The sequence below is a fragment of the Alistipes communis genome (assembly GCF_006542665.1).
In the GTDB taxonomy this organism is placed as follows: Bacteria; Bacteroidota; Bacteroidia; order Bacteroidales; family Rikenellaceae; genus Alistipes; species Alistipes communis.
Window position 1 is genome coordinate 1,556,436 of sequence record NZ_AP019735.1, and the last position, 114,612, is coordinate 1,671,047.

Below are 114,612 nucleotides of genomic sequence, written 5' to 3' on the forward strand. Positions count from 1 at the left end.
GACGAGTGCCTGAAAATCGTCGCCGCGTCGAAGAAATGACGTAATTCAACGAAACTCATGCGACTTATGAAGAAAATCCTTTTTACGGCCCTTCTGGCGCTGCTCGCGGCGGGCGTCGGGGCGCAGGAACAGCAAAAGCAAAAGGAGGAGGGGTATCGTTTCACCGACGTGAAGACCCTCCCAGTGACTTCGGTCAAGAACCAGAACCGCAGCGGCACCTGCTGGGCCTACTCGGCCCTCGCGTTTCTCGAAAGCGAGATTCTGCGCAACGGCGGCGGAGAGTACGACCTGTCGGCGATGTGGATCGTGCGCAACGCCTATTTCGAGAAGGCGGTGAAGTACGCCCGTATGCACGGTTCGCTCAATCTGGCCGTCGGCGGCGGTTCGCGCGACGTGACCGACGGGATCAAGAAATACGGCATCGTGCCGACGGAGGTCTATCCGGGTCTCTGCTACGGCACCGACTTGCCCGACTTCACGGAGATCGACCGCGTCGTCAAGGGGTATATGGACGCCGTGATCGCCGGCGACAAGTTGACGACGGCCTGGCAGCGCGGCCTGGATGCCGTTCTGGACGCCTATCTCGGTCCCAAACCCGAAAAATTCACCTGGAAGGGCAAGGAGTATACGCCGCAGTCGTTCGCTGCATCGCTGGGGCTCGACATGGACGACTACGTCGAGATCAGCTCCTATACGCACCACCCCTTCTACGAGGAGTTCATCCTCGAAGTGCCCGACAACTGGATGTGGGGAACGGTCTGGAACCTGCCTCTCGACGAGATGATGGCCGTCGTGGACAATGCGCTGGCCAACGACTATACGGTGCTCTGGGGGACGGACGTGAGCGAGAAGGGTTTCAGCCGCACGAAGGCGATCGGCATCGTGCCCGAGGCCGACCTTACGAGCATGAGCGGCACCGACGCCGAGCGCTGGGGCAAACTCTCCGACAAGGAGAAGGAGGCGGCGCTCTACAAGTTCGACAAGCCCGGCAAGGAGCGCGTCATCACGCAGCAGATGCGTCAGGAGGCGTTCGACAACTACGAGACCACCGACGACCACGGTATGCAGATCATGGGCACGGCGGTCGACCAGGCGGGCAACGACTATTACAAGGTGAAGAATTCGTGGGGCGTGCGTCCTCCCTACGACGGGTACTACTATTTCTCGCGTCCTTTCGTGGCCTACAAGACGATGTCGGTCATGGTCAACAAGAAGGCTATTCCAGAGCCGATCCGCAAGAAGATGGGACTTTGACCGGCCGGCGGCCTGCAATCGGAGGGGAGCGGTTCGACCGCTCCCTTTTTCGTTGCACCGATCCGTAGTTTCGCCCTGCCCGAATCCCGCGGAATGCGGGGCCGCCCGTTTGGAGATCGTCGATCCGGACGCAATGCAGCGGAGCGTGGAATCGCTACCGTTTTTAAGGAAAAAAGGATGCCCCGAAGGCATCCTTTTGTTTTAGCAGGCTCTGTAAGCCGGGTTCTGTACTCCGCTGCGCGCTTCCGGTGCGGAGCCCCTGTCATTTATCTACGACGGCGGTCGCCCGCCGCCTCCAGCAACCTACCCCCCGACATCGGGCGAGCAACCCTTAACTGCCGGTATACACGGTCTTGCAACCCGTCAGACGTACGGCCGGCGACATCACTGCCGCCGCGGTGGGCTCTTACCCCGCCTTTTCACCCTTACCCCTGCAAGCAGGGGCGGTCGTTTTCTGTTACGTTTCCTATAACCTCACGGCTATCAAGTCGTTAGCTTGGACGGTGCTCTGCGTTGCCCGGACTTTCCTCTCCCCCGCGAGGGGCAGCGACAAGGCGAGCCTGCACGACAAAAGTACGCAAAAAATGAAAATAACCGCCCGTCTGCGGCCGGTTTTTTGCGTTTGCGTCCTATATTTGTCTCGAAAATCGAAAACATTCCGCTTATGGACTTTCAGCAGGTGATCGAGGCACGGCGTTCCGTGCGCAAATTCAGGGACGAGGAGGTCCCGCACGAAGTATTGGCGCAGGCGATCGAGGCGGCATTGCACGCCCCCTCGTCGCGCAACAGCCGTTCGACGCGGTTTCTGGCGGTGCGCGACGCCGCGACGGTGCACCGTATGGCTGCCATGCGCGACTACGGCGCCGTGCCGCTCGCGGGTGCTCCGGCGGCCGTGGTGGTGATGGGCGATCGTGCGGCGAGCGACCTGTGGGTCGACAATGCGGCCATCGCGGCTACGATCCTGCAACTCGCGCTCGTCGACGCCGGTCTGAAATCGTGCTGGGTGCATGTCAACGGCCGTCCCCGCAGCAAGGAACGGCCCGACGGCGAGCAGGCCGTCGACTACCTGCGCACCTTCCTGCCGATTCCCGAGGGGTGCGGCGTGCTGTGCGTCATCGCGCTGGGCTACTCCGATTTCGAACCCAAACCGCTCCCCGCGGGCGAATCCGTCGAACGGGTGCAGTGGGTGGAGTAAGCGCGGAATAGCGTGAAAGGGAGCGCCCGCATGCGGGCGCTCCCTTTCGTTTCGGGACGGGCGGATCGTTCTATTTCACATAGGGCAGCACCGCGTCGCGCCAGACGATGTAGCCCTCGCCCATCAGGTGCAGGCCGTCGTTGGTCAGGTCGGCGCGCAGCTTGCCGTTCTTGTCGGCCAGCAGCGTCCACAGGTCGATGTAGACGATCCCCTTCTCGGCGCACAGCGCTTGCAGGCCCTTGTTCACGGCCACGATGTCGGCGTCGTGACGGCCGTGTTTGGCAGCGTATTTCTTGAACGAGTCGTTGACCGGAAAGACGCTCTGCACATAGAGTTTCGTGCGGGGCGATTCGCTCTGGAAGCGCTCCACGATCTTGCGGACGTTGGCGACGACCTCCGCCGCCGGAGTACCGGCCGCCAGGTCGTTGGTGCCGATCAGCAGGAAGAGTTTGCGGGGCTGCCCGCCGACGATCGGATCGAGCCGGTCGAGCATCCAGCTCGAACGGTCGCCGCTGATGCCGCGGTTCTTGACGCGGGGATTGGCCAGCAGTTCGTTCCACTCGCCGCCGTCGGTGATGCTGTTGCCCAGGAATACGATGTCCTTGGAGGTCACGGGCAGTTTCTCGAAGAGCGAACGGCGCTGGAAATTGTACTCGCTTTGCGCGAAGACGGCGGCTGCGGCGAGGAGCAGCAGGGCGGTCAGAATCGGTTTTTTCATTTCGGTGAATCGTTTTTATTTGTTTCGAATATCGGTTTTCGGCGGTCGGCATCGCCTGCGGACGGAGCGGCTCCGCCGGCGGGAACGATGCGGGCCGGACTCCGGCGGCGGTCGCTTCTGCCGGAATGCGGCCTGCCTGCCTTGAAGTTCGGTAATACAAAGATACGAAAAGTCGAGTGCAGAAGCAAGCGTTAGCTTGATTATGCCGAGACGGAGTATCTAAGACGCAGTCAAAGATAGGATTTTTTCCGAAAAATCGGTTGAAAATTTTGTGCTTAACAAAATCCTGTCTATATTTGCACTCCGAAACCGTGTGTTTCGCGAACATGCGCCAAGGGTTCGATGCCGAACGCCGCGGCCTGTTTTAAAAAGCCCAGGTGGTGAAATTGGTAGACACGCTACTTTGAGGGGGTAGTGAACGTTTAGTTCGTGCAAGTTCGAGTCTTGTCCTGGGCACACCGAAGACCGCAAGCAACAGAATTGCTTGCGGTCTTCGCGTTGTGAGATTTTCGACCGCGTTTCTTGCGGCGGCGTTCAGAGTTTGTTCGTCAGGTCCTTGACCAGCGTACCGTCGAAGAGGTGCAGTACCCGGTGGGCGTAGGTCGAATCGTGCTGCGAGTGGGTGACCATGATGATCGTCGTCCCTTCGCGGTTCAGTTCCGAAAGAAGTTCCATTACCTCCTGTCCGTTTTTCGAATCGAGGTTTCCGGTCGGCTCGTCGGCCAGTATGAGCTGCGGGTTGGCGATGACGGCGCGTGCGATGGCTACGCGCTGCTGCTGACCGCCGGAGAGTTGCTGCGGGAAGTGTTTGGCGCGGTGCGAGATGTTCATGCGGTTCAGAATTTCGGTCACGCGGCGTCTGCGCTCCGAAGCCTTCACGCGCAGATAGATGAGCGGCAGCTCGACATTCTCGAAGACGTTGAGTTCGTCGATGAGGTTGAACGACTGGAATACGAAGCCGATATTGCCCTTGCGGAACAGCGTGCGATCCTTTTCACGGAAAGCGGAGACCTCCTGCCCGAGCAGGGTGTAGCTGCCGGATGTGGGATTGTCGAGCAGGCCGAGGATGTTCAGGAGCGTCGATTTGCCGCATCCCGAAGGCCCCATGACGGCGACGAACTCGCCTTTTTCGATTGCGAACGATACGTTGTCGAGCGCAATGGTTTCGATTTCGTCCGTCCGGAAGACTTTCCGAAGATTTTCGATTTTCAACATGACGGAATGATTTGATTGGTTGTGATTCGTTTTTGGGTGAACGGTATCGCCGAGCGGGTCAGTTTTTGAGTGCGTCGACGGGGTTCGCGGCAGCGGCTCTGCTGCTCTGCCAGAAGACGGTGGCCAGTGCGACGGTCGCGGCGAATGCGCCGGCTGCGAGGAAAATCCACGCGCCGAGCCGGATGCGGACGCTGTAATCCTGCAACCAGCGGTCGAGGGCGTACCATGCGACCGGTACGGCGATGAGGAATGCGACGGCGACCTGTGCCATGAAGTTGCCCACCAGCCGTCGGAGCATCTCGCGCCGCGTCGCTCCGAAGACCTTGCGTACGGCTGTTTCCTGCTGTTTCTGCTGCATGTAGTAGGTGGACATGGCCAGCAGCCCCAGCGCCGAGATGAGGATCGCAGCCAGCGTGAAGATCCCCACGATGCGCAGCGTGCGTTGTTCGTCGGCGAAGAAGTCGGCGATCTGCTGCTCGAAATAACGCCCCTCGAAAAATCCGTCGTCGTTGATTCGTTCGAAAATGCTGCGGATGGTGGCGTAAGCCTCGTCGTGGTCTCCGCGCGTCTTGACGAGCATGTACCCCGGGAAGCGGGGTGCGGAGAGTTTTTTCCCGTTCCAGAAGCGATCGAAGTCGCCGATGTTCCACAGGATCATCGCCGTCGGTTTTTCGAGCACCGATCCGAACCGGAAATCGCGGTAGATGCCGGCGACCGAAACGGGGTCCTCTATGTTCGCCAAGCGGACGCCGGACGTATCCTCGGGGATATCCATCTGTTTGAATGCGTATTGGTTGAACCCCCATCCTTCGGTATGGTTGTCGCGCAGCAGTTCGAGGCCGAGAATGCGGAAGAAGACCGAGTCGGCGACGAAATATTCGAACGAGATCATGCGCCCGTCGTCATATTGCATCGTCCAGTTCGAACCTTTCGTAAGCGGTGTCGCAGTGCTGAATGCGACCGCTTCGACCGACGGTTCGCTGCGCAGTTCGTCGCGCAGCCGGCGCATCTGGTCGTAGCCGTCGAATATATCGTGGCGAAGCATGAGAATGTCTTTCGTGTCGTATCCCAGCGGCGCGTCGATCAGGTGGCGTGTCTGCGCATAGACGGTCAGCGAGGTGGCGAGCATCGCGACGGTGATTGCGTTCTGAATGACGATCAGCACTTTGCTGTATACCTGCTTCGTGCGGTGCCGCAACGATCCGCGCATGACGTCCACGGGTTTGTAGCGGGCTACCAGCGTCGCCGGCACGATGCCCGAAACGAAGCCCAGCGCGAGCAGGAACAGTGCGTACCATGCGATCCGCTCCGGTGTCGCTGCCGCCGAGATGTCGATCTTCGCGCCGAGCAGCCTTGCGGCGTAGGGTTCGGCCGCTTCGGCCAGCAGAAAGGCGACGGCGAATGCTGTGCAGCACATCAGAGTCGATTCGAGGATCAGTTTGAGCACGACTTCCCCTTTCGTCGCGCCCAGCAGGCGGCGCGTGGCCATCTCCTTGGCGCGGAATCCGGTCTGTGCGGCCGTCAGGTTGACGTAGTTGATGACGGCGAAGAGCAGGATGACGATGCCGATTGCCATGAGGATCGTCACGAACGAGCGGTTGCCCGACGAGAGGTTCCCGTAGCTGTCGAGGGGCGAAAAATAGACCTCCCGCAGGGGCAGGAGCGTTACCTGCCGGTAAAAGTCGCGGGTGTAAGGCAAATAGATCGTTTTGAAATAGTCGAGCATGTCGGGAAGTTTGGCCCGTAGGTCGGCCCCTTCGCGTGCCAGCAGAAAGGTGCAGCACGACCCTACATTGCTCATGCTTTCGTTGTTATTGTTCTTCTTCGTCAGCAGATCGCCGCGGTAGAGCAGGTCGACCGGCGGGATGACCGAACGCTCGATGTCGCGCATCACGGCGCTGACGGTGTAGCTCTTCCCCTCGGCGACGAGCGAACGCCCCACGGGATCGGCGTCGCCGAACATCCGGCGCGCGAACGATTCGGAGAGGACGACGTTGTCGCGTGCGGCGAGCGCCTGCCGCCTGTCGCCGGCGGCCAGTTCGAAGTCGAAGATGCGGAAGAAGGTCGTGTCGGCGTAGAGTACGTCGGCCAGTGCCAGCTTGCCGTCCGCCTCTACGGTATGGTGATCTTCGAACGATACGGCGCAGGTGGCTTCGATCTCGGGATAGCGGTCCAGAAGATGCTTTTGCAGGAAATAGGCGCTGGCGACGGTGTTTTCGTTGCTTACGACGTAGATCCTGCCGGCCTTCGAGTGGAAGCTGTCGACGGTGAACTGCCGGACGGTGTAGTCCGCGATCAGGATGACGAACATGAGCGACAGCGAGAGGCCGAAGATGTTGATGGCCGTGTAGAGCTTGTTGCGCCCCAGGAAGTTGAAAAACGAACGGAAGTCGAGTTGTCGGAACATAATGGTTGAATTTCTTTTTTCGTTTTCCCGCCTCGGCATAGTCCGAACAAGTTCGGATCTGCGCTCGGCTTGACGAAAGCGTTGTTTTGGATGGTCGGAGTTATTTTATTCGGCGGTTCAGCAGCAGTACGTCGTTGGCGCCGTAGGACTCGTAGCCCGAGACGATGACCCGCTCGCCCGGTTGCAGTCCTTCGAGCACCTCGTAATACTGCGGATTCTGGCGGCCGATGCGGATCGGCCGCTTGTAGGCGCGGTCGCCTTCGGGCGAGAGGACGTAGATCCATGCGCCGCCCGTGGTTTGGTAGAAGGTGCCGCGCGGGATGAGAACCGCTTCGGTGGGTTGTCCCAGTTGCAGATGCAGGTAGTAGGTCTGCCCGCTGCGGATATTGGCCGGATAGGCTCCCGTGAAGTTGAAATCGGCGCGGAATACGTTGTTGCGCACCTCGGGATAGACTTTGCGCAGCCGCATGCGATAGTTGGAGTCCTGCCGTTCGAAGGAGGCTTCGAGGCCTGTGCGGACGCGGTCGATATAGATTTCGTCGATCTGCGCTTCGACCTTGAAGTCCGAGAGATCGTTGACCTGTCCGATCTTCTGGCTCGATGCGACCGACTGTCCCAGCACGACGTCCAGTAGGCCGATCTCGCCGTCGATCGGCGATTTGACGGCGAGGTTGCCGATGCGCTGGCGGATGAGCTGCATGTTGCGCCGCATGTTGGCCAGATTATCTTCCATCTGTTCGACCTGTACGGTGCGGTAGAGCGAATCCTGTATCTGCCGCTCGATGTTCAGCTCGCGTTGTTTCTCGGCCAGCTCCCAGTCCTCCTTGGCCTGCAACCACTCTTCGCGGGCGATGAGCCGGTGTGCGTAGAGTTCGTCGTTCTGTTCGAAGGCGCGCCGCTTGCGTGCCACGTCGAGATCGAGCTGCGCCTTGTTCTGCCGCAGGGTGAGCTTTTCCTGCTCCATCGAGATGAGCGTGTTGCGCAGCAGGTTCTGCTTCTCGGCCAGTTCGGCTTCGCTGTTGAGGATTTCGAGCGTCAGCGAAGGGTTGCTCAGCTCCACCAGCACGTCGCCCCTGCGGACCGAAGCTCCCTCCTCGACCACGAGCCGTTCGACGACACCCGCTTCGAGCGGACTCAGTTGAACCGTCGTAATGGGTTCAACCTGTCCCGTCACGCGGATGTAGTCGTTGAAATCGCCCTGCGTCACTTCAGCGACCGAGAGCGTGCCGGCATCGACACGCAGCGTCGAGGCGTTGTCGCGCAGCAACAGCCATGCGGCGAAGAGCAGGAAGAGCATACCGCCCCAATAGGGGAGACTCCGTTTGGCGAACAGGATGCGAAGTCCTTTTTTTCGTTCGATCTGAATATCCATTGTAGTCGTTTATGTGTCAGCGGATCAACGGCTCGCCGTTGTAGTACTCCACCAATCGGGTTTTGATGATGTATTGCAGGCGGGTGCGAATCCGTTCGGCGCGGGCTTGCAGCAGCTTGTCGGAGGCCGTTTGCAGGTCGAGCGTCGAGACCATGCCCCGTTCGTACTTGCCGGCGACGGCTTCGTAGGCCAGCCGTGCGGCTTCCGCTTTCTTGGAGGCTTGTACGAACTCCTTGCCCGCACCCAGCATCTGCTGGTAGGCTTGCGCCACCTCGCTTTGCAGCGTGCGCAGTGTCGCGTCGCGCTGCAATTCGGCGATCCGCCAGTTGTTGCGAGCCCGATTGACCGAGGTACGCTTGGTCAGTCCCCCGAAGATCGGGATCGAGAGCCGCGCCGAGAAGTAATAACCCCGGTTGTCGCGGAGCTGGCTGCCGAACGGGGCGTAGAGCGAACGGTCGTCGAGGCTCATGAAGAAGTTGGTCGAGTAGCCGCCGCCTACCGAAACAGACGGGTAGTATTTTCCCTTTGCGACGGAGTATTTGAGTCGCATCTGCTGCACGTTGTAGGCTGCCTGCTGCGCTTTGGGGTGCTTTTCGAGGGCGTAGGCCAGTACCTCTCCGTAGGCGGCCGCGCCGGTAGGGGTGCCGACGGCGATCTCGGCGACGATCTCCGGACAGCAGCCCGAAGGATAGTTCATCGCTTCGCAGAGCGAGATTTTGGCCAGCGCGAGATTGTTCTCCTGCTGCGTGAGCAGAAAATCGTCCGAGGCGCATTGCGATTCGATCTCCGCCACGTCGGCGGCGCTTTTCAACCCCAGTTCGTAGAGTTTGCGGCTCTTGTGCAGATTGGCGGCGCTCGTCTGCCGCTGTTCGCGTGCCAGCCGGACGCTTTCGGTGTAGTACACCACGTCGAAGTAGGCCTGCATGGCGTTCAGCGCCGCTTCGTCGCGGGCCTGTTGCAGCTCCTCGATGCCCATGAGCCGCATGACACGTGCCGCCCGCACGGTGTTTATTCCCGACAATCCTGCGAAAACGGGAATCTGCCCCGACAGGCTATACGAGTTGTCGAGATTGGCGACGGTGGTGTAGGTATTGGTTTCGGGGTCGACCGAACGGCCGAAACTGGTCGTGGCGCTGGCGGATGCGCTGATCGAGGGAACCAGTGCGGCGATCGATGCGATATACTCCTGGCGGTAGTTGCGGTTCGCATAGATCTGCTGCCGGACGTTGGGATTGTGTTCGACGGCGTAGGCCATGCAGGCGTCGAGCGTCATTGCGGAGACGGTGTCTGCGGCAGGACGGGGGAGTGCCGCCGTTCCGTCCGACGCGGGCGGTTCCGTTCGTGCGACCGTATCGGCAGCCGGCGGCGTTTCGGATGCGGCGATCCGCTGTCGGGCGACGGAGGGTGTCAATAAAATAGACAGTATGACGATCGAAAACGATAGTTTCAGCATCTTTTTCTCGTATTCTTGGTTTGCTCACCGAAGTTGCCAATTCGATGCCAATCGTTTAAACTGATTTGTAATCAAGTGTTTGTCGTGATAAAGCGGTTGCGAAGGTGTAAAAATAATGGACAGGGATGTAAAAAAAGTAGACAGTCTTTGCCGGTTTTTCACCGAAAAGAGTTACTTTTACCGGAAAGACGGGCGGTTTCGTCGAGCCGGGTGCAATTCCGGAGCTATTCGGGCTTGTGCCGGGGCGGGAAAACGACTGCCGCAAACCAACGCTGTACGATGGCAAAAGAGGGTAATTTATTGATCGTGGATGACAACAGCAGCATTCTGGGTGCTTTGCGGCTGTTGCTGGAGCGTCATTTTGCGAAGGTGACGACGTTGACTTCGCCCAAACTGCTCGATACCGTGCTGCGCGGCGAGGCGGTGGACGCCGTGCTGCTCGACATGAATTTCACGGCCGGCGTCAACAACGGCAACGAGGGCATCTACTGGCTGCGGCGGATCCGCGACATACGTCCCGACGTGAAGGTCGTTCTCTTTACGGCCTATGCCGATGTCGATCTGGCAGTGCGGTCCATGCGCGACGGTGCGGTCGATTTCGTGGTCAAGCCCTGGGATAATGAGCGGCTGGTCGCCTCGCTGCGCAACGCCTGCGAGCTGGCCCGTTCGCAGCGCGAGGTGAAACGGCTGCGGGAGATCCGGCGCGAACTGACGGTCGACGAGACGATGTTCTGGGGAACGAGTCCTGCGATGGAACGTATCCGCGAGATCGTCGAAAAGGTCGCGGCGACCGATGCCAATATCCTCATTACGGGGGAAAACGGTACGGGCAAGGAGATGCTGGCGCGCGAGATCCACCGCCGCTCGCATCGCAGTGGCGGTCCGATGGTGGCCGTGGATATGGGTGCCGTGCCGGAGACGCTGTTCGAAAGCGAACTGTTCGGCCACGTGAAGGGTGCCTTCACCGATGCGCGCACCGACCGTGCCGGAAAGTTCGAGGTCGCCGACGGCGGTACGCTCTTCCTCGATGAGATCGGCAACCTGCCGCTGCATCTGCAACCGAAACTGCTGACGGCGCTGCAAAGCGGCGCGATCGTCCGCGTGGGCAGCAATCTGCCCGTGAAGGTCGACTGCCGGCTCATCTCGGCGACCAACCGCGATCTGTTCGGGATGACGGCCGGAGGCTCGTTCCGCGAAGACCTGCTCTACCGTATCAATACCATTCACATCGATCTGCCGCCCCTGCGCCAACGCCGCGAGGATATTCTGTTGCTGGCGCGGACGTTTCTCGTGCGTTATGCCGGCAAGTACCGGAAACCGATCCGCGATTTCGATGCGGCGGCTCAGCACGAGTTGGTCGCTCATGCGTGGGCGGGCAATATCCGCGAGTTGCAGCATACCGTCGAGAAGGCGGTTATCCTGTGCGACGGAACGGAAATATCGCCGGCGACGCTGCTGTTGCGCCCCGTCGCGCAGGGGCCGTCGCCCGCGGCGTTCACCACCTTCGAAGAGATGGAGCGTGCGATGATCGAACAGGCGATGGAACGCCACGGCGGCAATCTCTCGGCCGTAGCGCAGCAGTTGGGGGTCACGCGGCAGACGCTCTATAACAAAATCAAACGCTACGGCTTATGAAATACGGTGGCGATCTCTTCCGTCTGGTATCCCACGTCGTCGTGCTGATCGCCGTGACGGCCGCTGCCGCTGCGTTGTCGGCGGCGGGGCGTTATGCCTTCGCCCTGCTGCTTCTGCCGTTCGGCGGCATCGCGGTCTACCGGCTCGTGCGGTTGTACGACGCGTCGATGCGCCGTGTGACCTTTCTGCTCGATGCCGTCGAAAACAACGATCTGAATTTCCGTTTCTGCGAGGGTGCGGCCTCCGGCGGCGAACGGGCGCTCAACGTGGCGTTGAACCGTATCCGCGAGATCATCGTGCGGGCCAAGCTGCGTGCCGAGGAACGCGAGCGCTATTACAGGCTCATCATGGAGTGCGCCCGCACGGGGCTGCTGACCGTCGACGACAGGGGCAGCGTCTACCAGGTCAACGACGAGGCGCTGCGTATCTTCGGTCTGCCGCGGATGACGCATGTGCGGCAGGTGGAGCCGCTGTTGCCCGAAGCCTGTCGCGCGCTGACGGCGATCCGTTCCGGCGAGCGTCTGCGCGTGCGGTGCCGGACCGAAAGCGGCGAGGTCAATCTGTCGTTGACCTGTTCGGAGATCACGCTCGACCGGCGGCATCTTCGCGTCGTGGCCGTGAGCGACATCGACGACTATCTGAGTGCGGTGCAGGTCGAGTCGTGGAGCAAGCTCACCCGGATTCTGACGCACGAGATCATGAACTCGCTGGCGCCCATCACCTCGCTGAGCGATACGCTGCTGCATCTCGGCCGGCGGCTGGATGCCGATGTGGAGCGCGGGTTGGATACGATCTCTTCGACGAGCCGCCGTCTGACGGCTTTCGTCGAGACGTTCCGGCGTTTCACACGTATTCCCGAACCTCGGAAATCGGCATTCGAGGTGCGCGGGATGCTCGAACGGGCCGTCATGCTGGCAGGGGTTTCCGATGTGGTGCGGCTCGACGTCGAACCGTCGCAGATGCTGATCTACGCGGACGAGGGGCTGGTCGAACAGGTGGCGGTGAACCTGTTGAAGAATGCCCGCGAAGCAGCGGAGGGGCTCTCCGATGGCCGCATCGAGGTCGTGGCGCGCATTTCGGCCGACGAAACCGTGCGGATCGACTTCGGCGACAACGGCGCCGCCATTCCCGCCGAAGTCTCCGACAATATCTTCACGCCCTTCTTCACGACCAAGTCCGACGGGTCGGGGATCGGATTGAGCGTATCGCGGCGCATCATGCAGCTGCACGGCGGATCGCTGCGCCTGACCTCCAATGTCGACGGCAAGGTGACGTTTACGCTCTTTTTCGCATGATCGTTCGGAGGCGGGCGGGATGGAGTCTCCCGAAGAAGACGAACGGCCGGAGCCTCCGGCCGCTCGTCCTGGCGGATGGGGGGCGCGCCGCGCCTCTCTTCGAATGTCGCGTTCGGCGAAACGTGCTTTTCGTCGTTCCGTCTTCTGAGGCTCCGTTTGTCCGAGTCCTGCGCGGATATTCCCGTCCGACTCCCCGCACCGTCCCGCAAAAAATGAAAGACGACCGCCGTAGCGATCGTCCTGCGTAGTGGATAGGGGATTCGAACCCCTATGTCATGCGTGAGAGGCATGTATCCTAACCCTTAGATGAATCCACCGATTGTGGGTGCAAAAGTAATACATTAATCCGAATCTCCAAAATTTTTCGGAAAAAATCGTCGTTCGCACCTTTTTCCCTATTATTTGTGCTACCTTTACGGGTGTTAATTTTTGAAGACCACGCCTTATGAAATTACCTGCTCTCGTTCTTCTGGCGGCCTTTGCCGCGGGGATGGCCGGCTGCTGCCGGCGTGCGGCCGCGCCGCAATTCGCCGAGCGGTCGCTCGATACGGTCGTCCGGTGCGGAGCGGTGCCGTGCGATCTGTCGTACCGCTTCCTCACGATCGCCAACGCCGACCGCAGCGAGGCGCTCGCAGCCATCGAGAACGCCAACGTCAACTACTTCTTCGCACTCGAAGACTTCACGGGGACGGCCGAGGAGGCCGCACGCCGTTTTATCGAACGGTTCGCCGCCGACAATGCCTGCGATACGCTCTACATGCCCGACATGCGCTATTCGCTCAGCGTCGCGGCCGCTCAGGCGCCGGTCGATACGCTCACGGTCTACACGATCCGCCGCGAGAGCTATACGGGCGGTGCGCACGGTATGCGCACGACCGAGTACCACAACTATTGGACGAAGGGCGGTTACGAACTCTCGCTCGGCGACCTCTTTCCGGAGGAGCAGCTTCCCCGGCTCACCGAGCGGATCAAGGCGAAGCTCCGCGAGCAGTACGGTGCCGCCGATGACGAGGAGCTCGCCCAGCGGGGATTCTTCCCCGAAACGATCGCCCCGACCGAGAATTTCGAGGTCACGCCCGAAGGGATCGTCTTCCACTACAACCCCTACGACATCGCCTGCTATGCCATCGGCGAGGTCGACGTACCCTTTACGAAGGAGGAGTTGAAGTAACCGATGATCGCTGCGCAGTACATCACGCTGTCCGAGTTGCAGCGCCGCGTGCGGCAGGCGCTCGAAGAGCGTTTCGCACTGCCGTTGTGGGTGAGTGCCGAGATCGCGGAGGTCAAGGTCAACTATTCGGGGCACTGCTACCTCGAACTGGTCGAGAAGGGGGAGGGCGACGGCGTTCCCAAAGCGCAGGCGCGCGCCGTGATCTGGCGGTCGCAGTACGCCCGCATCGCCGCCTATTTCGAGGCCGAGACGGGGCAGCGGCTCGCCGCCGGCATGCGTATTCTGGCCAAAGCGACGGTGAACTACCACGAACTCTACGGCTTCTCGCTGCAACTGCTCGACGTCGATCCGGCCTACACGCTGGGCGACATGGAGCGGCAGCGGCAGCAGACCATCGCCCGCTTGCAGGCCGAAGGGGTGTGGGAGATGAACCGGCAGCAGGCGATGCCTGCCGTCGTGCAACGCATCGCCGTGGTGTCGAGCAGCCGTGCGGCCGGGTATCAGGATTTCTGCAACGAACTGGCTAAAAGCCCCTATCGCTTCTGTCTCACGCTCTTCGACGCCGTCGTGCAGGGCGCGGCGGCCGAAGATTCGATCGTCGACGCGCTTAGCCGCATCGCCGCTGCCGGGGAGGCGTTCGATGCCGTGGTGATGATCCGCGGCGGCGGGTCGTCGAGCGACCTGAACTGTTTCAACGCCTATCGCCTGTGCAACCACGTGGCGCAGTTTCCGCTGCCGGTGGTGACGGGCATCGGGCACGACAAGGATACGAGCGTCGCCGATCTGGTGGCGCATACGGCGCTCAAAACGCCGACGGCCGTGGCGGCGTGGCTCGTCGAACGGATGGCGCAGGCCGACGGCTATCTGGCGTGGGCCGGATTGCAGTTGGGAAATGCGGCGCTGGCGATCACGCATTCGGCGGCGGTCGGACTGGAACGGCTCGGCGCGGCTCTCGCACAGCAGAGCCAGCGGTTGTTGCAGGAGGGGCGGAGCCGCCTCGACCGGGCGGAAGAGACGCTACTCGCGGCTCCGGCCGATCTGCTGCGCGGGCACGACCGCCGGCTCGCGGCCGCTTCGGAGCTGCTGCTGAGCTACTCGGTCGAACGGGTGCTGCGGCGCGGGTTCGCCGTCGTCCGCCGCGGCGGCGAAGCGTTGCGCAGCGCCGAGGGGCTCTCGCCGGGCGACCGGCTCGACATTACGCTGGCCGACGGCGAAGTGCAGGCCGCGGTGGTCGCATGTACGAAGAAAAAACGATAGAACGATGGATAAAAAGGAACTCACCTATGACGAAGCGATGGCCGAGATCGAGGCCATCCTCGCCAAATTCCGCAACGAGGAGATGTCGGTCGACGCGCTGGCCGCCGAGGTCAGGCGCGCCACGACGCTCATCGCCTTCTGCCGCAAACGGCTCTTGAAGGCCGAGTCCGACGTGAAAAAGATCACCGGAGAATGAAGCGGCTGATCCGTTGGGCGCTCAACCATGTGCCGCGGCCCCTCCTGCAACGCCTTGCAGGGTGGGCGGTGCCGGTCGCGGGCCTTTTCTACGTGGGGCGCGGCCGCGAATGCCCCGTGTGCGGTGCGCGCCGTCGTCGGTTCCTGCCCTACGGCTACGTCGCGCCGCGTGCCGATGCGCTCTGTCCGTCGTGCCTGTCGTTGGAGCGGCACCGGCTGCTGTGGCTCTACCTCACGCGCGAAACCGATCTGCTGCGCCGGCCGCAGCGGATCCTGCATATCGCCCCCGAAGTCTGTCTGATGAAGCGGCTGCGGCACAGGGCGGCCGACTATACGACGGCCGATTTGGAGAGCCCGCTGGCCGAACTGCATTTCGACGTGTTGCGAATCCCTCTTCCCGATGCCTCCTACGACGTGCTGATCTGCAACCATCTGCTCGAACACGTCGCCGACGACCGCCGTGCGCTCGGCGAGTTCTACCGCATCCTGCGTCCGGGCGGCTGGGGCATCCTGCTCTCGCCCGTCGACCGGTCGCGCGCTGCGACCTTCGAGGACGATTCGATCACCGATCCGGCGGAGCGCACCCGTATTTTCGGGCAGTACGACCATCGGCGCATCTATGGCCGCGACTACGGCGGGCGGTTGCGCGAAGCGGGGTTCGAAGTTCGTGAGATCGACTATGCGGCCCGTTTCAGCGCGGAGGAGCGGCGGCGCTACGCACTGCCCGACGACTGGATCTACGTCGTGCGCAGGCCCCTTTGACGGAGCGGTTCGTTCCGGTTCGCCGCGGCCGTCGGGACAGGCACCCGACGGCCGCGGCCGCTCTCTTGTCGGACGACACCGAATGAACGTATGGCTCGAAAAGTCCGTATGTCTTATTTCTACGCTCGAATGGAATAATTTACCCCCCCCCGATTTTTTTGCGGAAAAAGTTGCAGAATCGGGAAATTGTTTCGTATATTTGTGATAACCAACCCAAAACCACCCTCTCTGATGGAACGATCACGCCGACGTGTATTGTCTCCGATGCCGATGGGGCCGATCCGGCGATCGGGTCGGCCCCGGCACCTTCCCCCGCTTTCGGAGGGGCGGAACCCTTTCGCTGCCGTGTTTCCCGCGGCGGATCGTGCTGCGAACTCCCTGAATCCATAGCCTATGAAACCTTATTTCTCTTGGAAAACCCTCTGCTTGCTGTTGTGTCTGGCGCTGCTTGCCGGCTGTTCCGACGACGACGAACAGCCCGATCCTCAGTTGCCGCCGCTCGTCTGGCCCGACGACGTGGCTACGGCGATTCCCGACGAGGGGTTTCGTGAATACTGTCTGGAACGGTATGACAGGGACAAGGACGGCCGTCTGTCGAAGGACGAGGTGCTGGCTGTTAAGAAAATGATCCATTTTCCCGATGTGTCGGGCCGTTTTTTGTCGTTAGAGGGGATCGAATATTTCAGCAATCTTGAGAATTTTGCTTGGGAGTACAGTGGTCCGAAAGAGATCGATCTGCGTTACAACTCCCGGCTGCAAAAGATTTCATGTCTGTATAATTCGAATTTAATCAGGTTCCGCGGGCCGGTCGGTTATACTCCACTTGAAATTGAGCTTTATTCGTTGTTCAATTTGGAAGAACTGGATCTTTCGGGATGCGGGAATGTACAGGAATTGCGGCTTTTCGTCGATTCGTTTTCCGAGGTGAAATTGAGCTCTGTCAATCTGCCTGATCCTTCGCACTTGCAATATCTGGCGTTTGCGGCTGCCAATGCCGGCTGCTATGATGCGTTGCTCGCCGACGGAGCCAATCTGAAGAAGCTCTATTACAATTTTTATCCGAGTGAAGTACTCGATCTGAGCCATTGTCCGAAACTGGCAGACCTTATCATACACGTTCGTGCCGGATCGGAGCTTAAAAAGATTCGCATGCACAAAAATGCACCGATAGCAATATACGGTGGGGGCATCGACATCCGCGATGAAAAGGGAAACGATTGCTCTTTCAGTGTAGAAATCGAATATGTCGAATAAATCAAATCGCGCGACCATGAAAAAGAGAAGTATCCTGCTGTCGGGCCTTTTCGTGTTGACGATGTGCCTGGCCGGTTACGCCGCCGCCGATTATCCGCCGAATGTGGCCGATGCGATCCCCGACAGGGAGTTCCGGACGCTGTGTCTGCGCATTGCCGACACCGATGGCGACGGCGCGATTTCGCGCGAGGAGGCGCTGGCCGTGACCAAGATCCGCTGTCCGTCATATAAGACTTATGGGAAGACGATATCGAGCCTCGAAGGATTGCACTATTTCGCCAACCTCGAAACGTTGGATTGTTCCAGTCAAAATCTCACCTCGCTCGATGCGGGCGGCTGTTCGGCGCTCGAATTGCTCATATGCGAGACCTGTGAGCTGGAATGTTTACGGTTGCCGCGCACCGCGGCACTGAAAAAACTCGATTGCAGTTCCAACCGGCTTGCGTCGCTCGATGTAAGCGGATGTCCGGCGTTGAGAAGGTTGACGTGCTACGATAACCCTTTTACCGAGCTGAATGTCGATGCCTGTCCCGATTTGGAGTTACTCGACTGTTCCTGCCTCGTCACGTCGGATCTGCGTCATCATGAGAAATTGTATGAACTGCATTGTGGGGGATTGCCTTGTGTCCGGCTCGACCTGTCGGAGTTCAAGCAACTGAGTCATTTATCGATCACTCACAGTCGGATCTCTGAGATTGTGTTCGGGGACTCGGATCTGCTTATATCGTTTGCGTTGAACGACGTAGATTTCACCTCGCTCGATTTGAGCGGCTGCCATCAATTGATGTATCTGACCTTGACCGACATGCCGTTGAGAGAATTGACATTGCCCGAAACCGAGTTGTCGAGTGTGGAACTCCGTAAACTCCCGCTCGAACGGTTGGAGGTGAAGGGGTATGTCAAGATTGGGAAGCTGGCTGTTTCCGATTGCGGCCGCTTGAAGTGCATCGATGGGTCGGGACAGGTGATGAACTTTGATTGCTGTAACTGCTCGAACCTTACAATGCTGAATATGGATGCGTTCCGCTATGTGGGAGATTTCCGGTGCACCGGAACGGCGCTTACGTCGCTCGACTTTTCTCGATGCAACGGGAACCGATATGCAGAAATAGATTGCAGCGACAACCGGTTGACGACGCTTGTACTTCCGCCGGAGATCTATACGCTCTCTTGTCAGGGCAACCTGCTCGAAGAGTTGGATATTTCTGGATGCAGCATCAACTGGATCGAGTGTCGCCCGATGGAGACATTGCGCAGGATTCGGTTGCGGCGCGATCAGAATAACTACCGGCTCGGTGGTACCAAAGGAATCGAATTGGTCTACGTCGACTGATCCGGCAGGAGTGCGTCGCCGGATTGCAGAATTTCGGGCGTCGGCTTGCGCGCCGGCGTACAAGCCGACGCCCGAAAGTTTCAGCCTTCGGGGCGGATTGCGTTGAGGCAGGGGGCGTCCGGGCGGAGCGGTTTCGCGTCGCGGCCGCTCCGTCGGCGGGGCGCTACCGGATCAGCTCCATGAACTCCTCGCGCGTGCGGTGGTCGCGCAGGAAGATGCCCGTGAAGGCCGAGGTGGTGGTCGACGACTCCTGCTTCTCGACGCCGCGCATCTGCATGCACATGTGGCTGGCCTCGATCACGACGGCCACTCCCAGCGGGTGCAGCGCCTCATGGATGCAGTCGCGGATCTGCACCGTCAGCCGCTCCTGTACTTGCAGGCGGCGTGCGAAACACTCCACCACGCGCGCCACCTTCGACAGCCCCGTGATGTAGCCGTCGGGGATGTAGGCCACGTGCGCCTTGCCGTAGAAGGGGAGCATGTGATGTTCGCACAGCGAGTAGACCTCGATGTCGCGCACGAGTACCATCTGCCGGTACTCCTCGCGGAACATAGCCGACAGGAGAATGTCGCGCGGATCCTCAGCGTAGCCCTTGGTCATGAAAGCCATTGCCTTGGCTACCCGCTCGGGGGTTTTGAGCAGCCCCTCGCGCGTGGGGTCTTCGCCCAGCAGCCGCAGAATGGCGGCGTAGTGCTCACTCAGTTCGGCGATCGTTGCAGGGTCGTATATCTCTTGTTTTTCGTACAGTTTCTTTTCCATAGCGGTGCAAAGATACGATTAAGCCGAGCGCAATGCAAATTTATTTGCAATTGCCGAGGCGGAGTATCTTCGGCGTCGGCCAAAGTACGATTAAGCGAGGGCAATGTCAAATTTATTTGAACATTGTCGAGGCGGAGTATCTTCGGCGAAGCCAAGATGAAGGATCTACTCGCTGCAATACTGCGGCGCCATGGGGCGCCGCGCGGGCCGAATCCTCCGCCCGCGGAGGCCCGCTATGCGTGCTCCGCAGGCTTCGTCCCGCAAGATCGGCAATACAGCCAACTCGCGTGTGGCCATGTGTGGAAAATCAATAATCACGGTTGCGCGATAGCGCACCACGAACTCCGCCTTGCGAAAACGCGGGCGCGAGCTTGCCGCGTAGCGTTTTAGGCACAGACGACGGTCGGTCCCCGGCGGTTTCGCCTGGCGGATGCTTTTGGCACCACCTTTTGGTGCCAAAAGGTGGTAAACCCGCTGCTTGCAGGAAACGCCAAAGAAAAGGTTCGGAATGGTTCCGAAGCACATTCGTGCAGGCCGAATGCCTGCCAAAACGTACAACTTTTGCTGAGACTCTGCAAACTGCGGCGCACAGCGCTGCGCACCCCGTCGGACTGCTCCGGCTATTTCCCCGCGTCGTCGGGCGCCTGCTCCTTCGCTGCGGCGATTTTCTGCCGGCTGATTTCGTTGGCGGCCTCTTTGAGCCGTCGCAGGTAGCCGTTCCACGCCACCTCGTCGGCACCGTAGGCGATGTTGAGGTCGTATTCGAGCGGCAGCCACGTGGCGATGTCGGCCTCGTTGTGCTGGATCACCGCTTCGAGTTTGTCGAGCGCTTTGTAGAGCCGGGCTTCGGGCGTGGCCAGCGCCTCCATTTCGGCATAGAGCGACCGCCATTCGGCGCGCAGCGGTTCGGGCAGGGTCTCTACCCAGCGGGCGAGCAGCGCCGCCTCGTGCGTTTCGTCCTGCCGCCGTTTCTCGAAGGCGGGAATGTCTCCCGTGAAGGCTTCGCCCAGGTCGTGCACCAGACACATGCGCACCACGCGGCCGCAGTCCACGTCGGGGAACTCGTCGGCCACCAGCAGCGCCATGAGCGCCAGCCGCCAGCTGTGCTCCGCCACGCTTTCGCGGCGGCCCGTCGACGTCCACGAGTGGCGCGTATTGCATTTGAGCCGTTCGGCCACGGCGAGGATCTCGAAGAGTCGTTCGGGTCGCATCGGCTACTCCTCCTCGTAAAGCATGTTGTCCATCAGCGAATCCAGTTCGCGCCGCTCCTTCTTGGTCGGGCGCCCCGTGCCGCGGTCGCGGAAGACGAAGATCGTCTCGCGCGGCGCGTCGAGCTTGTCCAGTTCCTCCTGCGGGGTGATGTTCAGACAATAGGCCGGCACGTTCTTGGCCGGCTGGCGGCTCGTCACCAGGTTGAGCACCTTGTACTGATAGACCACGGGCATCCGCTTCACGGCGATCACGTCGCCGATGCGCACCTCGCGCGAGGGTTTGCACGTCGCGCCGCCCACCGTCACGCGGTTGGTGCGGATCGCCTCGGCGGCGTCGCTGCGCGTCTTGAAGATGCGCACCGCCCACAGATATTTGTCCAGTCTTACGTCGTCCATTGTATTTCCTTAAATTATGCGTATCCGCATTTTTTATTTTCTGAATCCGATGTCCGACATCACCGGGCGATGTCGGCAGTTCGCCGCCGCCCCACGCGGCGGACTGCACTTCGCTCCGGCTCGTGCACTACCTGCCGCCGGCGGCGAACCGCAGTTGCGGCCAGAGCGGTCGGTCGCCTTATCCCTCCCTCTCCGTTTCGGGTGCCTCGGCCGCCAGACGGATCGTCCACAGTTTGCCGCCGATGCGGGTGAAGGCCAGCCGTTGCCGGCTGCCTGCATGCGTCCCCGTGCGGGCGTGGATCTCCTCCGGCGTGAGCGGGAAGTCGCGTTTGAAGATCTCGATACCCTCGCCGCGCAGCTCGCGACGCAGCGCCTTCGCGTCGAACGGCCCGATCGCGCCGATGGCCAACGTCCGCCCCGGAACGCCCTCGACCGGCCGGTGGGCGAAGGCGAATCCGTTCTCGCTCCACACGTCGGCCCGCCCTTCGAGCGCCCGCCGCACGAGGCGCATCTTCTGCAACGCCACGTCGGGCAGGAAGAGGTAGGCGTATGCCGTCGGGTCGAACGGCGGTGGCGGCGGTGTGGGAGCCGTAGCGGGCGGAAGCGTCACGCTTCCCCCGCCGAGCGCCGTGGCCCGCAGCAGCGGCCCCGTGCCGTCGTCGTAGACGAGCAGCTCCTTGCATTCGCCGTGCACCGATACGGCCTCGATGCGGGCCGTCGGGAAGAGCCGCAGCGCTTCGTCGACGTCGAACAGCGGCGAGTTTTTCAGGCAGAGGCGCGCGCCGACGCGCCGCACGGCGGGCAGCAGCCGCAGGATGTCGGGCGAACACTCTTCGAGCCGGACGAGTTTGCGCCCTGTCCGGCTGCGGCGGTCGGGGTCGGCCGCCACCCAGTCGAACCGCTCGGTCGTCGCGGCGAGGTACTCCTCGGCCGAAGCGCAGACCACCTCCACGTTCGCGGCGCCCAGCAGCCGCAGGTTGCGGGCCGCGACGGCCGCCAGCACGGGATCGCGTTCGAGCGCCACGACGCGCCGGAAGCGGCGGCCCAACGCCAGCGCGTCGACGCCCAGCCCGCAGGTCAGATCGAGCGCTGTGTCGCCCGCCGGCTCCTTGTGTGCGGCGCACGCCTCGCTCGACGCCTGTTCGAAGGCGCGCGGCGGCAGGATGCAGCGTGCGGCGTAGTAGGAGGGGAGTTTCGTGCGGGCGCGTTCGAGGTATTTGACCTGCGTGGCCACCAGCGCGGCGTGGGGTGTGCGCCGGTCGAGCGCCACGGCCAGCGGATCGCGGCCGAGATTCTCCTCCACGGCGCGCCGCACGTCGTCGCGGCACAACGTATCGAACTCTTCGCGTGTCATGCGGGCAAAGTTACCGATTTTTCAGCCACGGACGGTATACCGCGAGGGTGAAAATTACGAAAAAGAGATAGACCACGGCGGTCTGCGCCGCCGTCATCCGGTAGTCGATCGCGGCACAGGGCAGGGCGGCTGCTTCGGCGACCAGCCGGTTTTGCAGCCACAGCAGCCCTTCGAGCAGCGGACGGACGACGACCGAAAGGGGCGGCCAGGGGATCGCCAGCCACAGCAGCGATACCCCGACCACCCCGTAGGTGAGCAGGATGACGGGCGGATTGACCGCCAGTCCGACGAGCGGGATCTGCCCGAAACAGTAGGATACGAGCGGCGCCGTCGCCGTCGAGGCGACCGCGCCGACGACGAGCATTCCCACCGCGGCGTTCGCCGCCCGCCACGGCGTGCGCAGCCGCCGGTAGAGCGGGATACCCCATAGGAGGATCGCCGCCACGGAGAGGAACGACAGCTGGAACCCGACGTGGAAGAGATAGGACGGCCGCCACAGCAGCATCCCGAAGGCCGCCGCGGAGAGGATGTTGACGCCTGCGTAGCGCGACGTCGTGGCCAGCGCCAGTTGCAGGGCCGTGAACATCACGGCGGCGCGGATCGTGCCGGGCGACAGCCCCGCCGCCGCGGCGAAGAGCCAGATGACGGCGATGGCCGCCGCATTGCGCAGGAGATGGCCGCGGTGCAGCAGCGCGAGGGCTCCCAGCAGCAGATTGACGTAGAGGAAAACCATCCCCACGTGAAGCCCCGATACGGCCAGCACGTGTGCCGTTCCCGTGCGGGCGTAGGGCGCACGCCGCTCGGGTGTCAGCTCCGTCTGGTCGCCTGCGGCCATCGCCAGCGCGACGGCCTCCGCGTCGGGCGGGAGATGGAGCCGTCGGATGCGTTCCGACGCCGCTTCGTGGAGGCGGTTCATGCCGGCGGGGCCGTAGGCCGGTTGGGGTCGCAGCGCGGGCAGCGCCATGCCGAGCAGCAGCAGGGCGATGGCGATGTAGCCGTTGCCGATGCGTCGTCGATACGTTATGAAGGCCATGAGTGTCGCTGCGGCGAAGGCTGCGGCCAGAAAACCGGCCGGCAGGGTCGCGTAGCGGGCGACGGCCACTCCCGCCGCCGTGAAGAGCAGTACCCACGCCATCGGGTACGGCCCCGCGGCCTTCCGGAGCGGACGGCTTTGGCTGTGCGGCGGATGCAGCGGCGTGTCTCCCATACCGCAAATATAGCATGAAAAGTCAGAAATCCGCGCTGAAAAGCCGCCATCCTTCGGCGATCTCCGCCTCGTCGGGCTCCACGCCGTTCTCCACGCGCGCCATCGCCGCCGCGATGCGCGTCATGGTCGGGCCGTCGCGGGTGTCGATTTCGGCGTCGGGGTCGACGCCGCTTCGCCTGACGACGGTGCGCAGATAGGCGCCCGTGTCGTTCTCCGAGGGCGGAGCCCAGCGGGCGATCATCCCGCGCAGGGTGGCGATGCGGTGGCGGACGCGGTAGGTGTGCAGCAGGACGAACATCGCGCGGTAACCCCACGCCGTCGAGGCGAACGTCTTGAAAGCCGCGTCGTCGCTCTCCGTCTCGCCCTTGTAGCGCACGGCCGAGCGGCGGATGTTGCCCGGGTTGCGGTTGCGCAGGCCGCGCGGCAGCTCAGACATTGCCCGCCTCCTTTCGCATACGCCGCCGCACGTAGCGTTTCAGCCAGCGGAACAGCGGTGCGTCCGAGAGCTGGGCGGCGTTTTCGAGGAACGACCAGAACTCCACGCCGCAGGCGAAGCCCGTGAAGAGCCGCGCCGCGTGCAGATCCATGAAGTCGAGCACGTGGCGGTCGACGGCCCACGCCATGACGATGCCCGTGGCGACGAGCGCGAGTTTCTGCACCGTGCGCCACGCCTCGGCGCTTTCGAACCACCACGGACGGCCTTCGCGCCGTGCGACGGCGCGGCTGGCTGCCACGCCCGTCAGGAAATCGACGGCGATGAAGCCGAAGACGCACGCTACCAGCGGCACGATGGGGGCGAACCAGCCGGCCAGTGCGGCCGCTGCGCCGCTAACGGGTCTGTACAAGTTTTCCATCGATCGAACAGCGGTTGAGGACGTTGGCCTGCGGGTCGTAGAGCGGGAACTGCGCGGCGTGGGATTCGAGGTAGTCGGAGGCGCGCCGCAGCAGCCGGCGGGCGGTTTTGAGCAGGGCGCGGCGGCTGCGGCGCAGCGTTGCGTCGGAGGCCGCCGCGAAGCCGTCGGATCGGGGCTGCACGGTGCCGCCCTGTCCGTGCCGCAGGTCGAGCTGCGGTGCGATGAGATAGCGCACGTAGAGCGCCAGCGGCGCGGCGAGGTATTCGTCGGTAAAGTCGGCATGGTCGCCGGCGAGCAGCCGTTCGAAGAGCGCGTCGCCCGTCACGGGGCGCAGGTAGGTCTCCTGCGCGGCGACGATCGCCGCTTCGGAGACGGTTTCGGGTGCGACGTACTCGCCGTCGGCGAAGGCCCGCGCGACGACGACGGTCGGGGTGATGAGTGTCTGCATGGTCAGTCGATGTGCGTAAGGTTGTAGCGGGTGATCTCCGAGAGATAGCGCTGCTGTCTCTCGTCGTCGGGGTCGTAGTCCAGTCCGTCGGCCTTGCGGGCCTCCCAGACCTTCATGTAGAGCGGTTTGGAGCGTGTGGGCGGGCGGTTGACGATTTGCAGCGATGCGGCGTCGACGCCGAGCGTCCGGCGCAGCAGCGCGCGGATGGGTTCGAGCAGCTCGGCCTGTTCGCCGAGGATGACGGTGTTGAGCGCCACCTCGTATTCGTGGAGGATGCGCTCCGCGCTGAACCCCGAGGCGTAGTCCAGTCCGCTGAGCGAGCGGAACCACGAATGCGCCACCACGATATCCGACACGGCCTGATCGTGCAGCGCCTTCCAGTCGCCGTCGTTCTGCGAAGCGATCGGGATGAAGCGCGAATGGTCGTTCTCGCTGCCCTCTTTGAGTACGAACATCACCTGTCCGGGGTTGCCGGCGAAACGCTCCTCGGCCGTCCGCACGACCCGTTCCGCTTCGGCTTCGCTGTCGACCGTGCTGTCGAGCATCATCACGCCCGAGAGCTGGAACGAGTTGTCGAGCCGCGAAATGTTCCAGCGGTCGGTCTTGTAGGCGATGGCCGAGACCCCGAAGCCGGCGATGTAGGGCGGTACGCCGTAGTGGGTGAACATCGGTTCGTAGTCCTTGTAGTGGACCGCGGCGCGCAGCGTCCCGTCGGCCTGTTTCTCGAACGAGGGGTAGAGCGGCAGCGTGCGGGCCTCTTCGGCGCGGAAGGCCGCCCAGTCGTGGTGCAGCAGCACGTGGGCCGAATCCTTGGCCAGCCGGCAGCGCGAGGCGTCCTGGTGGTAGAGCGAGAGGAACGAACGCCGGGCGTCGGTCACGACTTCCAGAAAGGCGTTGCCGAAGAGCGATTTGTCGTAGGCCAGCTTGTTGAGCAGCTGGCGCAGCGATTCGCCGTCGCCGTTGACCGTCTCGATGAACCGCGCCAGCAGCGGCGAGGCCGTGTCGCAGACCACGCCCTTGCCCGATATGTAGTCGGCCTTGTCGTTGATGATGCGCCGGTGGGTGGTCGATCGGCGCGACATGAGTGCCAGCGCCGCGGGGAAGAGGTTGTCGTCGCCCCAGCGCCAGAAACGGTCGCTCTGGACGGTGCCTGCGCCGAGGGTGAGATAAGGGTCGGTGCGGTTGCCGACGGCCAGCGCCGTTTTCGGTTTAATCTTCTTCATAATCGTCGGTATCTGTTTGTGCCCGGTCGGTGTCCTCGCTCGCAAGTACGAGCGTCGCCGTCGGGCGGTCGCCGGGCGCAGCGCCCGACGCGAAGGTGAAACGTTCGAGCCGCAACGCCTGCTCGCATCCGAAACGGTCGGAGCGGCCGATTCGCAGCCGTTCGCCTGCGGCCGTTTCGATCGCGGCGACGACTCCGTCGGTCGCGCAGCGTTCCAGCCACCGCCGGTCGAACCATGCGTCGGCCTGGTGTTTGTCGAAGACGAGCGTCAGCGTGTGGCGGACGCGCAGCAGCCCTTCGTCGGCCGTCAGCGTCTCGACGTAGGCCGAGCGGTCGTCGATGAGCTCGTATTCCGCGAAACGGCTTTGCGGCGAGAATGCGCGCGCCGATGCCAGACGCACGCGGCAGATGCCGCCCACGGGTTTGCGCGGCAGTGTCGATGAATTCTGTGCGTTGTCCATAAGTCGGTGGAAAAAGGCGGGCCGGAACGCCCGGTCCGGGTCGCGCCGGCCCGGCCGGATTACTCCTTGTAGGCGAACGACACGAGTTTCTCGTCGAGCACTTCGCAGCCGGCCATGAAGACGGCGCGCTGTCGGTTCTCCATCAGGTCGGGGTTGTACCACATGCGGATTTCGTTGCCGGGGAAGTCGGAGGTGTTGACCGCCAGCACGAGATTGCGCCGGTCGGTCAGCAGGCAGAACGATTGGGCGTAGGTCGTATCGCGCAGGTAGGACGACAGGTGGAGGTCGACGACCGGAATGCCGTGGTAGGTGAGTACCGGCCGGCCTTCGGTCCGGCCGATGTAGGCCGCCTCGGTGTTGGCGAACGAGTCGAGATACTTTTCGTAGAGGTGGTAGAGATCCGAGGTGACGAAGTAGACCAGCTGTCCGTCGGGTTTCAGGTCGGTCAGCTCTTCGGCGGCTTCGGTCCATGCGGCGTCGAAGATATCGACGGCCGCTGCGGCCTTTTCGAGGTCGGCCGCGGCGTAGGTCTTCGCTGCCGTGATCTTGTTCTCGACGAGCAGTTCGTAGATGCGTTTGATGAATCCGTTGAACGTGGCGTACTCCGTGCCTGCGCCCGCCTCCTTGTCGCCGATCCACATCGTCACGCGGAGGCTTTCGGCGATGGCGCGTTTGAAGAGCTCGGTTTCGGCCTGTTCGAGCTCCGTACCCGTCAGGTCGTCCATGTTGACGTCGGCGCGGTTGGTAATCAGTTCGTAGATCATCGAGAAGTAGTCGGCGGCCGAATAGCCCAGTTCGGCCTTGACCTTCGACATGTCGATCGTCTTTTGGAGTTTTCGGGCGGGATCGCCGCCCGTCCAGCCTGCGGCGGTGTACTGTTGGAGGATGTCGCCCGATCGTTCCCACAACTGCACGGTCGTCGGTGCGGGCATGTTGTAGAGGATGCGCACGCCCAGGTCGAGGGCCGACTGGCCGCTGAGCATCGGGCGGAAGAAGATGGTTTCGAGATCGCGGCCCGTGTAGGTCTTCGCGTTTTCAATGAAAGACATAGGATTTAAGGAATTAAGAGTGAAAAATTAAGAATTGAAAATCCGTTCCGTCCTCCTGCGAAGGAAGCCGGAGAGGATTCCGGGATATAGATGTTTTCGACGGAATCGGTCTGCAAAAACGGTGTGACATCCCGAAGCTAAGTTGCAGTGTTTCCTGCGAGAAGCAGTTTTTACCACCTTTTGACACCAAAAGGTGGCGCCAAAAGTGTCCGCAGGGCGAAAAAGTCGGGGAACGGCCGACGGCTTGCGCCTGAAACGCTACGCGGACAAGCTCGCGCCCGCGTTTTCGACGGCGCATCCGCCGCCCGTTCTTCTTCCCGCTTTTTCGCAATGCGGAGACAGTTGTGCGCTGCGCGCGACGATGGTTATTTGTTTGCGTCCGTACATGGCAGGCCTCTGGCCTGTGGGATCGCACTGCGAAAATAGCGGAAGCAGTGACGGCATCGGCGCGAGCGCCCGGAGCGGGTGTGCAAAACAGAGGAGAAATTTCCCGCCGATTCTTCGGGAAACGACCTCCGTTATATCCCCGTCTTGAACTGCCGCGCGTCGGCGGCATAGGCCGCTTCGTTGGCCGAGCGGCGGATTTCGCCGACCGACGGGTCTTCGGCCGCAAGCACCTGCGTCGCACGGTGGCGCCGCTGCCCTTCGGCGGCTTCGATCGCCGAACGGCCGGCGGCCGGATCCGCGTCGTCGAGGTGGAGGACGTTGCGGCGGTCCTCCTCCCGCGCTGCGTCGGCGGGAGCCGCCGCGCCGTGCAGACCGAATGCGGCCAACAGTCGGTTCCAGCCGCTCGCGAGGTTCCGCACGGCCGACCGTTCGCCTTCGGCCGTTTCGCCTCCCTCGACGATCCGGTCGGCCAGCCCCGCCGCGACGGTCTCTTCGGGCGAGAGCCAGCGGCCGTTGCCGTTGTTCTCGGCCATCCTTTGCGCAAACTCTTCCTGCGGGCGTCCCGACCGTCGGGCGTAGAGGGCGGCCAGCCGTTCGTCGGTCTTGCGGAGCAGTTCGGCGCGGGCTTCCAGCTCTGCGGCGTTGCCCTCTGCGGCGCAGGCCGCCGCGTGCACCAGGTAGAGCGCCCCTGCCGAGATTTCGCGCCGTCCTTCCGATGCGGCCTGTGCGATGAGCGTCGCAGCCGAGGCCACGTAGCCGTAGCAGCGGGTGGTCACTTCGGCGTCGAGCGCCGCCAGCGCGTCGTAGATCAGCAGCGCGTCGTTCACGTCGCCGCCCGTCGAGCGGATGTTGACCACCACCTGCGGGGCGTCGAGCGCTGCGATGCGCGCCACCGCGTCGCGGAACTTTTCGTAGGTGGCCACGCGGTCGTCGGGCGATGCGAACTGCCACTGTTCGGGTACGCCGATCGTCCCCTCGATATCGATGTAGCAGACGTCGGCCGAATTTCTGATTTGAATGTCGGATTTCATGGTTACTGGTTTTCTTTGTTTCGGTAGATGATGCCCCGCACCTTCTCGTAGGAGCAGCAGTAGTCGTAGGCCGTTTCGCCCATCGCATAACATTTCTTTTCGCCGCGCGCCGTCCGCCGGGCCACGTCGCGGCGGATGGCTGCCTCCTCCGCGCGCCGCAGGTCGAGCAGCCCCTCGCGCAGCAGGTAGGCGAGTGCCTGCGTCGTACTCAGTCCGCGCAGTTCGCGGCGCAGTTCTTCCAGAAGTCGTTCTTCGTGCCGCATGGTCAGTCGTCGCAGAGTCGGTCGAACGTACAGTGCGCCACGCCTTCGCGCGGATCGTAGGCCTCGACGGCGCGCAGCGTGAAGAGCGAACTTCCGCCTGCGAACCGGAACCGGAATCGGGAGCGGATCGTGGGATGCGCTTCGCCTGCGAACCGGAAGAGCGCCGCGTACTCGTCGGGGGCGATCCGCAGCCGGAGCGTCACCTGCTGACGGTCCTCTTCGGCCGCGATGCGTGCGTCGTAGAAGCGGTGGAGCCCCTCCTGCGCATCGCGGTCCTCGAAACAGAGGGTGAACCCCTCCGTCTCGGCGTCGCCCGTGAAGTGGAAGGCCGCCAGCGGATAGCGTTCGTCGCCGAGCGGATAGCCCCACCGTTCGCCTGCGGGCAGGCCGTGCAGCCCCATCCAGCGCACGATGCGCGGCGTGACGGCGGTCGCGTCGTCGGTTGTCGCGTCGTCGCGGTCGCCCACGCAGAGGATCAGCGCCGACGGTGCGTTCGCGTATCTGCCCGCTTCGCAGAGCGTCGGGGCGAACAGTTCGTTGAGCGACACCTCCTCGCCCTGCTTGGCCGCTTTGGAGGCCGTGGCGTGGCTCCAACGTCCGAAGCGCGTGTCGTTGGCGGCGTCGAACCGTGCCACGGCGCCGTCCGCGTCGCGGTACCCCCACGTCCGCCGGTCGTGGACGTCGAGCGCACGGTCGGCGCCGGCGATCGGCGTGTCGCCCAGGATGCGGTCGCTCCACTCCCAGACGGTCGTCGCATCGTAGAAGTCGCACGCCGGCTCGATGTAGACCCGTTTGAGCTGTTCGTCGGTGTGGAACCTCAGGTCGAAGAGATGCGCCAGCGCCCGCAGCAGTTCCGCCTGCCGGATCTCGTGCCGCGCCACGTCGTCGAAGGCGAGCGCCGCGCCGTATCCGGGTGCCGACGAGAAGCAGGGGCGCAGCCGGCACCGGCGGCTGATCGTGAAGTTCATCCCCTCCTCGGCGCCGTAGAAACTGATCTGCCGGAAGTATTTCGGCGCGGTAGGCGTCACGCTCTCGGGCGAGGTGCGCACGGTGATCTGCACCTCGGTCCGGCCCGTTTCGCCGATATACCCGTCGTAGAGCGCCCAGTCCTCCGTGTAGGGGACGTAGACGCCGGAGACGTTGCGGTAGAGACGTGCGTTGACGAGCGTCGTCCCTTGCGGCGTGGTGAAGAGCGTCGAACGGGTCGTGAAGTCCGTCAGCGTCGTCTCCGCGCCGTCCGTCGTGCAGCGCAGCGTCCATCGGTTGCCCTCCGTGTGGTCGAAGACGACGATCCGGTACTGGAAGGAGGGGCGCAGCGCCTCCCGCCGGTCTTCGAAACGGTTCGCCAGCTCGAACCGCACGTCCGCGTCTTCGCCCAGCCACACCGAGTCGAAGCCCGTCAGGCGCGTCCGCGAACGGATGCGGTAGTCGGTCGTGTAGCGGAGTTCGTATTCGAACCCCACGCTCACCTCCGTCAGCGGCCGGAAGCAGAGTTCGCCCTCCTCGATGCGCAGGCAGCCTCCGGCGCTGTATGCGTCGGTGAGCGTGGCCCCCGTCTCGTCGACCTCCTGCGGCGAGAAGGCGTCGACGAGGTTGCCCACGGTGTTGTGCGTCACGAAGGGGTTGGCCTCCACCCGTCCCAGCGCATTGGCCGTCGTCGTGCGGTCGGCCTTGCGCCGTGCCAGAAAGCCCATCTTCTGCTGCCGGACGCGGGTGTCGTGCGAGGCGTAGGCGCCGCTCATGTAGAGCGAGCGGAACCACGGGCTCTCCATGAAGGCGCTTTCGACGGTGTACCCCGCTTTGGCGAAGAGTGCCTGCACCAATGCGCGGATCGACAGGAAGGGGTGGTAGTCGTCGGTCGAGAGCAGCCGCTCGGGCGGTCGGAGCCCCGCGTCGCCGTTCTCGATTTCGTAGCGGTCGCGGTATACCGGCAGGAATTTTACGGGCGAGTCGTCGCTCCACCCCGCGGCGATCTCGGTCGGCAGCAGCCGTCCTGCATAGGCTACCTCCAATTCCCTGAACCACCCCTTCGCCGCCTGCTCGGCCCATGCGTGCGCCCCGCCCCGCAGCTCCACGCGGTAGCGGTGCTCCGTGCCGTGCCAGCGCGTCTCCACCAGCCGTACGCTGCCGCTTACGAGCGGCGTGCCGCCGGCCAGCAGCTCGCCTCGGTGCAGCGCGGCGTTGAACCGGCCGGCGCCGTAAAGGTGGCATTCCGCGCCGAACAACGCCTCGGCAGCGGCCGTCGGGAGGAGTTCGAAGGTCAGCGCCTCTCCGCTGCGCCCCGCTTCGGGATCGGTCAGCGTCCGGCCGCTCCATGCCAGCGTCAGTGGTTGTTCCGCCGCCAGGTCGCAGACGACGGAATCGATTCGCAGCCGGATCATAGCCGCCCTCCTCTCTGCCGGGGGCGAATTTCCAGCGACAGCCGTTGCAGCGTGCCGGGCCGTTCGATGCGAAGCGAATCGCTCACCACGTCGACCTCCGTCCACCCCGCCTCGGTGACCGCCCACACCGCCGGCGCAGCGGCCAGCCGGGCCAGCGCATCCAGTACGGCGGCGGGCTCGTAGGCCGATCCGATCCGCAGCCGCTCCTCGCCGACGGCCTCCGTCTGGGTGTATCCGCTCTCTTCGAGCAGCAGGCGGCGCCTTTCGATCTCGTAACGCCGCTCTTCGATCAGCGGAAAGGTATAGCGGTCGATGCCGCCCGCCTCGTTGAGCCACGCCAGCTGCCGGCTCCCTGCGGGCGTTTCGGCCACCTCGTAGCGGAAATGCGACTCTACGCCGTCGGCCGTCAGGTGCAGGTCGAACGCCTCCGCGTCGGGGAACTCCGCCGCTGCGAGCCGGAAGAGGGCGACGCCCTCGGCCGCGACGCCGTACGTGCGCTGCGTCGGGATGCCGTTGCAGGTCGCCGTGAGGAGGGCCGAGCATTGCGTGCGGCAGTGTACCGATACCTCGTCCGTCTCTTCGGCGCCGATGAGCCGTACCTCCGGCAGCGAAGTGAGCGGTTCGCCGGAGCGGGTTTCCCGCGTCGCGGGGAGGAAGATGCGGTCGGGCGCCTTGTCGCTGCCGATGGCGAGGGAGAGCGCCATCGTGCGTGTCGTCGGTGCGTAGAGGCCGGTCGCTCCCGTCTCGAACGGGACGGTGGCGGCCATGCGCCGCAGGAAGGCCGATACGTCGATCTCCGGCATCCAGAGGTCGCGCAGCACCAGTTCGGCGACGCTCTCTGCGGTGCGCGTGTCGGTCAGACGGGCGGTCAGCGTCGCGGCGGCCGCGTCGTTGATGAAGGTGTAGCGTTGCGGTACGAACCCCGGTGCATAGTTCTGGGGAATCTTGTAAAAACTCATGATCGATGGATGATTTACGAATTTGCGTTGATTGCGGTTCGGACAGGTGCATACGCCTGTTCCGGCAGGGATTGTCCGTGCGGCAGGCTGCGGCAGGCGGTTTCGCATCGTTCCGGACGGGTCGCCGGACGGGTTTCCGGCGGAGGAGCCGGACAGGGCGGGCGGTCAGAACCAGACGACCGCTTCGGCCGTGGCACTCTGCGAGATCTCTCCGTGATTGGTGAAGGCGCAGGTGCGGGGGCGGATCGAGAGCCGTTCGACGCAGATGACTTTCGGGTCTTCGGTCAGCTCCGTGAAGATTCCGAGCAACGTCTGCTCCATTTCGTCGAGCCGCCGTGCGCGTTCGGCGTGCGTGAGCCGCATGCCGGGTTGCAGCAGGTGCAGTTGGATTTCGTAGGTGCGTTTCCCGTGACGGCGGCCTTCGACCTCTTTGAGGCGGGGCGGGGCAAGCCAGGCGGCGGGATAGCGGTCGATTTCGGAGGGCATGTACTCGTCCGGAGCCGAGAAGAAGGCGTAGTCGTGCGCGGAGGCGAGGTCGCGCAGCAATTGCGCGAGATGGACGCGGGTCATTGTTGAAAAGGTTTTTGACGGATTGTTGATAACCGTTCGCAATTTCACGAAACGGATACTCCTGTTGCGTATGGAGCCGAGACGGAATGTTGATAACGGGGAATTGCCGGCTGCGATCGTGTTGATAACTCCGGCCTGCGGTCGATCGACAGGGCAAATATACGATGCCGAAACCCCCTTTGTCAAGCCTTTTCACGGGATTTAGAAAAAATTTTATGCAATATATTTTAAATCAATATGTTGAATTCGGAGAAGGGCCGGAGTCCCGCCCGCTCCGAAAATAAACTCCCGTGCCGGAGGTCGTTTCCCGAATTTTTCGTACCTTTGACTTCGCCTTAGATACTCCGCCTTGGCAATGTTCAAATTAAAATTGCCCTCGCTTATTCGTATCTTTGACTGCGTCTTAGATACTCGCGCTCGGCAATATTCAAATAAATTTGATATTGCCCTCGCTTATTCGTATCTTTGCAGCGGATCCGGCGGAGCGGCAGGAGAACGGCAACGTTCCCGCTCCGAGCCGGACAGGAAGTCTGACGAAAGGTAAACACGTATGGATGATGGCTCTTATCCCCCGAATAGCGGCCGTATCGTATCTCAATACGATACCTTTCATTTACGGTATCCGGCACGCAGGTGACCTGCGCGCGGAACTCTTGTTGACGCCCCCCGCCCTTTGTGCAAGCAATTTCATCGACGGCAATGCCGACATCGCATTGCTGCCGTCGGCCGTCGTTCCCCGGTTGAAGGATGCCGAGCTGGTCACCGATTTCTGCATCGGCGCCGAGGGGGAGGTGCGCACGGTGGTGGTGGTCTCCAACACCCCGATCGAGGAGGTGCGCCGCATCTGGCTCGACGCCCATTCGCGCACGTCGGTGCAGCTGACCGGTTATCTGGCGGCCCGCCGGTGGAAGATCGCGCCTCAGTGGCTCGACATGAGCGACTATGCGGTGCTGGACACGCCGCAGGAGGGCGACGCCTTCCTGCTCATCGGCGACAAGGTGTTCGACCACGAGGACGAATTCATCTACTCCTACGATCTGGCCGCCGAGTGGCGCGAGGCGACGGGCCTTCCCTTCGCCTTCGCGGTGTGGGTCGCCCGCAAGGGGACGCCCTACGAGGTGACCGATGCGTTGGAGGAGGCGCTCACCTTCGGTGTGGAGCGTATCTACGAGGCCGTCCAGCAGAGCGACTACCGCGACCGTCCCTATGCCTACGACTACCTGACGCGCAACATCGATTTTTTGTTCGATAACGAGAAACGCAAGGCTCTTCAAAAGTTCTGGACCTCCGGCGTCAAGGTGACGCCTTTGGTCGAACCCGGCTGAAGAGGGTAATCGCCGCGCCGGCGGGCGCAGCACCTTTCGGAGTTCACGATACGTCCAACCGATCCGGCCGCCGCGAGGGTTCGCCGGATACAAACCGGGTGCTTATGATTACCATTTACCTCAAACAATACAACAAGATCATCCGCAATGCCGATCCCAAGCTCTTCGACGAACTGGGGTACGACGACATCCTGTGGATCGATCTGCTGAACCCCACGATCAAGGAGCAGAAGGCTGTCGAAGGCTTCATGGAGATCAGCCTCCAAACCAAGCAGCAGGTCGAGGAGATCGAGTCGACCTCGAAGTATTCCGAGACGGAGAACGCCATCATCTCCAACTCCAACTTCTTCGTGCCGACGGGCGATTCGTTCGTCGTGCAGCCCGTGTCGTTCATCATTTCGAACGAAGGCGTGCTGGTGTCGGTGCGCACGGCCGAATTCCGCACGTTCCGCGAGGCCGAGAAGCGGTTGCAGATGAGCTACCGCAGCTTCTCGACGGGCTACCACCTCTTCATCTCGCTGTTGGAGGTGCGCATCGACTACGACGCCGACCTGGTGGAGATGATCGCCAAACAGGTCGCAGCCCTGTCGAAGGACATCAATTCGGAGGACTCGATCGACAAGAAGGTGATCCACCGCATCAACGCCCTGTTGGAGAGCACGATGTTGCTGCGCGAGAATATCTTCGACCGTCAGCGCGTCCTGTCGGGCATCCTGCGCTCGGAGCGTTTCCCCAACGACATCTACCCTCGCCTGCAACTGATGATCAAGGACGTCAACTCGCTCATCAACCACGCCGATTTCAGCTTCCAGCGTCTGGACTATATCCAGGACGCCGCGCTGGGGCTCATCAACATCGAGCAGAACGAGATCGTCAAGATCTTTTCGGTGGCGGCCGTGATCTTCATGCCCGCGACGCTCGTGGCGAGTATCTACGGCATGAATTTCCATGCCATGCCCGAACTGGACTGGGTATACACCTTCCCCGACGGGACGACCGTGCCGTTGGGCTACCTCTTCGCCATCGGACTCATGATACTCTTTTCGGCGGGTACGATCTGGTTTTTCCGGTACAAAAAATGGTTGTGATCCGTCGAGGGCCGCACGGTGCGGCCGGCAGCGTTAATTCTCCAATCGCATGGCCTTTTTCAAAAACCTCTGGACGTTCCTTACGGAGACGATTTTTCTGAAAGACGAACGCAACTACCGCAACGGACTGATCCGTTGGGGCGTGCGGCAGTACAAGCTGCTCTTTTATACGGCGCGCGGGCTCGACGAACACGACACGCTGGTGCGCAGTGCGGCGCTGACCTTCTACACGCTCATGTCGATCGTTCCGATCGCGGCGCTCGTCTTCGCCGTGGTCAAGGGGTTCGGGCTGGCCGACGGATTGATGCAGAACCTCTATTCGCTCTTTCCGCACAACCGCGAGGTGGTCGACTACCTCATCACCTTCGCCGACAAGGCGCTCGCCGCCGCGCAGGGAGGCGTCGTCGCCTTCGTCGGGATCGTCATGCTCTTCTGGGCCGTCGTGCGGGTCTTCGGCTCGGTCGAGGAGGCCTTCAACAATATCTGGGAGGTGAAGGTCTCGCGCAGCTTCACGCGGCAGTTCACCGACTACATCGCCGTGGTGGTCATTACGCCGATTCTGTGGGTCGTCGGCAGTACGGCGGGGCGCTATGCCGGTCATCTGCTGGGGATCGACTCCTTCGGTGCGCTCTACACGCTGCTGTCGGGCGCCGTCTCGCTGCTGGTCATCTGGGCGATGTTCTCGTTCATCTATGTCGTGGTGCCCAATACGCGCGTGAGGTTGGGCAGCGCCGTCATGGCGGGCATCGTCGCCGGCACGCTCTTCCTCGCCTTCCAGTGGGGGTACGTCTGGCTGCAACGCTACATGACCTCCTACAATGCCATCTACGGCAGTTTCGCCGCCCTGCCGCTGTTCCTTATCTGGGTGCAGTGGTCGTGGCAGATTCTGCTCTTCGGCGGCGAGCTGGCCTTCGCCTATCAGAACATCTCGCGTTTTGCCGAGGAGCGCGAATCGCTGCGCATCAGCTACGACCACCGCCGTCAGGTGACGCTGGCCGTCATGCTGCACGTGGCGCGCATCTTCCGCGACGGCCACGGTCCCGTTTCGGCCGTCGAGATCCATACTGCGCTGCGGCTGCCGACGCGCATCGTCAACGACGTGCTCTTTTCGCTGGTCACGGCGCGGCTGCTGGTGGCCGTGCGCAGCGAGTCCGACGACCGCGAAACTCTCTTCTCTCCGGCGGTAGACATCCATGCGCTGACGCTCTACGACGTGTTGGAACAGGTCGAGAGCCACGGAGATTCGGCGCTCGACTTCCGCGATTCACCCGAAATGAAGGTCGTCGGCGAGTTGCTTGCCGATATTCGCGCCGCCGCACGGCGGTCGCAGGCCAATGTACTCCTAATCGATATCTGATCCATGATCCGTTCCGTCGTCATCATCGGCAGCGGCAACCTCGCCGAAGCGCTCGCCCGCGCCGTCGCAGCTTCGCCGCTCGGCCTGCGGCAGGTTTTCGGCCGCAACCGCGACCGCGTGGCCGCCGTCGCGGCATTGTCCGGCACCGTGGGGGAGAGCGATCCCTCACGCCTGGCCCATGCCGACATCTATCTGATCGCCGTGAGCGATGCGGCCGTCGCGGAGGTAGCCTCGTCGCTGCCGATCGATGCCGCGGCCGTCGTGGCGCATACGGCCGGCAGCGTGCCGGTCGACGCGCTGGCCCGCTTTCCGCGGCGGGCTGTCTTCTATCCGTTCCAGACCTTCACGAAGGGGCGCGAGGTCGACTTCTCGGAGATTCCGATCCTCGTCGAGACCGCCTCGCCCGACCTGCGCGGCGAGGTGGAGGCCTTCGCCCGCTGCCTGAGCCGCACGGTGCTCTATGCCGACTCGACCCTGCGCGGGCAGGTGCATCTGGCGGGGGTCTTCGCCTGCAATTTCGCCAACCACCTCTTCGAACTGGGCGGCGAGGTGCTGCGCCGTGCGGGCGTGTCGGCCGACCTGCTGCGGCCGCTCATCGCCGAGACGACGGCCAAGGCGCTCGCCGCCGCGCGTCCGGCCGCCGTACAGACGGGCCCCGCCGTGCGGGGCGACCTGCCCACGCAGGAGCGCCATCTCCGCCTGCTGGCGGACGACGCCCTCCTGAGCGACATCTACCGACTTATCACACAAAGTATATGGGAAACTTCAAGGAAGATATCGTAAAGACCGAAGCCTTCGTCTTCGACGTCGACGGCGTCTTCACCGACGGGGGCATCACCCCCTTCGGCGACGACTTCATCCGCCGTTACTATGCCAAGGACGGCTACGCCGTCTCCTATGCCTCCAAGCTGGGGTATAAGATCTGCATCATCACGGGCGGCCGCGGCAAGTGGTTGCAGGAGCGTTTCGAGCGGCTCCGCGTCACGAAGATCTACGCCGACTGCGCCGACAAGATCGCGGCGCTGCGCGAATTTCTCGACGAATACGGCCTCGACGCCCGCAACGTCGTCTTCATGGGCGACGACATTCCCGATCTGGAATGTATGCGCGCCGTCGGCATCCCCGTCGCACCGGCCGACGCCGCCTCCGAGATTCTGGAAGCGGCGCGCTACGTCTCCGAGTATCCGGGCGGTCGGGGCTGTGTGCGCGACATCGTCGAGCAGGTGTTGCGCGCGCGCGGCCAGTGGGCGCTCCACGGCAAGGGCGTCAACTGCTCGAAGGAGGCCAAATCGGAGTGATCGCCGTCCGGTTCGTCGAAAATCGGTAATTCGGGTAAGACAAACCGTAATCCGTCTGCCTGTCTGTCCGTGCGGAACCCGTATTTTTGCATCGGAGGAAATTCCCTTCGGGCCTGTACGGGTTCGGTGTCCGTGCGGCCGGAGGGAAATCCGTTACATGAACGAACGAATGACGCCATGCGACGATTTGTGTGTTTTACGCTACTGGCCGGAGCGATGCTTTCCGGCTCCTGCGACGGTCGGTGCGGCCGCCGGAGCGATGCGGCCGATCCGATTTTCAATTCCGATATCACGATGAACGAGCAACTGAATCTGACCTCCGAGTGGGACAAGGTATTCCCTCGGAGCGGCAAGGTCGACCACAGCAAGGTGACCTTCCGCAACCGCTACGGCCTGACGCTGGCGGCGGACATGTATATTCCGAAAAATGCTGCGGGGCGCTTGCCGGCCGTCGCCGTCTGCGGACCCTTCGGGGCGGTCAAGGAGCAGGCGTCGGGGCTTTACGCCCAGACGCTGGCCGAACGCGGCCTGATCGCGATCGCTTTCGACCCCTCCTACACGGGCGAGAGCGGCGGCGAGCCTCGCTACGTGGCGTCGCCCGACATCAATACGGAGGACTTTTGCGCCGCGGTCGATTTCCTTTCGACCTCGGAGCGGGTCGATCCCGGGCGTATCGGCATCTTCGGCATCTGCGGCTGGGGCGGCATGGCGCTCAATGCCGCTGCCGTCGATACGCGCATTCGGGCGACCGTCGCCTCGACGATGTACGACATGAGCCGCGTGACGGCCAACGGCTATTTCGACGCGATGGACGCCGACGCACGCCACGAACTCCGCCGGCGGCTCAATGCGCAGCGCACGGAGGATTACCGCTGTGGCACCTACGCCCGTGCAGGCGGTGTGGCCGATCCGCTGCCCGCCGATGCGCCCCAGTTCGTGAAGGACTATCACGCCTACTACAAGACGCCGCGCGGCTATCACCGGCGGTCGCTCAACTCCAACGAAGGCTGGAACGCGACCTCCTCGCTGTCGTTTCTCAACATGCCCCTTCTGACCTATGCCGGCGAGATCCGCAGCGCCGTGCTGCTGCTCCACGGCGAGCGTGCGCACTCGCGCTATTTCAGCGAGGATGCGTTCCGGCGGCTGACGGGCGACAACAAGGAGTTGTACATCGTCCCCGACGCCAACCATACGGACCTCTACGACAATATGGAGCGGATTCCCTTCGACCGTATCGAATCGTTTTTCAAAGAGAACCTGCGATGAACCTCTCCGAATTTTTGGCTTTCGCCGCAACGCGCCGTCCGCTCGATACGGAGGAGATCGGCCGTTTCATGGATGAGATGAGCGACTCCGCGCGGCGCATCACCTTCGAGCTCAACGGCTCCTACCATACGCCCGACGAGGTGCGGGCGCTTCTCTCGCGGCTTTTCGGATACGAGATCGATCCCTCGGTGCGGGTCTTCCCTCCGTTCTACACCGATTTCGGCCGGAACATCGCCGTGGGGAAGGGAGTCTTCATCAACGCCTGCTGCCATTTTCAGGACCACGGCGGCGTCACGCTCGGCGACGGTTGCCAGATCGGCCACAACGTGGTCTTCGCCACGCTCGACCACGGGATCGCACCCGCCGAGCGCCGTACGACCGTTCCCGCGCCGATCGTGTTGGGCCGGAACGTCTGGGTGGGTTCGAACGCGACGATTCTGCGCGGCGTCACCATCGGCGACAATGCCGTCGTGGCGGCCGGTGCGGTCGTTGCGAAAGACGTGGAGGCGAATACCATCGTGGGAGGCGTTCCCGCCCGCCTGCTCCGCCGTATCGACGGGTAGCGCGTAACCGATGTAGCGGGAAGGCTCAGCGGAAGAAGAGCAGCACCACCTGCGCCAGAATCACCCGCACGAACATCGACAGCGGGTAGACCGTCGCGTAGCTCACCGACGGGTTGTCGCCCTCGATCGTGTCGTTGGCATAACCGAGTGCCATGGGGTTGGCCATGGCGCCGCACAGCATGCCGCAGGTCGACCCGAAGTCGAGCCGCGACCAGCGCAGGGCGATCCATCCCATGACGAGCACCGGCAGCAGCGTCAGCGCGAAACCCAGACCGATCCACATCGCTCCTTCGGGACGCATGACCGTGTCGAAGAAGTGTGCGCCGGCGTCCAGTCCCAGACAGGCCAGGTACATCGACAGCCCGATGCCGCGCAGCATCAGGTTGGCGCTCAGCGTCGTGTAGGTAATCATGTGCAGCCGCGGCCCGAACGTGCCGATCAGGATACCCACGATGATCGGCCCTCCGGCCAGTCCCAGCCGCACGGGCGCCGAGATGCCCGGCAGATGCAGCGGCACGGCGCCGACGGCCAGTCCGAGGATGATGCCGATGAAAATGGCGGCGATGTTGGGTTCGTTGAGGTTCTTTTCGGCGTTGCCGAGCACCTTCTCGACGTTGTGCACCGCCGGCGCTTCGCCCACGACGATCACGCGGTCGCCGATCTGCAATACGAGGCTCGGCGTGGCCAGCAGCGGTACGCCGCTGCGGTAGACGCGGCTGATGTTGATCCCGTAGCTGTTTCGCAGCCGCAGCGCTCCTAACTTTTTGCCGTTGATTTCGGGGCGGGTGATGACGATCGACTGCGAGATCAGCCGGCTGTCGATCGCGTTCCAGTCGACGTCCTCCTTGTTCCAGTCGGTCTGTTCCTGCTCGCCGAAGAGCGCCGTGAGTGTCTCGGCGTTCTGTTCGGTCGTGACGATCAGCAGCCGGTCGCCCTCCTGCAACTGCGTGTCGGAGGTGGGGATCGAGACCTTGCCGTCGCGCCACAGCCGCGAGATGACGAAGGGGATGTGGCTGATACGTGCGACCTCGCGCACGGTCATGCCGAATATGCCGGGATTGTGTACCTGGAAGGCTGCGATGTAGGTGCTGTGCGTGTCGCCGGATTCGGTCGCGGCCAGGTCGCACGGCCGCACCCAGAGGCGGCGCATCACGAGAATGGCCAGGATCACCCCTACGACACCCAGCGGATAGGTCACCGCGCAGCTCAGCGCCGCTCCGTCGGAGGGAATTCCCAATTGGTTGAGCGTCTGCTGCGCCGCACCCAGCGCCGGCGTGTTGGTCGTCGCGCCGCACAGGACGCCCATCATCTCGGGGAGCGCTACGGGGGTGATGCGGCTCAGGAGGATCGTCATGCAGGTGCCGATCGCTATGACGCCGAGTCCCAGCAGGTTGAGTCGCACGCCGCCCCGGTGGAACGAACTGAAAAAGCCCGGCCCCACCTGCAATCCGAGCGAGTAGACGAAGAGCACCAGTCCGAAGCTTTCGGCATATTCGAGCATCTCTTCGTCGACCGACAGTCCGAAGTGACCGGCCAGAATTCCCACGAAGAAGACGAACGTGACGCCCAGCGAGATGCCGCCGATGCGCACCTTGCCCAGTGCCATGCCCGCGGCGCAGATCAGGGCGACGACGACCACCGCCTGCAACGCCGTATGTTCCACGAAAAGGGTATCGATCCACTCCATGCCTGTTCTGCTCGATAAAGTCGGGCAAATGTACGAAATTTGTCGTAATCTCGAAACCCGTCGCCGTCTGCGTTTTCCTGCGGGGGAAATATTCTCCCCGCAGGGTACGGAAGACTGTATTGTCCCGCCTCCGGTGCGATGCGGAAGTGTTGTGCGCTGCGCGCAACGATGATTTTGATCTCTTTTTACTCAGTTTTAGCAGGCCTTCGGCCTGCCCGAATGCACCGCGAAAATAGCGGAAGAAGTGGCGGCATCGGCGCGAGCGCCCGGAGCGATCGTGCGCAAACGGCGTAGATCTTGCGTGATCGCTCAGCGAGCGCCGGTGTCGTCACCCGCTACTTTTCGCGGTGCTTGATCTTTTGGTGCTTTTGGATCAAGCCAAAAGCACAGAAGAAAAAATGCACGACAGAAGAAATCGATTCTTACTTCGGGAAGTATCCCGCACCTCCGATTGGGCGTTTCCTGCGAGGAGCGGATTTACCACCTTTTGTCACCGAAAGGTGGCGCCAAAAGTGTCCGCAGGGCACCTCTGTCGGGATCGGACGGCGGTTCTCCCTGAGCGGGCACAAAAGACTGCGCTGTTGCGGCGCAAAAGATTGCACCGCTTCGACTGTGGCGGCTCGGCAAAGTCCGCAAGCGGCCTCTGCACTCGCCTGCTGCCCGTCGTTTTGCACGCCCGCTCCGGGCGCTCGAACCTCCGTCCGATCTGTTTCCTCCTCCGGTGCAATGCGGAGTCTATGGTGCGCTCCGCGCGACATGATTTATTCCGATGTAATTCCTCTATACTCAATTTAGCAGGCCTCCGGCCTGCGGGATCGCACTGCGAAAAGAGCGGAAGCAGTGACGACACCTGCGCGGAATCGGAACGACGTGTGAAGTTTTGTTGGGGCTATCTTGGCGGAATTCGCGAAACTTCGTATCTTAGCGCCTATGGAAACACTGACATACCGGAGATTCCTCTCCACCGCCGACGCCGGCTGGGCTGCGGCGTACCGACTTTACGAAGCTTCGTTCCCTCCGTGCGAGCGCCGTAGCGAACGGGACTACGACGCCGCGCTCGCCGACGGCCGCCTGCATGCCGAGAGCGTGTGGGACGGCGACCTGTTCGTGGGGCTGGTCTTCTGGTGGCTCGCCGACGAAGGCTACGCCTACCTCGAACATCTGGCCGTCGAACCCGTTCTGCGCGGGCACAATTACGGTGCGCGCATTCTGCACGACCTGTGCCGTCGTGCGGGGCGCGTCATCCTGGAGATCGATCCGCCCGAAGACGAAATTTCGCGCCGCCGTCGCGGATTCTACGAACGCAACGGTTTCGTTTACAACGAATACGACTATATCCACCCCTCCTACTTGCGGCCGCCGCAGCCCCACCGGCTCATGGTGATGAGCTATCCGGAGGCGATCTCGCCCGCCGAGTTCGAGGCGTTCCGCACGTTCGCGCGCGGTGTCGCGGTCGAATACACGGGACGCTGAGTTCCGGAGGTAGGAAGCCGAAAAAAAAGCCCCTGCCGGAAGTCTCTCCGGCAGGGGCCTTTCTTGTCCGGACTGTTGGCCTGTTCCTGCTTCATTGGCTGCTTTGGGAACGGTACCGGGCCGATCGAAAGAAGCGGCTATTGTGCTTCGAGCACGAATACGGCGCTGTCGTAGATTTTGCTCAGATTGGGATTGATGCCCGCATTGGCGAGGTACTCGCCCGTGAAGGTGCCGCCGTCGAACCAGAACCTTTTTTTGTCCGTGTTCTGTTCCCGGACGGTGTAACGGGTTTTGGCGTCGAGGCCGTGCAGGCGGAACTTGGGGATCAGCGTGCGGCTCTGGTAGCGGATGCAGTAGGTGAAGAGCACCGCCTTTTTCTTGTCCTTCGAGACATACATCATCCCGTAGTAGCCGGTATCGTCATAGGGGGTGCCGATACGGTAGAGGTCGCCCTCCATGACGATATCGCGATACGCCTTGTAGCTGGCGACGGCCTTCCGTGCGAATCGCTTCTCCGCGTCGTCCATCCGCTTGGGTTGCAGCTCCATGCCCAAACGTCCCGCGCAGGCGATGTCGAAGCGGAACTTGATGGGGGTGATATTGCCGGTCTGATGGTTTGGCGTGGCCGACACGTGCGACCCCATGACCGTCGCCGGATAGAAAAGGCTCGTACCGTACTGGATGCGCGTGCGCGAAAGCGCTTCGGTGTTGTCGCTGGTCCACACTTCGTTGAAGTATTTCATTGCGCCGAACTCCACGCGGCCGCCGCCCGAGGCGCAGGCCTGGATCAGCACATCGGGATATTTGGCCCGAATGCGTTCCATGACCTTATAGAAGCCCTGCGTATAATCGATCCAGAAATGCGACTGTTTGTCCTCGGGCAGGTACTCCGACCCTGCATTTTCGACGTGGCGGTTGGCATCCCACTTGATATAGTCGATATTGGGCGAGAGTTTCATCGTATTGTCGAATACCGAGAAGACGAAATCCTGCACCTTCGGATTGCTCAGATCGAGAAGCCACTGGTTGCGCATACGGGGTATTTCGCGGTTGCCCGCCTTCACGATCCAGTCGGGATGTTTCTCGGCCAGTTCGCTTCGGGGGTTCACCATCTCCGGCTCGATCCAGATACCGAATTTCATCCCCTTTTGGTGGGCGTACGATGCGATGTAATCGATGCCCTCGGGCAGTTTCTTCGCGTTGACCTGCCAGTCGCCGAGTCCCGCATTGGAGTCGTTGCGCGGATATTTGTTGCCGAACCACCCGTCGTCCAGCACGAACATTTCCAGCCCCATGTCGGCGGCATCGTCGATCATCTCCGTGAGCGTCTTGGCATCGAACGTGAAATAGGCGCCCTCCCAACTGTTGAGCAGCGTCGGGGCGTAGGTATGCCCGTGCCATACGCCGTAGTTGCGCGCCCAGTCGTGCAGGTGGCGGCTCGCGCCGCCCGCGCCTTCGGAGCTGTAAGTATAGATCATCTCGGGCGTGGTGAACGACTCGCCCTCGCCGAGCGTGTAGTCCGACGCATAGGGATTGGCGCCGGCCAGAATGTTGAGGACGTTGAATTCGTCCACTTCGAAGTTGAGGCGGAAGTTGCCGCTCCATGCCAGTGCTCCTGCGATCACCTCGCCGTAATTCTCGTCGAACGACTCGCTGTCGAGCGTAATCATGAAGGCCGGATTCTCGGTATGCGTCGTGCGTACCTGCTTGCGCGACTCGATGCTCTTCGAACCATGCGTGAGCAGCGTGTGGTCGACCTGACTTTCGCGCGCCCACGCGCCGTAGAGGTGTGTCAGCAGGTAACTGCGTGCCTTGACGGGCAGCGACGACGAATAGAAGCTGTGCAGCACGATGCTGCCCTTCTCCCGGTTGCGGATGACTGCGTGCGTCGTGATGACGTTCTCCTCGGCATAGGCCGTATAGACGAGTTCGACGTCGAGCGCCTGGTTCGTGTCGGTCAGCTTGATGACGGTTCGGGTGACATTCGTGTCGGCCAGCGTTCGGGTCGTGTGCGACACGTAGCGCAATTCGGTATTCATGTCGCCGTCGGCATGGGTCACGCGCAGGGCGGGTTCACGGAAGTTGCGGCCGCCCATCGTCGAGTAGGCGAGGTTGTCGGTGCCGTGATCCGTGCGGCGGTAGCTCTTGATTCCGGTCACGGGTGCCGCGTCGTCGATACGTCCTCCGAAATGGTGGAACAGGACTTCGCCGTCGGAAGTCACGCTCATGACCATCGACGATCCGTCGGTCTTGATGTTGATGACCTGCGGTTCCGCGGCAGCTGCGCCGGTGCAGATCAGGCCCGAAAACAGGCATGCAAAGAGAGGTTTCAGGGTTTTGTTCATGACTTTATGTGAAGATCCGTTGAACAATATACGCCGCTCGTATGCAGCGGCATATTTCCGCAATACGAGGTAAAGTTACTCAAAAAAACATTGGAACCAAACTCTTCATGCCGTAATTTCATATCGCGTCCGCAGGCGGGAGACGCTTGCGGGGAGAGAGCGGGCGATTCCGTTTCGAAGAGTTCCGTTTCGGGCAGGCTGCGGGCTGGCGGGTTTTGCGGCGCGGTTGCTTCTACTTGACTGCTTCGAGGTGGCTCCGTATCCGCTCCGCGAAGGCGAGCCGCCGTGCGCGCAGGTTGGCGCGCCAGCCGTCCCAGCGGGTGTAGCGTTCGCGTTTTTCGAGGTATATATCCTTGATCGCCAGCAGGATGCCTGTCTCCTCCACGCCCCCGAAATCGGGGTTCTCCACCGTGTCGAAGACCCGCATCGTAGGCGACAGATTCATGTAGGAGTTTATCAGCGGCGGAATGTTCTCGTTGAATTCGCGGATGCGCTGGATCAGGATGTGGTAGTTTTCCACGTAGTTCTCCCCCGTGAAAATCCGTTCGTAGTAGGGATCGTCCAGCCCCAGATCGATCGGATGGCGTCCCGTGACCAGCCGGTCGCGGTCGGGGAAGTATTTGTGCAGGAAATAGATGAGCGTGTTGCGGGCTACGGTCTGGTAGGAGCTGTACATCGTCACCTTCCCGAAGAGGTATTTCGCTTTGGGATTCAGCACGATGAGTGCTCCGAGCCCGTCCCAGAGGTTGTCCAGCGCATAGATGCTTTTCGTGTTGGAGCGCGCCTGATAGGCCGGCTGGATGAACGAACGCCCCAATTCGATGGTGTGGGGCAGGTAGCGGCGCCGGAAAAGATCGCTGAAATGGAAGTAGTGTTCCGTCGAGAGATGCGGCTGCCGGCTCGACGTGCAGACGATGAAGCGGTATCCGCCCACGATCTCCTGCGCCGCTGGGTCCCAGACGATCAGCTGGTGGTATCCTCCCTCGGCCCTGTCCTCCCCGTCGATGTCCACCTCCTCTCCCGTGCCTCCGCCGGCTGCGCGGAAGGCGATTTCGCGCAGCCGCCCCACCTCGCGCATCAGCGCGGGGCATTCGGCCGCCGTGAAGATGTAGATTTCGTTGCCGGCGCGTTTCGTGTCGCGCACCTTGCGGTCGGGCGTCAGCTCCCGCAGCAGTTCTTCCCGGGGCAGCGGATCGATGATCGGTTTTATTTCGTGCATGGCAGTTTCTCTTTGAGTCGGTAAACCTCCCCGCGAACGGTGTCGGCCTGCTGCCGCAGCGTCCCCCGCAGGCCGTCGGGCGCTATCGGATCGCCCGCCACGATACGGAAGCGGCTTCCGCCCTGGCGGAACATCTCGTCGGGAAGCCAGAGCATCTCGACGTTGAGTTTGATGCCGAGCCGTTCGCGCAGCCGCGCGATGCGGTAGAAAAAGTCCGACAGCCGGCCTTCGACGTAGAGCGGTACGATCTTGCGCCCCGAAGCGTGGGCGCGCTTGATGAAGTTGAGCCGCCACGGCGTGTCGCTCACCACGCCGTCGCGCCGCCGCGAGCAGAGTCCTGCCGGAAAGGTCAGGATCGGCAGCTCGCCGGCGAAGGCTTCGTCGTAGCGGCGGGCGTATGCGGCCGTCTGCCGTCCGTGCTTGTTGACCGGAAGCCAGATCGGTTGCAGCGGTTCGACGTGCATCAGCAGGTCGTTGACCACCACGCGCGCATCGCCGAACCGTTCGATCAGCGCGTCGGCGATCATCATTCCGTCCAGCCCGCCGAAGGGGTGGTTCGCCACGAAAAGGTAGCGCTCCGCGGGATCGAGGCGTTCCAGCCCGTCGATCCGGTATGCGATGCGCATCCGTTCGAACGCCACATGGATGAACTCCTGCGGCGGGCGGTTCCATCCTGCGGCGAGGATGTCGTTGAGCGCCTCTTCGTGAATGGTGCGCCGGAGCCAGTTCCGTATGAAACGGGGGATGTATTTTGCGAATCGGGGCGCCTTTTCGCGCAGCACTTCGTCGATATCAATTCGGGGCATAGGAATATCCGTATCGTCATGCAAATATAACGATTTTGTTGGGATATTTTTTTTATTATAGGTAACTTTACCCCCAAATTACGCTTTTATACCTATTTCTCGCATGGAGCAGGGCTACCATACTCCGGTGTTGCTCGAGGAGTCCGTCGGACTGCTCTCTGTCGATCCGGCAGGCACTTACGTCGATCTGACCTTCGGCGGCGGCGGCCATTCGCGCCGCATTCTTTCGCTGCTGGGGCCCGAAGGGCGGCTCTACGGTTTCGACCAGGACCGCGATACGCTCGCCAACCGTCCCGACGACGGGCGCTTTCATTACGTGGAGAGTAATTTCCGCTTTCTGCGCGCTGCGCTGCGCCTGCGGGGCGTTGCGCAGGTCGACGGCATTTTGGCCGATCTGGGTGTTTCGTCGCACCATTTCGACGCCGTCGAGCGGGGCTTTTCGTTCCGCGGCACGGCGCTGCTCGACATGCGGATGAACCGCCGCGGCGGCAGGACTGCGGCCGACGTGGTCAACACCTACGACCGCGATGCGCTCACGCGCGTGCTGGGCGACTGGGGCGAACTCTCCACGCCGTGGAAGGTCGCGGGCTGCATCGAGCGGGCCCGTGCCGCCGCGCCGATCACAACGACCGACGCGCTGGTAGCGGCCGTGGCGCCGTGTACGCCCAGACGGGAGGAGGCGAAGTTCCTCACCAAGCTCTTTCAGGCGTTGCGCATCGAGGTCAACGGCGAAATGGAGGCGCTGCGGATGGCGCTCGAACAGAGCCTTCGGGTGCTGCGGCCGGGCGGTCGGCTGGTGGTGATCTCCTACCATTCGCTCGAAGACCGGCTGGTCAAGAATTTCCTGCGCAGCGGCAACTTCGACGGCCGCGTCGAGAAGGATTTCTACGGCCGTGCCGAAAGTCCTTTCACGCTTCTTACCCGCAAGGCCGTCACGCCTTCGCCCGAAGAGCTGGATCGCAATCCCCGCTCCCGCTCGGCCAAACTGCGTGCGGCGATTAAAAACGACCGGTAACCCATGCGCTACGAAGACACCGAATTCGATCCAGCGACCGACGCCGACCGCGAAGCCGCGGCCCGCGAGGCGGAACTCGCCCGCAAGATCCGCCGCGAGGTGCTGCGCGTGCAGCGCGGCGAGGCCGACGACGACCTGCGTGCCGACCGCGAGGCCGAGCAGGAGCAGCGTGCCGAGCAGGAGCGCGCCGCCCGCATGGAGCGCCGCCGCAAGTCGAGTTTCCTGTGGCTGCTCTTTTCGGGCAACATCCTCGTGCGCGAAAGCTTTTCGGGTTACTACCGCTACCTGATCTATATGGCCGTCACGTTCTTCGTGAGCATCTTCGTCATGTTCACGGCGCTGCATCTCGACATGAAATATACGCGCCTCGAACGCGAGGTGCAGCTCCTGCGCGAACGTTCCGTACGCTTGCAGGAGCAGAGTTTCCGTTCGACGACCCATTCGGCCGTCGTGCGCGCGCTCGCGGAGCGCGGCATTCCGTTGTACGATCCGGCCGCTCCGGGCGAAATCATCGAAGAGTGACCATGCCGCAGCCCAAGGAAAACTCCCCGATCAAGCGCGACATCCTCTTCCGGGTGCACCTGCTCTACGCCGCCTTCGTCCTGATCGCGGCGCTGGTCTTCGCGCGTCTGATCTGGGTGCAGCTCTTCTCGTCGGAGGTGGCCTACAACGCCGAACGTTTGGAGGGGCGGATCTTCACCGACGAGATCATTCCCGCACGGCGCGGCAATATCCTGACGCGCGACGGCGAGCCGCTGGCCACGTCGCTCTTCCGTTATCAGGTCGAAATGGACTACGGCAGCCCGGGGTTCGACTCGCTCCGCACGTTCCGTGAGCAGAGCGATTCGCTCGCGAAGCTGCTGGCGCTCTATTTCCGCGACAAATCGGCCGCGGCCTATGCGCAGGCGATGCAGCGCGAACACGCCCGCCGCTACCGCGTCACCTACCGCAAGGATACGCTCGTGCCGCGCTCCGAAGGGGGCCTCGCCCGCTGGTGGGACCGGATGCGGGGCGAGGAGTTCCTGACCGTGAAGCTCTACGACACGTTGCGCGACCACACGCCCGTGGCGCTTTTCCCGCGCGAAATCGACTACACCGAGTGGCAGACCTTGCGCCGCTATCCCATTCTCAACTGGAATATGGGCATGACCTACCGCCTGCGCGAACGCGACGAACGGGTCTATCCGCAGGGCGAACTGGCGCGCCGCACGATCGGGCAGGTCGGCGACAAAGGCAACTACGGCGTGGAGTACGTTCTGCGCGACGTGCTCGAAGGACGCGACGGCAAGGCGCGCCGTCAGCGCATCGCCCGCGGTTTCTACGGCCGCGTGGTCGGAGGCGACAACTCCGAACCCGAGGACGGGCTGGACGTGGTGACGACGCTCGACCTGGAGATGCAGGATGTCGCCGACCGCGCGTTGCGCCGCCAGCTCGAAGCGCAGAATGCGCTGTGGGGTACGGCGCTGGTCATGGAGGTCGCCACGGGCGACCTGCTGGCGATGGCCAACCTTTCGCGTACCAAGTCGGGCGCCTACGCCGAGGTGAAGAACCACGCCCTGTCGTCGCGTATGGAGCCGGGGTCGACCTTCAAGCTCGCGGCGCTGCTGGCGCTGGTCGACGATGCGGGGATGTCGCTCGACGAGACCTTCGACACCGGCAACGGCGCCCGCGTGAAGGTGGGGCGCACGACGGTGCAGGATTCGCACGGGCTGCCGCCGCTCAATCTGAAAGACGCCGTCGCGCACTCGTCCAACGTCTTTTTCGCCCGCGCCGTCTACGAGACCTACAAGGACGATCCCGAGCGTTATGTCGACTACCTGCGCCACCTGCACCTCGACCGCACGGTAGGGTTGGAGGAGTTCGGCGCCGTGGCCCCGATCTTCCCCGCGCCGGGCATGAAGATCTGGTACCCCGACGTCTCGATCGTCAACATGGGTTACGGCTATGCCATCGAACTGACGCCGCTGCATACGCTCACGCTCTACAACGCCGTGGCCAACGACGGCTGCATGGTCGCCCCGCGGCTCGTGCGCGAAATCCGGCGCGGCGGCGAGGTGGTCGAGCGTCCCGAACGGCGGGTGCTGGTCGACAAGATCTGCTCCTCGTCGGCACTGCGCAAGGTGCGCGAGTGCCTCGAAGAGGTCGGTACGACCGGTACGGCCAAGCAGTTCTTCCGCGATACGACGCTCTTCAAGATCGCCGGCAAGACCGGTACGGCGCAGTTCGCGCAGGACGGGATCAAATATTCCGACGGCTATTACCTCGGTACGATGGTGCTCTACTTTCCGGCCGACGAACCCAAGTATACGGTGCTCACGGCGATGTTCACCCGCCGCGGACGGGGTACGACCTACTACGGGGCCGGTCTGTCGGGACCCGTCGAGCAGCAGATCGTCAACTACATCTACAACCGTCAGCGCGAGTGGTACGGCCGCGTCGAAGAGACCGACGATGCGCATTACGCCCGCACGGTCAAGGGGGGCGACATCGCCCAGATCCGCGAGGCGGCGGGCGAACTGATGCCCCGCGTGGTGAGCGAGCGCCGTTCGGGCTGGGGGCGTACGCGCGTCGATTCGCTCGGCAGGGTGACGGTGACGCCGCTTGCGGACGACCCGCATACGATGCCCGACGTGCGCGGCATGGGATTGAAGGAGGCCGTTTTTCTGCTGGAAAGCCGCGGACTGCGGGTCGCTTTCACCGGCAAGGGGGCCGTGCGCGAACAGACGTTGCCGCCCGGCGCAAAGATACAGCGGGGGCAAACCGTAACATTGAAATTGAGATAAATGAACTATATGAAACGTATCGACAATCTGATCGGTTCGACGCCGGTCGCGGCCGTCTGCAATGCGGCGGGACAGGTCGTTCGCTCGCTGACCTGCGATTCGCGCGAGGTCGCGGCGGGCAGCTGCTTCTTCGCCGTGACGGGAACGGCGGCCGACGGACACCGTTTTATTCCGCAGGCCGTTGCGGCGGGCGCCGTTGCGGTCGTCTGCCAGCAGTTGCCCGAAACGCTGGCCGAAGGGGTGTGCTACGTCGCGGTGGCCGACACCCATGCGGCGATGGCCGACATGGCGGCCGCCTTCTACGATCATCCCAGCCGCGAACTGCATCTGGTGGGCGTCACCGGCACCAACGGCAAGACCACCGTCGCCACGCTGCTCTACGACCTCTTCCGCCGGCTGGGTTACGAGGCGGGACTGATTTCGACGGTCGTCTACCGTGTGGGCGAACGGCGCATCGCGTCGACGCATACCACGCCCGACGTGATCCGGCTCAACGCGCTGATGCGCGAAATGGTCGACGCGGGCTGCGCCTATTGCTTCATGGAGGTGTCGTCGCACGCCATCGTGCAGGAGCGCATCCGCGGCCTGCATTTCGAAGGGGGCATCTTCACCAACATCACCCACGACCATCTCGACTACCACAAGACCTTCGCCGCCTATATCGAGGCCAAGAAGCTCTTTTTCGACCGTCTGCCCGCCGGGGCTTTCGCCCTGACGAACGCCGACGACCGCAACGGCCGCGTCATGGTGCAGAATACCCGTGCACGGGTGGCAGCCTATTCGCTCCGGTCGGCCGCCGACTTCACGGGGCGCGTACTGGAACAGCACCTCGACGGCATGTTGCTGCGTCTGGGCGGCGACGAGGTGTGGGTCGGATTTCTCGGCCGGTTCAACGCCTCGAACCTGCTGGCCGTCTACGGCGCCGCACTGCTGCTGGGCGCCGACCGCAGCGAGGTGCTGACGGCGATGAGCTGCCTCAGGCCCGTGAGCGGGCGGCTCGAATTCGTGCGTGCGGCCGACGGCCGTACGGCCGTGGTCGACTATGCCCATACGCCCGATGCGTTGGAGAACGTATTGCGGACGCTCGGCGAACTGCTCACCGGCGGCGGACAGCTCATCGCCGTCTGCGGCTGCGGCGGCGACCGCGACCGCACCAAGCGTCCCGAAATGGCCGCTATGGCCGTGAAGTACGCCGCGACGGCCATCTTCACCTCCGACAATCCGCGGCACGAAGACCCCGAGTCGATCCTCGACGAGATGGTCGCCGGCCTGCCCCCCGAAGCCCGTTACCTGCGCATCGCCGACCGCGGCGAAGCGATTCGCGCGGCGGCGATGCTGGCCCGTCCGGGCGACATCGTGCTGCTTGCCGGCAAGGGACACGAAACCTACCAGATCGTGGGCGACGAGCGCCGCCATTTCGACGACCGTCAACAGATCGAACATCAGTTTTCCATTCACCGCTAACCTCATTTATTCCGCCGGCGCCGACCGGCACTTTATCGACGTATGCTGTATCATCTTTTCCAATATCTCGACCGTTCTTACGACCTGCCCGGTGCGGGCATGTTCCAGTACATCTCGTTCCGCTCGGCGCTGGCCGTCATCCTGGCGCTGCTCATTACGATCACCTTCGGACAGGGGATCATCCGCTTCATGCAGCGCCGTCAGATCGGCGAGGAGATCCGCAACCTCGGCCTCGAAGGCCAGCTCCAGAAACGGGGCACGCCCACCATGGGCGGCGTGATGATCCTTTTGGCCGTGCTGGTTCCCGTGCTGCTGTTCGGCCGGCTGGACAACATCTACATTCAGTTGATGATCGTTTCGACCGTCTGGCTGGGGCTGCTGGGCTTCCTGGACGACTACATCAAGGTCTTCCGCCACAACAAGGAGGGGCTCAAAGGCAAGTTCAAGATCGTGGGACAGGTGGGCATCGGCATCATCGTCGGCACGGTGATGTGCGCTTCGCCCGAAGTCGTGGTGCGCGACAAGGTGGTCGAACCCGTCCAGCAGATCTTCGTGGACGACGACGGCGAGGTGATCGAAAGCGTCACGACGAACCGCGTGGTCATGGGCACCGAGAGCGTCAAGACCACGCAGACGACGATCCCCTTCGTCAAGAACAACGAGTTCGACTATGCGTGGTTCACGGGCGGCAACCGCGTGGCCACATGGATTCTCTACGTGCTGGTGGCAATCTTCGTCGTCACGGCCGTGTCGAACGGCGCCAATCTCACCGACGGGCTCGACGGTCTGGTTTCGGGCGTTTCGGCGCCGATCGTGGTGGTGCTGGCGATCCTGGCCTACCTTTCGGGCCATATCGTCTATGCCGACTACCTCAATATCATGTATATCCCCGGTTCGGGCGAACTGGTGGTCTTCGCGGCTGCCTTCGCCGGCGCACTGATCGGTTTCCTGTGGTACAACTCGTTCCCGGCCCAGACCTTCATGGGCGATACGGGGTCGCTGGCCATCGGAGGCATCATCGCCGTTTTCGCCCTCTGCATCCGCAAGGAATTGTTGCTGCCGATCCTTTGCGGCGTGTTTTTTGTCGAGAGTCTTTCGGTTATGATGCAGGTCTCCTATTTCAAATATACCAAACGCCGCTACGGTGAGGGACGGCGCATCTTCCTGATGTCGCCCATCCACCACCACTATCAGAAGAAGGGAATCTTCGAGACGAAGATCGTCATCCGCTTCTGGATCGTGAGCATGCTGCTGTCGCTCGCGGCGCTCGCGACGCTCAAAATCCGATAATCAAACCAAAAAACGATGAATGACATGAAAAAAATCTGGATTGTATCCCTGCTGCTGCTCGGCTGTTTCGCCGCACGGGCTCAGGCGCCGGCTCCGCTCAAAGGACGTATCGCCGTGAGCGTTCCGCGCGTCGACATGCGGCTCAGTTATGCGGAGTACGACAAGGCCTTCTCCGGCGACCTGCGAACGGCGCAGACCGATCTCGAAGGGCGGTACATGCTGCCCGACGACGATAAGATCTATGCCGTGACGCTCCACCGCCGCGACGATGCGGCCGGTGCGCCGGCGCTCGCCAGCTTCTTCATCCTTCCGGGCGAGCAGCTCGAAGTCCTCGGCCTGTTTCAGGACGGGGATACGTTCGACTGGCGCGTGAAGGGCTCGCCCGTCTTCGAAGCCGACTACGAATACGGCAGGAAGTATCGCCGCGAGGAGCTTCGCGCCGCGACGCTGCGCCGCCAGAACCTCGCGGGCGAGTGGGACGACCTGTCGCCGGAGCGGCAGCGGCAGCTCAACGCCGAGCTGCGTCTGCTCGACCGCGGCATCAAGGAGCGCCGTTGCGCCTACATCCGCGAGAACCCCTCGTCGCCGCTGTCGGCCTACTACTTCACCTGCCAGCCCTTCCCGATCGAAGAGGTGGTGGAGTACTATTCGATGCTCTCCGAGTCGTTGCGCGAAGGGCGCTATGCGCCGATTCTCAACTTCGTCTGCGAGATGTACCAGCGGATTCTCAACGCCTGACGCCATTTTGAAATGAAGAAACTCGTTGTATTGGGCGGAGGTATCAGCGGCTACGGTTCGGCGATCCTCGCCCGCAGGAAAGGGTTCGACGTCTTTCTGTCCGACAGCGGCCGCATCGCCGACCGCTACCGGATGAAACTCGAAGCATGGGGCGTGCCCTACGAGGAGGGCGGCCACAGCGAGGAGCGCATCCTCGCCGCTTCGGAATGCGTCAAGTCGCCCGGCATCCCCGACTCGGCGCCCATCGTGCGCAAACTGCGCGAACGGGGCGTTCCCGTGATCTCCGAGATCGAATTCGCGGGGCGTTATCTCGACGGTGCGCGCACGATCTGCATCACCGGTTCGAACGGCAAGACGACCACCACGTCGCTCGTCTACCGGATTCTGCGCGACGCGGGCTGCAACGTCGCCCTGGGCGGCAACATCGGCGAGAGCTTCGCCTATTCGGTCGCAACCGGCCGGTACGATTGGTATGTGCTGGAACTCAGCTCGTTCCAGCTGGACGGCATGTTCCGGTTCCGGGCCGACATCGGTGTGCTGACCAACATCACGCCCGACCATCTCGACCGCTACGACCACTCGTTCGCGAAGTATGCCGCGGCGAAGATGCGTATTGCGCAGAACCAGCGTGCAGGCGACTACTTCATCTATTCGGCCGACGACGAAACGATCTGGTCGCTGCTGCCGTCGTATCGGCTGCCGCAGCGGCAGCTGCCCTTCGCCGCACGGGCTGCCGTCGCCGGCAGCGACGGCGACGCCTTCCTGAGCCGCGACGGCCGCTTCACGGCCGCCGTGGGCGACCGTTCGGTCGAGATCGACACGCGCCGGATGCGTATCGGCGGGCTGCACAACGCCTACAACGCCATGGCTGCCGCACTGGCCGCGCTCGCGGCCGGCGTCGCGCCCGACCGTATCCGCCGTTCGATTTACGCTTTCGCGCCGGTCGAGCACCGTCTCGAACCCGTGCGCGAAACGGACGGCGTGTTGTGGATCAACGATTCGAAGGCGACCAACGTCGATTCGGTGTGGTATGCGCTCGAAAGCATGAAACGTCCCGTGGTGTGGATCGCCGGCGGCACCGACAAGGGCAACGACTACGAACCGCTCAAAGCCTTCGCCCGCGAGAAGGTGCATACGCTCGTCTGCATGGGTGTCGACAACCGCAAGCTCGTCGAGTCCTTCACGGGCGTCGTGCCGGAGGTGATCTCCACGGCGTCGCTGGACGAGGCGATGGAGGCTGCCCGCCGTGCGGCGCGTCCGGGCGACGCCGTGCTGCTGTCGCCCGCCTGCGCCTCGTTCGATCTGTTCCGCAACTACGAACAGCGCGGCGAGCTGTTCAAAAAATGGGTCGGCGAACACTGCTGACCCTTCCGATGACGAGTCCGTGCGGTGCGGGAAGACCCGTCGCACGGCGCTAACGACGACTGAACAATGAAAGAGACCCGATCTTCCGAAACTGCATCCTCCGCGCCGCAGAGCGGCCTGCGGGCGCTGGTCGGCTCGGTGTTTACCGGCGACCGCGTCCTGTGGATCATCATTGCGGCGCTGGCCGTCATTTCGGTGCTGGTGGTCTACTCGTCGACGGCCAAAATGGCCTACGACGCCCATACGGCGCGTTCGACGGCGCATTTCCTGCGTCAGCAGGTGGGGATTCTGATCCTCTGCGTCCCGATCATCGTCATCGTCCACAAGATCAACTGCCGCGTCTACAACCGGCTGGCGCAGCCGGTCTATGTGCTGAGTCTGCTGCTTACGCTGGCCGTCTACTTCATCGGCGCCACGACCAACGGCGCCGCGCGGTGGATTCCCGTCGCGGGATTCCAGTTCCAGCCCTCCGAGGCATTGAAGGTCGCCACGATCCTGCTGCTGGCACGCCGCCTTTCGTCGTGCCAGAGCAAGATCGACCGCATCCGGATCGTCCCGTCGCTCAACCCCTTCCGGTGGGGGCGGCCCGCGCAGCGCAAGATCTGGCGCGAGGGGACGAGGCCCATCCTGCTGCCCGTCGTGCTGTCGTGTGCGGTGATCTTTCCGGCGCATACGTCGTCGGCGATGCTGGTCTTTCTGACCTCGCTGGTGATGATGCTCATCGGGCGCGTGCGGGTGAGCGAGCTGGTGCGGCTCGTGGGGCTGGCCTGCGCTGCCCTGCTGCTGGCGGGGTTGCTCAATCTGGGCCGCAGCGAGACGGCGGGCGGGCGCGTGAGTACGTGGATCGACCTGTGGACGTCGTCGCAGACCGAGAAACCGATCGACCGGCTCACCGACACCGAACGTTCGATGATCGCCATCCACAACGGCGGACTGCTGGGCGAGGGGGCGGGCCAGAGCGCCATGCGCGTGGAGATGATCCATCCCGAAAGCGACTACGCCTACGCCTTTTTCGTCGAGGAGTACGGGATCATCCTGGCCGGTATCCTGCTGATGCTCTACCTGTGGATCTTCTTCCGCGCCCGCGAAATCTTCGTGCGCTGCGGCACCGCCTTTCCGGGACTGCTGGTCTTGGGGCTTGCGCTCATGATTACCTGTCAGGCGCTGCTGCACGTCATGGTGACGGTCAACCTGATGCCCGAGACGGGACAGACGCTGCCGCTCATCTCGCGCGGCGGCTCGTCGGTGCTCTTCACGGTCATCGCATTGGGGATGATCCTGAGCGTCAGCCGCCAGAACGACGAACATTCGCACGATACGCCCCGCTCCGAGTCGATTTATGAAAAGTAGTCCGATCCCGACGTCCCGACCGGCGGATCGTCTCCCGCGCGACCGTCGGATCGATCTCTGCTACGTGATCGGGATCCTGCTGGTCGTAGCGGGCCATTCGGGAGTGGATTCCCGTTTCGCTTCGACGGCGCTGTTCCGCTGGATCTACGCCTTCCACATGCCGCTCTTCTTCGCCCTTTCGGGCTATCTGTTCCGTTACGGCGGAGGGAGCGGACAGGTCGGTGCGGGGACTTTCGCACGCCGCCGTGCGCTGCGGCTGCTGTTGCCGCTTGTCGTGTGGACGACGCTCGTATTCATCCCCAAGGGGCTGTTGAGCGCCTATGCCATGCGGCCGTCGGAGTTGAGTTTTTCAGCCTATCTGCACGCCTTTCTCTATCCGGCCGACAATCCGATCCGTCCCTTCTGGTTTCTGGAAGTGCTGTTCGAGGTGAGTCTTGCGGGATATGCCGTCGACCGGATCGTCCGCAGCCGGCCGGCTGCGCTCGCCGCGGTTGCGGGGACGTGCATCGCCGCCAACCGGCTGATCGCCCCGACGGGCGGCGAGCTGCTGATGCTGCCCGACGTACTGTGGTATACCGGCTTTTTCCTGCTGGGAGCCGTCGCCTGCGACGGCCGCACGTGGCTGTGGCCGCGGCTGGCCCGCCCCTCGTCGCTCGTTTTCTGGGGTGCGGCGTCGCTCGTGACGCTTCGGTTCCCGTCGCACGCCGCCGCACCGTTCTATGCGGCGGCGGGCATCCTTTTCGTCGCCTCGTGTGCGGCGCTGGCTGTCGACCGCAGGCTGCGCCTGCCGCTCGCGGACGATCTGCGCAGGTATACCTTTACGGTCTACCTGCTCCACGTGCTGCCTGTCGGCCTCCTGCGCGGCCTGCTCTATCCCCGTCTGGCGGTCGATCCCGCCCTCTTTTCGGCGCTGCTCTTCCTGTCGGGCGTCCTCATTCCCTGGGCCGTGGGACGCATGGCGCGGCGGTGGATACCCTCCTTCACGGCGGGAGGCCGTCTGTCGCTCCGCCTGCTGGGTTTATAGGATCCAGCGGCTCAGCAGATAGCCTCCGCCCAGCAGCCACAGGTAGAGCAGTCCGGCGAGGAGGAAGGGTTTCGCGCCGGCGCGTTTGAACTTTTCGATGCTGGTCTCCGCCCCCAGCGCTGTCATGGCCATCGTCAGCAGGAAGGTGTCGAACGAATTGATTCCCGCCACCGCCGCCTCGGGCAGCAGGTCGAGCGAATTGAATCCGATGACGGCCAGGAATCCGAACGCGAACCACGGGATCGTGACCTTCGCGCGGCCCGCACCGCCCTTCGTGCGGCGGGCGAGCAGCAGGCTCATGACCAGCAGTACCGGCGCCAGCATCATCACGCGGATCATCTTGACGATGACCGCGCCGTCGGCGATTTCGGCGCCCATGGCATTGCCCGCCCCGACGACGTGGGCCACCTCGTGCAGCGTCGCACCCGTGTAAAGGCCCATCTGTTCGGGCGTCAGGCCGAGAATGCCGGCGCGCCACAGCGCCGGATAGAGGAACATCGAGACCGTACCGAAGATCACTACGGTCGAGACCGCCACTGCCGTCTTGTGCGGCGCGGCCTTCACGACGGGTTCGGCGCCCAGCACGGCCGCCGCGCCGCAAATGGCGCTGCCCGTCGAGGTCAGCAGCGCCAGGTCGCGGTCCATTTTCAGCGCACGGCCCAGCAATACGCCCAGCAGGAGCGTCCCCGCGACCACCGCTGCGTCGATGCCGATGGCCGGCGCGCCGATGGCCGCCACGCTCTGGAAGGTCAGGCGGAATCCGTAGAGCACGATGCCCGCGCGCAGCAGTTGTTTCGAACAGAACAGGATGCCCGGCACCCACGTTTCGGGCAGATGGTTGCGCAGGCTGTTGGCATAGAGCATTCCGAGCAGAATGCCCAGAATGAGCGGGCTGAACGAGAGACTGCGTGCCGGCTGCGTGTCGGCCAGATAGAACGCTGCGCACGAGAAGAGTGCGATGAGCAGGATGCCGTGGAGGATGTTTCCGTGTTTTTCAGAGAACATAGTCTTTCGTGTATGAGTTCGACGTTGCGATTCGGTCCGCCTGCGGGATCGGTCGAAGAGGAGATGCGGCGGACTCCTGTTCCGACGTTCTGCCTGCGTCGGATTTCCAGTCGCCGATCCTGCGCAGTCGTCTTCCGGCGCGGCGGGTTCCGTCCGGAGAGGATCTCTTCGCCGCTCTCTTTTGCGGAAAAGCGGCCCAAAGATACGACATCCGTCGCAGAAACGGGGCGATTTTTCGAACAAATGTAAAGAAAGTGTACATTAATTGAAAAAAAGTATTACTTTTGTGGTGCGATCACTGTTAATTCACTAACAATAATATTGTAGCTATGGCTTTTCTGACAAACGAAAAATTGACGATCGTCGGCGCTGCCGGCATGATCGGCTCGAACATGGCGCAGACCGCCCTGATGATGGGTCTGACCTCCAATCTCTGCCTGTACGATGTCTTTTCTCCGGAGGGTGTGGCCGAGGAGATGCGCCAGTGCGGTTTCGACGGCGTGAACATCACGGCGACGACCGACGTGAAGGAGGCTTTCACCGACGCGAAGTATATCATCTCTTCGGGCGGCGCACCGCGCAAGGCCGGCATGACGCGCGAGGATCTGCTCAAAGGCAACTGCGAGATCGCAGAGCAGCTGGGTAAGGACATCAAGACCTATTGCCCCGATGTGAAGCACGTGGTGATTATCTTCAACCCGGCCGACCTGACGGGTCTGGTGACGCTGCTCTACTCCGGTCTGAAACCTTCGCAGGTGACGACGCTCGCGGCGCTCGACTCGACGCGTTTGCAGAGTGCGCTGGCCAAGAAGTTCGGCGTGATGCAGAACCAGATCACGGGTTGCGCCACCTATGGCGGCCACGGCGAGCAGATGGCCGTGTTCGGCAGCGCCGTGAAGGTTGCCGGCAAGCCGCTGAGCGAGATTATCGGTACGGCGGAGTTCCCCGTCGAGGAGTGGAAGCAGATGCAGCAGGACGTGACGAAGGGCGGTGCCAAGATCATCGAGCTGCGCGGCCGTTCGTCGTTCCAGAGCCCGTCCTACCTCTCGGTCGAGATGATCCGTTCGGCCATGGGCGGCGAGGCGTTCCGCTGGCCGGCCGGCACGTTCGTCAACAACGAGAAGTACAAGTGCATCATGATGGCCATGAAGACCACGCTCGACGCTACGGGTTGCCACTTCGAGGTTCCGACGGGTACGGCCGACGAGGTCGCCAGCCTCGACGCCAGCTACGAGCACCTCTGCAAGATGCGCGACGAGCTCGTCACGCTCAATATCGTGCCGCCCGTATCGGAGTGGTCGAAGATCAATCCCAATCTCTGATCGGAGGAGCGGACGGATTTATCCGTAAGGCATTACGGAGTCGGTTCTCTTCGAGAACAAGTGTATTTATTGCATCTCGATCTACAATTTTTGTAGGTCGAGATGTTTTTTATTTTTTTGCAAAGTCTTGGTATACAGTATATTTGTTGTGTTTGTTACAAGGGTTAGATGCTATTAAAGGCATGTATTATTTGATAAAGTTAGTTTAACAGGAGAGTAGTGTTATAATATGAAAGTATAAACTCTCGTTTTTTTATGTATGTGTTTGTGTTTATTGTTGAATAATTCTAAATTAAAAGCAAATGATAAAATATTTAAAATATTATTAAAAATATTTTTGAATTATGTAACAGATTTCCTATATTTGCGAAACGATGTTTATGGCGCCTCTCTTACATCGAAGTAATTTTAAACACAGAAAAATTATGAAAAAAATTCTCTCTCTCGGATCAGTCGTATTTATATTGACTGTTTTCTTTATTGTTTCATGTTCTTCTAATGAAGGTGGTGTAAATGTAGATCGTATCGATTCTCAAGATGCAATATGCGAACAGGTTGGCGTGGATCATAATCAAATGGTTGAATATATATTTGACCGGATTTTGACACAAACGAGTGACAGTAGAAGCATTGTTATACCGGAACCAGATCCAAACGATCCTATTGGCCCTATCAAACCAATTAAGCCAATTCGTTTTGAACTTGAGGCATTAGAAGCAATAAATTGTTTGGCAATTCCGGCAAAAGAAAAAGTTGAAATTAGAAACTATTTGATTAAATCATGTGATTCAGTTCGTATGGGATTAATTGATACTACTAATACTTTCTCGCCATCACTTACTTATCGTTTAAGAGAAGCTGAGATTTGTCAGATGTTTAATGATGATGACTTTGATTTAGTTTCTTTGAATCATCGACTTAACGATATAAGGGTCTCAGTAGAGAAAATGCAAAATAAAACAGAGCGCCAAATATTGTTAATGGGTTTATCTATCGCAGAGAATACATTTCAATATTGGCATGCGAACTTCGATCGAATTTGCGACTCTTTAGGAGTAGTAATACCTCCTCTTGTAACCAAACCTTTTTCGAACTCTTCAGTGTCATTAAATTGTTCTATGACAAGAGGTTGGTTGGGCCTTAATTGGAAACAGGCCGGTACAGAAGATTTCAAAGCAGGAATAGGGGCTGCTATCGGTTATTTTGGGCGTGGCTTTTGGTGTGGAGGACCTTTGGCATGGAAAGCAGGAGCAGCTATTGTGGCAGGTACAGCTGCGGTTGCATCCGTTTCAGATTTAATAACTCAATTAGCACTTGGTTCAGGTTATTCTGTATCTCTTATTAACGAATTTGTAAATTATACTTATAAAGATACTTATGACATAGCTTTTAGTGAGTTCCTTGGAAATAGTTTAGTTGTGTCGAAGCCTTTCGTTTTGGAGATCGAACCGAATTAAATATAATTCTGCTATGGAGAGACCGTACAAAGTCTACGAATTTGCGTTCAATGCGTTGCTTTTTTTCTGGCTGATGACTCTTCTGCCGTCGGAATCTCAGCAGCCCGACGAACGGCTGTCGCTCGTGTGGACGATGGTCTATGCGCTGGCGGCCGCTTTCGCCTTCGGCTTCTTCAACGATGTCGTCGTGGGGCGGTGGTATCCCGAACTGAACGAGGGTGCGCAGGTGTCGCGTCCGCGCGAATCGGTGCGCAAGCCGCTGGCGCTGTTCCTGTATGTTTTCGTCGGCCTCTACTTCTTCTCGGTCCTCGCTTTTCTGAGCCGCGGGGCGGCGGACGAGCCTTTCGCGGCGGGACGGATGAGTGTGGCGGCTCTCGTGGCGGCCGTCCTGCTGACGGCGATCTTCTACGGCATGAAGCGTCTGCTTTGCCGCCGGAGCAGAGGCCGCGAGGCATGATTTCCTGTTAAACGATCGGGGTGCGGATTCGAAATCCGCACCCCGATTCGCAGCGATGCGCTTTCGCGCTATTTCTCCACCCGCTTGATGTCCTTGATGCGCAGCTGCGTCGAGACCGTGCCGCGGTAGTGGTTCTCCACGATCTGATAGCATACGTCCACCGGCCGCCCCGACCGGATCCATTCGAAATGCTCCGGCTGCTGGAAGGCGATGCACTGCAACGTCGTGTTGGGTTTCTGCCGCTGCGTGAGGTCCATGCGCAGGTGTTCGCACTCGGCCCCCACCAGTTTGGCGTCGCCGCGGTTGCTGACGCTGCGCGTGGCGAAGATCGGCGCCGCATTGCCCGGCCCGAAAGGTTCGAACCGTTTCAGCTCGCGGCGGAATGCGGGCGTGATCTCCGAGAAGAGCAGTTCGGCGTCGACGTCCACCTGCGGAACGAGCATCTGCGGATCGATGTTCTCTTCGACGTAGGCGTTGAACCTCCGCGTGAACTCCCCGACGTTCTCCGGCCGCATCGTGAGCCCTGCGGCGTACATGTGCCCGCCGAAGTTTTCCAGCAGGTCGGCGCACGACTCTACGGCCTGATAGAGGTCGAAGCCCGGCACCGAACGGGCCGAACCCGTCGCGAAGCCGTTGCTCTGCGTCAGGACGACCGTCGGCCGGAAGTAGGTCTCGATCAGGCGCGACGCGACGATACCGACGATGCCCTTCATCCACCTGGGATTGTAGATGACCGTGCTCTTGCGGTTTTTCAGTTCGGGGTCGCTCTCGATGATCTCGTGCGCCTCCTGCGTCACGTGGCGGTCGATCGACTTGCGGTCCTGGTTGAAGGCGTCGATGATCGACCCGTAGTCTTCGGCGTCGCTCTCGTTGTTCTCGACGAGCAGGTTCACGGCGGCGTATCCGCCCGACGGCGCGGCGTTTTCGTCGTTTTCGTCCATCCGCATACGGCCGGCGGCGTTGATGCGCGGCCCGATCTTGAAGACGATGTCGTCGATGGTGATCGAGTGCTTGTTCAGTCCGCAGATCTTGATGATCGACAGCAGACCCTTCGACGGCGCGCGGTTGAGCAGTTCGAGCCCGTAATGGGCCAGGATGCGGTTTTCGCCCACCAGCGGCACGATGTCCGAGGCGATGCTCACCACCAGCAGGTCCAGCAGCGGCGCGATCGACGAAAAAGGCATCCCGTTTTTCATCGCATAGGCCTGCACCAGCTTGAATCCTACGCCGCAGCCCGACAACTCGTCGAACGGGTAGGTGCAATCGGTGCGTTTCGGATCGAGAACGGCTACCGCACGGGGAATCTCCTCGGCGGGGAGGTGATGGTCGCAGATGATGAAATCCACGCCCTGAGTCTTCGCATAGGCTACCTTCTCCGTGGCTTTGATGCCGCAGTCGAGGGCGATGATGAGCGTCACCCCCTTGCGGGCGGCGTAATCGATTCCCTTGACGGAGATACCGTACCCTTCGGTGTAGCGGTCCGGTATGTAAAAGAGCAGGTTGCGGTGGCCGATGTGCCGCAGGAACTTGTAGACCAGCGCCACGGCCGTCGTTCCGTCCACGTCGTAGTCGCCGTAGACCATGATCTTCTCCTGGTTGCGGACGGCTGCCTCGACACGCTCCACGGCGCGGTCCATGTCCTTCATCAGGAAGGGGTCGTGGAGGTCCGAGAGCTGCGGATTGAAAAACGAATGTGCCTTCTCTTCGGTGTCTATGCCTCTTTGTACGAGCAGGTTAGCCAACACGGGCGGAATCCGCAGCGCAGAGGCGAGCGCCTCCACGGTCGCGGGGTCGCCTTGCGGTTTGACAACCCATCTTTTTTCTATAGGCATACTGTTTACTTATTATATATTTTAACATCTAATTTCTCGCTTAAAACGGTTACAATCGATTTCTTCACTTCGTCCATCGGCACCGTGCGCCCCGTCTCGCGTTCGATCGAGGTCACGCCCCTGTCGACGAATCCGCAGGGATTGATCAGGCCGAACCACTCCAAGTCGGTCGAGACGTTGAGGGCGAAGCCGTGCATGGTAACAAAACGCGATGCGCGGACGCCTATTGCGCAGATCTTGCGCGGCGCGGCGCCCTCTTCGACGATCCAGACGCCCGAAGCGCCTGCGATGCGGGCGCCCCGGATGCCGTAGCGGCCCACGACCTCGATGACGCTCTCTTCCAGTCGGAAGATGTACTCCCTCAGGCCGATTCCCAGTCTGGCGAGGTCGAGAATCGGGTAGCAGACCGCCTGTCCGGGGCCGTGGAAGGTGATGTCGCCCCCGCGGTCGATGTGGTAGTACTCGGCTCCTTTGGCCCGCAGGAACTCCTCTCCCACGAGCAGGTTCTGCGCCTTGCCGCTCTTGCCGAGCGTGTAGACCGGCGGATGTTCGACCGTCAGGAGCCAGCCCGCCTCGTCCGAGGCATCGCCCCTGCGCGCCGTGAGGACGTCGAACAGCCGCTGCTGGTACTCCCAGCAGTCGCGGTAGGGCATACGCCCCAGGTCGATCGTCCGAACAGTCAACATACGAGTCAAGTTAAAAATTAAAAACGGCGAATCAGAAACGGACCGGAACCTCCTCCCCGTTCGGGAATTCGGGCGGCGGCTAATGCCTCGTCTCTGATTTCTCATTTTTAATTGCTGCGAGCGCTTCCTGGGCCCGATACGACGAACGCACCATCGGTGCGCTCGCGCAGTAATCGAATCCCATGGCGAGCGCCTGCTGCCGGTACGCTTCGAATTTCTCAGGAGTGATGTATTCCGCAACGGGATAGTGCTCCAATGTAGGTCGAAGATACTGGCCGAGGGTGACGATCCGCACTCCTGCCCGGCGCAGGTCGCGCAGCGTTTGCAACACCTCGTCATCGCTTTCGCCGAGGCCGAGCATCAGGCCGCTTTTGGTCGCGGCGCCGCGTCGTGCGAGCAGCTCCAGCGTGCGGAGCGAGGTCGCGTAACGGGCGCGCGAACGCACCTGCGGGGTGAGTCGCTCGACGGTTTCGATGTTGTGCCCGATAATATCGGGCTTCGCCGCCGCCACCGTGTCCAACAGCTCGGGGCGGGCGTCGAAATCTGGAATAAGGAGCTCGATCGTTGCGTCGTGATTCTCTCGACGGATGGCTTCGACGGCGGCAGCCCAGTGGCGGGCGCCTCCGTCGGGCAGATCATCACGTGTAACGGATGTTACGACAACGTGCCGAAGACCCATCAGCTTCACGCTGCGGGCCAGTTGCCCGGGCTCTGCATCGTCGGGCGGAAGCGGACGTCCCGTGCGCGTGGCGCAGAAACGGCAGCTCCGTGTGCAGACATCGCCCAGAATCATGAAGGTAGCTGTCCGGCGACTCCAGCATTCGGCTTTGTTGGGGCACATCCCGCTGCTGCAAATCGTGTGCAGGGCATGTTCCCGAACGATCCGGTCCACCTCGGCGAATTGCGTCGTGCGGTGGAGGCGAATTTTCAGCCAGCCGGGTTTTTTCGCTACGTCTACCTTGTTGTCATACAACTTCGGCATTTAAGTTCATTATTTTCCAATTGATGCAAATATACGAAAAAAAACAATACGGTCAACTTCGCACCATAAAAAACCCTTCGTTACGTTCTTTTTGGAAACGCGCAGCAGGAGATGCCGCAGCTGGTTCGTACCTTTGGCTGACGCCTTGGGTACTTCGTCTCGGCAAAAAGCAAATAAATTTGCATTGCGCTCGGCTTAATCGTATCTTTGGCTGATGCCGAAGATACTCCCGCTCGGCAATGTTCAAATAAATTTGACATTGCTCTCGCTTATTCGTATCTTTGCAGGATAAAACGCCTTGTGCGCGGGAGTGATTGAGAAGAGATGCTTGAAAAGCTGGCCAAACAGACCGCCGTTTACGGTATCAGCACCATTGCGGTGCGTTTTCTGAGCTACCTGCTCACGCCCGTCTTCACGCGGGTGTTCGAGCCGGAGGCTTACGGCATCGTTACCGACGTCTATGCGTTGATTCCGTTCGCGCTGGTGGTGCTCACCATGGGGCTCGAATCGGCTTATTTCCGTTTTGCGGCCAAGGCCGACGCCGCAGCCGCGGCTGCGGGCGGCACGGAGGGCGAGATCGCCGCACGGGCGCGGGCGGGCAAACGGCGCCTGTTCGCCACCGCGTGGGGCGTGACGCTGCTCGCGGCCTCGCTCTTTTTCCTGCTGACGGCCTTCGGCCGCGAGCGCGTGGCGGAGTGGATGGGCGAAGCCTACGTGGCGCATCCGGAGTACGTGCTGCTCGTGGCCGCCGTCGTCTGGTTCGACGTGGCGGCGTGCCTGCCCTTCTCGCGTTTGCGCGAACAGGGCAGGGCGATGACTTTCGTGGGGATCAAGGCGCTCGGCGTGGTGGTCAACGTCGCGCTGGCCATCGGGTTCGCACTGGCCGGACTCTACGGTACGCCCTTCGGCGTCGGGTGGGTTTTCGTGGCCAACCTCATCGCCAGCGCGGTGACGTTCAATGTCATCCTGCTGACGACCGACCGCACGGTGCCGCGCATCGACCGCCGGTTGCTGGCCGCGGTGCTGGTCTATTCGCTGCCGCTGCTCGTCAGCGGCGTAGCCGGTACGGCCAACGAGTTCATCGACCGGCAGATGATCAAGTACCTCGTCCCTGCGGGGGCGATGGCGCAGTTGGGGGTTTACGGCGCCATTACCAAGATCGCGGTGGTGATGATGCTCTTCACGCAGATGTACCGCCTGGCGGCCGAACCCTTTTTTCTGGCCGACTACCGCAAGAGCGACTTCGTGGCGATGAACGCCGCGGCGATGAAATACTACGTGATGGCCTCGATGTTCATCTTTCTGGGCATCGCCCTCTTCAAGGATCTCTTCTCCCTGATCGTGGGGGCTGATTTCCGCGAGGGGATCTTCATCCTGCCGGTGGTGCTGGGGGCCAATGTCCTGAGCGGCGTGTGGCTGAACCTCTCGTTCTGGTACAAGCGCGAGGAGCGGACGCAGCTGGCCGTGTGGGTCACCTTCACGGGGTTGTTCTTCACCGTCGTGATGAACGTGGCGCTCGTTCCGGCGCTGGGTTACGTGGGCGCGGCGTGGGCGCGGCTCGCGAGCGAAGCGGCGATGGTCGGGGTGAGCTACTGGCTCAACCGGCGCTATTACCCCACGCCCTACGACCTGCGCCGTATCGGCGAGTATGTCGCGCTGGGGTTGGGCGTTTTCTTCGCCAGTGCGGTTTTCGCGCGTTGGCTCCCCGTGCGCGGCGCGGAATATGCGGTGAACGGCGTGTTGTTCGGTCTGTTCGGCCTGTTCGCCGTGCGGCGCGAGCATATCGACGTGGGGCGGCTGTTGCGATCGGTCGTGAAACGATGAATTGAGAAAAAGATGGAAACCAAGAATAAGTTGTTGATTCTGTCGCTGAGTTTCGCTATTTTCATCGTGGGCGTCCGGGCGCTTTACAGCGAGCCGGGCGTCGTGCGCAACGGCGTGTTGGCCGCCTCGGTCATGGGGTTGGTCGCGATCGCCGTCGTGCAGACGGTGCGGGCGGTGAAGCGGAATAAAAAACGTTGACGCAAGATGCAGTTTCGGGATATTATCGGTCAGGAGGAGCTCAAACGGCGACTGGTTGCGAGCGTCGCGGCGGGGCGCGTGAGCCATGCGCAGCTCTTTACGGGGGCGGCGGGTGCGGGCACGCTGCCGCTGGCGGTGGCTTACGCCCAGTACCTCAATTGCCGGCACCGCGCCGACGGCGATTCGTGCGGCGTCTGTCCCGACTGCCGGCAGATCGCAGCCCTCGCGCATCCCGACCTGCATCTGGTCTTTCCGGTCAACAAGCAGGGCAAGAAGTCGGGCGAAGTGATTACGTCGGATGCCTTCCTGCCGCTGTTCCGCACGGTATTCGCCCGCTCGAACGGCTATTTCTCGCCGCAGGAGTGGTACGACGCGCTCGACCTGGGCAAGACGCTGCGCGGCGCGATTTCGGCCCGCGAGGCCGACGAGATCATCCGCAAGCTTTCGTTCAAGAGTTTCGAGGCGGAATACAAGGTGATGCTCGTCTGGCTGCCGGAGACGATGAACGAGGAGGCTGCCAACAAGATCCTCAAAATTTTGGAGGAGCCGTGGGAGAAGACCGTTTTCCTGCTGGTGAGCGAGGCTCCCGACCGGCTGTTGCAGACGATCCTGTCGCGCACGCAGGAGGTGGCCGTTCCGCGCATTTCGACCGAGGTGTTGGAGGCGGTGGCGGCGCGGCACGGCCAGAGCGATCCAGCGCGGCTGCACAACCTCGCGCGGCTGGCCGGAGGCGATTATCTGACGTTGCAACGGCTGCTGGCGGGCGAGGACGACGAACTGACGCGCGACTGTTTCGGACTGTTCTGCTCGCTCATGCGGCTGAGCTACAACGACAAACACCTCGAACTGGTGTCGTGGGCCGAGGAGGTGGCGCATCTCTCGCGCGAACAGCAGCGGGTGTTCCTGCGCCACGCGGCGCGTCTGCTGCGCGAGAGCTACATGCTCCACGCCGGATTGGCCGACATCAGCTACCTGTGGGGCGCCGAAGCCGATTTTTGCGGGAAGTTCGCCCCCTTTATCGGCAACGAGAACGTGGAGTTCCTGCTCGACGAGATCGAACGGGCGATGCGTCAGATCACGCAGAACGGCAATCCGACGATCGTCTTTACGCACTTCGCGCTGAGCGTCAGCAAACAGATTCGACGAAAATAGGGAGGAGATTATGGCACGTGTGGTACTTTTGACGGGAGGCAACGTCGGCGACGTGAAGGAGCGTCTGCGCACGGCACAGCGGTTGGTCAACGCCCGCATCGGAGCCGTGCTGCGCTGTTCGCATTGCTACGGGAGCGCCCCGTGGGGCTTCGAGGCCGAACAGCCGTTCGTCAATCAGGTGTTGGTGGCCGACACCGATCTCGCGCCGCACGAGGTGCTCGCCGAGGTGCACCGCATCGAGCGGGAGCTGGGGCGCAACCGTGCTGCCGAGGCGGTCGAACGGGCCGCTACGGGGCAGCGTTACGTCTCGCGGCCGATCGATATCGACATCCTGCTCTACGACGACGAGGTGATCTCCACGCCCGAACTGACGATCCCGCATCCGGGTATCGCCGAGCGCGAGTTCGTCCTCACGCCGCTGTGCGAAGTACTGCGCCAGCGGCCTCATCCCGTGCTGGGGCTTACGATGGGCGAACTGCGCGATAACCTGTTAGGAAAGACGAAATGAAACGGACGATACTATATGCCGCCGCCGCGCTGCTGCTGGGCGGTTGTTTCAAGAGCGTGGGTTACGATACCGACGTGATCCTCAAAAGTTGGGTGCAGACGGAGTCGGCCGCCGAGCTGAAACCGGCGCAGGGGGTGGTCGCCTATGCCTTCGAGGCCGACACCGTGACGTGGACGGTCGCCTCCTACGAGGATGCGTTGAACGGCGTCCTTACGCGCAAGGGAACCGACGAGGCGGGCGTTTCGCCCGTGCAAGGTACGGCCTACCGCGTCGACTCGGTCGACATGGATCTGCTGCTGATGCGGGTGGGCAGTACGCCCGTCGTGGTCGTGGCGGTCGATACCGAGAACCGGCTCTACGGTTATCGGCAGCAGGATTTGGGCGAGAATCTGCCGCAGCTCTTCACGTCGGTCATCTTCCGCCCGTGGAAACAGATGAAAAAATATGTCGACGGCACGTGGCGGATGTTCAACGACTTCTATGTCGAGGAGCCCGACAATCCCGGCGGCGAGACCGGCGGCGAAACTGGTGGCGAGACTGGCGGTGAGACCGGTGGTGAAACGGGCGGCGATTCGTCCGGTTCGCAGGGGTCGGGCGTCGATAATCGGAATATACGGCGATGAGAACAAGCGATAAGGACAAACGACGGGGCTTCGTCCCGCTGCTGGGGCGCGCGGCGCTCGCAGTCTTCTTCTGTACGGCGTTTCTGTGGCGCTGCGCCACGATCATGACGCCCACGGGTGGCCCGAAGGATACGCTGCCCCCCGTCATCACGCTGATGACGCCCGACAACTTCACGACCAATTTCAAGGATCGCAAGATCTATATCGAGTTCGACGAGTTCGTTCAGATCAAGGATCAGCAGAAGGAGTTCTTCACCTCGCCGCAGATGAAGAAGAAACCCACCATCACCCTGCGCGGGCGGGGAATCTCCGTTCAGTTGCGCGATACGCTGAGGGAGAATACCACCTATGCGCTCAATTTCGGCAGCGCGATCTGCGACAACAACGAGGGCAACCCCCTCTACTCGATGCGTTACGTCTTTTCGACCGGACCCGAGATCGACTCGATGGTGCTGTCGGGCTATACGGTCGACGCCTACAAGGCCGACAGCGTAAGCAAGAGCTTCATCTACTTTTACATCGCCGACTCGGTTCCCGAACCCAAAGAGTACGATTCGACGCTGTTCAACTACAAGCCGCAGGTCATCGCCCGCGCCGAGACCAACGGCATTTTCCTGGCGCAGAACCTCAAACCGGTTCCCTACCGCGTCTACGCCTTCCAGGATACCAACGACAACCAGATGTACGAACCGTCGATCGACAAGGTGGGTTTTCTGGACAGTCTGATCAACCCCGCGCTGATGCCCGACTTTTCGGTCTGGTACGACTCGCTGCGCCATTACGTCACGGCCGATCCGCAGGTCTTCATGCGGATGTTCACCGACGTGGCCTTCAAACGGCAGACGCTCCAGCAGTCGGAACGTCCCGCACGGCACAAGGCCATGCTCTATTTCGGCGCTGCGCATCCCGAAGTCACCGGCCTGCGGTTCGACAGCATCCCCGCCGAGTGGGTCATCTGGGATCCCCAGACCGTGGGGCGCGATACGGTGGCTCTGTGGTTCGACGTGCCCTCGGCCTCGCTTCCCGATACGATCAAGGGCGAGATCACCTATTTCAAACACGATACGGTCAACAGGTTGCAGGAGGTGACCGAACCGCTGAAACTCGCATGGCGGTATATCGAGAGCAAGTCGGAGGAGAAGGAGCGCGAAAAGCTCGAACGCGAGCGCAAACGCGCTGAAGCGGCCGGCGAGGAGTGGGAGGAGCCGGAAAAGCCCAACCCCTTCAAGGTCAACCTCTCGACCACGGGCGACGTGAATCCGCTCGACAACCTCAAATTGGAGTTCGACTATCCGCTGCGCAAACTCGATTCCGCGGCCGTGCAGCTCACCTATACCACCGAGCAGCAGCCCGAACCGCGTCCTGCCGAGGTGCGGTTCGAACGCGATACGGCCAACATGCGTGTCTGGCGGCTGAAATCCGACTGGCAGTTGGGCGGCAAGTACGAGCTGCTCGTGCCGCCGGGTGCTTTCGAGAATATCGCCAACGAACAGAACGACTCGCTGCGCGGTACCTATACGGTGGCCGACCCCGAGAAATTCGCCACGATCAGGCTGCACGTCGAGGGCAAGGCTCCCGATGCGAAGTATGTCGTGCAGCTGCTCAACGGGTCGAACGGCCTGTTGCAGGAGCGGCGCGACGTCACGACGGGCGACCTGCGGTTCGACTATGTACCGGCGGGCGAAATCCGGCTGCGCGTCATCGAGGATCTCAACGGCAACGGGCGTTGGGATTCGGGCAACCTGGTCGAACGGCGGCAGCCCGAGCGGGCCGAGATGTATGTCAACGCCGACGGCGAGTCGACCTTCGCCACGAAGGAGAACTGGGAGGTCGAACTCGATATCGACATGAACGAACTGTTCGCCCCCATTACGATGGAGTCGCTGATCGAACAGCTCGAACAGCAGGAGATGCAGCGGCTGTCGAAATACCTCGACGAGCAGCAGCAGAACCGCAAGAACCGCAAGGACGACCAGCAGGGGCAGTCTTCGTCGGGCATGGGCTTCGGCGGCGCGATGGGCGGTCTGGGTAGCATGGGCGGATCCGGCGGCATGGGCGGTGCGTTGGGAGGATTCGGCAACTCGTTCTAAATGTGTACGATGAAAACGATGAAGTTCATAACTCTTTGTGCGTCCGTGTTGCTCGCGGCCTCCGCGGCCCGTGCGCAGCACACGGTCGGCGTCTTCGGCGGTTTCGGGACGGGTACGGCCCGCTTCTACCCTGCACAGGAGACGAAATCCGTCGGCGGGCGCTTCTCCGGCGGTTTCTCGTGGCGCTATTATTCGGCCACGCGCTTCGTGGGGTGCGTCGGTGTCGATCTGGAATTCTTGCAGCGAGGGTTCGCCTATGCGCCCTTCGCCTCGACCACCGAGAACGAAGCCGATTACGTCTACTATACGCGCAAGCTCAACTCGTTCGTGGTGCCGCTCGTGTGGCAGCCCCACTTCTATCTGGCGCGGCGTCACCTGCGCGTCTATCTGGAAGCGGCGCTGACCTTCTCCTATAATTTCGATTCGAGTTACGTCAACGACGTCGCCCGCGAGAACGGCGTCGAACCGTGGCGCGGCAAGTACGAATTCAAGACCGCACGCGACAACCGCTGGGGGTACGGCCTGGCGGGCGGCGCGGGGCTCGCGGTGTTGATCGGGCGCTTCGAGGTGAGCGCCGGCGCACGCTACTATTTCGGCTATTCCGACATCCTGCGCAATCGCAACAAATATTACGACAATGCGGTCGACGGCGCCGAGAACCCCTTCTGGTATACGCCCCAGCGTTCGCCGATGGACAACCTGATGGTGCGTATCGGCGTAGCCTACCGCTTCGCCCCCGAATTCAAGTCGTGGACCGTGAAGCGGCAGAAACGGGAGAAGATGAAGGCGGGATTCGATTTCGGAGAAAAACCACAGAAATAGATACTTATGACAGAGAACCTATCGATGCGGCAACAGAAGATTGCCCGACAGATACAGCGCGATATGGCCGACATCTTCTCGAAGGAGGCCGCTTCGTTTCTGCAAGGGGCGATGGTCACGGTCACGGCCGTGCGCGTCTCGCCCGATTTCGGTTATGCGAAGATCTACGTCAGCGTCTTCCCCTTCGACCGCAGCACGGCGGTGATGGCCGTACTCGACAAGCAGAACTGGCTGCTGCGCCGCAGTCTGGGACAGCGCGTCCACAACCAGTTGAAGACCGTCCCCGAGATTCAGTTCTTTCTGGACGACTCGTTGGAGTATATCGACAATATCGACCAGTTGCTCCGCGAGGAGAAGTAACGCGGCTACGGGATGCTCGCCGGCTGGTTCGCACGACGTTACTTCTTTTCGAAGAAGTCCCACTCGGTGATCAATCTGATCGCCGGCGTGAGCGTCGTGTCCGTGGCCGTTCCGGTGGCGGCGATGATCGTCCTGCTGTCGGTTTTCAACGGCTTCGAGCAACTGGTGCGGTCGATGAATTCGCATTTCGACGCCGATCTGACGCTCACGCCCCGCGAGGGGCAGACGTTCGGGATCGAATCGCTCGATACGGCCGCGCTGCGGCGGCTTCCCGGCGTGGAGGCGGTGTCGCTGGCGCTCGAACAGAGCGCGCTCATGGAGTACCGCGGCCGTCAGGCGATGGTGACGGTGCGGGGCGTCGCCGACGGTTACGATCGGGTGGTTCCCGTGGCCGAGTGCATTACGGCGGGCGACTACGCCGTCCGGCTGGGCGATCTCGACCGGCTCGTCGTCGGCCGCGGCGTGGCCTACGAACTCGGACTACGCTCGCTGGGCGAGTCCGATGGCGTGCTCTACGCCCTGCGCCGCACCGGATTCTCGTCGCTGCTGCCCGTCGAGGGCTACACGCGTCGGCAGGCGGAGGTGGCGGGGGTCTTCGCGGCCGACGCCCAGACCGACGGCCGCTACCTCTTCACCTCGCTCAGGCTGGCGCAGGAGCTCTTCTCCTATCCCGATCGGGCGTCGGCGGCCGTGGTCCGCGTGGCCCGCGGCGCACGTCCGGCGGAGGTGAAGCGGCGCGTGGCGGAGGCGGCGGGCGGGGCGTTCGAGGTGCGCACGCGCGACGAGCTGAACGCTTCGTTCTACACGATCATGCAGTACGAGAAGTGGGGCATCTTCCTCATTTCGCTGCTGGTGCTCGTCATCGCGTCGTTCTCGATCGTGGGGACGGTGGTGATGCTCGTGCTGGACAAGCGGCCGGAGTTCGTCGCATTGGGCGCCATGGGGGCCGATACGCGGTTCGTCCGCCGCATCTTCTTCTTCGAAGGGGGGCTGATCGGCGCGCTGGGTGCCGGTGCGGGCGTCGTGCTGGGCGTGGGGCTGTGCCTCGTGCAGCAGCATTTCGGCGTGATCGAAATTCCGGCCGACAGCTTTCTGGTCAAGAGCTACCCCGTCTTGCTGCGCGGGGGCGACGTGGCGGCCGTCGTGGCGGCTTTCGCGGTCGTGGTGGGGGCGATGACGGCCGTGACGGTGCGGCGCGCGGTTAGTGCGGACGACATGGCCGCCGGCCGCACGGCGCAATGACAAGGTCCTGTTTCGGCCGTGCCGAAGCGGGAAAACGACTGTTGAAAACGAACGGGATATGAAACGATTTATATATATATTGGTATCGGGCCTGCTGCTGGCTTGTTCGGGATACAAGATCATCCCCGACGAGCAGCTCGCGCTCATCTTTCACGACGCATTCCTCTCGAATGCCTACATGCAGCATCGGGGGATGCGGCCCGATTCGCTGAATCTCTACGAGCCGATCTTCGCCAAGTACGGCTATACGACGGCCGACGTGCAGTATACGATCGGCAACTTCTCCAAGCGCAAGAGCGCCCGCCTGAGCGATGTGGTCGAGCAGGCGATCAAACTGCTCGAAACCGAGGCGGAGCATCTCGACCGCGAGGTGTCGATTCTGGATACGATCGACAACGTCGCGCGCCGCACGTTCCGCCGCACGCTCTACGCCGACTCGCTCGTCCGCGTCACGCGGCTGCGCGACACGGCGCGGCTCCGTTTCGTCTTCGACAGCATCCGTCCGGGCGACTATACGATCGCGTTCGACTATCTGATCGATTCGCTCGACGAGAATACGCAGCTGCGTGCCAGCGTCTGGTTCGAGCGGGCCGACGACCGTCGGGTCAATGTGTCGCCGACCTATCTGACACGCCGCCGTGCGGCGGAGTACCGCCGCGAGATGAAGGCCGACACTTCGATGCGGCGGCTGGTGCTCGATCTCTACGAGATCCGCAGTCCGAAACCCAAGCGACCGCACATGACCGTCCGCAATCTGCGGGTGGTCTATACCCCCGATGCCGCCGAGGCGGTCGACAGCCTCTTCCTGCGTCAGTTGAACATCAAGATTTTTGCCGATGATTTCTGTAACCCCCTCCCCGCGCCGGATCGCGTCGCACTACCTGCTGACTCGCTCGGGACTGCGGCCCCGGCCGCTGCTGACGCTCGCTGACGACGGTACGGTCGTCGGCGTCGATACGTGGCGCGATCCCGACCGACAGGCTGGCGTGGAGTTCTACTCCGGCATCCTGCTGCCGGGGATGGTCAACGCCCACTGTCATTTGGAATTGTCCTGCCTGCGCGGTGCGATTCCCGCGGGCGGCGGGTTCGCCGCGTTCGCGCGGGGTATGGGCGCGCAGCGCGGACGGTTCGACGAGGAGCAGCGGCGGCGGGCGATCGAGGCGGCCGACGCCCGCATGTGGCGCGAGGGCGTGGCGGCCGTGGGCGACGTGGCCAATGGCGAGAGTACGTTCGCTGTGAAGGCGCGCAGCGCGATCCGCTACCGCACGTTCGCCGAACTTTTCGGCTTGCAGTCCGTGTCGACGGCCCCTGTCGACGGGCTGCTGCGCCATGCCGCCACGTCGCTCACGCCGCATTCGACCTATTCCGTCCCCGATGCGCTTTTCCGCAGAATTTGCAGCGGGGGCGACGCTCCGCTGTCGATCCATTTCATGGAGTCGCCGGCCGAGGAGGCGCTCTACCGCGGCGAAGGGGAGCTGGCGGCATGGTATGCCGAGCGGGGCTGGCGGTGCGATTTCCTGCATTACGGCTCGCCGGTCGAACGGCTCGTCGGGAGCGTCCCGCCCACTCGCAGCGTGCTGCTCGTCCACAATTGCTGCGTGACGCAGCGGACGATCGACCGCGTGACGGCGCACTTCACGGCACCCGTGTGGTGGTGCCTCTGCCCGGGCTCGAACCGGTATATCTCGGGATTGCGCCCGCCGGTGGAGCTGCTGCGGGCGAACGGGTTGAATATCTGTGTGGGAACCGATTCGCTGGCTTCGAACGGCGCGTTGTCGCTCGTCGACGAACTGCGTCTGCTGGGCGATGGGGTTCCGCTGGCCGAACGCCTGCTGTGGGTGACGGCGGGCGGTGCGGCGGCGTTGGGTTTCGGCGATGAACTGGGGGAGATCGCGCCGGGGCGGCGTCCGGGCGTTGTGGTGCTCGAAGGGATCGATTTTTCCGCGATGCGGCTGCTTCCCGAATCCCGGACGACGCGGTTGGCGTGAGCGGGCGGAGAGGTTGCGATTTTTTTTAAATCGCCCGCCCGGAATTACGATCTGAAATCCGACGGCCTCGATTCCGTTTTTTTAAGATGCCGTTTCCGGCATCGTTTCTTATGATTTGTCGCATGAACGGGGATTGAAAAAAGAATCTTGTGGCCGGGAAATAAGATATTCTGTGAAAAAATGATTATATTTGCCGGACTGGACACCTTGTGTACGGAATGAATTTGTAATATTTTATAGTGTAGTTTATGAAGAAATTTGGACTTTTCATCTCAATTGCGTTGTTGACGGCCTTCGTCGGCTGCGACAGCGACGATGTGGAAGATCCGGTCGTTCCGGCGGTATCCAAACCCGTCGTAGCCGTCAGCGAGAACACCCCGACGTCGTTCGGAGTCGAGTGGGACGCTGTCGACGAGGCCGCCGGATATCAGTATGTGGTGACCGAAAGCGACGCTGCGGGAAACACGTCGGAGTTTTGTCCCGAAACCCAGACCGACAAGACGTCGCTGCGTTTCGACGATGCGGCCGCAGGTGCGAAATATACGGTCAAGGTGAAGGCGCTCGCAGCTGCCGACTCGCAGCTGGCCGATTCGGAATATGCCGAAATCTTCGTCGAGACGCCGGCCGAGGGACTTTCGTCGCAGACGTTCGCCTTCACGGTCGACGACCCCGTGGGGTACGACTCCGCGACGGTGAAGGTCGAGCCGTCGATCGCCGACGAGACCTATTTCTTCGCCGTGGTGAAGAGTTCGCTGCTGCTGGACAAGAACAGCAACGCCATTATCGAAATGCTCAAAAAGGATATCGAACCGGAGTCGCTGGTCAAGGGCGAACAGACGATCGAGACGAAATGGCTCGATCCCGAAACCGCCTATGTGGCCGTAGCGTTCGGTTACGATGCGGACAGGGGTGCTTCGACGTCGGTGCTGAGCCGTTCGGAGAAGTTCTCGACCGCCGTCGATCCCCGCATGTCGATCGATGTTTCGGTCATGAATGCGGGCGATGAGGCGATTTCGGCCAAGTGCGTCCCCTCCGGTTCGGGTTCCTATTTCGTGACGGCGGTCAAGTCGGCCGACGTGGCTGGGATGAGCGACCGCGAGATTCTGGACGCGCAGCTGGCTGCGCTCAATGCCGAGATCGACAAGTCGGGCTGGGATGCCGTCGCTGCCGCACAGTTCCGCAGCGGTACGAGCAACTACAACGCATCGGGTCTGAGCATCGGTACCGAGTACAGCGTCGTGGCGTTCGGCGTCCAGAAATCGGCGGCAGGCAAGGCCGAAGAGACCACGCGCCTGTTCAAGGCGAATACGAAGACTACTTCGCCGGAAGCGAAAGTGCAGCTTACCTATGTGATTGACGACGGTGATAAATATGTGTATGTCGATCCCGATTTCGCAGGTAAGGCCGTAATGTTATTCGATCTGGTTCCCAATGAAGCTACTGCGAAATGGGCAGTAGGCTTGTTCTATGAAACTGTTCTCGAAATGCCGGAAGCGGATATTATCGCTTTTATGCTGGGTGACCCTGCAAATTTGTATACCGATGCGTTGACAGATCGCGTTGTGCCTTTGGAGTGGGGTGAAGTACTTTACGTGACGACCATCGGAGTGAATGCCGCTGGTGTGACGGGGCCGCTTTCGATGACGCGTGTCGAAGCGGTCATGGATGGCAATCAGGGGGGCGATGAACCGACGCCGCCGACGACCGAGCGCAGCAATGCATCGGTGGGTTTGTCGAACAGTTTATTCAATGACGAAGGAAATCCTGCTGCACAAATTACCTTTTCTCCGAATTCGGATTGTGCGAGTTTCCGCTTCATGATCGGGTATGGACCCGGTTTGGTGGAGGAAGCCGGCGAAGAGGCGATGATCGCGGCATTCGGAGACGAATCGTTGAATATGAGTACCAATCCGGAGGGATTATGGTATGACAGCAGTGTTTTGCAAGGTAGCAATGGGGCCGTGTTTACCTTTGTAAAAGATGCTTTGGGGGCGACGGTCTGCAACTATGCTTTGGCCTATGATGCTGAGGGCGTACCTGGAAAAATCTCTGTGGATACGATGCAGTTCCCTGCTTCGCTCGATGATCTTCCCACATCGCCGAGTTCCGCTCCTACCAGTTCAATGATGTTCCATACTCGTTATCGGCATCTTGCTGCTATCGAATTGATAGATCGTACCTCTCGGCTCAAAGTCTCTAATCTTAAATAGCAGAGCCTTTTTCCATCCGGCGATTTCGTGGCCGGTATTCGGCCCTGTCGTCGCGCGGAAAACCGAATCGAATTTTACTGATACTGGAGACGTCCGGAATATCCGGACGTCTTTCGTTTCTTTCGAAGGACGAAAAAAGTGGCAAGTTTTGGTATTCTCGTTGGAAATTCGCCTTGGAAACCGTATTTTTATCAAATCAACACAATCTAACTAATTCTCACCATGTCTAATAAGGAGAATCTTTTATTACGCATCAAGGCGGTGCAGGCGCTGGATCAATTGTATTACCAGAAAGGCGAGCACCTCTATTCGCATCGTCGCGTCTGGCGGAATCACGCCCGTCGGATCTTCGGTATCAACTATACGACTTACGCCAGTTATCTTCGCCGCGACGTCTCGCATCTGCCCGATCAGCCGGAGGTGGCCGAGACGGTTCGCCGTCTGGATGAAATCCTCAATAAGTAGAATTCGGCGGGGCGAAACGGGTGAAGCGTATCCGGCGGATGCGTCGTGACGCGATATGCCGGTTCGCCCCGTACGTTTTCCGGTCGTGCGTCCCGTGAGGTTTTCGGCCGCCGGCCGGTTTCGGAATCCGTGCCTTGCCGGTCTCCGTTCGGATATCGTCGCTGAAAAAGAGAGCGGAACTCCCCGTTATCGGGAGAGTTCCGCTCTCTTTCGGCACTGTCCGCCGCGCGTTAACGCAGCTCCATCTCCTTCAACAAGTATTCCGCTCCTCCGATGCGGTCGATCGTGAAGAGCACGTAATGGATGTCGACGGCGATATTGCGGCAGATCGCGGGGTCGAATTGCAGGTCGCTCATCGTCGAACGCCACGTGCGGTCGAAATTGATGCCCACCAGTTCGCCGTCGGCGTTGACGACCGGCGAACCGGAGTTGCCGCCCGTGGTGTGGTTCGTCGCCAGGAAGCAGACGGGGACGGTCACGCCGCCGTCGGCCGTCGGGATGCTCCAGCGTCCGTAATCCTTCGCGGCGTGGCAGGCGCGCAGCCGCTGGGGGATGTCGTAGTCGTAGACCGTCGGGTCGTCCTTGGCGATGATGCCGTCGAGCGTCGTCAGCGGACGGTGGTAGACGGCATCGGCATACCAGTAGCCCGCCACCTGCCCGTAGGCCACGCGCAGCGTGAGGTTGGCGTCGGGGTAGAAGGGGCGTTCGCGGTCGAATTCGCGCAGCGCCTTCATGTAGGGGCGGTACCAACGTTCGACGACGGGCAGATTGCTCAGGTTGCGGGGGATGCGTCCGCGGTCGAAGATGCCGACCAGATGCAGCACCGGTTCGCGTTGCAGCGCGGCGCGCAGTGCCGCCGTGTCGCGCAGCAGCGGTTCGACGGCATCGAACCGCACGATCGCCGAGGCGTCGAACAGGCGGGCGGCATACCCTTCGACGCCTTTGCAGCGCGTCGTTTCGGCCGTGTAGGCCTCCGGCAGCGGCCGGGGATAGTACTGTTCCAGCCCGCGCAGCATCTCGACGGCCACGCGGCGGTCGATCGCGGGATCGTAGTCGCGATAGAGTTTGGCGATCCGCTCGGCGAGCGCCTCCGAAGGTTTGGCGGCGTATTGCTTCAATGCGGCGGCCAGCGTCGCCAGCTCGATCCCCTTCACGCTCTCGTTGCACAGCTCTTGGAGGTAATAGCCTTCGGTCGCGCTGCGGTAGGCCGCGCGGAGCGAGTCGAGCAGATACGCGTATTCGGGGCGGTCGGCCGCCCAGCGGGCGAATGCGGCTTCGTAGGCCTTCTTCTGCGCCACCGTGCCGAGCCGTTGCAGCCCCAGCAGCTCGCCCTGCCATTTTTTCCATGCGTTGGCGATCGAAGCGTGTTTGGCGGCGTAGCGGATGCGGGTCGCCGCGTCGGCCTCCTGCGCCGCCGAGATGATTTCCAGCCGTCGTGTGCGCAGGTCGATCTTCATCGGGTCCGACCGTTCGACGACATAGGCCACGGCGTCGGCCGTGACGTACTGCTGGGTGTTGCCCGGAAAACCGTAGATCATCGTGAAGTCGCCCTCGCGGATTCCCTTCGTCGAGACGGGGAAGTAGCGCGCAGGGCGGTAGGGTACGTTTTCGCGGCTGAATTTCGCCGGTCGGTTCTCGCGGTCGGCATAGATGCGGAAGAGCGAGAAGTCGCCCGTATGGCGCGGCCACATCCAGTTGTCGGTATCGCCGCCGAACTTGCCGATCGACGAGGGAGGCGCCCCGACCAGCCGCACGTCGTCGAACTGCTCGTAGACGAAGAGGAACTGTTGGTTGCCGTAATACATCTGCTCGATCGCCGTGCGGTAACGTCCCTTTTCGGCGGCCTCCTCGCAGATCTTTTCGGCGGTTTCGCCCGCCGCCAGGCGGTCGGTCACCTCTTCCATGCGCACCAGCCGCCGCACCCACAGCCCCTCGTTGGGCAGCTCTTCCGAGCGGTCGCGCGCCCAGAATCCGTGGGTCAGGTAGTCGTGTTCGACGGTCGAATGGCCCTGTATGGCGCCGTAACCGCAGTGGTGGTTGGTCACGAGCAATCCTTCGGGCGAGATCAGCTCGCCCGTGCAGCCGCCGTTGAAGAGCACGACGGCGTCCTTCATCGACGCTTCGTTGACGGAGTAGATGTCTTCGGCCGTGAGGCGGAATCCCTTGGCGCGCATGTCGTCGATCCGTTCGCCGATCAGGCTCGGCAGCCACATCCCCTCGTCGGCGCGGGCCTTCGGGGCGGCGATTGCCGTCAACGCCGTCAGCAGGATCGCCGCTGCGATTCGCGGCATACGACAGGGGCGCTTCCGGCGGGAGGTGGGGTTGAGAGGTCTTTTCATGATTATACGATCGTTTGATTTTTGTCGGTTTGCGGCAGGGCGGATGGCCGCAGCATCAGCCGGCCTGCTGGGAGAGGAACCGGTCGAGCTCGACGTAGAGCCGCTGGACGGGCAGTCCCATGACGTTGTAGAACGAACCGTTGATGCTTTCGATGGCCACGTAGCCGATCCACTCCTGGATGCCGTAGCCGCCCGCCTTGTCGAAGGGGCGGAAGCGGTCGACGTAGTAGGCGATCTCCTCGTCCGCGAGCGCGCGGAAGCGCACGGCGGTGGTGACGGCGAAGCTGTAACGCCGCTGTACGGTGCGCAGCGTCACGCCCGTGGTGACGAAATGCTCGGCGCCCGACAGGCGGTGCAGCATCCCGACGGCCTCGTCGCGGTCGTGCGGCTTGCCGAGAATCCCGCCGGCGGCCACGACCACCGTGTCGGCCGTCAGGAGGATGTCGTTCGCGGCGAGCGGTTCGGGATAGGCGTCGCTTTTGAGTTGCGACAGGAAGAGCGGCACGTCGTGCGGCGGCAGTCCCGCGGGGTAGCGTTCTTCGACTTCGTAGCGGTCGATGAGCGTGTAGTCGAGTCCGCAGTCGCGCAGCAACTGCTGCCGCCGCGGCGAGTGCGAGGCCAGCAGCAGCCGGTAGGGGCGTAGTTTTTCTTGGAGGATCATGGGATCAGCGTATTTCGAAATTCAACAGTTCGCGTCCTTCGAGCGTGGCGCGCAGCACGTCTCCCCGTTCGACGGGGCCTGCGCCCGCCGGCGTGCCGGTGAAAAACAGGTCGCCCGTGCGGTAGGTGATGTAGCGCGAGACGTGGCTCAGCAGTTCGTCCACCCCGAAGATCATGTCGCCCGTATACCCTCGTTGCCGTACCTCGCCGTTGATTTCGAGCGTGAAGTGCAGCTGCCGGATGTCGCCCAGCTCGGCGACGGGGACGAACTGCGGCGCCACGGCGGCCGAGTAGTCGAATCCTTTGGCACGCTCCCACGGCCATCCGTTGGCGATCGCCTCGCGTTGGAGGTCGCGCGCCGTGAAGTCGATGCCCAGTCCGACTTCGGCGTAGAGACGGTGGGCGAAGCGTGGCGCGATGTGGCGCGCCAGTCGGTCGATGCGCACGACCAGTTCGCATTCGTAGTGCACCTCCTGCGTGAAGTCGGGGATGTAGAAGGGGTCGTTGTTGCGCAGCAGGGCCGTGTCGGGTTTCAGGAAGAAGAGCGGCTCCGCGGGCAGCGGCCCGCCGTCGAATTCGGCGATGTGGTCGCGGTAGTTGCGGCCGATGCAGATGATCTTCATGATTTCCGTTTTTTGCATAGCTCGACCGCCGCGGTGAGGCCGATCGCGCCGATGAAGAGGAGGAGTATTCCCAGCACCGTGATCGTCTGCGGTTCGACGCCCGCGCGAAGCAGCAGCCAGCTGCCGCCTCCGATCACCACCGCCAGCAGCAGCAATCCGCCGGCCCCGATGCGGCGCACGGCGCGCCAGTTCAGTTCGGGGTTCTCTTCGGGGTTGCCGCTGAGCGTCGAGATCGACTGCGGCCGCAGCCAGAGGATGACGGCGCATATGGCCAGAATAGCCGCGATGACGAGTGATTCGGTCATGGGTTCAGGGTTTCGGGTGTTATTTTCTGCGTTTGCGGCGTTCGATGACCGTGATGATGGCAGCGGCGCCCGCGACGAGAATCCCGATCCGCACCGAGGCGAGGGTCGGCGGCGTAATCCCCGCGTGGAGAAGCAGCCACGTCGTCAGGGTGATGCCGATGGCCAGCACCGCCATGCCGACGGCCGCCGTACGGAGAATCGTGGGGCGCAACCGCCCCTGCTCCGCTCCCTTTCCGGCAGACTCTTTGCCGCCCGTGCGGCCGTTGCGGCGGGGCTTTGCGGCGTTGGCCGCGTCGAGGCGTGCGGCCCGCAGCGAGGCGAGCAGCGCGAAGGCGCCGAGAATGATGGCGATGATGAGTGTCTCTTTCATGGATCGTTCTGTTTTATGCTTTGCGGTCGCCGTTCGTCGCTCCCTTGCGGAGTTCGGCGACCATGTCGCGGGCGAAGCGGTCGCTGGCACCCGGCCCGCCCATGACGGCGTGCAGTTCGTCGTAGTCGCCGAGCATCCGCTCGCGTTCGGAGCCGCCCGGCAGGATCGCGCCGAGGGCCCGCTGGGCCTCCGTCGGATCGGCCGACGACTGCACCAGCTCGCGCACCGCCTCACGGCCGAGGTTGAGGTTCACCAGCGAGATGAAGGGCACTTTCAGCACGTAGGGCCGCAACCATACCTGCCACCATACGGTGCGGTAGACGACCACTTCGGGGATGCGCATCAGCGCCGTTTCCAGTGTGGCCGTACCCGAAGTGACCACCGCCGCGACGGAGTTGCGGAGCGTTTCGTAGGTCTGGTCGACGACCATGCGCACGTCGGTTCCCGCAAGATGGCTGTCGTAGAGCCCGCGGTCGAGCCACGAGACGCCCGTCACCACGAACTGATAGTGCGGAAAACGGGGCGCCAGCGCGCACATCAGCGGCAGGTTGGCTTCGATTTCGCCGCGGCGGCTGCCCGCCACGAGCGCCACCACGGGTCGTTCGTCCAGTCCGTTCGCACGGCCGAACTCCTCGCGCGAGGGGAGCGTCGCCGACCGAGCCGCGATGGCGTCGAGCAGCGGATTCCCCTCGAATACGGGCGTGATGCCGTGGCGGGGGAAGTAGTTGCGTTCGAAGGGGAAGATGATGTAGAGCCGGTCGACGTACCGGCGGATCGCCTTCACGCGCCATTCGCGCCACGCCCACACTTTCGGGGCGATGTAGTAGAAGGTGCGGATGCCGTGCTCCTTGGCGAAGCGCGCCATCTTCATGTTGAAGCCCGGGTAGTCGACGAGGATCAGCACGTCGGGGGCGTAGCGCAGCACATCTTCGCGGCACTCGCGCAGCTGCCGCGAGATGGTTCCCAGGTTGCGCAGCACGCCCACGATGCCGAAGAACGACGTTTCGCGGTAGTCGCGCACCCGATTCTCCGCTCCGCCGACTTCGGCCATGCGGTCGCCGCCCCAGAAACGGAAGCGGGCCGCGGGATCGCTTTTGAGCAATCCCCGCATGAGGTTCGATCCGTGCAGGTCGCCCGACGCTTCGCCGGCGATGAGGTAGTACTTCATGGCATGTCAGTTTTTATCGTCCAGCAGGTCGGGGCGCAGCCGTCGGGTGCGCTCCCACGACTGTTCGTCCTGCCATGCCTCGATCTCGGCGAAGTTGCCCGACAGCAGCACGTCGGGGACGCGCCAGCCGCGGAATTCGGCCGGCCGCGTGTAGACGGGCGGCGCCAGCAGGTTGTCCTGGAAGCAGTCCGTGAGCGCCGACGACTCGTCGCCGATGGCGCCCGGCAGCAGCCGTACCACCGAGTCGGCGATCACGCAGGCAGCCAGTTCGCCGCCCGTGAGCACGTAGTCGCCGATCGAGATTTCGCGCGTAATGAGGTGTTCGCGGATGCGGTGGTCGATCCCCTTGTAGTGGCCGCACAGCACGATGATGTTTTCGAGCGTTGACAGGCGGTTGGCCTCGTGCTGGTCGTAGCGCACGCCGTCGGGCGAGGTGTAGACGATCTCGTCGTAGCGGCGTTCGGCTTGGAGTTTCTCCACCAGTTCGAAGACCGGTTCGGGCTTCATCACCATGCCCGCTTCGCCGCCGAAGGGGTAGTCGTCGGTGGTTTTCCGTTTGTCGTGGGCGTAGTCGTGGAGATTGTGGACGACGATCTCCACCAACCCCTTCTCCTGCGCCCGTTTGAGAATCGATTCGTTGAGCGGCGAGCGGAGCAGTTCGGGGACTACGGTCAGTATGTCGATACGCATGGCTTTGGCAATTAACGTTTTTTCTTCGGTCGGAAGATGATGTCCTTTTTACTTCCGGCTCGCAGCGGAATCTCCTGCCCGCGGTGGAGCGTGTAGGCGTCGTAACCGAGTTCGGTGAAAAGCGCGACGATGCGGTCGCGGTTCTCGCCGCCCGTCTCGATGAGCACCGTGGGGCGGAATCGTTCCAGCAGCGGCCGCATCTCCTCCATGATGACGACTTCGTAGCCTTCGACGTCGCATTTGATGAAGTCGATGCGCGTGAGGTGGCCGAACAGCTCGCTGCCGCGCCGCATCTCGGCGGTGAACTCCACGTCGGCCTCGGCGCCCGCCTCCATCACGAAATTCTGTCCCGTGCCGAAGTAGCCGCCCGTGCGGACGGTGGCGTTGCCCATGCGGATCTCGCCCTCGGCGGCGCCGAGCGCATAGGGCAGGATGTCGACGTTGCCGCAGCCGCTCAGGTTGCGTTCCAGCACCCGACGGATCGGCGCCACGGGTTCCACGGCGTAGACGTGGCCGTTGCGGCCGGCGATGCGCGACATCAGGCGGGCGTAGTAGCCGAGGTTGGCGCCGATGTCGATGGCCAGATCGCCCGCCCGCATCAGGCGGTCGAGGTGGAACGTATATTCCGTGGCCGGCGCGTGGCGCCCGATACCCAGCCGGTGCGACAGAAAGAACATCGCGCTCACCGTTTGCAGGTAGCCGCCCAGCGGCAGAATCCGGTAGAGAAGTTTGTGCAGCAGTCTGTTCATTTCGGACGACGGGCCTTAGTTGTCGTAATTCACCTGCCCGTTGAGCACCTCCACGACGAAGGGGTTGTAGAGGCTCTCGTGGCCGATCGTGGTCGATTCGCCGTGTCCGGGGTAGACCTCCGTTTCGTCGCCCAGCGGGATGAGCCGTTCGAGGATCGAACGCATGATCCACGAGTAGTCCCCGCCCGGCAGGTCGGTGCGGCCGATCGACTCGCGGAAGAGCGTGTCGCCCGTGAAGACGGCCTTCACCTGCGGCGCGTAGAGCGACACATGGCCCGGCGTATGGCCGGGCGTGGGAATGATTTTCAAGGCGGTGTGGCCGAAACGCACCTCGTCGGTCGTATCGAGGTCGAGGTCGATCGAGGGCATGGCGCCAACCTTCACGCCGAAGATCGAACTGCCCGGTGCGGCGTTGTCCAGCAGGAACTTGTCCTTGCCCGAGAGGGCGAAGGGGATGCCGTAGGTATCTTTGAGAAACTGCACGCCCAGCGTATGGTCGAAGTGCCCGTGGGTGTTGACCGCCATGCGGGGGTGCAGCCCGCGCGAGTCGATGAACTCTTTGAGCCGGGCGTTCTCGCGCTCGTCGGAGTTGCCGGCGTCGACGACGATGCACTCGTTCGTGTCGTCCCACACCACGTAGGTGTTTTCGCAGATCGGATTGAATTGCAGCGATGCTACTTTCATATCATGTGAAGTCTATTTGTACAAAGGTACATCTTTTCGCAGAGATTTGAAAGCGGCGGCTGCGAATTGTCGATCACTTTCGTGTTCGTTTTCTCGCCTCGGCATAGTCCGCAAATCCGGTGCAGAACGAAAATCAGGTCGCGCGGAGCGCACCGTCATTCCGTAGTGCGAAAAATCGGGAAGAAGAGACGACGACGGTGGCGCCGTCGAAAACGCGGGCGCGAGCTTGTCCGCGTAGCGTTTTAGGCGCAACCGACGGCGGTTCCCCGACTTTTTCGCTCTACGGATGCTTTGGGCGCCACCTTTTGGCAGCAAAAGGTGGTAAAAACCGCGCTCCTCGCAAGAACACGCGAACCGCCGGTTCGGGAATTCGCCGACGTTTCTTCGGAAACATTCTTTCTTGTACTTTCGGCTTGATCCCCAAGTTCACGATCGTGTTCGTTTTCTCGCCTCGGCAGAGGTTGCAAGCAGCCTCTGCGAAAATGTTCGCAGGGGCGGCGATGTGCGGTTCGGCGAGAGGTGGAAACAGCACAGGCGCTGCAACGGCAATTGCAGCGCCTGTGCTATGGCATAGAGATGCCTGCGGACGGTCAGGCGTATTTAAACGTCGATTCGTCCGATACGGTCAGCTTCTTACGGCCCTTGGCACGACGGGCGGCCAACACCTTGCGACCGTTAGCCGTGGACATTCTCAGGCGGAAACCGTGCTTGTTGATTCTCTTCCGGCGCGACGGCTGGAACGTTCTTTTCATTGCCATAGCAGTATCCTTTTTGTTTTGTAATTTGCGCAGTTTGCGGAGTGCAAATGTATAACAAAAAAACGACACGCAAAAATTTTTCCCGAAAATATTGTGTTTTCGGCGTGAAAACCCCTTTCGGAAGGTCGCGGCGCGACAGGCGGGAGCCCCTTCGGACGACGGTTGAAAAAATCGGGCGGCGCGGGCTGTTTATCGGTATATTTTGACTATTTTTGCAAAGCCGAATCCGATCGGTGGCCGGCCGTTCCGGCCGCATCGGGAATGAAACGGGCCGGAACGTATCGGCGCGTGAGAAGCGCGGGTTCGGCGTCGAACTTATGGGGTTGACTCTTCGGCGATTTTTATGCGTGCTCCTCTCCGCGGCGCTGCTTGCGGCGGGGTGGCTCGGACTGTCCGGCCTTCCGCTCGTCGTAGCGCTGGTGCCCCTGCTGTGGATCAGCCGCAGTTACGGGTCTTCGCGCCGCGACTGGTGGGGGATGTTCGGCTGGGCATGGCTGGCCTTCGTCCTCTGGAACGGCGCGACGATCTGGGGCTTGTGGTATTCGACGCCCGTCGGTCCGTTCGCCGCGACGCTCGTCTCGACCTTCCTCAATATGCTGGCCTTCATGTTGTTCCATACGGTGAGCAAGCGGGCGCACAAGGCGTTGGCCTACACGCTGCTGGTCGCGGGCTGGATCGCTACCGAATATTGGTACACCGTGGGCGAATTCTCGTTTCCGTGGCTGCTGCTGGGCAACGGTTTCGCGAACGACACATGGGCCGTGCAGTGGTACGAATATACGGGTATCTTCGGCGGTACGCTGTGGGTGCTGGTCTGCAACCTGCTCTTTTTCGAGGCGTGGCTGCATCGGCGCAGCGTGCGGCACTGGGTGCGTGCGGCGCTGGCCGTCGTCGTGCCGGCGGCCGTGTCGCTTGCGATCTATGCGTGCTGGGAGGAGCCTGCGCAGCGGATCGAGACGGCGGTCGTGCAGCCCAACGTCGACTGCTACGACAAGTTCAATACCGCGCCGGGGTGGCAGCACGAAAACCTGCTGTCGCTGCTGGCCGAAGTTCCTTCGTCGGCGCAGTTGATCGCCATGCCCGAGACGGCGCTCGTCGAGGGGCTCAACGAAGCCTGGCTGTCGGCCAGTCCTTCGCTCGCGCAGTTCGAGGCGGCGCTGGCGGCCGACCATCCGGATGCGCTGCTGGTGGTGGGGGCCGACACCTATAAAGTCTATGCCGAGGGAAATCAGACCGCGACGGCGCGTTTCCGCAACGGTGTCTGGTACGACCGGTTCAACACGGCGCTGGCTCTCGACGCCGGGGGTGTGCGGGACATCCACCACAAGTCGCGGCTGGTGATCGGTGTCGAGAAGATGCCGCTGCCGTGGCTCTTCGACTGGCTGAGTTTCCTTATCATCGATCTGGGCGGTACGACCGGCCAGCTGGGCGTCGATACGCAGCGCACGGTCTTTGCGGCCGACAGCGTGCGGGTGGCGCCGGCCGTCTGCTACGAATCGGTCTACGGCGCCTACGTGGGCGAGTTCGTCCGCGGCGGGGCGCAGTTGATCCTGGTCATCACCAACGACGGCTGGTGGCGCGATACGGCCATTCACCGCCAGCACTTCTCCTTTTCGCGTCTGCGCGCGATCGAGCACCGCCGCGCCGTGGCGCGCAGCGCCAATACCGGCATTTCGGGCTTCATCAACGCGCGGGGCGACGTGGTCGGCCCGACGCTCGGCTGGGCCCGTCGGGGCGTGCTGACGGCTCCGGTCGCCTTGTCGGACGAGCTGACCGTCTATACCCGCTACGGCGACTACTTGGGGCGGATAGCCCAGTACGTGATGCTGCTCTGCCTCCTTTACTACGTCGCCTATCGCGTCAAGCGGCGCAACTACCTGGTCGATTAATCCAAACAAATATCGCTTCGCATGAACTATTCACAAACGCTCGAATTTCTCTTTTCGTCGATGCCGACGTTTCAGGAAAAGGGCGTCACGGCCTACAAACCGGGTCTGGAACGTATCGCGGCTTTCTGCCGGCATTTGGGCAACCCGCAGCGGAACTACTTCACGATCCATGTCGCGGGAACCAACGGCAAGGGTTCCGTTTCGCACATCATTGCCGCCGTGCTGCAACAGGCCGGTTACCGCACGGGTCTCTTCACGTCGCCGCATCTGCACGATTTCCGCGAACGCATCCGCGTCGACGGCGAGATGATCCCCAAGCAGAAAGTGGTCAATTTCGTCGACAAGCACCGTGACAAGATGACCGAACTGGGACTTTCGTTCTTCGAGATGACGGCGGCGCTGGCGTTCGACTACTTCGCACAGAGCGACGTCGAGGTGGCCGTCATCGAGACGGGGCTGGGCGGGCGGCTCGACGCCACGAACATCCTGCTGCCCATCGTGAGCGTGGTGACCAACGTCGGACTGGAACATACGGCGCTGCTGGGCGATACGCTGGCGAAGATCGCCGCCGAGAAGGCCGGTATCATCAAGAAGAGCATTCCCTTCGTGCTGGGCGAAGCGAACGCGGCCTACGATGCGGTGTTCGAGCAGGTTGCCGCCGCGAACAAGACGCGCGTGGTCTACGCCGAGCGGGAGTTCGCCTGCGAGGGCCACGAGCTGTGCGGCGACCGGCAGCACTTCCGCATGGTGCGCCGCCGCGACGGCCACGTGCTCGATTTCGATCTCGACCTGCTGGGCGAGTACCAGTGCCGCAATGTCCTGACGGCGCTGGCCACGCTCGACTTGCTGCACGAACAGACGCCGCTGACGATCAGCCGCCGCGCCTTCGTCGACGGCGCGGCGAGCGCCGCCCGCACGACCGCGCTGCAAGGGCGTTGGCAGTCGTTGGGCGAGCGGCCCAAAGTGTTGTGCGATACGGGGCATAATGCGCACGGACTGGCCTATGTGGCCGAACAGCTGCGCCGCTCGCACGAAGGCGGCCGTCTCTACTGCGTCGTGGGCTTTTCGGGAGACAAGGACATCGACGCCATTCTGGCGCTGTTGCCGCGCGACGCCTACTATCTCTTTACGCAGGCGGCCAGCGAACGGGCGCTTCCGGTGTCGGAACTGGCCGCCCGCGCTGCGGCGGCGGGTCTCGACGGCGAAGCGGTCGCAACGGTTCCCGAGGCCGTGACCAGGGCGAAGGCGCTCGCCGCTCCCGCCGACACGATCTTCATCGGCGGTTCGACCTTCGTCGTGGCCGAGGTGTTGTGACCCGTTTTCGTACCGCCGCCGGCGGGAATGAGAGAAGAGGCGCCCGAAACTGATCGGGCGCCTCTTCGGTCGTAAATGGCTGCGGAGACCTACTCCTCGTCGGTGTCGGTGTACTCTTTGAGCAGTTTGGCCTGCACGTCGGCGGGCACCTGTTCGTAGGAGGAGAAACGCATCGTATAGGTCGCCGCCCCCGACGTGAGCGACGAGAGCGTCGTCGAATAACGATAGAGCTCGGCCAGCGGCACGCGGGCGTTGAGACGGTCGAATCCCTTGTCCGAGTTCATGCCCTCGATCATCGCGCGGCGGTTTTGCAGGTCGCTCATCACGGCGCCCATGTATTCGCTCGGCGTCAGCACCTCGATGCTGTAAATCGGTTCCATGATCTTGGGGCCCGCATTGCGGAACGCCTCCTTGAAGGCGTTGCGGGCCGCCAGCTTGAACGAGATTTCGTTCGAATCCACCGGGTGCATCTTGCCGTCGTAGATCACTACGCGGATGTCGCGGGCGTAGGAGCCCGTCAGCGGGCCTTCGTCCATCTTCTCCATGATGCCTTTGAGGATCGCCGGCATGAAGCGCGCGTCGATGGCACCGCCTACGATCGAGTTGTAATACTGCAACTTGCCGCCCCACGGCAGGTCGTACTCCTCCTTGCCCTTGATGTTGACCGTGATGTCGCCCTTGCCCGGAATCTTGTAGCTCTTCGGTTCGGGAATCCCTTCGTAGTAGGGTTCGATCACCATGTGCACCTCGCCGAACTGGCCCGATCCGCCCGACTGTTTCTTGTGGCGGTAGTCGGCCTGCGCCACTTTGGTGATGGTCTCGCGGTAGGGGATTCGCGGCGCGATGTACTCGATCTCCATCTTGTTATCGGCGGCCAGGCGCGCTTTGAGGATGTTGAGGTGATGCTCGCCCTGGCCTTGTATGATCGTTTGTTTCAGCTCCTTGGAATATCCGACCAGAATCGTCGGGTCTTCGTACTTGGCGTCGTTGAGCAGTTTGCCCAGCTTCTCCTCGTCGGCCTTGACCTTGGGCTGTACGGCGGCGCGGTAACGCGGTTCGGGGAATACGATCGGGGTGATCGTCACGGGTGCGGAGGGTGCCGCGAGCGTGTCGTTGGTGCGCGTGCCTTTCAACTTGACCGTGCAGCCGATGTCGCCGGCCGCCAGTTCGGTCACTTTGATGCGGTTTTTGCCCGCCACGGCGAAGAGCTGCGAAACCTTCTCCTTGTTGCCCGTGCGGGTGTTGAGCAGCTCCATGCCTTCGGTGAGTTTGCCGCGGATCACGCGCAGGTAGCTGATCTCGCCGATGTGGGGTTCGATCTGGCTCTTGAAGACGAACGCCACGGCCGGCTGCGTCTGGTCGGCGGCGATCTCCTCGCCCTCGGTCGAGAGGAATTTGGGCGCTTTGAGTGGCCCCGGAGCGACGTTGATGATGAACTCCATGAGGCGTTTCGTTCCGACGTCGCGCTTGCCGCTGGTGCAGAACAGAGGCATGACTTCACGCCGCGAGAGACCGATTTTGAGTCCCGAACGGATGTCGTCCTGCGTGAGCGTCCCCTTTTCGAAATAGAGCTCCATGAGCGCCTCGTCGTTCTCGGCGGCCATCTCCACCAGTTCGCGGTTCAGCTCCGTGGCGCGCTCCATCTCCTCGGCCGGAATATCGAGCTCCTCGCGCGTGCCGTTCTCGTCTTTGAAGCGGTAGAGTTTCATCATCAGCACGTCGATGAAGGCGTTGAAGCCCGGCCCCTGGTTGACGGGGTACTGCACGACGACGGGTTTCACGCGCGATGCGGCGCGGATGCTCTCGACCGTCCCCTCGAAGTTGGCCTTCTCGGCGTCGAGCTGGTTGATGACGCCGATGAGCGGTTTCGACAGTTCGCGCGAATAGCGCGCCTGAATCTCCGAACCGACTTCCCAGCCGTTCTGGGCGTTGAAGACCATTACTCCCACGTCGCCCACCTTGAAGGCCGAGAAGAGGCTGCCGCAGAAGTCGTCCGATCCCGGACAGTCGATGATGTTGAGCTTGCGTTCCATGAACTCCGTGAAGAGGATCGTGGAGTAGATCGAGCGTTTGTATTCGTGTTCGATGTCGGTGTTGTCCGACAGCGTATTGTTCGTTTCGACGGCGCCCCTGCGGTCGATGACCTTCCCCTCGTAGGCCATTGCTTCGGCGAGGGTGGTTTTTCCGGAGCCGGGGGCGCCGATCAGGACGATGTTCTTGATCTCTTTCGCTGAGTAGTTTTTCATATCGAGAAGTTTTAAGGTTTTTCCTGTTTTTCGGATTATAAATATATGAAAAAATCCGCAAAATCAAGTGCGGAGGGTGAAAAATTTATAAATTTTATCAATATCTTAGAATCGCTCTGCGGCTCGGCCGCGTTTTTGATCGGAAGCACGGTCGGGAGGTCGTGCTTTTGCCGTCGGGCGGGGTGCGATTGTTGATAAATGATTGAAAACTTTGTGCCGCCGGACGAATATTTTCGGGCGCCGGAATCTATCTTTGCCATGAAACAACCGGCCTGGCGCCGCACCGGTGCATCGCGTGCAGGGTCTTCATTGCAGGTTTCCCTTCCCGACGGGGGATTCGGAGGATGTATCAATCATGGAATTTGGCGTTCGTCGGAAGACGCCGTAAGTTAGGAAGGACGTAATTTCATCGTTGATAAAGCCTCGGTTCATACATATTTTAATTACGTCTTTCCTACATGGAGTTATGGCTGAGAACAAAAATTTAGGTATCGATCTCGAACTGGACGAGACGGTCGCGCAGGGCAACTACTCGAATCTCGCCATCATCGCGCATTCCACTTCGGAGTTCATCATCGATTTCGCGGCTGTCATGCCTGCCGTTCCCAAAGCGAAGGTCAAGAGCCGCATCATCCTCACGCCGGAACATGCCAAGCGCCTGCTGATGTCGTTGCAGGAGAATATCGTGCGTTACGAGAGCGTGCACGGTCAGATCGTCATTCCTACGCCGCAGCATACGGGCGACCAGTTCGGCGGCAAGATCGGCGAAGCCTGACCTTCTCGCTTTCCAGCCTTTCGTCGTACGGCGTCGTGCGGCGCTGCGGGTCCGCACTCGCTTCGGACAGGGGCGTGCGTCGTTTCGCACTGCTGTCCGCAGCGGCCGCCGAAGCGCGGCGCGGATGCTTTCCCTTTGGGAGACCTGGGCCGGGACGAAACGAAATGCGGTGCGACGGGATCTCCCGTCGCACCGCATATTCACGTTCGGGCGGTATGCGCTCAGGCGCGGAGCCGTATGCGTTTGGCCTCGCAGGCTTTGTCCACCTCGATCTCGAAATCCGACAGTACGTTCATGTAGTTGATGAAGGCTTCGTAGGGCGATCCGTAGGGGTTGAAATAGGAGTGCACGTCGCCGTCCGACAACCATTTGGTAGCCATGTAGTAGAAGTGGTCGGAAGTTTGGAGGAAGTTCCACACGTAATCGAAATCCTTGTTTTTTAACGCCTTGATCTTATCTCTCAGGCCGTATAGCTTCGTGAAGGCTTCGTTTTGCAACTCGTTGCCCAGCCATGCCGTGACGTCGCGCTCCTCGTCGGCCCACGACATCACGTGCGGGCAGTGGAGCACCGCCACGGGCTGGTACTTCTTCGCCGCCTCGCTCACGGTGGCGAATTCCAGCTTGCGTGTGGCCAGTGCCGCTTTGGGCAGCGCCTTCATGAAATCGAAGATGCCCGTCGAAGCCTTCTGGTGCTCGCCGAAGGTTTCGTAGTCCATGAAGAGGTTCACTACCTCGCCCACCGTATCGTCCGAGGCGATCCAGCCGGCGAACTTGTCGGCCGTCAGCGGCCATTCGTTCCAGCTGCGGTTCGAGAAACGGAAGGCGATGTCGTCCGACAGCTTGTAGTTGCGCAGCAGCACGTGCAGTTTTTGATTCAGTGCGTTGGCATAGACGTAGTTGGGCGATTTCCAGCCCAGCACGTGTTTGGCGCCTTCGGCCAGGATGGTCTTGAACCCCATCTGGGCGACCGTTTCGCCGATTTGGTCGGAGTAGATCAGCTCCGTGTTGCGGAAGGCCGTGGGTTTCATCCCGAACTCCTTGCGCACGAGGGCCGTATGGAGTTTCACCTGCTCCTCGAAATCCTCCTTCGAGCGGAGCGATGCCAGCGAGTGGGAGTAGGTCTCGGCCAGGAACTCCACGCATCCCGTGGCAGCCAGTTCGCGGAACGAGTCGAGCACTTCGGGCGCATAGGCTCGGAACTGTTCGACGGCCGACCCCGTGATCGAGAACGAGCAGCGGAATTTGCCCTTCTGCTCCTTGATGAGGTTCAGCAGCAGGGCGTTCATCGGCAGGTAGCACTGCCGCGCCACTTTTTGCAGGATGGCGTGGTTGGTCAGATCGTCGAGGTAGTTGTGATCCACGCCCATATTGAAAAACCGGTAGGTTTTCAGCCGCCAGGGCTGATGAACCTGAAAATAGAAACAGATCGTTTTCATGGTGATATGTCGTTTGTGTTGTTATTCCCGTTGGCGTGCGGCCGCCTCGTCGATGACCGCCTGATAGACCGCCTTGATCTTCGCGGCGGCGTTGTCCCATTTGAGTCCGGTCACCTCGTCGAGCCCCTTCTCGGCGAACATCTTCGCCAGCGCGGGATAGGTAATCAGGGCATAGATCGCATCCGACAGGGCGTCCACGTCCCAATAGTCGACTTTGAGCGCGTAGTCGAGCACTTCGGCCACGCCGCTCTGCTTGGAGATGATGACCGGCACGTTCGAGCGCATCGCTTCGAGCGGCGAGATGCCGAAGGGTTCCGACACCGAAGGCATCACGTAGACGTCCGACAGCTGGAACATGCGGTGCACATCCTCGCCGCGCAGGAATCCCGTGAAGTGGAAGCGGTCGGCGATGCCGAGGCGCGCCACGCGGCGGATGACGTGGTTCATCATATCGCCCGAACCGGCCATCACGAAGCGCACGTTCGGTACCCGTTTGAGCACCTTGGCGGCCGCCTCGACGAAGTAGTCGGGCCCCTTCTGATAGGTGATGCGCCCCAGGAAGGTGACGATCTTGTCCCCGACGCCGCGTTCGGGGGCGGCGCACTCCGCCTCGGCGAACCGCACGGCGTTGTGCACCGTCACCACCTTTTCGGCCGGAATGCCGTAGCGGGTGACGATGATGTTGCGCGTGAGGTTCGACACGGCGATCACACGGTCGGCGGCCTCCATGCCCGCGCGTTCGATGGCATAGGTCTGCGAATTGATGTTCTCGCCGCTGCGGTCGAACTCCGTGGCGTGCATGTGCACGACCAGCGGTTTTCCGGAGACCCGTTTGGCGGCGATTCCGGCGAAGTAGGTGAGCCAGTCGTGGGCATGGATCACGTCGAACTGCCCCGCCAGATCGCGGGCCACCTGCGCGGCTACCATCGCATAGCGCGCCACCTCCTCCATGAGGTTCGCGCCGTATTTGCCCGAAAAGGTGTAGCGCTGCTTCCAGAGGTCGGTCGTCTCCCACGTCTTACGTCCCGTGCGGACGTACTCGTCGTGATAGGACTTGTACTCTTCGGGCGAGACGTAGGGGACCATGTTCGAGTCGATGCGGATGAACGACATCTTCTTCCACAGCTCCTCCGTATCGCCGGAGGCGGCGCCGAAGAGCGTCTCCACGTCGCTGGCGTTGACCACGCGCACATAGTTCTGGTCTTCGTCTCCGGTGGCACGGGGCATGACGAAGGTCACGTTGACATCGTTTCGCGCCAGCCCGCGCGTCATGCCGTAGCAGGCCGTACCCAGACCGCCTGCGATATGAGGGGGAAATTCCCATCCGAACATTAACACTCTCATGGCTGACTATTTTTTGACGGTTTTACGTTCTGTTTTGCGCCTTCCGTTCCCTTTGGCCGGGGCTTTGGGGCGTTTCGCGGGTTTCGCCTCTTCGTCCGCCGCCCCTTTCCGTGCGGAATCCGCAGGCGCGGCCGCCGCCTCCGTCGCCGTGCGGGGTTTCGCCGCACCGGCCGCTCGGCGGGAGCCTGTTTTCGGGGCGGCCTTCTCCCTCTTCTTCCGCCATGCGGGGTCGAAGCGCTCCATGAGCCGGTAGAGTTCCAGCACGGCGCCGACGCTCCACGCATAGGAGATCGCGCTTTTAGGGGCGAAGGGCGGGTCGGCGTCGTACATCTTCGAGATCGAACCGATGCCGTGGCACTGGATGTCCTCGTCGAAGTCGGCGAGGAACCGCTCGACTTCGGGTGTGTAGTCGGCGCCGGTGAGCGCATAGCGGGCCTTGACGTAGAAGGGCAGCGGCCATACCCACACCGTACCGTTCATCGCGGCGTGGGAGCGCATCCGGTCGTCGCCGGCGTAGGAGCCGTTGTAGAGCGGATTCTGCGGCGAGAGCGAACGCAGCCCCTTCGGGGTGAGCAGGTATTGGCGGACGATGCGCAGCACGGAGATGAGCTGCTCCTCGTCGAGCATCGTGTAGTTCAGGCCGCAGGCGACGACCATGTTGGGGCGGATGAAGCGGTTGGTCTCGGCGTCGTTTACGAAATCGGCCAGGTATCCCTCCTCCGGAAGCCAGAATTTTTCCAGAAACGACGCCTTGGTCTGCGCCGGAGCCTCCTTCCATTCGGCGGCGAACGCCTTGTCGCCCGCCTCTTCGGCCAGTGACAGCGCATAGCTGACGGCATTGTACCACAGGGCGTTGATCTCGACCTGATACCCGTTGCGCGGGGTGACGGGCCGCCCGTCCGCATAGGAATTCATCCATGTGAGCGCCACGTGCTCGTCCGACGCCCAGACCAGTCCGTTGCCGTGCAGCGCCACACGGCCGCCGATGCCGCGGCGGTAAGCCGCGAGGATCGACTTCATCGCTTCGCCGTAGCGGCGCCAGATCTCGCGGCTGCCGATCTCGGATTCCAGTTCCTGCAATGTGTAGAAGAACCACAGCGGGGCGTCGGCTTCCTGCGCGGCCGATGCCGAACCGGCGAAATCGCCGTCGCGGAGCGTGCGGCACACGCTGTCCAGCACGTCGATGCAGTCCTCCTTGTGATCCTGTTCAAGCGTGATGCCCGGCAGCGACATGAAGGCTTCGCGGGCGATCTGCGCCGTGAGCCAGGGATAGCCGGCCATCACCTCCGTGCGGCCGTCGGGGCGCCGGATGACGAACTGCCGGGCCGAGTGGCGCAGCAGGCTGTGGAAATCGATCTTGTGGGTGCGGCGTGCCAGCGCGCGGTCGAACAGCGCGCCGATCTCGGCCGACGAGGCCATCTCTTCGACCGACGCCGAGAAGATCACGCTCTGTCCCTTCGACAGGGGCAGTTCGAAATAGCCCGTCGTCAGCAGGTCTTCGTAACCGTCGTAGCCGCGGGCCAGCTCCTGCGGGTATTCGAATCCGTAGTACCAGTCGGGTGCGGCCACGAATTCGGCGTCGGGCCGGTTCGTTTGGAGGTAGAGCCACGGATAGCCTTCGTAGAGGCGGTTCTTCACGCCGCCCTGCACGGGGTAGGAGCGGCCGTTGGCCTCCATGTTGGCATGGGTCAGCGCCTCCTTCTCGCGATAGGCGAAGAAGGGCCGCAGCCGCAGGCGGATGTCGGCCGGCGAGTCGAGCAGCGTGTAGCGGATCATCAGCTGCGTGCGCTTGTGAATCCACAGCAGCTCCTTGCGCAGGATGACGCCGCCCACGCGGTAGGTGATCGTCGGGGTCGGCGTGTAGGCGAAGTCGGTGATGTACTTGTGGCCGCGCGGTTCGTAGACGCCGCGGAAACGGTGGATAGCCAGATTGAACGACTGATCGTGCTGGACGATGGTCTCGTCGAGCGACGACAGCAGCACGCAGGTCTGGTCGCCCCTGCCGATCGGGGCGACCATCAGACCGTGGTACCTGCGCGTATTGCAGCATACGATCGTGGTGCTCATGTAGCCGCCGCGGCGGTCGGTCGAGAGCACCTCGCGTTGCAGCGAATATTCGAGGTTGCCCAGTTCGTTCTTGTCGAAAGTAAGTGCAGACATGGTTTATGTTGTGATAGTTAGGATCGTTTCAGTAAAGTTATTGAAAAATATCCGGTTTTCCAACAACGAAAACGTAAAAATCGCAGCCTCGCACTCCTCCGTCCTTTCGGGGCGGCACCTTCCCGGCTCAAACGGGTTGCCGAAATTTTGCGTTTGCGGTCCGCAGACCCTCCGGCGCCGGAAACGACGCCGGAGGAGCGGTCCGGAAGTTTCTTGCGGCGGCGACCGCGTCTACGCCCACTTCACCAGCGCGAAATCCATGCGGTGCGGCAGATGCGGGTTCGAGGGGTAGATGCGCAGCGCCACGTCGAACGACCCCGAGCGGCCCGAACGGTAGTCGAGCGCGTAGGTGACGGTCGTCCCCTCGACGGCCGTGCGTTCGAGCGGTACGGTTTCGATCACGTTGACCGGCTGGCCGTACTCGATCTGCTTGGCCACGACCAGCTCGGCGCCGATGTCTTCGGGACGGAGGTCGGCCACGTCGATCTTGATCTCGAAGGGGTAGTGCTCCCCGACGAACATCGCTTCGCGGTCGATCTTCGCCTGCTTGACCTCGACGATGCGCACCTTGTCCCACGCGGCCGAGATCCGGCGTTTCCATGCCGCGATTTCGCGCGCCAGCATGTAGTCTCCCGCGACGATCTCGTGCCGGCGTGCCGCCAGCTTGCCGTAGAAGCGCTCCTCGTAGTCGCGCATCATGCGGTTGGTCGTGAAGTTCGCCGCGATGTCGGCCACGCACCGTTTGACGGATTCGACCCAGTCGCGCGGGATGTTCTGTTCGTCGCGCTTGTAATAGAGCGGTACGATCTGCTCCTCGATCGTGTTGTAGATCATCTCCGCGTCCAGTTCGTCCTGGAACCGCTGGTCGGCGAAGGTCCGTTCCATCGGCAGCGCCCAGCCGGCGCCCTCCTTGTAGCCCTCGACCCACCAGCCGTCGAGCACCGAGAATTGCAGCACGCCGTTCATGACGCACTTCTCTCCCGACGTACCCGACGCTTCGAGCGGGCGGGTCGGCGTGTTGAGCCACACGTCTACGCCCTGTACCATTTTTCGCGCCAATTCCATGTCGTAGTTTTGCAGGAAGAGAATTTTCCCGACGAATTGCGGCATGGCCGCCACCTCGACGATGCGTTTGATGAGATCCTGCCCCGGCTTGTCGTTGGGGTGCGCCTTGCCCGCGAAGATGAACTGCACGGGCCGCTCCTTGTTGTTGACGATCGCCGACAGGCGGTCGAGGTTCGTGAAGAGCAGGTAGGCGCGCTTGTAGGTGGCGAAGCGGCGTGCGAAGCCGATCGTCAGTACGTCGGGTTTGATCCCTTCGACGATCTGCACCATCTGGCGCGGCGAGTCGATGCGCACCTGGGCGGGGTCGCTGTACCGTTTACGGATATGATCCACCAGCTTGCGTTTGAGGAAAATGCGCTCCTGCCAAAGTTCGGCGGCGGGGATGTCGTGCACCTTCTGCCAGGCGGGGATGTCGTAGTCGTGCCCCGAAAACCCTTCGGGGAAGTAGCGCATGTAGAGCCGCCGCAGATTGGAGGCGCACCACGTGGGGAAGTGTACGCCGTTGGTGACGTAACCGATGTGCAGCTCGTTCTTGAAGTAGCCGGGCCACATGTTGCCCAGGATGTCCTTCGACACCTCGCCGTGGAGCCACGACACGCCGTTGACCTCCTGCGAGAGGTTGCACGCCAGCACCGACATCGAGAAGCGCTCTTCGGGGTCGTTGGGGTTGGTCTTGCCCAGATTGATGAACTGTTCCCACGTGATGCCCAGCACGTCGGGGTAGTGGGCGAGGTATTGGCGGATCATCGACTCGGGGAAGGCGTCGTGGCCGGCCGGCACGGGGGTGTGGGTCGTGAAGAGCGACGACGAGCGGACCACTTCCAGCGCTTCGGAGAAGGTGAGCTTGCGGCGCACCAGATCGCGGATGCGCTCGATGCCGATAAAGGCCGCATGGCCCTCGTTGCAGTGGTAGACCTCCTGCTTGATGCCCATGGCCCTCAGGGCGCGGATGCCGCCCAGGCCGAGCAGCAGCTCCTGTTTGAGCCGGTTCTCCCAGTCGCCGCCGTAGAGGTAGTGGGTGATCTGACGGTCTTCGTCGAGATTGGCTTCGTAGTCGGTGTCGAGCAGGAAGAGGTCGGTGCGGCCGACCTGGCATCGCCAGACGCGGGCCGAGAGCGTACGCCCCGGCAGGGCGATCTGTACGGTCGTCCAGTTGCCCAGCTCGTCGCGCACGGGCGAAATCGGCAGCTTCGAGAAGTTCTGCGCCTCGTAGGTCGCCTCCTGCGCCCCCTGCGCCGAGAGCCGCTGCGTGAAGTAACCGTAACGGTAGAGCAGCCCCATGGCAACCATCGGCACGTTCTTGTCCGACGCCTCTTTGAGGTAGTCGCCGGCGAGGATGCCCAGGCCGCCCGAATAGATCTTCAACGACGAGTGCAGTCCGTATTCCATCGAGAAGTAGGCGATCGTCGGCGCCTTCGGATCGGGTTTTTCGCTCATGTATTCGTTGAACATGGCGTAGACGCCGTCGAGCATCGCAAGGAACGAACCGTCCTGTTCCAACTCCTGCAACCGTTCGAGCGGCAGCCGGTCGAGGAATACGATCGGGTTCTTCTCGCACTCCGACCACAGCTTCTGGTCGATGTACTCGAACAGGTCGCGGGCGCCGCTGGTCCAGCTCCACCAAAGGTTGTGCGAGAGCACTTCGAGGGCGTGGAGACGCTTGGGAAGCACCTTCTCGACCATCACGCGGTTCCAGTGCGGTTTTTCGGTGATGAGCTGCTGCCGCACGAAATTGATCTGTTCGGTCGCGCCGCCTCCGTCGTTGAGCACCGCACGGTTGGTACGGGTCACCGAACGTTCGATCGCTTCGGAATAGGCTTTTTCGTAGGCTGCGTAGAGTTCGCTCCACAGGGCCGTGCGCGACAGTTCGGCGGCGGCGTTGCGGGCGATTTCGACCTCCTGCGGGGTATATTTGGTGAAATGCAGCAGCGCCTTGGCGATTTCGCGAGCCGCTTCGGCGTAGTTGTCGTCGTTGCGTGCGACGAGCGTCACGCCCTCGTGTTCGCCCTGAGAACCGGCCCAGAGTCCGAATCCGGCCAGCGTGGTGGTGAGCGTCGGTACCGAGAAGGCCGTCGATTCGAGCGGCGTGTATCCCCACGGCTCGTAGTACGAGGGGAAGAGCGTCATGTCCATTCCCACCAGCAGTTCGTAGTAGCTCTTGTCGAAGATGCCGTCGCGGCCGTTGAGGTAGGTGGGGACGAAGACCACCTTCACCTTCGACGACGGGTTGGCCAGCACGCTGCCGGCGATCGAGTTGAGGATCTGATCCCATTCGGGATGTTCGAGATAGTGGGTGCAGAAGCGGTTCTGCTTGGGATCGATCGGGCTGTTTTCGTCGGCCAGATGCGCCTGCAAATCCTTGCGGGGACCGGTCGTGGCGGACGGTACGGTGATGTAGACCAGCACCTCGCGGTCGAGGGCGTCCGTTTCGGCGAGCTGTTTCAGGGCGTCGAGGAAGATGTCGATGCCTTTGTTGCGGAATTCGTAGCGGCCGCTCGTGCCGACGATCAGGGGTTCGCCGTCGAATTTGCAGCTCAGCGTCGCCTCGGCCGTGCGGATCATCGCGCGGCGTGCCTCGGCCCGTTTTTCGTCGAACTCCCTGCCGTTCCACACGAAGTCGTCCTCGAAGCCGTTGGGGGTGACGACGTCCACCGTGCTGCCCAGCAGGCTCTCGCATTCGCGGGCGGTGATTTCGCTCACGGTGCAGAACACGTCGTGTTCCTGCGAGGCGATCTTCTCGATCGAGTGTTTGGCCACGACGTTGAACTGGCGCGCCAGTTCGCCGGCGTTGAGCCGTCCCAGATCCTTGTAGAGCGGCAGCCCGTTGCCGGCCACGCAGCGGCCCGTCACCGTGGCGTGGGTCGTGAAGACCGTGGCCACGTAGGGCGAGTACTTGCGCAGGTAGAGTCCGCCGGCGGCGGTCATCCACTCGTGGAAGTGGGCCACCACCTTGTCCGTCGAGGCGCAGAAGTTCTCCACGTAGGAGGCGATGACCTGTCCGGCCGCGTGGCCGAAGAGCACCGGCTCGATGTAGTCCCACTGTCCCGAGATCGAATCGACGTGGTAGGTCTCCCACAGGAATTTCAGGATGTCGTCCTTCTTCGGGAAGAGCGACGTATAGTCGACCAGCACCGCGATCGGACGGCCGACGACGCGCCAGCGGCCGATGCGGATGCGGATGCCGTCGTTGTAGACGCTCTGGCGCCACGCTTTGAGCAGCTCGTCGTCCTCCTCGAATTCGGGATTGTCGCCTTCGCGCTGGATGTCGGGGCCGATGAGCAGATAGTTGTCGCCCAGTTTGCTTTCGACGGTGCGGGCCTTGGTCGAAACGACGGTGTGGATGCCGCCGACTTTGTTGCAGACCTCCCAGCTCACCTCGAAGAGGTAGTCGGGCGTCAGCAGTTCGTTTTCGTTCATATCTTGTCGGATTTTTGATAATTCGGTTCGTACCTGCGGTCGACAGGAAGGTGTTTCACCTGCAAAGGTACTGCCGAATGATCTATATTTGCAAATTTATAAAAATATTTAATAATAACTTAACCTTAACATTCCCAGAACAGAGCGGCGATCACGGCGTCCGACAGCAAAAACCGTTCGGCGGGGATCGCCAGCCGTCCGTCGCGCAGGGTGGCGTCGCCCGCGTCGAGCCACGGGCGCGCCGCGTCGAGCAGGGTTTCGAGCCGTGCCGGCCCGAACCGTCGCCCGATCGCCTTCGTATCGAGCCCTTCGGCCGTGCGAAGCGCCGTCATCACGGTCTCGTTATAGCGGTCGCGTTCGGTCAGGCGCTCCGATTCGTAGCGGTCGCCGCCGGCCAGGTAGCGCCCGATGTCGGCGACGGCCCAGCGCCGGCATTCGCCGTCGAACGAATGTGCCGCAGGGCCGATTCCCAGATAGGGGTCTCCGCTCCAATAGGCGCTGTTGTGGATCGCCCGGCGGCCGGGCAGGGCGTAGTTCGAGACTTCGTAGTGCTCGAATCCGGCGTCGCGGAGCGTGCGGTGCACCGTGAGGAACTCCTCTTCGCTCGTCTCTTCCGTCACGGGGGAGAACCTGCCCTGCGCCATGCGGCGGCCGAAGGCCGTCTGCGGCTCTACGGTCAAATGGTATGCCGAAACGTGCTGCACGCCCAGCGCGACCGTTTCGCGCAGATTGCGTGCGAGCGTCGCGGCGCCGAATCCGGGTACGCCGAAGATCAGGTCGACGGTCACGTTGCCGAAGCCCGCCTCCTGCGCCTGTCGCACGGCCTTGCGCGCCGCGTCGGCCGTATGGCGGCGGTTCATCAGGCGCAGCTCCCCGTCGTCGAACGACTGTACGCCGATCGAGAGGCGGTCGACCCGCGTGCGGGCCAGCCGCCGCAGGTAGTCGGGCGTCAGGTCGTCGGGGTTGGCCTCGACGGTGCACTCTTCGAGGGCCGTGCAGTCGAAGAGTTCGGCGGCGTGGGCGATGAACTCCTCCAACTCCTCGGGCGGCAGCAACGAGGGGGTTCCGCCGCCGAAATAGATCGTGCGCAACTGCTCCGCAGGCAGGAATCCCGCTTCGCGGCGCAGTTCGTCGTGCATCGCCTCCACGACGGCCTTCATCGGCCGCAGGTCGGCCGACTTGTAGAAGTCGCAGTAGGCGCAGACACGCTTGCAGAAGGGGATATGGAGATAGAGTCCGGCCATTTTGACGTTTAATATTCTAACAAATCTAACGAAAAAAAACGGAAAAAATTGGACTGCCCGCCGAAAAAACGGAGGATTCGGTTTTTTCTTCCGACGGATGGGTCAATTCGTCCGGAGCGCGAGGTTGTTTAAAATTTTTATTAACTTTGCGCCGTCATGAAAACACAAGCGGAACTGACCGAGCTGCTCGATTTTATCGGCGAGTACGCCACCTACCTGCTGGGGTCGGGCGTGCATACCTCGCGCGTGGTGCGCAATGCGCGCCGTATCGGCGCCTCGCAGTCGGTCGACGTGCGGCTGACCACTTTCCAGCGCACGTCGATCCTGACCGTGCGCGAGGAGGGGAACCCGCAGGTGGTGACGCAGGTGGTCGAGATCCCGCACCTGCCGATCAGTTTCGAACGCAACTCCGACCTCAGTTCGCTGAGCTGGGAGGCCGTCGACCGGCGGCTGCCGCTCGATGTGATCCGCGAGAAGTTCCGCAAACTGACCGCAAAGCCGCGCATGGACCCGATGTTCGTGCTCATGGTCGTGGGGCTGGCCAACGCTTCGTTCTGCAAACTCTTCAACGGCGACTGGGTGGCCGTGGGGATCGTCTTCACCTCCACGCTGGCGGGCTTTTCGGCCCGGCAGCAGTTGACCAAAGCCGGCGTGAACCACTTCATCATCTTCATTCTCTCGGCCTTCGTCGCGTCGCTGTGCGCTTCGTCGGCGCTGCGCTTCGACTGCACGGCCGAGACGGCCATCGCCACGAGCGTGCTGTTCCTCGTTCCGGGCGTGCCGCTCATCAACGGCGTGATCGACATCGTCGAGGGGCACGTGCTGATCGGTTGCAGCCGTCTGATCGGCGCCCTGCTGCTGATCCTCTGCATCGCCGTGGGGCTGTCCGTCACGTTGTTAATGGTTAAGGGAAGCCTGCTATGATCGCTGCGGATATTTTCGTCGACGGGTTTTTCGCGGCTGTCGCGGCGATCGGGTTCGGGGCCATCTCCGACCCGCCCCTGCGGGCCTTCCCGTCGATCGCCCTGCTGGCCGCCGCAGGCCACGCCCTGCGTTTTGGCCTGATGACCTGCGCGGGACTCGACATCACCACGGCGACGCTCTGCGCCTCGCTGCTCATCGGACTGGGAAGCCTCTGGCTCGGCGGCCGGATCTACTGCCCGACCACCGTCCTCTCGATTCCGGCGCTGCTGCCGATGGTGCCGGGCATCTACGCCTACAAGACGGTCTTCGCCCTGATCATGCTCATGCAGCACACCGCCGAGAGCGATGCGGCGCGGCAGTATATGGATGCGTTCCTGCTCAACGCGACGGTCACCGTCAGCGTCGTCTTCATGCTGGCCGTCGGTTCGACGGTGCCGATCTTACTCTTCCGCCGCCGCGCCTTCTCGCTCACGCGGCGCCGCAAACCCCGTAAAGCCTGATTGCATGGAGATTTTCTGGAATACCATCGCACGTTACAATGCCGCCACGTGGCCGTGGCAGATCGCGATCGTGGCGGCGGCGGCAGTGCTCACCGTCCTGCTCTACCTCCGCCCGACGCAGAATGTCAAACGGGCCATGAAACTCTTTCTGGCGGGTCTCAATGCCTGGATCGCCGTGGTTTACTATCTGGTCTGGTGCGGCCAGCGCAGCCACAGCGACGTGCTGGCCCTCTTCTGGGGGATCATGGCCGTGATCTGGCTCTACGACCTTTATGCCGATTTCACGCGCTTCGAGCGCACGAGCCGCCCCAACGGCTTCGCCCTGCTGCTCTACCTCATGCCGCTGGCCTATCCGCTCTTTTCGCTGGCGCGGGGGCTGTCGTTCCCGATGATGACCATGCCCGTGATGCCCTGTTCGGTGGCGGTCTTCACCATTGGTCTGATGCTGGCCTTCACGCACCGTATCAACATCTTCCTCGTACTGTTCCTCTGCCACTGGGCGCTGATCGGGCTGGCGAAGGTCTACTTCTTCGGTATTCCCGAAGACTTCCTGCTGGCCGCCTCGACCGTGCCGGCGCTCTACCTCTTTTTCCGCGAATACATCGCCAAGAACCGCGAACTGCGCACCAAGCCCGACGCGCGGATGCTCAACGGGCTGTTGATCCTGCTCTGCATCGTCATCGGCCTTTTCTTCACCGCCACGCTGCTGCACCAGATCCGGCTCTACGTCTGACCGGACGACCGCCCCGCTTCTTCGGGAATCGATAGGCGGGATCGCGAAAAATTCGTAACTTTGTCGCCCGACAAGTACGAAACAGATGGAATCACCGATATTGCAGGGGCTCAACCCCGCCCAGCGCGCCGCCGTCGAGGCCTACGACTCCGCGTCGCTCATCATCGCCGGAGCCGGTTCGGGCAAGACGCGCGTGCTCACCTCGCGCATCGCCTATATGATTCAAAAAGGAATCAAACCCAAAAATATTTTGGCAACGACATTTACGAATAAAGCAGCGCAGGAGATGCGTGAGCGTATTGTCAAAATGATTCCAGAACATTTGACCGAGGGTCAAGCTCGCCATATTTGGATGGGTACCTTCCACTCGATCTTCGCCCGCATCCTGCGCACCGACGCCGAGCGGATCGGCTTTCCGGCGAACTTCACGATCTACGATGCGTCCGACGCCAAGAACCTCATCAAGACGATCGTCAAGGAGCTGAACCTCGCCGACGACAAGTACAAGCCCAACACGATCGCCTCGCGCATCTCGCAGGCCAAGAACGCGCTGGTCACCCCGGGCGCCTATCTGGCCAATTCGGCGCACGCCACCGAAGACCGGCGGGCGCAGATTCCCGAGTTCGGCAACATCTACAACCTCTACTGCCAGCGCTGCAAGCACAACGGCGCGATGGATTTCGACGACCTGCTGTTGCAGACCAACATCCTGCTGCGCGACTGTCCCGACGTGTTGGAGCGTTATCAGGAGCAGTTCAAATATATTCTGGTCGACGAGTATCAGGATACCAACTACGCGCAGTACATCATCGTCCGCCGCCTGTCGCAGCATCACGGCAAGGTCTGCGTCGTGGGCGACGACGCACAGTCGATCTACTCGTTCCGCGGCGCCAAGATCGAAAACATCCTCTCCTTCCAGCGCGACTATCCCGAAGCGAAAGTCTTCAAGCTGGAACAGAACTACCGTTCGACGCGCACGATCGTCGAGGCGGCCAACTCGGTGATCGTCCACAATTCGCGCCGCATGGAGAAGAGGTGCTTCTCGGAGGGCGACGAGGGCGAGAAGATCCGTGTGCTGAAAGCCTACACCGACCGCGAGGAGGCCGAGCTGGTCGTACAGGATCTGCGCGACAAGGTGCGCGCCACGGGCGATGCGTGGAACGAAGCGGCGATCCTCTACCGCACCAACAACCAGTCGCAGGCGCTCGAAGAGTCGCTGCGCCGCCGCGGCATTCCCTACCGCATCTACAAGGGGGCGTCGTTCTACGACCGCAAGGAGATCAAGGATATGCTGGCCTATATCCGGCTGGTGGTCAACCCGCGCGACGACGAGGCCTTCCGGCGCATCGTCAACTATCCGGCGCGCGGCATCGGCGACACCACCGTGCTGCGTATCGCCCAACTGGCGGCCGAACGGGGCGTGTCGATGTGGGAGGCGGTCGACGCGCTGGTGGCCGAGCCTGTGAGCGATCCCGTGCAGCGCACGATCGTGCGCAAGGTCGCCGAGTTCGTGGCGCTCATCCGCTCGCTCTCGCTCGAACGTGCGCAGAAGGGACTCTACGACTTCGGTATGGAGGTGGCGTCGCGTTCGGGCATTCTGGCGCTCTTCCGCCGTGAGAACAGCCCCGAGGCTACTTCGGCGCTCGACAACATCGAGGAGCTGCTCAACTCGATGCAGCTCTTCAAGGAGCAGCGCGACGCCGAGATCCGCGGCGGCGAGGAGCTCGGGGAGGCTACCGTCGAGGAGTGGTTGCAGAGCGTGACGCTCACCACCGATATGGACAAGAAGGAGGACGCGGGCGACGACGACAAGGTGACGCTCATGACCGTCCATTCGGCCAAGGGGCTGGAGTTCAAATACGTCTACATCGTCGGGATGGAGGAGAACCTCTTCCCGTCGCAGCGGGCCGCCGAGTCGCCCGAGGGTTTCGAAGAGGAGCGGCGCCTGTTCTACGTGGCCCTCACGCGCGCCAAATGCAGTGCGGTGCTCTCCTATGCCGAGATGCGGTTCAAGTGGGGCAACATGGAGTTTTCGCGTCCGAGCTGTTTCCTGCGCGAGATCGACCCCCGCTATCTCGACGGTGCGGTCGGGGCCGGCCAGACGCCCGTGCGCGAAGAGGCCGCAGCCGGCGGCCGCACGGCGCTCGAAGAGCTGCGCCGGCGTTTCGACGTGCGTTATCAGCAGCGGGCGGGCGGCAGCGGCAACCCCTCCTTCGGCGGTGCGAAATCTTCGTTCGGCGGACGGGGCGGAGCCTATTCCGGCGGTTCGCGGCCGGAGAGCGGCGCCCCTTCGTTCGGCGGGCAGGGCGGGACGGATTCCGCCTTCCGGCGCCCTGCGCTGCAACGCCCCGTTGTGCCGGAGAATTTGCGGCGGCTGGGCGGCGGAGCGGCACCCGCCGCAGGGAACGCCGCGGCGTCGGGCTATGCCGTCGGCGAGCGGGTCGAGCATCCCAAGTTCGGGTGCGGGGAGATCGTGCGTATCGAAACGCTGGCGGCCGATCATAAGCTGGTCGTCGTCTTCGAGGAGTACGGCGAGAAGACCCTGCTTGCGAAATTCGCCAAATTGACGAAACGATGATACCGGTTTTCGATCCTGCCGCGCCTGCGGCGTCGGGGTGCGTCGCGACCCCCCCCCTCGTATCGGTCTGCATGACCGCCTACAACCATGCGCCCTACATCGGCCGGGCGATCGAAGGGGTACTGTCGCAGCGGACGACGTTCGCCGTGGAGCTGGTGTTGAGCGACGATTGCAGTACGGACGGCACGGGTGCGATCTGCCGCGACTACGCCGCGCGTTATCCCGACCGCATCCGGCTGTTGACGGGGGATGTCAACGTGGGGATGCGTGCCAACTACCGGCGCACGATCGAAGCGTGCCGGGGCCGTTACGTGGCGATGTGCGACGGCGACGACTGGTGGTGCGACCCGCTCAAACTGCAACGGCAGGTCGAGGCGTTGGAGGCCGATCCCGCCTGCGGCATCTGCTATACGCGGGTGCGCTGTTATGCGCAGGAGGAGGGGCGCTATGTCGAGAACTACCCGATGGGGGCGGGTGCGACGACTTTCGAGGAGCTGTTGTTGAACAATACGATTCCCAATTGTGCGGCCGTCGTGCGGCGCGACCTGCTCGCGGGCTACTATGCCGATCCCGAACTGCGGCCGCTCGAACGGCCGTGGCCGCTGGAAGACTACCCGATGTGGCTCTGGATGGCGCCGCGCTGCACGATCCGGTTTCTGGACTGCGAGACGGCGGTTTTCCGCGTACTGCCCGACAGCGGCAGTCACCAGTCGTCGCTGGAGCGCCGGATCGTCTATTTCGATGCGATTTTCGATATCAAGTGCTGGTTCGACGCCCGCTACGGCGGCGGCCGTCAGCGGCGGCGGATCGCCAGGATGCGCATGGAATATATCCTCACGCTGATGAGGGATGCGGGCGGCGGTGCCTGTCTGCGCCGTTGGTGGCGCGACGTCCGTCGGGAACCCTCCCTGCTGTTCGTGTGGAGAGGGGGCGGAAAGCTGGTATGGAGTGCGCTCCGCCGCTCTGCCCGACATGAATTTTTGAATGGGAACAGATGATGAATGCCGAACCTCTCGTATCGGTCTGCATGACCGCCTACAACCATGCGCCCTACATCGGCCGGGCGATCGAAGGGGTGCTGTCGCAGCGGACGACGTTCGCCGTGGAGCTGGTGTTGAGCGACGATTGCAGTCCGGACGGCACGGGTGCGATCTGCCGCGACTACGCCGCGCGTTATCCCGACCGCATCCGGTTGTTGACGGGGGTTGTCAACGTGGGGATGCGCGCCAACTACCGGCGCACGATCGAAGCGTGTCGGGGCCGTTACGTGGCGATGTGCGACGGCGACGACTGGTGGTGCGACCCGCTCAAACTGCAACGGCAGGTCGAGGCGTTGGAGGCCGATCCCGCCTGCGGGTTGAGCTATACCCGCTCCGAGCGGCGGTTCGAGGCGACGGGCGAGCGGCGGCGCTATCCTGCCGGAGAGCTCTTTTGCGATTTCGACCGGCTGCTGTTCGACAATACGGTCGAGAACTGCACGGCCGTCGCGCGGCGGGAGCTGATCCTGCGCTACTACGCGGAGGTGCGGCCGGAAGAGCATCCCGAATGGCTGACCGACGATGCGCCGATGTGGATCTGGTTCGCGGCGTGCAGCCGCATCCGGGCATCGGAGGAGGTGACGGCCGTCCACCGCATGTTGCCCGAAAGCGTCAGCCAGAGTCGGGCTTACCGTGCGCGCATCGCCTTCTGCGATTCGCTGTGCGACATCTCGCTCTGGTTCGACGCCCGTTACGGCACGGGGCGCCACCTGCGGGCGCTGCGTCGGCGTCGGATGCGCGTGGCACTGTGGGTGTTGTCGCGCGACGGTACGACGGCGGAGTATCTTTCGCGCTGGTGGCGCGACGTGCGGCGCACGCCGCTGCTCGTGTTCGATGCGGCGGGATACGGACTGTTGGTGAAGAAATGGCTGCGACGGCAGCCGAAACGATAAAGCTATGACATTGAAGGAACGTTATGCGGGCGTGATCGGCTGGTTCGAGGCCAACATGCCCGTAGCCGAGAGCGAGTTGCAGTACAAGGATCCCTACCAGTTGCTGGTGGCCGTCATTCTTTCGGCGCAGTGTACCGACAAGCGGGTCAACATGACTACGCCGGCGCTTTTCGAAGCCTATCCTACGCCCGAGGCGATGGCGCAGGCTACGGTCGAAGAGATCTACGCCTACATCAAAAGCATCTCCTATCCCAACAACAAGGCCAGGAACCTGGCCGCCATGGCGCGGATGCTCTGCACGGAGTTCGGCGGCGTGGTGCCGTCGGATCTCGACGCCTTGCAGCGATTGCCCGGCGTGGGGCGCAAGACGGCCAACGTCGTGGGGGCGGTCATCTGGGGCAAGGAGGTGATGCCCGTCGATACCCACGTCTTCCGCGTGTCGGCCCGCATCGGGCTTACGCGCGGCGCTAAAACCCCGCTCCAGACCGAGTTGCAGCTCGAAAAGAACATCCCGTCGCATCTGCTGCCCGTGGCGCATCACTGGTTGATTCTCCACGGCCGTTACGTCTGCACGGCGCGGGCTCCGAAGTGCGACGCCTGCGGGATCGCGCCGTGGTGCAAGAGCCGTGAGAAGCAGAAAATGGCGGATAAGTAGGAAATTTCCGAACCTTTTGTTACCTTTGACTTCGTCTTAGATACTCCCGTTCGACAATGCTCAAATAAATTTGACATTGTACTCACTTATTCGTATCTTTGAAGCGATGAAGATCGACAGTGCAAAAATCGAAGCGCTCCGCGAACTGCTCGCCGCACCTCACCGTAAGATCGTGCTGGTCGCACATACCAACCCCGACGGCGATGCGATCGGGGCCTCGACGGCATGGCGCGATGTGCTCGCGGCGATGGGGCATGAGGTGACGATGATCGTCCCCAACAAATACCCCTATTTTCTCGACTGGATGCCCGACATCCGCGAAGTGGTGATCTTCCGCTTCGCGCCCGAACGCGCGCTCGAAGCCATTCGCGGGGCGGATATCGTCTTCTGCCTCGATTTCAACTCCCTGTCGCGCCTCGAAGCGCTCAGCGACGCGCTGGCCGAGAATACGGCGGCGCGGCGCGTGCTGATCGATCATCACCTTTCGCCCGACGGAGGCTTCGACCTGCAATTCTCCTATCCGCAGTCGTCGAGCACCTGCTTCCTGCTCTACTGCATCATCGAGCAGCTCTGCGGAACGGAGGTCATCACCCGTAAGATGGCCGAAGCGCTCTATGTGGGCATGATGACCGATACCGGCAACTTCTCCTTCTCGTTCCTCACGCCGGCGCTCTACCGCGCCCTGGCCGTCCTGGTCGAGAAAGGGATCGACGTGGCCGGTATTCACAACAGCGTCTACAACGGTTATACGGAGGACCGCGCCCGTCTGTTCGGCTATGCGATCCACCGCAAGATGAACATCATCCAGGAGGGGACGGCGGCCTACATGTCGCTTACGGAGGCCGAGATGCGCCGCTACCGTTTCCAGCAGGGCGACAGCGAGGGATTCGTCAATTATCCGCTGACGATCAAGAAGATGAAGATGTCGGCCATGTTCCTCGGCCACCACAAGTTCATCCGTGTATCGCTGCGCTCGCGCGGCGATGTGGACGTCAACCTCTTTGCCCGCAAATATTTCGACGGCGGCGGACACAAGAATGCCGCCGGGGGCAAATCCTATGTCTCGATGGACGAGACGATCGCTCATTATATCCGTTCGGTCGAGGAGTTCGCCCGCGAGGGCGGCCTCGATACCCCCCCCCTTCGGTAGTCCGGTGCGGTATCGGCTTCCGCGGGGAGAGTGCATCTGAACCTAAAAACCTAAAACCGTTATAAATGAGCCGATATTTGCTATTTTTTGGTTGCGTCCTTCTGGGCGTGCTTCCCTGCAAGTCGCAGGATGTAATCGTTTTGCATAAGGAGAACAAGCTTACGGGGCGTGTGCTGTGGGAGAAAAGTAAGGGTGACAGCCTGTTCTACCGCAGTGCGGTGTCGTCGGGCGACTCGCTGCTGCTGTTCGTTCCGCGCCGTCGGGTTGAATATGTCCTGAGCGACGGCGATCGCCGGATGCTTTACCGCGGCAAAACCCGCGGCTGGCAGCCGTGGCGGGGCCGTACGTTCAACGAGGTACCGCAGCATCGGATGCTCTATGCCGCGTCGTGGAGCACGATTTTCGACGGCTGGTCGATCGATGCGTCGGCGATGCGGATGATGAATCGCAATAACCGTATCGGTGTGGGGGCGTTTGTCCGGTATTTTTCGACGAATCCGTCCCGTGACGACTATGTCAGAATTTCTACATACGATCATCGAGCGGTTGCTTTCGGGCCTCAAACTGAAATCCGAGGGTATAGCCGGCGGTTGAAAACTTTTTTCTATGTCGATTTTGGATTGGGAGGATGTTATCACCATTTCAAATGGGGCGATGGCTATGATGCCAAGTTGGAATGGCTGGAAACGTATGTCAAGCGGGAAGAGCTCGAAAACCAGTATCCTACCTCGCGTTGGGCCTATCAATTCAACTATCGTTTGGGTGCTTACGTTCGGTTGACGCGCGGATTGTATGCCGATGTGGCTTTTACCGTAATAGGACATATCTTCACGCGAATTCCCCAGAAATACATATCCAGCGACCAGTTTCCCTTCGGGTTTAGCGTCGGTCTGCGCTTCGGACGGGAACGCAGGTGATTGTCTGTAATGAATCTCAAATCGTTGTTTGTCGATGAATCGATTTTTATTACTATCCGTTTTTACCCTTCTGGGTTTGTTTCCCTGCAAGTCGCAGGATGTAATCGTTTTGCATAAGGAGAATCCGCTTACGGGGCGTGTGCTTTGGGAGCAGAGCAAGGGCGACAGCCTGTTCTATCGCAGTGCGGTATCGTCGGGCGACTCGCTGTTGCTGTTCGTTCCGCGCCGTCGGGTGGAATAT

General features: G+C 62.1%; 102 protein-coding genes, 2 tRNA genes and 1 other RNA gene (2 of these 105 running past the window's edge). 58 read left to right on the top strand and 47 right to left on the bottom strand.

Translation table 11 applies throughout. The features are described from left to right. Both topA and FMF02_RS06430 read left to right on the top strand, forming a co-directional pair. Positions 1–39, top strand: partial view of a type I DNA topoisomerase gene (topA, locus tag FMF02_RS06425; protein WP_019130607.1) — the 3' portion only. Its footprint begins 2,259 nt before the window's first position; only the last 39 of its 2,298 coding nucleotides appear in the window; its start codon lies off the left edge, out of view; its stop codon occupies positions 37–39. Positions 40–66: 27 nt separating this feature from the next. After that, positions 67–1,254, top strand: coding sequence for a C1 family peptidase (locus tag FMF02_RS06430; RefSeq protein WP_141412553.1), 1,188 nt, complete (start codon positions 67–69; stop codon positions 1,252–1,254). 198 nt (positions 1,255–1,452) lie between these two features. Here FMF02_RS06430 and rnpB read toward each other — a convergent pair. Continuing rightward, positions 1,453–1,820, bottom strand: an RNA gene (gene rnpB, locus FMF02_RS06435) — RNase P RNA component class A. A 98-nt stretch (positions 1,821–1,918) separates the two neighbouring features. Between rnpB and FMF02_RS06440 the strand changes: the two genes are divergently transcribed. Next, positions 1,919–2,449 carry a nitroreductase family protein gene (locus FMF02_RS06440; RefSeq protein WP_141412554.1) on the top strand — a complete coding sequence of 177 codons (531 nt, stop codon included), beginning with the start codon at positions 1,919–1,921 and terminating at the stop codon, positions 2,447–2,449. Between the two features lie 70 nt (positions 2,450–2,519). Here the strand turns inward: FMF02_RS06440 and FMF02_RS06445 are convergent, their stop codons facing one another. After that, positions 2,520–3,167, bottom strand: coding sequence for an SGNH/GDSL hydrolase family protein (locus FMF02_RS06445; RefSeq protein ID WP_141412555.1), 648 nt, complete (start codon positions 3,165–3,167; stop codon positions 2,520–2,522). A 371-nt stretch (positions 3,168–3,538) separates the two neighbouring features. Here FMF02_RS06445 and FMF02_RS06450 point away from each other — a divergent pair. Beyond that, positions 3,539–3,623 (top strand) — tRNA-Leu (locus FMF02_RS06450). 78 nt (positions 3,624–3,701) lie between these two features. Here FMF02_RS06450 and FMF02_RS06455 read toward each other — a convergent pair. The 4 genes from FMF02_RS06455 to FMF02_RS06470 form a co-directional block, all read right to left on the bottom strand. Then, positions 3,702–4,382 (bottom strand): ABC transporter ATP-binding protein, encoded by a 681-nt coding sequence (locus tag FMF02_RS06455; protein WP_019130603.1) that lies wholly within the window; start codon positions 4,380–4,382, stop codon positions 3,702–3,704. Between the two features lie 58 nt (positions 4,383–4,440). Next, positions 4,441–6,789, bottom strand: a complete 2,349-nt coding sequence (locus tag FMF02_RS06460; protein ID WP_141412556.1) for an ABC transporter permease — start codon at positions 6,787–6,789, stop codon at positions 4,441–4,443. A 100-nt stretch (positions 6,790–6,889) separates the two neighbouring features. Next, the gene (locus FMF02_RS06465) at positions 6,890–8,161 is read right to left on the bottom strand and encodes an efflux RND transporter periplasmic adaptor subunit (RefSeq protein ID WP_141412557.1); all 1,272 of its coding nucleotides are present in this window, start codon (positions 8,159–8,161) and stop codon (positions 6,890–6,892) included. Between the two features lie 16 nt (positions 8,162–8,177). After that, entirely contained in the window at positions 8,178–9,614 is a 1,437-nt protein-coding gene (locus FMF02_RS06470; protein ID WP_244611641.1) for a TolC family protein, read from the bottom strand. A gap of 279 nt (positions 9,615–9,893) precedes the next feature. On the opposite strand from FMF02_RS06470, the gene FMF02_RS06475 reads away from it, so the two are divergent. Together FMF02_RS06475 and FMF02_RS06480 are read left to right on the top strand one after the other, a co-directional pair. Then, positions 9,894–11,249: a sigma-54-dependent transcriptional regulator gene (locus FMF02_RS06475; protein ID WP_141412558.1), complete on the top strand. Its 1,356-nt coding sequence runs from the start codon at positions 9,894–9,896 to the stop codon at positions 11,247–11,249. Further along, positions 11,246–12,544 (top strand): sensor histidine kinase, encoded by a 1,299-nt coding sequence (locus tag FMF02_RS06480; protein WP_141412559.1) that lies wholly within the window; start codon positions 11,246–11,248, stop codon positions 12,542–12,544. Before FMF02_RS06475 ends, FMF02_RS06480 begins: the two co-directional genes overlap by 4 nt. Positions 12,545–12,789: 245 nt before the next feature. Here the strand turns inward: FMF02_RS06480 and FMF02_RS06485 are convergent. Continuing rightward, positions 12,790–12,861, bottom strand: a tRNA-Glu gene (locus FMF02_RS06485). 128 nt (positions 12,862–12,989) lie between these two features. Between FMF02_RS06485 and FMF02_RS06490 the strand changes: the two genes are divergently transcribed. The 6 genes from FMF02_RS06490 to FMF02_RS06515 all read left to right on the top strand — a co-directional run bounded on the left by FMF02_RS06490 (position 12,990) and on the right by FMF02_RS06515 (position 18,516). Further along, a complete protein-coding gene (locus tag FMF02_RS06490) occupies positions 12,990–13,715 on the top strand; it encodes an RsiV family protein (RefSeq protein WP_019130597.1) in 726 nt (241 codons plus the stop codon). 3 nt (positions 13,716–13,718) lie between these two features. Beyond that, positions 13,719–14,972 carry an exodeoxyribonuclease VII large subunit gene (gene xseA / locus FMF02_RS06495; RefSeq protein WP_019130596.1) on the top strand — a complete coding sequence of 418 codons (1,254 nt, stop codon included), beginning with the start codon at positions 13,719–13,721 and terminating at the stop codon, positions 14,970–14,972. Between the two features lie 4 nt (positions 14,973–14,976). After that, entirely contained in the window at positions 14,977–15,168 is a 192-nt protein-coding gene (gene xseB, locus FMF02_RS06500) for an exodeoxyribonuclease VII small subunit (RefSeq protein ID WP_019130595.1), read from the top strand. After that, the gene (locus FMF02_RS06505; protein ID WP_141412560.1) at positions 15,165–15,929 is read left to right on the top strand and encodes a methyltransferase domain-containing protein; all 765 of its coding nucleotides are present in this window, start codon (positions 15,165–15,167) and stop codon (positions 15,927–15,929) included. The genes xseB and FMF02_RS06505 overlap by 4 nt, the downstream gene beginning before the upstream one ends. A gap of 393 nt (positions 15,930–16,322) precedes the next feature. Next, complete coding sequence (locus FMF02_RS06510) at positions 16,323–17,183, top strand: EF-hand domain-containing protein (RefSeq protein ID WP_244611642.1); 861 nt, start codon at positions 16,323–16,325, stop codon at positions 17,181–17,183. 16 nt (positions 17,184–17,199) lie between these two features. Continuing rightward, positions 17,200–18,516, top strand: coding sequence for a leucine-rich repeat domain-containing protein (locus FMF02_RS06515; RefSeq protein WP_141412561.1), 1,317 nt, complete (start codon positions 17,200–17,202; stop codon positions 18,514–18,516). A gap of 163 nt (positions 18,517–18,679) precedes the next feature. On the opposite strand, the gene folE is transcribed toward FMF02_RS06515, so the two are convergent. From folE to FMF02_RS06595, 16 genes are all read right to left on the bottom strand, one after another. After that, a complete protein-coding gene (gene folE / locus FMF02_RS06520; protein ID WP_019130590.1) occupies positions 18,680–19,276 on the bottom strand; it encodes a GTP cyclohydrolase I FolE in 597 nt (198 codons plus the stop codon). Positions 19,277–19,896: 620 nt separating this feature from the next. Beyond that, positions 19,897–20,487: an HD domain-containing protein gene (locus tag FMF02_RS06525; RefSeq protein ID WP_141412562.1), complete on the bottom strand. Its 591-nt coding sequence runs from the start codon at positions 20,485–20,487 to the stop codon at positions 19,897–19,899. 3 nt (positions 20,488–20,490) lie between these two features. Continuing rightward, positions 20,491–20,883 (bottom strand): Hsp15 family ribosome-associated heat shock protein, encoded by a 393-nt coding sequence (hslR, locus tag FMF02_RS06530; protein ID WP_141412563.1) that lies wholly within the window; start codon positions 20,881–20,883, stop codon positions 20,491–20,493. Between the two features lie 178 nt (positions 20,884–21,061). Then, a complete protein-coding gene (locus FMF02_RS06535; RefSeq protein ID WP_141412564.1) occupies positions 21,062–22,237 on the bottom strand; it encodes a THUMP-like domain-containing protein in 1,176 nt (391 codons plus the stop codon). 10 nt (positions 22,238–22,247) lie between these two features. Continuing rightward, positions 22,248–23,444 carry a ComEC/Rec2 family competence protein gene (locus tag FMF02_RS06540; protein ID WP_141412565.1) on the bottom strand — a complete coding sequence of 399 codons (1,197 nt, stop codon included), beginning with the start codon at positions 23,442–23,444 and terminating at the stop codon, positions 22,248–22,250. A 22-nt stretch (positions 23,445–23,466) separates the two neighbouring features. Beyond that, positions 23,467–23,880 (bottom strand): structural protein P5, encoded by a 414-nt coding sequence (locus FMF02_RS06545; protein ID WP_370745547.1) that lies wholly within the window; start codon positions 23,878–23,880, stop codon positions 23,467–23,469. Next, positions 23,873–24,298, bottom strand: coding sequence for a phage holin family protein (locus FMF02_RS06550; protein ID WP_141412566.1), 426 nt, complete (start codon positions 24,296–24,298; stop codon positions 23,873–23,875). The genes FMF02_RS06545 and FMF02_RS06550 overlap by 8 nt, the downstream gene beginning before the upstream one ends. Beyond that, positions 24,273–24,746, bottom strand: a complete 474-nt coding sequence (locus tag FMF02_RS06555; protein ID WP_141412567.1) for a DUF6712 family protein — start codon at positions 24,744–24,746, stop codon at positions 24,273–24,275. The genes FMF02_RS06550 and FMF02_RS06555 overlap by 26 nt, the downstream gene beginning before the upstream one ends. A 2-nt stretch (positions 24,747–24,748) precedes the next feature. Continuing rightward, complete coding sequence (locus FMF02_RS06560; RefSeq protein WP_229090226.1) at positions 24,749–25,969, bottom strand: phage portal protein; 1,221 nt, start codon at positions 25,967–25,969, stop codon at positions 24,749–24,751. Beyond that, positions 25,956–26,429, bottom strand: coding sequence for a hypothetical protein (locus tag FMF02_RS06565; protein ID WP_141412568.1), 474 nt, complete (start codon positions 26,427–26,429; stop codon positions 25,956–25,958). The genes FMF02_RS06560 and FMF02_RS06565 overlap by 14 nt, the downstream gene beginning before the upstream one ends. 59 nt (positions 26,430–26,488) lie before the next feature. Continuing rightward, a complete protein-coding gene (locus FMF02_RS06570; RefSeq protein ID WP_141412569.1) occupies positions 26,489–27,478 on the bottom strand; it encodes a hypothetical protein in 990 nt (329 codons plus the stop codon). 518 nt (positions 27,479–27,996) lie between these two features. Beyond that, the gene (locus FMF02_RS06575; protein ID WP_141412570.1) at positions 27,997–28,896 is read right to left on the bottom strand and encodes a Clp protease ClpP; all 900 of its coding nucleotides are present in this window, start codon (positions 28,894–28,896) and stop codon (positions 27,997–27,999) included. A 2-nt stretch (positions 28,897–28,898) separates the two neighbouring features. Then, the gene (locus FMF02_RS06580) at positions 28,899–29,159 is read right to left on the bottom strand and encodes a hypothetical protein (protein ID WP_227045329.1); all 261 of its coding nucleotides are present in this window, start codon (positions 29,157–29,159) and stop codon (positions 28,899–28,901) included. A 2-nt stretch (positions 29,160–29,161) separates the two neighbouring features. Next, on the bottom strand, positions 29,162–31,540 hold the full coding sequence (locus FMF02_RS06585) for a hypothetical protein (RefSeq protein WP_244611643.1): 2,379 nt from the start codon (positions 31,538–31,540) through the stop codon (positions 29,162–29,164). Beyond that, entirely contained in the window at positions 31,537–32,499 is a 963-nt protein-coding gene (locus FMF02_RS06590; protein ID WP_141412571.1) for a hypothetical protein, read from the bottom strand. The genes FMF02_RS06585 and FMF02_RS06590 overlap by 4 nt, the downstream gene beginning before the upstream one ends. 165 nt (positions 32,500–32,664) lie before the next feature. Then, on the bottom strand, positions 32,665–33,069 hold the full coding sequence (locus tag FMF02_RS06595; RefSeq protein ID WP_141412572.1) for a hypothetical protein: 405 nt from the start codon (positions 33,067–33,069) through the stop codon (positions 32,665–32,667). Between the two features lie 554 nt (positions 33,070–33,623). Here FMF02_RS06595 and FMF02_RS06600 point away from each other — a divergent pair. The 7 genes from FMF02_RS06600 to FMF02_RS06630 all read left to right on the top strand — a co-directional run bounded on the left by FMF02_RS06600 (position 33,624) and on the right by FMF02_RS06630 (position 39,966). Beyond that, a complete protein-coding gene (locus FMF02_RS06600; protein WP_141412573.1) occupies positions 33,624–34,394 on the top strand; it encodes a menaquinone biosynthetic enzyme MqnA/MqnD family protein in 771 nt (256 codons plus the stop codon). 104 nt (positions 34,395–34,498) lie between these two features. Next, a complete protein-coding gene (locus FMF02_RS06605; RefSeq protein WP_019130572.1) occupies positions 34,499–35,482 on the top strand; it encodes a magnesium transporter CorA family protein in 984 nt (327 codons plus the stop codon). A 49-nt stretch (positions 35,483–35,531) separates the two neighbouring features. Further along, complete coding sequence (locus tag FMF02_RS06610) at positions 35,532–36,839, top strand: YihY/virulence factor BrkB family protein (protein ID WP_019130571.1); 1,308 nt, start codon at positions 35,532–35,534, stop codon at positions 36,837–36,839. A gap of 3 nt (positions 36,840–36,842) precedes the next feature. Beyond that, positions 36,843–37,622 carry a Rossmann-like and DUF2520 domain-containing protein gene (locus tag FMF02_RS06615; protein ID WP_317129842.1) on the top strand — a complete coding sequence of 260 codons (780 nt, stop codon included), beginning with the start codon at positions 36,843–36,845 and terminating at the stop codon, positions 37,620–37,622. Further along, the gene (locus tag FMF02_RS06620) at positions 37,595–38,137 is read left to right on the top strand and encodes a KdsC family phosphatase (RefSeq protein WP_019130569.1); all 543 of its coding nucleotides are present in this window, start codon (positions 37,595–37,597) and stop codon (positions 38,135–38,137) included. Before FMF02_RS06615 ends, FMF02_RS06620 begins: the two co-directional genes overlap by 28 nt. Before the next feature lie 294 nt (positions 38,138–38,431). After that, positions 38,432–39,403, top strand: a complete 972-nt coding sequence (locus tag FMF02_RS06625) for an alpha/beta hydrolase (RefSeq protein WP_394344402.1) — start codon at positions 38,432–38,434, stop codon at positions 39,401–39,403. Next, the gene (locus FMF02_RS06630) at positions 39,400–39,966 is read left to right on the top strand and encodes a DapH/DapD/GlmU-related protein (protein WP_019130567.1); all 567 of its coding nucleotides are present in this window, start codon (positions 39,400–39,402) and stop codon (positions 39,964–39,966) included. The genes FMF02_RS06625 and FMF02_RS06630 overlap by 4 nt, the downstream gene beginning before the upstream one ends. 25 nt (positions 39,967–39,991) lie before the next feature. Here the strand turns inward: FMF02_RS06630 and FMF02_RS06635 are convergent, their stop codons facing one another. Next, positions 39,992–41,653, bottom strand: a complete 1,662-nt coding sequence (locus FMF02_RS06635) for a putative transporter (RefSeq protein ID WP_141412574.1) — start codon at positions 41,651–41,653, stop codon at positions 39,992–39,994. Positions 41,654–42,583: 930 nt separating this feature from the next. On the opposite strand from FMF02_RS06635, the gene FMF02_RS06640 reads away from it, so the two are divergent. Then, the gene (locus FMF02_RS06640) at positions 42,584–43,126 is read left to right on the top strand and encodes a GNAT family N-acetyltransferase (protein WP_019130565.1); all 543 of its coding nucleotides are present in this window, start codon (positions 42,584–42,586) and stop codon (positions 43,124–43,126) included. 137 nt (positions 43,127–43,263) lie between these two features. Here FMF02_RS06640 and FMF02_RS06645 read toward each other — a convergent pair whose 3' ends face one another. The 3 genes from FMF02_RS06645 to glsA form a co-directional block, all read right to left on the bottom strand. Then, positions 43,264–45,471, bottom strand: a complete 2,208-nt coding sequence (locus FMF02_RS06645) for an alpha-galactosidase (protein ID WP_141412575.1) — start codon at positions 45,469–45,471, stop codon at positions 43,264–43,266. Between the two features lie 232 nt (positions 45,472–45,703). Then, positions 45,704–46,690 (bottom strand): glycine N(alpha)-acyltransferase GlsB, encoded by a 987-nt coding sequence (gene glsB / locus FMF02_RS06650; RefSeq protein WP_141412576.1) that lies wholly within the window; start codon positions 46,688–46,690, stop codon positions 45,704–45,706. Continuing rightward, a complete protein-coding gene (glsA, locus tag FMF02_RS06655) occupies positions 46,678–47,496 on the bottom strand; it encodes an acyltransferase (protein WP_141412577.1) in 819 nt (272 codons plus the stop codon). Before glsA ends, glsB begins: the two co-directional genes overlap by 13 nt. 103 nt (positions 47,497–47,599) lie before the next feature. Here glsA and rsmH point away from each other — a divergent pair, with 103 nt between their 5' ends. From rsmH to FMF02_RS06700, 9 genes are all read left to right on the top strand, one after another. Next, positions 47,600–48,511, top strand: a complete 912-nt coding sequence (rsmH, locus tag FMF02_RS06660; RefSeq protein WP_141412578.1) for a 16S rRNA (cytosine(1402)-N(4))-methyltransferase RsmH — start codon at positions 47,600–47,602, stop codon at positions 48,509–48,511. 3 nt (positions 48,512–48,514) lie between these two features. Beyond that, positions 48,515–49,033 carry an FtsL-like putative cell division protein gene (locus FMF02_RS06665; protein WP_019130560.1) on the top strand — a complete coding sequence of 173 codons (519 nt, stop codon included), beginning with the start codon at positions 48,515–48,517 and terminating at the stop codon, positions 49,031–49,033. Between the two features lie 2 nt (positions 49,034–49,035). Then, positions 49,036–51,294: a PASTA domain-containing penicillin-binding protein gene (locus FMF02_RS06670; RefSeq protein ID WP_019130559.1), complete on the top strand. Its 2,259-nt coding sequence runs from the start codon at positions 49,036–49,038 to the stop codon at positions 51,292–51,294. Between the two features lie 9 nt (positions 51,295–51,303). Continuing rightward, the gene (locus FMF02_RS06675; RefSeq protein ID WP_026074922.1) at positions 51,304–52,758 is read left to right on the top strand and encodes a UDP-N-acetylmuramoyl-L-alanyl-D-glutamate--2,6-diaminopimelate ligase; all 1,455 of its coding nucleotides are present in this window, start codon (positions 51,304–51,306) and stop codon (positions 52,756–52,758) included. A 42-nt stretch (positions 52,759–52,800) separates the two neighbouring features. Next, entirely contained in the window at positions 52,801–54,048 is a 1,248-nt protein-coding gene (gene mraY, locus FMF02_RS06680) for a phospho-N-acetylmuramoyl-pentapeptide-transferase (RefSeq protein WP_141412579.1), read from the top strand. 24 nt (positions 54,049–54,072) lie between these two features. Further along, the gene (locus FMF02_RS06685; RefSeq protein WP_141412580.1) at positions 54,073–54,786 is read left to right on the top strand and encodes a hypothetical protein; all 714 of its coding nucleotides are present in this window, start codon (positions 54,073–54,075) and stop codon (positions 54,784–54,786) included. Between the two features lie 12 nt (positions 54,787–54,798). Further along, positions 54,799–56,151 carry a UDP-N-acetylmuramoyl-L-alanine--D-glutamate ligase gene (murD, locus tag FMF02_RS06690; RefSeq protein WP_026074921.1) on the top strand — a complete coding sequence of 451 codons (1,353 nt, stop codon included), beginning with the start codon at positions 54,799–54,801 and terminating at the stop codon, positions 56,149–56,151. 66 nt (positions 56,152–56,217) lie between these two features. After that, the gene (locus tag FMF02_RS06695; protein ID WP_019130554.1) at positions 56,218–57,501 is read left to right on the top strand and encodes an FtsW/RodA/SpoVE family cell cycle protein; all 1,284 of its coding nucleotides are present in this window, start codon (positions 56,218–56,220) and stop codon (positions 57,499–57,501) included. Then, positions 57,491–58,525, top strand: a complete 1,035-nt coding sequence (locus tag FMF02_RS06700; protein WP_141412581.1) for an acyltransferase family protein — start codon at positions 57,491–57,493, stop codon at positions 58,523–58,525. Before FMF02_RS06695 ends, FMF02_RS06700 begins: the two co-directional genes overlap by 11 nt. Here FMF02_RS06700 and FMF02_RS06705 read toward each other — a convergent pair. Then, a complete protein-coding gene (locus FMF02_RS06705; protein WP_019130552.1) occupies positions 58,520–59,530 on the bottom strand; it encodes a YeiH family protein in 1,011 nt (336 codons plus the stop codon). The genes FMF02_RS06700 and FMF02_RS06705 overlap by 6 nt on opposite strands. Positions 59,531–59,859: 329 nt before the next feature. Between FMF02_RS06705 and FMF02_RS06710 the strand changes: the two genes are divergently transcribed. The 3 genes from FMF02_RS06710 (at position 59,860) to FMF02_RS06720 (ending at position 62,766) form a co-directional block, all read left to right on the top strand. Further along, positions 59,860–60,852 (top strand): malate dehydrogenase, encoded by a 993-nt coding sequence (locus FMF02_RS06710; RefSeq protein WP_026074920.1) that lies wholly within the window; start codon positions 59,860–59,862, stop codon positions 60,850–60,852. A gap of 425 nt (positions 60,853–61,277) precedes the next feature. Continuing rightward, positions 61,278–62,309: a hypothetical protein gene (locus FMF02_RS06715; protein WP_141412582.1), complete on the top strand. Its 1,032-nt coding sequence runs from the start codon at positions 61,278–61,280 to the stop codon at positions 62,307–62,309. A 13-nt stretch (positions 62,310–62,322) separates the two neighbouring features. After that, entirely contained in the window at positions 62,323–62,766 is a 444-nt protein-coding gene (locus FMF02_RS06720; protein WP_141412583.1) for a hypothetical protein, read from the top strand. A 68-nt stretch (positions 62,767–62,834) separates the two neighbouring features. Here the strand turns inward: FMF02_RS06720 and recJ are convergent, their stop codons facing one another. The 3 genes from recJ to lipA all read right to left on the bottom strand — a co-directional run bounded on the left by recJ (position 62,835) and on the right by lipA (position 66,266). Next, entirely contained in the window at positions 62,835–64,598 is a 1,764-nt protein-coding gene (gene recJ, locus FMF02_RS06725) for a single-stranded-DNA-specific exonuclease RecJ (protein WP_026074919.1), read from the bottom strand. Positions 64,599–64,603: 5 nt separating this feature from the next. After that, the gene (gene lipB / locus FMF02_RS06730; protein ID WP_141412584.1) at positions 64,604–65,284 is read right to left on the bottom strand and encodes a lipoyl(octanoyl) transferase LipB; all 681 of its coding nucleotides are present in this window, start codon (positions 65,282–65,284) and stop codon (positions 64,604–64,606) included. 79 nt (positions 65,285–65,363) lie between these two features. Further along, entirely contained in the window at positions 65,364–66,266 is a 903-nt protein-coding gene (gene lipA / locus FMF02_RS06735; protein ID WP_141412585.1) for a lipoyl synthase, read from the bottom strand. Positions 66,267–66,590: 324 nt separating this feature from the next. On the opposite strand from lipA, the gene FMF02_RS06740 reads away from it, so the two are divergent. The 13 genes from FMF02_RS06740 (at position 66,591) to FMF02_RS06800 (ending at position 79,748) form a co-directional block, all read left to right on the top strand. Then, entirely contained in the window at positions 66,591–68,090 is a 1,500-nt protein-coding gene (locus tag FMF02_RS06740) for a lipopolysaccharide biosynthesis protein (RefSeq protein ID WP_141412586.1), read from the top strand. Positions 68,091–68,102: 12 nt separating this feature from the next. Further along, complete coding sequence (locus FMF02_RS06745) at positions 68,103–68,288, top strand: hypothetical protein (protein WP_141412587.1); 186 nt, start codon at positions 68,103–68,105, stop codon at positions 68,286–68,288. A gap of 6 nt (positions 68,289–68,294) precedes the next feature. Then, a complete protein-coding gene (locus FMF02_RS06750; protein ID WP_141412588.1) occupies positions 68,295–69,440 on the top strand; it encodes a DNA polymerase III subunit in 1,146 nt (381 codons plus the stop codon). Between the two features lie 10 nt (positions 69,441–69,450). Further along, entirely contained in the window at positions 69,451–69,948 is a 498-nt protein-coding gene (folK, locus tag FMF02_RS06755; RefSeq protein WP_141412589.1) for a 2-amino-4-hydroxy-6-hydroxymethyldihydropteridine diphosphokinase, read from the top strand. Next, positions 69,945–70,571: a hypothetical protein gene (locus FMF02_RS06760; RefSeq protein WP_019130539.1), complete on the top strand. Its 627-nt coding sequence runs from the start codon at positions 69,945–69,947 to the stop codon at positions 70,569–70,571. The genes folK and FMF02_RS06760 overlap by 4 nt, the downstream gene beginning before the upstream one ends. Then, positions 70,568–72,661, top strand: a complete 2,094-nt coding sequence (locus FMF02_RS06765) for an Ig-like domain-containing domain (protein WP_141412590.1) — start codon at positions 70,568–70,570, stop codon at positions 72,659–72,661. Before FMF02_RS06760 ends, FMF02_RS06765 begins: the two co-directional genes overlap by 4 nt. Before the next feature lie 9 nt (positions 72,662–72,670). Further along, positions 72,671–73,483 carry an outer membrane beta-barrel protein gene (locus FMF02_RS06770; RefSeq protein ID WP_051014427.1) on the top strand — a complete coding sequence of 271 codons (813 nt, stop codon included), beginning with the start codon at positions 72,671–72,673 and terminating at the stop codon, positions 73,481–73,483. 6 nt (positions 73,484–73,489) lie between these two features. Beyond that, a complete protein-coding gene (rbfA, locus tag FMF02_RS06775; protein ID WP_034779709.1) occupies positions 73,490–73,843 on the top strand; it encodes a 30S ribosome-binding factor RbfA in 354 nt (117 codons plus the stop codon). A gap of 12 nt (positions 73,844–73,855) precedes the next feature. Next, entirely contained in the window at positions 73,856–75,085 is a 1,230-nt protein-coding gene (locus tag FMF02_RS06780; RefSeq protein WP_141412591.1) for an ABC transporter permease, read from the top strand. A gap of 58 nt (positions 75,086–75,143) precedes the next feature. Further along, entirely contained in the window at positions 75,144–76,016 is an 873-nt protein-coding gene (locus tag FMF02_RS06785) for a DUF4296 domain-containing protein (protein ID WP_141412592.1), read from the top strand. After that, on the top strand, positions 75,922–77,073 hold the full coding sequence (locus FMF02_RS06790; protein WP_019130533.1) for an amidohydrolase family protein: 1,152 nt from the start codon (positions 75,922–75,924) through the stop codon (positions 77,071–77,073). Before FMF02_RS06785 ends, FMF02_RS06790 begins: the two co-directional genes overlap by 95 nt. Before the next feature lie 248 nt (positions 77,074–77,321). Beyond that, the gene (locus FMF02_RS06795; protein WP_141412593.1) at positions 77,322–79,283 is read left to right on the top strand and encodes a fibronectin type III domain-containing protein; all 1,962 of its coding nucleotides are present in this window, start codon (positions 77,322–77,324) and stop codon (positions 79,281–79,283) included. Positions 79,284–79,505: 222 nt separating this feature from the next. Beyond that, on the top strand, positions 79,506–79,748 hold the full coding sequence (locus FMF02_RS06800; protein ID WP_034780179.1) for a hypothetical protein: 243 nt from the start codon (positions 79,506–79,508) through the stop codon (positions 79,746–79,748). Positions 79,749–79,978: 230 nt separating this feature from the next. On the opposite strand, the gene FMF02_RS06805 is transcribed toward FMF02_RS06800, so the two are convergent. From FMF02_RS06805 to rpmH, 10 genes are all read right to left on the bottom strand, one after another. Continuing rightward, positions 79,979–82,039 (bottom strand): S46 family peptidase, encoded by a 2,061-nt coding sequence (locus FMF02_RS06805; RefSeq protein WP_141413595.1) that lies wholly within the window; start codon positions 82,037–82,039, stop codon positions 79,979–79,981. Between the two features lie 103 nt (positions 82,040–82,142). Next, complete coding sequence (locus tag FMF02_RS06810) at positions 82,143–82,748, bottom strand: Maf family nucleotide pyrophosphatase (protein WP_019130529.1); 606 nt, start codon at positions 82,746–82,748, stop codon at positions 82,143–82,145. Positions 82,749–82,752: 4 nt separating this feature from the next. Beyond that, positions 82,753–83,370: a fumarylacetoacetate hydrolase family protein gene (locus tag FMF02_RS06815; RefSeq protein ID WP_019130528.1), complete on the bottom strand. Its 618-nt coding sequence runs from the start codon at positions 83,368–83,370 to the stop codon at positions 82,753–82,755. Continuing rightward, the gene (locus tag FMF02_RS06820) at positions 83,367–83,675 is read right to left on the bottom strand and encodes a hypothetical protein (RefSeq protein WP_019130527.1); all 309 of its coding nucleotides are present in this window, start codon (positions 83,673–83,675) and stop codon (positions 83,367–83,369) included. The genes FMF02_RS06815 and FMF02_RS06820 overlap by 4 nt, the downstream gene beginning before the upstream one ends. A gap of 19 nt (positions 83,676–83,694) precedes the next feature. Further along, entirely contained in the window at positions 83,695–84,045 is a 351-nt protein-coding gene (locus tag FMF02_RS06825; protein WP_141412594.1) for a hypothetical protein, read from the bottom strand. A 13-nt stretch (positions 84,046–84,058) separates the two neighbouring features. Continuing rightward, entirely contained in the window at positions 84,059–85,213 is a 1,155-nt protein-coding gene (lpxB, locus tag FMF02_RS06830) for a lipid-A-disaccharide synthase (protein ID WP_141412595.1), read from the bottom strand. A 6-nt stretch (positions 85,214–85,219) separates the two neighbouring features. After that, positions 85,220–85,903 carry a tRNA (guanosine(37)-N1)-methyltransferase TrmD gene (gene trmD, locus FMF02_RS06835; protein ID WP_019130524.1) on the bottom strand — a complete coding sequence of 228 codons (684 nt, stop codon included), beginning with the start codon at positions 85,901–85,903 and terminating at the stop codon, positions 85,220–85,222. Between the two features lie 11 nt (positions 85,904–85,914). Continuing rightward, positions 85,915–86,652: an FkbM family methyltransferase gene (locus FMF02_RS06840; RefSeq protein WP_019130523.1), complete on the bottom strand. Its 738-nt coding sequence runs from the start codon at positions 86,650–86,652 to the stop codon at positions 85,915–85,917. Between the two features lie 15 nt (positions 86,653–86,667). Beyond that, positions 86,668–87,336, bottom strand: a complete 669-nt coding sequence (locus FMF02_RS06845; protein ID WP_141412596.1) for an MBL fold metallo-hydrolase — start codon at positions 87,334–87,336, stop codon at positions 86,668–86,670. Positions 87,337–87,926: 590 nt separating this feature from the next. Next, positions 87,927–88,088 carry a 50S ribosomal protein L34 gene (gene rpmH, locus FMF02_RS06850; RefSeq protein ID WP_026074915.1) on the bottom strand — a complete coding sequence of 54 codons (162 nt, stop codon included), beginning with the start codon at positions 88,086–88,088 and terminating at the stop codon, positions 87,927–87,929. A gap of 218 nt (positions 88,089–88,306) precedes the next feature. On the opposite strand from rpmH, the gene lnt reads away from it, so the two are divergent. Both lnt and FMF02_RS06860 read left to right on the top strand, forming a co-directional pair. Next, complete coding sequence (lnt, locus tag FMF02_RS06855; protein WP_227044843.1) at positions 88,307–89,983, top strand: apolipoprotein N-acyltransferase; 1,677 nt, start codon at positions 88,307–88,309, stop codon at positions 89,981–89,983. Positions 89,984–90,004: 21 nt separating this feature from the next. Beyond that, positions 90,005–91,297, top strand: a complete 1,293-nt coding sequence (locus FMF02_RS06860) for a bifunctional folylpolyglutamate synthase/dihydrofolate synthase (RefSeq protein WP_019130519.1) — start codon at positions 90,005–90,007, stop codon at positions 91,295–91,297. An 89-nt stretch (positions 91,298–91,386) separates the two neighbouring features. Here FMF02_RS06860 and fusA2 read toward each other — a convergent pair whose 3' ends face one another. Continuing rightward, positions 91,387–93,543, bottom strand: coding sequence for an elongation factor G2 (gene fusA2, locus FMF02_RS06865; protein ID WP_141412597.1), 2,157 nt, complete (start codon positions 93,541–93,543; stop codon positions 91,387–91,389). A 466-nt stretch (positions 93,544–94,009) separates the two neighbouring features. On the opposite strand from fusA2, the gene FMF02_RS06870 reads away from it, so the two are divergent. After that, a complete protein-coding gene (locus FMF02_RS06870; RefSeq protein WP_019130516.1) occupies positions 94,010–94,318 on the top strand; it encodes a DUF3467 domain-containing protein in 309 nt (102 codons plus the stop codon). Positions 94,319–94,539: 221 nt separating this feature from the next. Here FMF02_RS06870 and FMF02_RS06875 read toward each other — a convergent pair whose 3' ends face one another. The 5 genes from FMF02_RS06875 to hemW form a co-directional block, all read right to left on the bottom strand. Further along, positions 94,540–95,754: a glycoside hydrolase family 57 protein gene (locus FMF02_RS06875; protein ID WP_019130515.1), complete on the bottom strand. Its 1,215-nt coding sequence runs from the start codon at positions 95,752–95,754 to the stop codon at positions 94,540–94,542. Positions 95,755–95,775: 21 nt separating this feature from the next. Then, positions 95,776–97,098 carry a glycosyltransferase family 4 protein gene (locus FMF02_RS06880; protein WP_317129817.1) on the bottom strand — a complete coding sequence of 441 codons (1,323 nt, stop codon included), beginning with the start codon at positions 97,096–97,098 and terminating at the stop codon, positions 95,776–95,778. A 6-nt stretch (positions 97,099–97,104) separates the two neighbouring features. After that, the gene (locus FMF02_RS06885) at positions 97,105–99,258 is read right to left on the bottom strand and encodes an amylo-alpha-1,6-glucosidase (protein ID WP_141412598.1); all 2,154 of its coding nucleotides are present in this window, start codon (positions 99,256–99,258) and stop codon (positions 97,105–97,107) included. A 231-nt stretch (positions 99,259–99,489) separates the two neighbouring features. Continuing rightward, positions 99,490–103,740, bottom strand: coding sequence for an alpha-glucan family phosphorylase (glgP, locus tag FMF02_RS06890; RefSeq protein WP_141412599.1), 4,251 nt, complete (start codon positions 103,738–103,740; stop codon positions 99,490–99,492). Between the two features lie 125 nt (positions 103,741–103,865). Continuing rightward, on the bottom strand, positions 103,866–104,984 hold the full coding sequence (gene hemW / locus FMF02_RS06895; protein WP_141412600.1) for a radical SAM family heme chaperone HemW: 1,119 nt from the start codon (positions 104,982–104,984) through the stop codon (positions 103,866–103,868). Positions 104,985–105,140: 156 nt separating this feature from the next. Here hemW and FMF02_RS06900 point away from each other — a divergent pair, with 156 nt between their 5' ends. From FMF02_RS06900 to FMF02_RS06945, 10 genes are all read left to right on the top strand, one after another. Beyond that, positions 105,141–105,908, top strand: coding sequence for a threonine/serine exporter family protein (locus FMF02_RS06900; RefSeq protein ID WP_019130510.1), 768 nt, complete (start codon positions 105,141–105,143; stop codon positions 105,906–105,908). Then, positions 105,905–106,408 (top strand): threonine/serine exporter family protein, encoded by a 504-nt coding sequence (locus FMF02_RS06905; RefSeq protein ID WP_019130509.1) that lies wholly within the window; start codon positions 105,905–105,907, stop codon positions 106,406–106,408. Before FMF02_RS06900 ends, FMF02_RS06905 begins: the two co-directional genes overlap by 4 nt. Before the next feature lie 4 nt (positions 106,409–106,412). Next, on the top strand, positions 106,413–107,141 hold the full coding sequence (locus FMF02_RS06910; RefSeq protein WP_019130508.1) for a DUF6064 family protein: 729 nt from the start codon (positions 106,413–106,415) through the stop codon (positions 107,139–107,141). Between the two features lie 85 nt (positions 107,142–107,226). Beyond that, on the top strand, positions 107,227–109,719 hold the full coding sequence (locus FMF02_RS06915) for an ATP-dependent helicase (protein ID WP_141412601.1): 2,493 nt from the start codon (positions 107,227–107,229) through the stop codon (positions 109,717–109,719). Next, the gene (locus tag FMF02_RS06920) at positions 109,716–110,717 is read left to right on the top strand and encodes a glycosyltransferase family 2 protein (RefSeq protein WP_141412602.1); all 1,002 of its coding nucleotides are present in this window, start codon (positions 109,716–109,718) and stop codon (positions 110,715–110,717) included. Before FMF02_RS06915 ends, FMF02_RS06920 begins: the two co-directional genes overlap by 4 nt. Continuing rightward, the gene (locus FMF02_RS06925; RefSeq protein WP_141412603.1) at positions 110,714–111,649 is read left to right on the top strand and encodes a glycosyltransferase family 2 protein; all 936 of its coding nucleotides are present in this window, start codon (positions 110,714–110,716) and stop codon (positions 111,647–111,649) included. The genes FMF02_RS06920 and FMF02_RS06925 overlap by 4 nt, the downstream gene beginning before the upstream one ends. Positions 111,650–111,653: 4 nt before the next feature. Beyond that, positions 111,654–112,304: an endonuclease III gene (gene nth, locus FMF02_RS06930; RefSeq protein ID WP_141412604.1), complete on the top strand. Its 651-nt coding sequence runs from the start codon at positions 111,654–111,656 to the stop codon at positions 112,302–112,304. 106 nt (positions 112,305–112,410) lie between these two features. Continuing rightward, positions 112,411–113,454 carry a DHH family phosphoesterase gene (locus FMF02_RS06935; RefSeq protein WP_141412605.1) on the top strand — a complete coding sequence of 348 codons (1,044 nt, stop codon included), beginning with the start codon at positions 112,411–112,413 and terminating at the stop codon, positions 113,452–113,454. 65 nt (positions 113,455–113,519) lie between these two features. Then, positions 113,520–114,371 carry a hypothetical protein gene (locus FMF02_RS06940; protein ID WP_141412606.1) on the top strand — a complete coding sequence of 284 codons (852 nt, stop codon included), beginning with the start codon at positions 113,520–113,522 and terminating at the stop codon, positions 114,369–114,371. A gap of 34 nt (positions 114,372–114,405) precedes the next feature. After that, positions 114,406–114,612, top strand: partial view of a hypothetical protein gene (locus tag FMF02_RS06945; protein ID WP_141412607.1) — the 5' portion only. 666 nt of this gene lie beyond the right edge of the window; only the first 207 of its 873 coding nucleotides appear in the window; its start codon is at positions 114,406–114,408; its stop codon lies off the right edge, out of view.

Bases quoted from the DNA above. Each gene is read 5' to 3' on its own strand.
- FMF02_RS06430 (WP_141412553.1), top strand. From the start codon at position 67: ATGAAGAAAATCCTTTTTACGGCCCTTCTGGCGCTGCTCGCGGCGGGC.
- FMF02_RS06440 (WP_141412554.1), top strand. From the start codon at position 1,919: ATGGACTTTCAGCAGGTGATCGAGGCACGGCGTTCCGTGCGCAAATTC.
- FMF02_RS06445 (WP_141412555.1), bottom strand. From the start codon at position 3,167: ATGAAAAAACCGATTCTGACCGCCCTGCTGCTCCTCGCCGCAGCCGCC.
- FMF02_RS06455 (WP_019130603.1), bottom strand. From the start codon at position 4,382: ATGTTGAAAATCGAAAATCTTCGGAAAGTCTTCCGGACGGACGAAATC.
- FMF02_RS06460 (WP_141412556.1), bottom strand. From the start codon at position 6,789: ATGTTCCGACAACTCGACTTCCGTTCGTTTTTCAACTTCCTGGGGCGC.
- FMF02_RS06465 (WP_141412557.1), bottom strand. From the start codon at position 8,161: ATGGATATTCAGATCGAACGAAAAAAAGGACTTCGCATCCTGTTCGCC.
- FMF02_RS06470 (WP_244611641.1), bottom strand. From the start codon at position 9,614: ATGCTGAAACTATCGTTTTCGATCGTCATACTGTCTATTTTATTGACA.
- FMF02_RS06475 (WP_141412558.1), top strand. From the start codon at position 9,894: ATGGCAAAAGAGGGTAATTTATTGATCGTGGATGACAACAGCAGCATT.
- FMF02_RS06480 (WP_141412559.1), top strand. From the start codon at position 11,246: ATGAAATACGGTGGCGATCTCTTCCGTCTGGTATCCCACGTCGTCGTG.
- FMF02_RS06490 (WP_019130597.1), top strand. From the start codon at position 12,990: ATGAAATTACCTGCTCTCGTTCTTCTGGCGGCCTTTGCCGCGGGGATG.
- xseA (WP_019130596.1), top strand. From the start codon at position 13,719: ATGATCGCTGCGCAGTACATCACGCTGTCCGAGTTGCAGCGCCGCGTG.
- xseB (WP_019130595.1), top strand. From the start codon at position 14,977: ATGGATAAAAAGGAACTCACCTATGACGAAGCGATGGCCGAGATCGAG.
- FMF02_RS06505 (WP_141412560.1), top strand. From the start codon at position 15,165: ATGAAGCGGCTGATCCGTTGGGCGCTCAACCATGTGCCGCGGCCCCTC.
- FMF02_RS06510 (WP_244611642.1), top strand. From the start codon at position 16,323: ATGAAACCTTATTTCTCTTGGAAAACCCTCTGCTTGCTGTTGTGTCTG.
- FMF02_RS06515 (WP_141412561.1), top strand. From the start codon at position 17,200: ATGAAAAAGAGAAGTATCCTGCTGTCGGGCCTTTTCGTGTTGACGATG.
- folE (WP_019130590.1), bottom strand. From the start codon at position 19,276: ATGGAAAAGAAACTGTACGAAAAACAAGAGATATACGACCCTGCAACG.
- FMF02_RS06525 (WP_141412562.1), bottom strand. From the start codon at position 20,487: ATGCGACCCGAACGACTCTTCGAGATCCTCGCCGTGGCCGAACGGCTC.
- hslR (WP_141412563.1), bottom strand. From the start codon at position 20,883: ATGGACGACGTAAGACTGGACAAATATCTGTGGGCGGTGCGCATCTTC.
- FMF02_RS06535 (WP_141412564.1), bottom strand. From the start codon at position 22,237: ATGACACGCGAAGAGTTCGATACGTTGTGCCGCGACGACGTGCGGCGC.
- FMF02_RS06540 (WP_141412565.1), bottom strand. From the start codon at position 23,444: ATGGGAGACACGCCGCTGCATCCGCCGCACAGCCAAAGCCGTCCGCTC.
- FMF02_RS06545 (WP_370745547.1), bottom strand. From the start codon at position 23,880: ATGTCTGAGCTGCCGCGCGGCCTGCGCAACCGCAACCCGGGCAACATC.
- FMF02_RS06550 (WP_141412566.1), bottom strand. From the start codon at position 24,298: ATGGAAAACTTGTACAGACCCGTTAGCGGCGCAGCGGCCGCACTGGCC.
- FMF02_RS06555 (WP_141412567.1), bottom strand. From the start codon at position 24,746: ATGCAGACACTCATCACCCCGACCGTCGTCGTCGCGCGGGCCTTCGCC.
- FMF02_RS06560 (WP_229090226.1), bottom strand. From the start codon at position 25,969: ATGAAGAAGATTAAACCGAAAACGGCGCTGGCCGTCGGCAACCGCACC.
- FMF02_RS06565 (WP_141412568.1), bottom strand. From the start codon at position 26,429: ATGGACAACGCACAGAATTCATCGACACTGCCGCGCAAACCCGTGGGC.
- FMF02_RS06570 (WP_141412569.1), bottom strand. From the start codon at position 27,478: ATGTCTTTCATTGAAAACGCGAAGACCTACACGGGCCGCGATCTCGAA.
- FMF02_RS06575 (WP_141412570.1), bottom strand. From the start codon at position 28,896: ATGAAATCCGACATTCAAATCAGAAATTCGGCCGACGTCTGCTACATC.
- FMF02_RS06580 (WP_227045329.1), bottom strand. From the start codon at position 29,159: ATGCGGCACGAAGAACGACTTCTGGAAGAACTGCGCCGCGAACTGCGC.
- FMF02_RS06585 (WP_244611643.1), bottom strand. From the start codon at position 31,540: ATGATCCGGCTGCGAATCGATTCCGTCGTCTGCGACCTGGCGGCGGAA.
- FMF02_RS06590 (WP_141412571.1), bottom strand. From the start codon at position 32,499: ATGAGTTTTTACAAGATTCCCCAGAACTATGCACCGGGGTTCGTACCG.
- FMF02_RS06595 (WP_141412572.1), bottom strand. From the start codon at position 33,069: ATGACCCGCGTCCATCTCGCGCAATTGCTGCGCGACCTCGCCTCCGCG.
- FMF02_RS06600 (WP_141412573.1), top strand. From the start codon at position 33,624: ATGATGGCTCTTATCCCCCGAATAGCGGCCGTATCGTATCTCAATACG.
- FMF02_RS06605 (WP_019130572.1), top strand. From the start codon at position 34,499: ATGATTACCATTTACCTCAAACAATACAACAAGATCATCCGCAATGCC.
- FMF02_RS06610 (WP_019130571.1), top strand. From the start codon at position 35,532: ATGGCCTTTTTCAAAAACCTCTGGACGTTCCTTACGGAGACGATTTTT.
- FMF02_RS06615 (WP_317129842.1), top strand. From the start codon at position 36,843: ATGATCCGTTCCGTCGTCATCATCGGCAGCGGCAACCTCGCCGAAGCG.
- FMF02_RS06620 (WP_019130569.1), top strand. From the start codon at position 37,595: ATGGGAAACTTCAAGGAAGATATCGTAAAGACCGAAGCCTTCGTCTTC.
- FMF02_RS06625 (WP_394344402.1), top strand. From the start codon at position 38,432: ATGAACGAGCAACTGAATCTGACCTCCGAGTGGGACAAGGTATTCCCT.
- FMF02_RS06630 (WP_019130567.1), top strand. From the start codon at position 39,400: ATGAACCTCTCCGAATTTTTGGCTTTCGCCGCAACGCGCCGTCCGCTC.
- FMF02_RS06635 (WP_141412574.1), bottom strand. From the start codon at position 41,653: ATGGAGTGGATCGATACCCTTTTCGTGGAACATACGGCGTTGCAGGCG.
- FMF02_RS06640 (WP_019130565.1), top strand. From the start codon at position 42,584: ATGGAAACACTGACATACCGGAGATTCCTCTCCACCGCCGACGCCGGC.
- FMF02_RS06645 (WP_141412575.1), bottom strand. From the start codon at position 45,471: ATGAACAAAACCCTGAAACCTCTCTTTGCATGCCTGTTTTCGGGCCTG.
- glsB (WP_141412576.1), bottom strand. From the start codon at position 46,690: ATGCACGAAATAAAACCGATCATCGATCCGCTGCCCCGGGAAGAACTG.
- glsA (WP_141412577.1), bottom strand. From the start codon at position 47,496: ATGCCCCGAATTGATATCGACGAAGTGCTGCGCGAAAAGGCGCCCCGA.
- rsmH (WP_141412578.1), top strand. From the start codon at position 47,600: ATGGAGCAGGGCTACCATACTCCGGTGTTGCTCGAGGAGTCCGTCGGA.
- FMF02_RS06665 (WP_019130560.1), top strand. From the start codon at position 48,515: ATGCGCTACGAAGACACCGAATTCGATCCAGCGACCGACGCCGACCGC.
- FMF02_RS06670 (WP_019130559.1), top strand. From the start codon at position 49,036: ATGCCGCAGCCCAAGGAAAACTCCCCGATCAAGCGCGACATCCTCTTC.
- FMF02_RS06675 (WP_026074922.1), top strand. From the start codon at position 51,304: ATGAAACGTATCGACAATCTGATCGGTTCGACGCCGGTCGCGGCCGTC.
- mraY (WP_141412579.1), top strand. From the start codon at position 52,801: ATGCTGTATCATCTTTTCCAATATCTCGACCGTTCTTACGACCTGCCC.
- FMF02_RS06685 (WP_141412580.1), top strand. From the start codon at position 54,073: ATGAAAAAAATCTGGATTGTATCCCTGCTGCTGCTCGGCTGTTTCGCC.
- murD (WP_026074921.1), top strand. From the start codon at position 54,799: ATGAAGAAACTCGTTGTATTGGGCGGAGGTATCAGCGGCTACGGTTCG.
- FMF02_RS06695 (WP_019130554.1), top strand. From the start codon at position 56,218: ATGAAAGAGACCCGATCTTCCGAAACTGCATCCTCCGCGCCGCAGAGC.
- FMF02_RS06700 (WP_141412581.1), top strand. From the start codon at position 57,491: ATGAAAAGTAGTCCGATCCCGACGTCCCGACCGGCGGATCGTCTCCCG.
- FMF02_RS06705 (WP_019130552.1), bottom strand. From the start codon at position 59,530: ATGTTCTCTGAAAAACACGGAAACATCCTCCACGGCATCCTGCTCATC.
- FMF02_RS06710 (WP_026074920.1), top strand. From the start codon at position 59,860: ATGGCTTTTCTGACAAACGAAAAATTGACGATCGTCGGCGCTGCCGGC.
- FMF02_RS06715 (WP_141412582.1), top strand. From the start codon at position 61,278: ATGAAAAAAATTCTCTCTCTCGGATCAGTCGTATTTATATTGACTGTT.
- FMF02_RS06720 (WP_141412583.1), top strand. From the start codon at position 62,323: ATGGAGAGACCGTACAAAGTCTACGAATTTGCGTTCAATGCGTTGCTT.
- recJ (WP_026074919.1), bottom strand. From the start codon at position 64,598: ATGCCTATAGAAAAAAGATGGGTTGTCAAACCGCAAGGCGACCCCGCG.
- lipB (WP_141412584.1), bottom strand. From the start codon at position 65,284: ATGTTGACTGTTCGGACGATCGACCTGGGGCGTATGCCCTACCGCGAC.
- lipA (WP_141412585.1), bottom strand. From the start codon at position 66,266: ATGCCGAAGTTGTATGACAACAAGGTAGACGTAGCGAAAAAACCCGGC.
- FMF02_RS06740 (WP_141412586.1), top strand. From the start codon at position 66,591: ATGCTTGAAAAGCTGGCCAAACAGACCGCCGTTTACGGTATCAGCACC.
- FMF02_RS06745 (WP_141412587.1), top strand. From the start codon at position 68,103: ATGGAAACCAAGAATAAGTTGTTGATTCTGTCGCTGAGTTTCGCTATT.
- FMF02_RS06750 (WP_141412588.1), top strand. From the start codon at position 68,295: ATGCAGTTTCGGGATATTATCGGTCAGGAGGAGCTCAAACGGCGACTG.
- folK (WP_141412589.1), top strand. From the start codon at position 69,451: ATGGCACGTGTGGTACTTTTGACGGGAGGCAACGTCGGCGACGTGAAG.
- FMF02_RS06760 (WP_019130539.1), top strand. From the start codon at position 69,945: ATGAAACGGACGATACTATATGCCGCCGCCGCGCTGCTGCTGGGCGGT.
- FMF02_RS06765 (WP_141412590.1), top strand. From the start codon at position 70,568: ATGAGAACAAGCGATAAGGACAAACGACGGGGCTTCGTCCCGCTGCTG.
- FMF02_RS06770 (WP_051014427.1), top strand. From the start codon at position 72,671: ATGAAAACGATGAAGTTCATAACTCTTTGTGCGTCCGTGTTGCTCGCG.
- rbfA (WP_034779709.1), top strand. From the start codon at position 73,490: ATGACAGAGAACCTATCGATGCGGCAACAGAAGATTGCCCGACAGATA.
- FMF02_RS06780 (WP_141412591.1), top strand. From the start codon at position 73,856: ATGCTCGCCGGCTGGTTCGCACGACGTTACTTCTTTTCGAAGAAGTCC.
- FMF02_RS06785 (WP_141412592.1), top strand. From the start codon at position 75,144: ATGAAACGATTTATATATATATTGGTATCGGGCCTGCTGCTGGCTTGT.
- FMF02_RS06790 (WP_019130533.1), top strand. From the start codon at position 75,922: ATGATTTCTGTAACCCCCTCCCCGCGCCGGATCGCGTCGCACTACCTG.
- FMF02_RS06795 (WP_141412593.1), top strand. From the start codon at position 77,322: ATGAAGAAATTTGGACTTTTCATCTCAATTGCGTTGTTGACGGCCTTC.
- FMF02_RS06800 (WP_034780179.1), top strand. From the start codon at position 79,506: ATGTCTAATAAGGAGAATCTTTTATTACGCATCAAGGCGGTGCAGGCG.
- FMF02_RS06805 (WP_141413595.1), bottom strand. From the start codon at position 82,039: ATGCCGCGAATCGCAGCGGCGATCCTGCTGACGGCGTTGACGGCAATC.
- FMF02_RS06810 (WP_019130529.1), bottom strand. From the start codon at position 82,748: ATGATCCTCCAAGAAAAACTACGCCCCTACCGGCTGCTGCTGGCCTCG.
- FMF02_RS06815 (WP_019130528.1), bottom strand. From the start codon at position 83,370: ATGAAGATCATCTGCATCGGCCGCAACTACCGCGACCACATCGCCGAA.
- FMF02_RS06820 (WP_019130527.1), bottom strand. From the start codon at position 83,675: ATGACCGAATCACTCGTCATCGCGGCTATTCTGGCCATATGCGCCGTC.
- FMF02_RS06825 (WP_141412594.1), bottom strand. From the start codon at position 84,045: ATGAAAGAGACACTCATCATCGCCATCATTCTCGGCGCCTTCGCGCTG.
- lpxB (WP_141412595.1), bottom strand. From the start codon at position 85,213: ATGAAGTACTACCTCATCGCCGGCGAAGCGTCGGGCGACCTGCACGGA.
- trmD (WP_019130524.1), bottom strand. From the start codon at position 85,903: ATGCGTATCGACATACTGACCGTAGTCCCCGAACTGCTCCGCTCGCCG.
- FMF02_RS06840 (WP_019130523.1), bottom strand. From the start codon at position 86,652: ATGAACAGACTGCTGCACAAACTTCTCTACCGGATTCTGCCGCTGGGC.
- FMF02_RS06845 (WP_141412596.1), bottom strand. From the start codon at position 87,336: ATGAAAGTAGCATCGCTGCAATTCAATCCGATCTGCGAAAACACCTAC.
- rpmH (WP_026074915.1), bottom strand. From the start codon at position 88,088: ATGAAAAGAACGTTCCAGCCGTCGCGCCGGAAGAGAATCAACAAGCAC.
- FMF02_RS06860 (WP_019130519.1), top strand. From the start codon at position 90,005: ATGAACTATTCACAAACGCTCGAATTTCTCTTTTCGTCGATGCCGACG.
- fusA2 (WP_141412597.1), bottom strand. From the start codon at position 93,543: ATGAAAAACTACTCAGCGAAAGAGATCAAGAACATCGTCCTGATCGGC.
- FMF02_RS06870 (WP_019130516.1), top strand. From the start codon at position 94,010: ATGGCTGAGAACAAAAATTTAGGTATCGATCTCGAACTGGACGAGACG.
- FMF02_RS06875 (WP_019130515.1), bottom strand. From the start codon at position 95,754: ATGAAAACGATCTGTTTCTATTTTCAGGTTCATCAGCCCTGGCGGCTG.
- FMF02_RS06880 (WP_317129817.1), bottom strand. From the start codon at position 97,098: ATGAGAGTGTTAATGTTCGGATGGGAATTTCCCCCTCATATCGCAGGC.
- FMF02_RS06885 (WP_141412598.1), bottom strand. From the start codon at position 99,258: ATGTCTGCACTTACTTTCGACAAGAACGAACTGGGCAACCTCGAATAT.
- glgP (WP_141412599.1), bottom strand. From the start codon at position 103,740: ATGAACGAAAACGAACTGCTGACGCCCGACTACCTCTTCGAGGTGAGC.
- hemW (WP_141412600.1), bottom strand. From the start codon at position 104,984: ATGGCCGGACTCTATCTCCATATCCCCTTCTGCAAGCGTGTCTGCGCC.
- FMF02_RS06900 (WP_019130510.1), top strand. From the start codon at position 105,141: ATGAAAACACAAGCGGAACTGACCGAGCTGCTCGATTTTATCGGCGAG.
- FMF02_RS06905 (WP_019130509.1), top strand. From the start codon at position 105,905: ATGATCGCTGCGGATATTTTCGTCGACGGGTTTTTCGCGGCTGTCGCG.
- FMF02_RS06910 (WP_019130508.1), top strand. From the start codon at position 106,413: ATGGAGATTTTCTGGAATACCATCGCACGTTACAATGCCGCCACGTGG.
- FMF02_RS06915 (WP_141412601.1), top strand. From the start codon at position 107,227: ATGGAATCACCGATATTGCAGGGGCTCAACCCCGCCCAGCGCGCCGCC.
- FMF02_RS06920 (WP_141412602.1), top strand. From the start codon at position 109,716: ATGATACCGGTTTTCGATCCTGCCGCGCCTGCGGCGTCGGGGTGCGTC.
- FMF02_RS06925 (WP_141412603.1), top strand. From the start codon at position 110,714: ATGATGAATGCCGAACCTCTCGTATCGGTCTGCATGACCGCCTACAAC.
- nth (WP_141412604.1), top strand. From the start codon at position 111,654: ATGACATTGAAGGAACGTTATGCGGGCGTGATCGGCTGGTTCGAGGCC.
- FMF02_RS06935 (WP_141412605.1), top strand. From the start codon at position 112,411: ATGAAGATCGACAGTGCAAAAATCGAAGCGCTCCGCGAACTGCTCGCC.
- FMF02_RS06940 (WP_141412606.1), top strand. From the start codon at position 113,520: ATGAGCCGATATTTGCTATTTTTTGGTTGCGTCCTTCTGGGCGTGCTT.